Annotated in this window: 110 protein-coding genes and 1 pseudogene (1 of these 111 running past the window's edge); 49 read left to right on the forward strand and 62 right to left on the reverse strand. The window is 64.1% G+C overall.

Going from position 1 to position 109,331, the window contains the following annotated elements; all coding sequences use genetic code 11:
- Positions 1–164 precede the first annotated feature (164 nt).
- A complete protein-coding gene (locus tag RA26_RS16960; protein WP_039185627.1) occupies positions 165–1,130 on the forward strand; it encodes a LysR family transcriptional regulator in 966 nt (321 codons plus the stop codon).
- Here the strand turns inward: RA26_RS16960 and RA26_RS16965 are convergent, their stop codons facing one another.
- Positions 1,131–1,568 (reverse strand): low molecular weight protein-tyrosine-phosphatase, encoded by a 438-nt coding sequence (locus RA26_RS16965; protein ID WP_039185628.1) that lies wholly within the window; start codon positions 1,566–1,568, stop codon positions 1,131–1,133.
- A 50-nt stretch (positions 1,569–1,618) separates the two neighbouring features.
- On the opposite strand from RA26_RS16965, the gene RA26_RS16970 reads away from it, so the two are divergent.
- A complete protein-coding gene (locus RA26_RS16970; protein WP_039185629.1) occupies positions 1,619–2,326 on the forward strand; it encodes an NAD-dependent deacylase in 708 nt (235 codons plus the stop codon).
- 84 nt (positions 2,327–2,410) lie between these two features.
- Here the strand turns inward: RA26_RS16970 and RA26_RS16975 are convergent, their stop codons facing one another.
- The 4 genes from RA26_RS16975 to meaB all read right to left on the reverse strand — a co-directional run bounded on the left by RA26_RS16975 (position 2,411) and on the right by meaB (position 4,916).
- Positions 2,411–2,884, reverse strand: a complete 474-nt coding sequence (locus RA26_RS16975; protein ID WP_039185630.1) for a copper chaperone PCu(A)C — start codon at positions 2,882–2,884, stop codon at positions 2,411–2,413.
- 56 nt (positions 2,885–2,940) lie between these two features.
- On the reverse strand, positions 2,941–3,312 hold the full coding sequence (locus tag RA26_RS16980) for a hypothetical protein (protein ID WP_241482674.1): 372 nt from the start codon (positions 3,310–3,312) through the stop codon (positions 2,941–2,943).
- Positions 3,313–3,428: 116 nt separating this feature from the next.
- Positions 3,429–3,719 (reverse strand): 50S ribosomal protein L28, encoded by a 291-nt coding sequence (rpmB, locus tag RA26_RS16985; protein WP_019296104.1) that lies wholly within the window; start codon positions 3,717–3,719, stop codon positions 3,429–3,431.
- Positions 3,720–3,938: 219 nt separating this feature from the next.
- Positions 3,939–4,916 carry a methylmalonyl Co-A mutase-associated GTPase MeaB gene (gene meaB / locus RA26_RS16990; protein ID WP_052272469.1) on the reverse strand — a complete coding sequence of 326 codons (978 nt, stop codon included), beginning with the start codon at positions 4,914–4,916 and terminating at the stop codon, positions 3,939–3,941.
- A 197-nt stretch (positions 4,917–5,113) separates the two neighbouring features.
- Here meaB and hrpB point away from each other — a divergent pair, with 197 nt between their 5' ends.
- The 3 genes from hrpB to RA26_RS17005 all read left to right on the forward strand — a co-directional run bounded on the left by hrpB (position 5,114) and on the right by RA26_RS17005 (position 9,785).
- Positions 5,114–7,573: an ATP-dependent helicase HrpB gene (gene hrpB, locus RA26_RS16995; RefSeq protein ID WP_039185964.1), complete on the forward strand. Its 2,460-nt coding sequence runs from the start codon at positions 5,114–5,116 to the stop codon at positions 7,571–7,573.
- A 181-nt stretch (positions 7,574–7,754) separates the two neighbouring features.
- Complete coding sequence (locus tag RA26_RS17000) at positions 7,755–8,213, forward strand: NUDIX hydrolase (RefSeq protein ID WP_039185632.1); 459 nt, start codon at positions 7,755–7,757, stop codon at positions 8,211–8,213.
- Between the two features lie 90 nt (positions 8,214–8,303).
- Positions 8,304–9,785 (forward strand): inorganic phosphate transporter, encoded by a 1,482-nt coding sequence (locus tag RA26_RS17005; protein ID WP_039185633.1) that lies wholly within the window; start codon positions 8,304–8,306, stop codon positions 9,783–9,785.
- A gap of 74 nt (positions 9,786–9,859) precedes the next feature.
- On the opposite strand, the gene RA26_RS17010 is transcribed toward RA26_RS17005, so the two are convergent.
- The 4 genes from RA26_RS17010 to RA26_RS17025 all read right to left on the reverse strand — a co-directional run bounded on the left by RA26_RS17010 (position 9,860) and on the right by RA26_RS17025 (position 13,590).
- The gene (locus RA26_RS17010; RefSeq protein WP_039185635.1) at positions 9,860–10,576 is read right to left on the reverse strand and encodes an SDR family NAD(P)-dependent oxidoreductase; all 717 of its coding nucleotides are present in this window, start codon (positions 10,574–10,576) and stop codon (positions 9,860–9,862) included.
- 90 nt (positions 10,577–10,666) lie between these two features.
- A complete protein-coding gene (locus tag RA26_RS17015) occupies positions 10,667–11,242 on the reverse strand; it encodes an isochorismatase family protein (RefSeq protein ID WP_039185637.1) in 576 nt (191 codons plus the stop codon).
- 166 nt (positions 11,243–11,408) lie between these two features.
- Complete coding sequence (gene argF / locus RA26_RS17020) at positions 11,409–12,335, reverse strand: ornithine carbamoyltransferase (protein WP_039185638.1); 927 nt, start codon at positions 12,333–12,335, stop codon at positions 11,409–11,411.
- 79 nt (positions 12,336–12,414) lie between these two features.
- Positions 12,415–13,590 carry an aspartate aminotransferase family protein gene (locus RA26_RS17025; protein ID WP_039185967.1) on the reverse strand — a complete coding sequence of 392 codons (1,176 nt, stop codon included), beginning with the start codon at positions 13,588–13,590 and terminating at the stop codon, positions 12,415–12,417.
- Between the two features lie 420 nt (positions 13,591–14,010).
- On the opposite strand from RA26_RS17025, the gene RA26_RS17030 reads away from it, so the two are divergent.
- A complete protein-coding gene (locus RA26_RS17030) occupies positions 14,011–14,922 on the forward strand; it encodes a DMT family transporter (protein ID WP_039185639.1) in 912 nt (303 codons plus the stop codon).
- 129 nt (positions 14,923–15,051) lie between these two features.
- On the forward strand, positions 15,052–16,287 hold the full coding sequence (locus RA26_RS17035; protein ID WP_039185640.1) for an MFS transporter: 1,236 nt from the start codon (positions 15,052–15,054) through the stop codon (positions 16,285–16,287).
- A 5-nt stretch (positions 16,288–16,292) separates the two neighbouring features.
- Here the strand turns inward: RA26_RS17035 and RA26_RS17040 are convergent, their stop codons facing one another.
- Complete coding sequence (locus RA26_RS17040; RefSeq protein ID WP_039185642.1) at positions 16,293–17,105, reverse strand: ABC transporter permease; 813 nt, start codon at positions 17,103–17,105, stop codon at positions 16,293–16,295.
- 161 nt (positions 17,106–17,266) lie between these two features.
- On the opposite strand from RA26_RS17040, the gene RA26_RS17045 reads away from it, so the two are divergent.
- The 6 genes from RA26_RS17045 to RA26_RS17070 all read left to right on the forward strand — a co-directional run bounded on the left by RA26_RS17045 (position 17,267) and on the right by RA26_RS17070 (position 23,929).
- On the forward strand, positions 17,267–17,863 hold the full coding sequence (locus RA26_RS17045) for a GcrA family cell cycle regulator (protein WP_039185644.1): 597 nt from the start codon (positions 17,267–17,269) through the stop codon (positions 17,861–17,863).
- Between the two features lie 883 nt (positions 17,864–18,746).
- Positions 18,747–19,616, forward strand: coding sequence for a glycosyltransferase family 2 protein (locus RA26_RS17050; RefSeq protein WP_039185646.1), 870 nt, complete (start codon positions 18,747–18,749; stop codon positions 19,614–19,616).
- An 80-nt stretch (positions 19,617–19,696) separates the two neighbouring features.
- Positions 19,697–21,061, forward strand: a complete 1,365-nt coding sequence (gene rfbH, locus RA26_RS17055; RefSeq protein WP_241482675.1) for a lipopolysaccharide biosynthesis protein RfbH — start codon at positions 19,697–19,699, stop codon at positions 21,059–21,061.
- Complete coding sequence (gene rfbF, locus RA26_RS17060; protein WP_052272470.1) at positions 21,058–21,888, forward strand: glucose-1-phosphate cytidylyltransferase; 831 nt, start codon at positions 21,058–21,060, stop codon at positions 21,886–21,888. Before rfbH ends, rfbF begins: the two co-directional genes overlap by 4 nt.
- Positions 21,888–22,991, forward strand: a complete 1,104-nt coding sequence (gene rfbG / locus RA26_RS17065) for a CDP-glucose 4,6-dehydratase (RefSeq protein ID WP_039185649.1) — start codon at positions 21,888–21,890, stop codon at positions 22,989–22,991. Before rfbF ends, rfbG begins: the two co-directional genes overlap by 1 nt.
- Positions 22,988–23,929, forward strand: a complete 942-nt coding sequence (locus RA26_RS17070; protein WP_039185650.1) for an NAD-dependent epimerase/dehydratase family protein — start codon at positions 22,988–22,990, stop codon at positions 23,927–23,929. Before rfbG ends, RA26_RS17070 begins: the two co-directional genes overlap by 4 nt.
- 353 nt (positions 23,930–24,282) lie before the next feature.
- On the opposite strand, the gene RA26_RS17075 is transcribed toward RA26_RS17070, so the two are convergent.
- Positions 24,283–24,801 carry a YHS domain-containing (seleno)protein gene (locus RA26_RS17075; protein ID WP_039185651.1) on the reverse strand — a complete coding sequence of 173 codons (519 nt, stop codon included), beginning with the start codon at positions 24,799–24,801 and terminating at the stop codon, positions 24,283–24,285.
- A gap of 272 nt (positions 24,802–25,073) precedes the next feature.
- Here RA26_RS17075 and yghU point away from each other — a divergent pair, with 272 nt between their 5' ends.
- Complete coding sequence (yghU, locus tag RA26_RS17080) at positions 25,074–25,949, forward strand: glutathione-dependent disulfide-bond oxidoreductase (protein ID WP_039185652.1); 876 nt, start codon at positions 25,074–25,076, stop codon at positions 25,947–25,949.
- 72 nt (positions 25,950–26,021) lie between these two features.
- Here the strand turns inward: yghU and RA26_RS17085 are convergent, their stop codons facing one another.
- From RA26_RS17085 to RA26_RS17095, 3 genes are all read right to left on the reverse strand, one after another.
- Entirely contained in the window at positions 26,022–26,435 is a 414-nt protein-coding gene (locus tag RA26_RS17085; RefSeq protein WP_039185654.1) for an ester cyclase, read from the reverse strand.
- A gap of 92 nt (positions 26,436–26,527) precedes the next feature.
- Positions 26,528–27,331, reverse strand: a complete 804-nt coding sequence (locus tag RA26_RS17090) for an SseB family protein (RefSeq protein WP_039185656.1) — start codon at positions 27,329–27,331, stop codon at positions 26,528–26,530.
- Complete coding sequence (locus RA26_RS17095; RefSeq protein ID WP_039185976.1) at positions 27,328–27,921, reverse strand: uracil-DNA glycosylase family protein; 594 nt, start codon at positions 27,919–27,921, stop codon at positions 27,328–27,330. Before RA26_RS17095 ends, RA26_RS17090 begins: the two co-directional genes overlap by 4 nt.
- Before the next feature lie 267 nt (positions 27,922–28,188).
- Here RA26_RS17095 and RA26_RS17100 point away from each other — a divergent pair, with 267 nt between their 5' ends.
- The 4 genes from RA26_RS17100 to RA26_RS17115 are packed head-to-tail and all read left to right on the forward strand — an operon-like array spanning position 28,189 to position 32,842.
- Entirely contained in the window at positions 28,189–28,848 is a 660-nt protein-coding gene (locus tag RA26_RS17100) for an ABC transporter ATP-binding protein (RefSeq protein ID WP_039185658.1), read from the forward strand.
- The gene (locus RA26_RS17105) at positions 28,826–30,475 is read left to right on the forward strand and encodes a capsule biosynthesis protein (RefSeq protein WP_039185660.1); all 1,650 of its coding nucleotides are present in this window, start codon (positions 28,826–28,828) and stop codon (positions 30,473–30,475) included. The genes RA26_RS17100 and RA26_RS17105 overlap by 23 nt, the downstream gene beginning before the upstream one ends.
- A gap of 15 nt (positions 30,476–30,490) precedes the next feature.
- Positions 30,491–31,324, forward strand: coding sequence for a 3-deoxy-8-phosphooctulonate synthase (kdsA, locus tag RA26_RS17110; protein WP_039185663.1), 834 nt, complete (start codon positions 30,491–30,493; stop codon positions 31,322–31,324).
- A 21-nt stretch (positions 31,325–31,345) separates the two neighbouring features.
- A complete protein-coding gene (locus RA26_RS17115; protein ID WP_039185665.1) occupies positions 31,346–32,842 on the forward strand; it encodes a phosphomannomutase/phosphoglucomutase in 1,497 nt (498 codons plus the stop codon).
- A 212-nt stretch (positions 32,843–33,054) separates the two neighbouring features.
- Here the strand turns inward: RA26_RS17115 and RA26_RS17120 are convergent, their stop codons facing one another.
- The 3 genes from RA26_RS17120 to RA26_RS17125 form a co-directional block, all read right to left on the reverse strand.
- Positions 33,055–35,007, reverse strand: coding sequence for an AsmA family protein (locus RA26_RS17120; RefSeq protein WP_039185667.1), 1,953 nt, complete (start codon positions 35,005–35,007; stop codon positions 33,055–33,057).
- Positions 35,008–35,285: 278 nt separating this feature from the next.
- Positions 35,286–35,792 carry a hypothetical protein gene (locus RA26_RS22755; RefSeq protein ID WP_152612653.1) on the reverse strand — a complete coding sequence of 169 codons (507 nt, stop codon included), beginning with the start codon at positions 35,790–35,792 and terminating at the stop codon, positions 35,286–35,288.
- Positions 35,789–36,298 (reverse strand): hypothetical protein, encoded by a 510-nt coding sequence (locus tag RA26_RS17125; RefSeq protein ID WP_039185670.1) that lies wholly within the window; start codon positions 36,296–36,298, stop codon positions 35,789–35,791. The genes RA26_RS22755 and RA26_RS17125 overlap by 4 nt, the downstream gene beginning before the upstream one ends.
- Before the next feature lie 286 nt (positions 36,299–36,584).
- Between RA26_RS17125 and rimO the strand changes: the two genes are divergently transcribed.
- Positions 36,585–38,003, forward strand: coding sequence for a 30S ribosomal protein S12 methylthiotransferase RimO (rimO, locus tag RA26_RS17130; protein WP_039185672.1), 1,419 nt, complete (start codon positions 36,585–36,587; stop codon positions 38,001–38,003).
- 19 nt (positions 38,004–38,022) lie between these two features.
- Here the strand turns inward: rimO and RA26_RS17135 are convergent, their stop codons facing one another.
- Entirely contained in the window at positions 38,023–39,375 is a 1,353-nt protein-coding gene (locus tag RA26_RS17135) for a hypothetical protein (RefSeq protein WP_241482676.1), read from the reverse strand.
- Between the two features lie 198 nt (positions 39,376–39,573).
- On the opposite strand from RA26_RS17135, the gene RA26_RS17140 reads away from it, so the two are divergent.
- A complete protein-coding gene (locus RA26_RS17140; RefSeq protein WP_039185674.1) occupies positions 39,574–39,816 on the forward strand; it encodes a CDGSH iron-sulfur domain-containing protein in 243 nt (80 codons plus the stop codon).
- 2 nt (positions 39,817–39,818) lie between these two features.
- Here the strand turns inward: RA26_RS17140 and RA26_RS17145 are convergent, their stop codons facing one another.
- The 5 genes from RA26_RS17145 to RA26_RS17165 form a co-directional block, all read right to left on the reverse strand.
- Entirely contained in the window at positions 39,819–40,100 is a 282-nt protein-coding gene (locus RA26_RS17145) for a DUF6455 family protein (RefSeq protein WP_039185676.1), read from the reverse strand.
- Positions 40,097–40,357 (reverse strand): DUF6455 family protein, encoded by a 261-nt coding sequence (locus tag RA26_RS17150; protein ID WP_039185678.1) that lies wholly within the window; start codon positions 40,355–40,357, stop codon positions 40,097–40,099. Before RA26_RS17150 ends, RA26_RS17145 begins: the two co-directional genes overlap by 4 nt.
- Before the next feature lie 14 nt (positions 40,358–40,371).
- Positions 40,372–40,635, reverse strand: a complete 264-nt coding sequence (locus RA26_RS17155) for a DUF6455 family protein (RefSeq protein ID WP_039185680.1) — start codon at positions 40,633–40,635, stop codon at positions 40,372–40,374.
- Between the two features lie 88 nt (positions 40,636–40,723).
- Complete coding sequence (locus RA26_RS17160) at positions 40,724–41,116, reverse strand: YigZ family protein (RefSeq protein ID WP_193747633.1); 393 nt, start codon at positions 41,114–41,116, stop codon at positions 40,724–40,726.
- 2 nt (positions 41,117–41,118) lie between these two features.
- Positions 41,119–41,832, reverse strand: a complete 714-nt coding sequence (locus RA26_RS17165; RefSeq protein WP_039185682.1) for a M48 family metalloprotease — start codon at positions 41,830–41,832, stop codon at positions 41,119–41,121.
- A gap of 149 nt (positions 41,833–41,981) precedes the next feature.
- On the opposite strand from RA26_RS17165, the gene RA26_RS17170 reads away from it, so the two are divergent.
- A complete protein-coding gene (locus tag RA26_RS17170) occupies positions 41,982–42,218 on the forward strand; it encodes a hypothetical protein (protein WP_039185684.1) in 237 nt (78 codons plus the stop codon).
- 18 nt (positions 42,219–42,236) lie between these two features.
- Here the strand turns inward: RA26_RS17170 and RA26_RS17175 are convergent, their stop codons facing one another.
- Positions 42,237–42,518 carry a DUF167 domain-containing protein gene (locus RA26_RS17175; RefSeq protein ID WP_039185686.1) on the reverse strand — a complete coding sequence of 94 codons (282 nt, stop codon included), beginning with the start codon at positions 42,516–42,518 and terminating at the stop codon, positions 42,237–42,239.
- Positions 42,519–42,715: 197 nt separating this feature from the next.
- Between RA26_RS17175 and RA26_RS17180 the strand changes: the two genes are divergently transcribed.
- Together RA26_RS17180 and RA26_RS17185 are read left to right on the forward strand one after the other, a co-directional pair.
- Entirely contained in the window at positions 42,716–43,294 is a 579-nt protein-coding gene (locus RA26_RS17180) for a nitroreductase family protein (RefSeq protein ID WP_039185689.1), read from the forward strand.
- Entirely contained in the window at positions 43,291–43,980 is a 690-nt protein-coding gene (locus RA26_RS17185; protein WP_039185691.1) for an EI24 domain-containing protein, read from the forward strand. Before RA26_RS17180 ends, RA26_RS17185 begins: the two co-directional genes overlap by 4 nt.
- 319 nt (positions 43,981–44,299) lie before the next feature.
- Here the strand turns inward: RA26_RS17185 and RA26_RS17190 are convergent, their stop codons facing one another.
- Complete coding sequence (locus RA26_RS17190) at positions 44,300–44,575, reverse strand: DUF1467 family protein (RefSeq protein WP_039185692.1); 276 nt, start codon at positions 44,573–44,575, stop codon at positions 44,300–44,302.
- 56 nt (positions 44,576–44,631) lie between these two features.
- A complete protein-coding gene (gene mce, locus RA26_RS17195) occupies positions 44,632–45,036 on the reverse strand; it encodes a methylmalonyl-CoA epimerase (protein WP_019296058.1) in 405 nt (134 codons plus the stop codon).
- Positions 45,037–45,213: 177 nt separating this feature from the next.
- On the opposite strand from mce, the gene RA26_RS17200 reads away from it, so the two are divergent.
- Together RA26_RS17200 and RA26_RS23015 are read left to right on the forward strand one after the other, a co-directional pair.
- Positions 45,214–45,933, forward strand: a complete 720-nt coding sequence (locus RA26_RS17200) for a response regulator (protein ID WP_039185695.1) — start codon at positions 45,214–45,216, stop codon at positions 45,931–45,933.
- Position 45,934: 1 nt separating this feature from the next.
- Positions 45,935–46,078 (forward strand): hypothetical protein, encoded by a 144-nt coding sequence (locus RA26_RS23015; RefSeq protein WP_193747634.1) that lies wholly within the window; start codon positions 45,935–45,937, stop codon positions 46,076–46,078.
- A 315-nt stretch (positions 46,079–46,393) separates the two neighbouring features.
- Here the strand turns inward: RA26_RS23015 and RA26_RS17205 are convergent, their stop codons facing one another.
- The 5 genes from RA26_RS17205 to RA26_RS17225 all read right to left on the reverse strand — a co-directional run bounded on the left by RA26_RS17205 (position 46,394) and on the right by RA26_RS17225 (position 53,128).
- Positions 46,394–47,611 carry a DUF1501 domain-containing protein gene (locus RA26_RS17205; RefSeq protein WP_039185696.1) on the reverse strand — a complete coding sequence of 406 codons (1,218 nt, stop codon included), beginning with the start codon at positions 47,609–47,611 and terminating at the stop codon, positions 46,394–46,396.
- A gap of 15 nt (positions 47,612–47,626) precedes the next feature.
- Positions 47,627–49,012: a DUF1800 domain-containing protein gene (locus RA26_RS17210; RefSeq protein WP_039185698.1), complete on the reverse strand. Its 1,386-nt coding sequence runs from the start codon at positions 49,010–49,012 to the stop codon at positions 47,627–47,629.
- A gap of 234 nt (positions 49,013–49,246) precedes the next feature.
- Positions 49,247–51,031 (reverse strand): aspartate--tRNA ligase, encoded by a 1,785-nt coding sequence (aspS, locus tag RA26_RS17215; RefSeq protein ID WP_039185701.1) that lies wholly within the window; start codon positions 51,029–51,031, stop codon positions 49,247–49,249.
- A gap of 349 nt (positions 51,032–51,380) precedes the next feature.
- Complete coding sequence (locus RA26_RS17220; RefSeq protein ID WP_039185703.1) at positions 51,381–52,034, reverse strand: aminotransferase class IV family protein; 654 nt, start codon at positions 52,032–52,034, stop codon at positions 51,381–51,383.
- Entirely contained in the window at positions 51,977–53,128 is a 1,152-nt protein-coding gene (locus RA26_RS17225; RefSeq protein WP_039185704.1) for an aminodeoxychorismate synthase component I, read from the reverse strand. Before RA26_RS17225 ends, RA26_RS17220 begins: the two co-directional genes overlap by 58 nt.
- Before the next feature lie 201 nt (positions 53,129–53,329).
- Between RA26_RS17225 and carB the strand changes: the two genes are divergently transcribed.
- Positions 53,330–56,686: a carbamoyl-phosphate synthase large subunit gene (carB, locus tag RA26_RS17230; RefSeq protein WP_039185706.1), complete on the forward strand. Its 3,357-nt coding sequence runs from the start codon at positions 53,330–53,332 to the stop codon at positions 56,684–56,686.
- Positions 56,687–56,869: 183 nt separating this feature from the next.
- Here the strand turns inward: carB and RA26_RS17235 are convergent, their stop codons facing one another.
- The 3 genes from RA26_RS17235 to RA26_RS17245 all read right to left on the reverse strand — a co-directional run bounded on the left by RA26_RS17235 (position 56,870) and on the right by RA26_RS17245 (position 59,275).
- A complete protein-coding gene (locus tag RA26_RS17235) occupies positions 56,870–57,589 on the reverse strand; it encodes a trypsin-like serine peptidase (RefSeq protein WP_039185708.1) in 720 nt (239 codons plus the stop codon).
- 500 nt (positions 57,590–58,089) lie between these two features.
- Positions 58,090–58,818: an arsenical resistance protein ArsH gene (arsH, locus tag RA26_RS17240; RefSeq protein WP_039185710.1), complete on the reverse strand. Its 729-nt coding sequence runs from the start codon at positions 58,816–58,818 to the stop codon at positions 58,090–58,092.
- Positions 58,811–59,275: a hypothetical protein gene (locus RA26_RS17245; RefSeq protein WP_039185713.1), complete on the reverse strand. Its 465-nt coding sequence runs from the start codon at positions 59,273–59,275 to the stop codon at positions 58,811–58,813. The genes arsH and RA26_RS17245 overlap by 8 nt, the downstream gene beginning before the upstream one ends.
- A 372-nt stretch (positions 59,276–59,647) precedes the next feature.
- Here RA26_RS17245 and RA26_RS17250 point away from each other — a divergent pair, with 372 nt between their 5' ends.
- Complete coding sequence (locus RA26_RS17250; RefSeq protein WP_039185716.1) at positions 59,648–60,253, forward strand: thymidine kinase; 606 nt, start codon at positions 59,648–59,650, stop codon at positions 60,251–60,253.
- Positions 60,254–60,290: 37 nt separating this feature from the next.
- Here RA26_RS17250 and RA26_RS17255 read toward each other — a convergent pair whose 3' ends face one another.
- The 5 genes from RA26_RS17255 to RA26_RS17275 form a co-directional block, all read right to left on the reverse strand.
- Positions 60,291–61,244 carry a 2-hydroxyacid dehydrogenase gene (locus RA26_RS17255; RefSeq protein WP_039185717.1) on the reverse strand — a complete coding sequence of 318 codons (954 nt, stop codon included), beginning with the start codon at positions 61,242–61,244 and terminating at the stop codon, positions 60,291–60,293.
- Between the two features lies 1 nt (position 61,245).
- A complete protein-coding gene (locus tag RA26_RS17260; protein ID WP_039185719.1) occupies positions 61,246–61,584 on the reverse strand; it encodes a tRNA-binding protein in 339 nt (112 codons plus the stop codon).
- Positions 61,577–62,392: a pyrroline-5-carboxylate reductase gene (gene proC, locus RA26_RS17265; protein ID WP_039185721.1), complete on the reverse strand. Its 816-nt coding sequence runs from the start codon at positions 62,390–62,392 to the stop codon at positions 61,577–61,579. The genes RA26_RS17260 and proC overlap by 8 nt, the downstream gene beginning before the upstream one ends.
- 40 nt (positions 62,393–62,432) lie before the next feature.
- On the reverse strand, positions 62,433–62,933 hold the full coding sequence (locus RA26_RS17270) for a YbjN domain-containing protein (RefSeq protein WP_039185723.1): 501 nt from the start codon (positions 62,931–62,933) through the stop codon (positions 62,433–62,435).
- A 296-nt stretch (positions 62,934–63,229) separates the two neighbouring features.
- Positions 63,230–64,306 (reverse strand): DUF2652 domain-containing protein, encoded by a 1,077-nt coding sequence (locus RA26_RS17275; protein ID WP_039185725.1) that lies wholly within the window; start codon positions 64,304–64,306, stop codon positions 63,230–63,232.
- Positions 64,307–64,415: 109 nt separating this feature from the next.
- Here RA26_RS17275 and sigZ point away from each other — a divergent pair, with 109 nt between their 5' ends.
- Both sigZ and RA26_RS17285 read left to right on the forward strand, forming a co-directional pair.
- Positions 64,416–64,958 carry an RNA polymerase sigma factor SigZ gene (gene sigZ / locus RA26_RS17280; RefSeq protein ID WP_039185728.1) on the forward strand — a complete coding sequence of 181 codons (543 nt, stop codon included), beginning with the start codon at positions 64,416–64,418 and terminating at the stop codon, positions 64,956–64,958.
- Positions 64,959–65,026: 68 nt separating this feature from the next.
- Complete coding sequence (locus RA26_RS17285; protein ID WP_039185730.1) at positions 65,027–65,737, forward strand: glutathione S-transferase family protein; 711 nt, start codon at positions 65,027–65,029, stop codon at positions 65,735–65,737.
- A gap of 45 nt (positions 65,738–65,782) precedes the next feature.
- On the opposite strand, the gene RA26_RS17290 is transcribed toward RA26_RS17285, so the two are convergent.
- Both RA26_RS17290 and RA26_RS17295 read right to left on the reverse strand, forming a co-directional pair.
- A complete protein-coding gene (locus RA26_RS17290) occupies positions 65,783–66,334 on the reverse strand; it encodes a 2OG-Fe(II) oxygenase (protein WP_039185733.1) in 552 nt (183 codons plus the stop codon).
- Positions 66,335–66,582: 248 nt separating this feature from the next.
- On the reverse strand, positions 66,583–66,828 hold the full coding sequence (locus tag RA26_RS17295) for an accessory factor UbiK family protein (RefSeq protein ID WP_039185735.1): 246 nt from the start codon (positions 66,826–66,828) through the stop codon (positions 66,583–66,585).
- A 97-nt stretch (positions 66,829–66,925) separates the two neighbouring features.
- Here RA26_RS17295 and lgt point away from each other — a divergent pair, with 97 nt between their 5' ends.
- The 4 genes from lgt to RA26_RS17315 all read left to right on the forward strand — a co-directional run bounded on the left by lgt (position 66,926) and on the right by RA26_RS17315 (position 71,121).
- A complete protein-coding gene (gene lgt, locus RA26_RS17300) occupies positions 66,926–67,825 on the forward strand; it encodes a prolipoprotein diacylglyceryl transferase (protein ID WP_039185737.1) in 900 nt (299 codons plus the stop codon).
- A complete protein-coding gene (locus RA26_RS17305) occupies positions 67,822–68,889 on the forward strand; it encodes a class I SAM-dependent methyltransferase (protein ID WP_039185739.1) in 1,068 nt (355 codons plus the stop codon). The genes lgt and RA26_RS17305 overlap by 4 nt, the downstream gene beginning before the upstream one ends.
- Positions 68,886–69,641 carry a peptidoglycan editing factor PgeF gene (gene pgeF, locus RA26_RS17310; RefSeq protein WP_039185743.1) on the forward strand — a complete coding sequence of 252 codons (756 nt, stop codon included), beginning with the start codon at positions 68,886–68,888 and terminating at the stop codon, positions 69,639–69,641. The genes RA26_RS17305 and pgeF overlap by 4 nt, the downstream gene beginning before the upstream one ends.
- Positions 69,642–70,344: 703 nt before the next feature.
- The gene (locus RA26_RS17315; protein WP_039185745.1) at positions 70,345–71,121 is read left to right on the forward strand and encodes a Hint domain-containing protein; all 777 of its coding nucleotides are present in this window, start codon (positions 70,345–70,347) and stop codon (positions 71,119–71,121) included.
- Positions 71,122–71,178: 57 nt separating this feature from the next.
- Here RA26_RS17315 and RA26_RS17320 read toward each other — a convergent pair whose 3' ends face one another.
- Complete coding sequence (locus RA26_RS17320; protein WP_019296031.1) at positions 71,179–71,679, reverse strand: Lrp/AsnC family transcriptional regulator; 501 nt, start codon at positions 71,677–71,679, stop codon at positions 71,179–71,181.
- Between the two features lie 240 nt (positions 71,680–71,919).
- Between RA26_RS17320 and trxB the strand changes: the two genes are divergently transcribed.
- Positions 71,920–72,861 carry a thioredoxin-disulfide reductase gene (gene trxB / locus RA26_RS17325; protein ID WP_039185748.1) on the forward strand — a complete coding sequence of 314 codons (942 nt, stop codon included), beginning with the start codon at positions 71,920–71,922 and terminating at the stop codon, positions 72,859–72,861.
- A gap of 5 nt (positions 72,862–72,866) precedes the next feature.
- Positions 72,867–73,199 (forward strand): ribonuclease E inhibitor RraB, encoded by a 333-nt coding sequence (locus RA26_RS17330; RefSeq protein ID WP_039185751.1) that lies wholly within the window; start codon positions 72,867–72,869, stop codon positions 73,197–73,199.
- A gap of 45 nt (positions 73,200–73,244) precedes the next feature.
- Here RA26_RS17330 and RA26_RS22760 read toward each other — a convergent pair whose 3' ends face one another.
- Positions 73,245–74,519, reverse strand: a complete 1,275-nt coding sequence (locus RA26_RS22760; protein WP_052272471.1) for a caspase family protein — start codon at positions 74,517–74,519, stop codon at positions 73,245–73,247.
- Between the two features lie 136 nt (positions 74,520–74,655).
- Between RA26_RS22760 and RA26_RS17340 the strand changes: the two genes are divergently transcribed.
- The 3 genes from RA26_RS17340 to RA26_RS17350 all read left to right on the forward strand — a co-directional run bounded on the left by RA26_RS17340 (position 74,656) and on the right by RA26_RS17350 (position 79,389).
- The gene (locus RA26_RS17340; protein ID WP_039185753.1) at positions 74,656–76,335 is read left to right on the forward strand and encodes an adenylate/guanylate cyclase domain-containing protein; all 1,680 of its coding nucleotides are present in this window, start codon (positions 74,656–74,658) and stop codon (positions 76,333–76,335) included.
- Between the two features lie 235 nt (positions 76,336–76,570).
- Positions 76,571–78,646, forward strand: coding sequence for a bifunctional sulfate adenylyltransferase/adenylylsulfate kinase (locus RA26_RS17345; protein ID WP_152612655.1), 2,076 nt, complete (start codon positions 76,571–76,573; stop codon positions 78,644–78,646).
- Positions 78,647–78,840: 194 nt separating this feature from the next.
- Positions 78,841–79,389 carry an amino acid synthesis family protein gene (locus RA26_RS17350; RefSeq protein WP_039185756.1) on the forward strand — a complete coding sequence of 183 codons (549 nt, stop codon included), beginning with the start codon at positions 78,841–78,843 and terminating at the stop codon, positions 79,387–79,389.
- A gap of 74 nt (positions 79,390–79,463) precedes the next feature.
- Here the strand turns inward: RA26_RS17350 and RA26_RS17355 are convergent.
- A pseudogene (locus RA26_RS17355) lies at positions 79,464–79,673 on the reverse strand (PhzF family phenazine biosynthesis protein); the annotation flags it as partial.
- Position 79,674: 1 nt separating this feature from the next.
- Here RA26_RS17355 and RA26_RS17360 point away from each other — a divergent pair.
- Positions 79,675–80,502 (forward strand): DMT family transporter, encoded by an 828-nt coding sequence (locus tag RA26_RS17360; RefSeq protein ID WP_241482684.1) that lies wholly within the window; start codon positions 79,675–79,677, stop codon positions 80,500–80,502.
- A 133-nt stretch (positions 80,503–80,635) separates the two neighbouring features.
- Positions 80,636–81,505: a DUF1206 domain-containing protein gene (locus RA26_RS17365; protein WP_039185761.1), complete on the forward strand. Its 870-nt coding sequence runs from the start codon at positions 80,636–80,638 to the stop codon at positions 81,503–81,505.
- A gap of 28 nt (positions 81,506–81,533) precedes the next feature.
- Here the strand turns inward: RA26_RS17365 and RA26_RS17370 are convergent, their stop codons facing one another.
- From RA26_RS17370 to RA26_RS17390, 5 genes are all read right to left on the reverse strand, one after another.
- On the reverse strand, positions 81,534–82,418 hold the full coding sequence (locus tag RA26_RS17370; RefSeq protein ID WP_039185763.1) for a PhzF family phenazine biosynthesis protein: 885 nt from the start codon (positions 82,416–82,418) through the stop codon (positions 81,534–81,536).
- Positions 82,419–82,450: 32 nt separating this feature from the next.
- Positions 82,451–83,674 carry a peptidoglycan-binding domain-containing protein gene (locus RA26_RS23020; RefSeq protein ID WP_206540442.1) on the reverse strand — a complete coding sequence of 408 codons (1,224 nt, stop codon included), beginning with the start codon at positions 83,672–83,674 and terminating at the stop codon, positions 82,451–82,453.
- Positions 83,675–83,700: 26 nt separating this feature from the next.
- Positions 83,701–84,849: a peptidoglycan-binding domain-containing protein gene (locus tag RA26_RS17380; RefSeq protein WP_039185768.1), complete on the reverse strand. Its 1,149-nt coding sequence runs from the start codon at positions 84,847–84,849 to the stop codon at positions 83,701–83,703.
- Between the two features lie 103 nt (positions 84,850–84,952).
- On the reverse strand, positions 84,953–85,177 hold the full coding sequence (locus RA26_RS17385) for a DUF1150 family protein (RefSeq protein ID WP_039185771.1): 225 nt from the start codon (positions 85,175–85,177) through the stop codon (positions 84,953–84,955).
- A gap of 5 nt (positions 85,178–85,182) precedes the next feature.
- On the reverse strand, positions 85,183–85,596 hold the full coding sequence (locus RA26_RS17390; protein WP_019298576.1) for an Hsp20 family protein: 414 nt from the start codon (positions 85,594–85,596) through the stop codon (positions 85,183–85,185).
- A gap of 181 nt (positions 85,597–85,777) precedes the next feature.
- Here RA26_RS17390 and RA26_RS17395 point away from each other — a divergent pair, with 181 nt between their 5' ends.
- The gene (locus RA26_RS17395) at positions 85,778–86,002 is read left to right on the forward strand and encodes a YdcH family protein (RefSeq protein WP_039185773.1); all 225 of its coding nucleotides are present in this window, start codon (positions 85,778–85,780) and stop codon (positions 86,000–86,002) included.
- A 187-nt stretch (positions 86,003–86,189) separates the two neighbouring features.
- Here the strand turns inward: RA26_RS17395 and RA26_RS17400 are convergent, their stop codons facing one another.
- On the reverse strand, positions 86,190–88,229 hold the full coding sequence (locus tag RA26_RS17400; protein WP_039185997.1) for an NADH:flavin oxidoreductase: 2,040 nt from the start codon (positions 88,227–88,229) through the stop codon (positions 86,190–86,192).
- A gap of 236 nt (positions 88,230–88,465) precedes the next feature.
- On the opposite strand from RA26_RS17400, the gene RA26_RS17405 reads away from it, so the two are divergent.
- Entirely contained in the window at positions 88,466–89,749 is a 1,284-nt protein-coding gene (locus RA26_RS17405) for a uracil-xanthine permease family protein (protein ID WP_039185775.1), read from the forward strand.
- Positions 89,750–89,785: 36 nt separating this feature from the next.
- Here the strand turns inward: RA26_RS17405 and RA26_RS17410 are convergent, their stop codons facing one another.
- The gene (locus RA26_RS17410) at positions 89,786–90,100 is read right to left on the reverse strand and encodes a DUF1272 domain-containing protein (RefSeq protein ID WP_039185778.1); all 315 of its coding nucleotides are present in this window, start codon (positions 90,098–90,100) and stop codon (positions 89,786–89,788) included.
- Between the two features lie 293 nt (positions 90,101–90,393).
- Between RA26_RS17410 and purE the strand changes: the two genes are divergently transcribed.
- Together purE and RA26_RS17420 are read left to right on the forward strand one after the other, a co-directional pair.
- A complete protein-coding gene (gene purE, locus RA26_RS17415; protein WP_039174399.1) occupies positions 90,394–90,882 on the forward strand; it encodes a 5-(carboxyamino)imidazole ribonucleotide mutase in 489 nt (162 codons plus the stop codon).
- The gene (locus RA26_RS17420; RefSeq protein ID WP_039185780.1) at positions 90,875–91,951 is read left to right on the forward strand and encodes a 5-(carboxyamino)imidazole ribonucleotide synthase; all 1,077 of its coding nucleotides are present in this window, start codon (positions 90,875–90,877) and stop codon (positions 91,949–91,951) included. The genes purE and RA26_RS17420 overlap by 8 nt, the downstream gene beginning before the upstream one ends.
- A gap of 74 nt (positions 91,952–92,025) precedes the next feature.
- Here RA26_RS17420 and RA26_RS17425 read toward each other — a convergent pair whose 3' ends face one another.
- The 8 genes from RA26_RS17425 to RA26_RS17460 all read right to left on the reverse strand — a co-directional run bounded on the left by RA26_RS17425 (position 92,026) and on the right by RA26_RS17460 (position 99,311).
- Positions 92,026–92,649, reverse strand: coding sequence for an RNA ligase family protein (locus tag RA26_RS17425; RefSeq protein ID WP_039185781.1), 624 nt, complete (start codon positions 92,647–92,649; stop codon positions 92,026–92,028).
- Between the two features lie 145 nt (positions 92,650–92,794).
- Positions 92,795–93,943: an alpha-D-ribose 1-methylphosphonate 5-triphosphate diphosphatase gene (locus RA26_RS17430; RefSeq protein WP_039185782.1), complete on the reverse strand. Its 1,149-nt coding sequence runs from the start codon at positions 93,941–93,943 to the stop codon at positions 92,795–92,797.
- Positions 93,940–94,716 carry an alpha/beta fold hydrolase gene (locus RA26_RS17435; RefSeq protein WP_039185783.1) on the reverse strand — a complete coding sequence of 259 codons (777 nt, stop codon included), beginning with the start codon at positions 94,714–94,716 and terminating at the stop codon, positions 93,940–93,942. The genes RA26_RS17430 and RA26_RS17435 overlap by 4 nt, the downstream gene beginning before the upstream one ends.
- Before the next feature lie 46 nt (positions 94,717–94,762).
- Positions 94,763–95,620 (reverse strand): DMT family transporter, encoded by an 858-nt coding sequence (locus tag RA26_RS17440; protein WP_039185784.1) that lies wholly within the window; start codon positions 95,618–95,620, stop codon positions 94,763–94,765.
- A gap of 49 nt (positions 95,621–95,669) precedes the next feature.
- Positions 95,670–96,251, reverse strand: coding sequence for a GNAT family N-acetyltransferase (locus RA26_RS17445; protein ID WP_039185785.1), 582 nt, complete (start codon positions 96,249–96,251; stop codon positions 95,670–95,672).
- A 136-nt stretch (positions 96,252–96,387) separates the two neighbouring features.
- Positions 96,388–98,037 carry a chaperonin GroEL gene (groL, locus tag RA26_RS17450; protein WP_039185787.1) on the reverse strand — a complete coding sequence of 550 codons (1,650 nt, stop codon included), beginning with the start codon at positions 98,035–98,037 and terminating at the stop codon, positions 96,388–96,390.
- A gap of 64 nt (positions 98,038–98,101) precedes the next feature.
- Positions 98,102–98,389 (reverse strand): co-chaperone GroES, encoded by a 288-nt coding sequence (gene groES / locus RA26_RS17455; RefSeq protein WP_039185788.1) that lies wholly within the window; start codon positions 98,387–98,389, stop codon positions 98,102–98,104.
- Between the two features lie 226 nt (positions 98,390–98,615).
- Positions 98,616–99,311, reverse strand: a complete 696-nt coding sequence (locus tag RA26_RS17460) for a DUF2161 domain-containing phosphodiesterase (protein WP_039185789.1) — start codon at positions 99,309–99,311, stop codon at positions 98,616–98,618.
- A 150-nt stretch (positions 99,312–99,461) separates the two neighbouring features.
- Between RA26_RS17460 and RA26_RS17465 the strand changes: the two genes are divergently transcribed.
- The 3 genes from RA26_RS17465 (at position 99,462) to RA26_RS17475 (ending at position 102,545) form a co-directional block, all read left to right on the forward strand.
- Positions 99,462–100,445 carry a TraB/GumN family protein gene (locus tag RA26_RS17465; protein WP_039185790.1) on the forward strand — a complete coding sequence of 328 codons (984 nt, stop codon included), beginning with the start codon at positions 99,462–99,464 and terminating at the stop codon, positions 100,443–100,445.
- A gap of 44 nt (positions 100,446–100,489) precedes the next feature.
- The gene (locus RA26_RS17470) at positions 100,490–101,470 is read left to right on the forward strand and encodes a TraB/GumN family protein (protein ID WP_039185792.1); all 981 of its coding nucleotides are present in this window, start codon (positions 100,490–100,492) and stop codon (positions 101,468–101,470) included.
- A gap of 154 nt (positions 101,471–101,624) precedes the next feature.
- Positions 101,625–102,545 carry a manganese-dependent inorganic pyrophosphatase gene (locus RA26_RS17475; protein WP_039186001.1) on the forward strand — a complete coding sequence of 307 codons (921 nt, stop codon included), beginning with the start codon at positions 101,625–101,627 and terminating at the stop codon, positions 102,543–102,545.
- A 120-nt stretch (positions 102,546–102,665) separates the two neighbouring features.
- Here the strand turns inward: RA26_RS17475 and RA26_RS17480 are convergent, their stop codons facing one another.
- A complete protein-coding gene (locus RA26_RS17480) occupies positions 102,666–103,151 on the reverse strand; it encodes a DUF995 domain-containing protein (RefSeq protein ID WP_039185795.1) in 486 nt (161 codons plus the stop codon).
- A gap of 315 nt (positions 103,152–103,466) precedes the next feature.
- Between RA26_RS17480 and RA26_RS22170 the strand changes: the two genes are divergently transcribed.
- Positions 103,467–104,201, forward strand: a complete 735-nt coding sequence (locus RA26_RS22170) for a helix-turn-helix transcriptional regulator (RefSeq protein ID WP_052272473.1) — start codon at positions 103,467–103,469, stop codon at positions 104,199–104,201.
- Positions 104,202–104,266: 65 nt separating this feature from the next.
- On the opposite strand, the gene RA26_RS17490 is transcribed toward RA26_RS22170, so the two are convergent.
- Both RA26_RS17490 and RA26_RS23370 read right to left on the reverse strand, forming a co-directional pair.
- Positions 104,267–106,174, reverse strand: coding sequence for a methyl-accepting chemotaxis protein (locus RA26_RS17490; RefSeq protein WP_241482677.1), 1,908 nt, complete (start codon positions 106,172–106,174; stop codon positions 104,267–104,269).
- Between the two features lie 224 nt (positions 106,175–106,398).
- The gene (locus tag RA26_RS23370; protein ID WP_052272475.1) at positions 106,399–108,615 is read right to left on the reverse strand and encodes a M10 family metallopeptidase; all 2,217 of its coding nucleotides are present in this window, start codon (positions 108,613–108,615) and stop codon (positions 106,399–106,401) included.
- A gap of 265 nt (positions 108,616–108,880) precedes the next feature.
- On the opposite strand from RA26_RS23370, the gene RA26_RS17500 reads away from it, so the two are divergent.
- On the forward strand, positions 108,881–109,331 hold the 5' portion of the coding sequence (locus RA26_RS17500; protein ID WP_039186014.1) for a TIGR01459 family HAD-type hydrolase. Its footprint extends 425 nt past the window's final position; only the first 451 of its 876 coding nucleotides appear in the window; its start codon is at positions 108,881–108,883; the stop codon falls past the right edge of the window.

Below are 109,331 nucleotides of genomic sequence, written 5' to 3' on the forward strand. Positions count from 1 at the left end.
GCGGCGTCACAATCACCTTTGCTGAAGGCGTCCTGCGGGGCGCCTTTTTCATTGATGCATCTGCGCTGCGGCATTTTCGCAAGGGGGAAAGACTGCGGCATTGCCACCCTTGACCGCGCAGCGCCAAACAGCAAAGAACGGCCTAAGGTATTGGAGCAGTTGATATGTTGATCAAGGGCGTTTCCTTGCGCGGGCTGGAAGTGTTTGAGGCTTTGGCCAAGACCGGGTCCGTGGCCCAGGCCGCCGAGATGACCGGTCTCAGCCAGCCGGCCGTCAGCCAGCAGATGCGCAACCTGGAGAAGGCGCTGGACAGCGAGCTGATCGACCATGGCCGCCGCCCGATGGTGCTGACCGCCGCCGGGCGCAGCTTTCTGGCACGGACCGAGGCAGTGCTGGGCGAGCTGCGGCTGGCCCAGAGCGAGCTGACGGTGATGGACCTGACCCACCTGCAGGCGCTGTCGATCGGGCTGATTGACGATTTCGACAATGATCTGACACCGCGGCTGGCCACTATTCTTGCGGATAGCCTGACGCAATGCCGGTTCAAGATGATCACCGCCTCCAGCCATGACGTTGTGCGGGCGATGGAAGCACGGGAGCTGCATATCGCCATCGCCGCCACCGCCGGGGGCTTGCACGAGGGGCTGGTGGAATACCCGCTGGTGCGCGATCCCTTCATCCTGGTGGCGCCGCGCGGCGCGGTCTCGGATGCGGCGCAGGCGGCAGAGCAGCTGCAGGATCTGCCGTTCCTGCGCTATGCCCGCGAACAGCTGATCTCACAGCAGATCGAAGGGCTGCTGGGGCGCCAGAAGCTGGAGTTCGAAGACCGGTTTGAGGTCGGCTCGCATCTGGCGCTGATGGCAATGGTGGCGCGGCGCATCGGCTGGGCGATCACCACGCCGCTAGGATACATGCGCGCGGGCCGGTTCCACGACCAGATCGACGCTTTCCCGCTGCCGTTCGGGGAGATGTCCCGCACGATCTCCTTGTTCACCGCTGCCGACTGGGCCGACCGGGTGCCGCGGGATGTGGCCGAGACCGTGCGCCGCCTGGTGCAGAGCCATATGATCGACCCTGCGGTGCAGCAGATGCCGTTCCTGGCGGGCGGTTTCAGGGTGATAGGCGAGTAGCTACAGCGCCGCCTTGAGGCCCTGGGCAGCCTGTTCGATCAAGTCCAGGCAGCCGTCGAAGTCGCGGGTGTAGTAGGGGTCGGGCACATGGTCGGCACCGGCTTCCGGCGCGTAGTCCGTGAACAGGCGCACCGGGGTTTCGCTGCCAGCCGGACGCAGGGCCTCGATGTTTTCCAGGTTGCTGGCATCCATGGCGATGATCAGGTCGAAGCTTTCAAAATCGCCGCGCCGGAACTGGCGGGCGCGCAGGTCCGATATATCCAGCCCCCGCGCCGTTGCTGCCGCCTGCATCGGGCCGTAGGGCGGCTCACCCACGTGGTAGGACGCAGTGCCCGCACTGTCAGTCTCGGCATCCGGGCACAGCGCGCGGAACACGCCCTCGGCCGCGGGGGAGCGGCAGATGTTTCCTAGGCAGACAAACAGAATACGGGTAGGCATGGGCAAAGGGCTCCTGTGATCCGGGGTCAGTGATAGGAGGTTCTGCGGCTATGGGAAAGAGCAGTCAGAAGATCGTCATCCTGACAGGCGCCGGGATTTCCGCCGAGAGCGGGCTGGGCACCTTCCGCGACGCGGGCGGCCTGTGGGCGCAGCACCGGATCGAGGATGTGGCAACGCCCGAAGGCTTTGCCCGCAATCCGGACCTAGTGCATGGCTTCTACAATGCGCGGCGCGTTCAGGCAGCGGGCGCAGATCCCAACCCTGCGCATCAGGCGCTGGCGCGGCTGCAGCGGGAGCATCCGGGCGAGGTGGTGATTGTCACCCAGAACGTCGACGGGCTGCATGAGGCCGGCGGCGCGCAACGTGTTCTGCATTTGCACGGGACACTGGCGGGCGCGCTTTGTGCCGCCTGCAGCCACCGCTGGGCTGCGCCGATGGAAATGCAGACCGGCCAGCCCTGCCCTGCCTGCGCGGCCCCTGCCGGGCGGCCCGACGTGGTCTGGTTCGGTGAGATGCCGTATTTCATGGAGGAGATCTATGCGCATCTGGCCGGGGCGGATCTGTTTGCCGCCATCGGCACCTCGGGCGAGGTTTACCCCGCCGCGGCTTTTGTCGATGAGGCGCATCTGGCAGGCGCCCATACGGTGGAGCTGAACCTGGAGCCGTCGGCCACCGCCTCCCGCTTTTCAGAGCGCCGCTTTGGCCCGGCCAGCGAAACTGTCCCCGCCTGGGTGGCGGAGCTGCTCCGCCAGTCCTAGACGGCAAAAAGCCCGCCACGCGGCGGGCTTTGGGCGCGAAGGAGGGCTGCAGCGCGGCCTGACGCCGCGCCCGCCCTGCCCGGATCAGTTGGAATGGCCGGAGTGGCCTTCGGCCTTGCGCTCCAGATCCACCGGCACTTCGATCTCGACCTCGCCCGCCTTCTCAAAGACCAGCGTCACCTTGACCACGTCACCGTGGTTCAGCGCCTGCTTCAGGCCCATGAACATGATGTGGTCGCCGCCGCGCATCAGCATGTGGGTTTCGCCTGCAGGGACGGCAAAGCCTTCCTCCACATGCATCATCTTCATGACGCCGTCATCGCCTTCCTTGTGGGTGTGCAGCTGCACCTTGGCGGCCACGTCAGAGCGCACATCGATCAGCTGATCATCAGCCTCGCCCTTGTTCATGATCTCCATGAAGGCAGCGCCGGCCTTGGCGGTGGGTGACGAGACGCGTGCGTATTGGTCATGCACCATGATCATCGCATCGCCTGCAAGGGCGGAGGTGGCAAAGGCAGCGGCAGCCGCGGCTGCAAAGACAACAGACTTCAGGGACATATCCTGTCTCCTCTTGATAGGTATTCAGTTTTCAAATTGGGAGTGTGCGTGGCCGGTCAGGCAGCCGCTGGAGGCGACCGGGCGGTGGCGCGCAGCAGCAACTGAATCGAGGCTGGCACGGCCTGCCGGCCCGCCGTCATTTCGCTGTAAAGCAAAACCGGCAGCGCCAGCCCGGCGGGCTGCACCACCGCGTCCAGCACATGCATCACGCAATCGGGGCAGTTGTGCGGCGGTTTGGCCGGCTGGCCTTCGCTGTCCACATAGATTGTGACAGGGCCGGTGCCGGTGCAGATCACCATCTGGCCTGCAGCGCCGTGCTCCCCCTGCCGGGCGGCTGCGCTGTGCGCCGTCAAGGCAACGGCCAGGGCCAGGAACAGGCCAAGGGATATGCGCAAGAAGTGCATCATCACAGGCAGGTATGCCCCCATGGCGTGCCCGCCGCAAGGCCCCGCTCTGCGGCAGATTGCGCAAACGCAAACACCGCGCAGAGTTGCCTCTGCGCGGTGTCCGTAATCCGATCCGGTGAAGGGATCAGGCCAGGAAATTAAGCCTGTGCGGCTTGTGCCTTGGCGATCTCTTTCTTCACTTTCAGCGCGTTTGCCGACAGCTCTTCGTCCTTGGCTTTGGCCAGGAACGCGTCCAGGCCGCCGCGGTGGTCGACAGAGCGCAGGGCAGCTGCGGAGATGCGCAGCTTGACGCCACGGCCCAGAACTTCGGACTGCAGGGTCACGTCGTTCAGGTTGGGCAGAAAGCGGCGCTTGGTTTTGTTGTTGGCGTGGCTGACATTGTTGCCAGTCATCGGGCCTTTTCCGGTCAGTTCGCAACGGCGCGACATATCTTCATCCTTCGTTTTTGGTGGCTCCGGCAGTCCGGTGCCAAATCACAAGGGGCGCGGCCATTGGCTGCGCCCGAAAACTGGTCCGCTGCTCTTACGCTCAACCGGCAACAGCGTCAAGTGATTCAACTCAGCTTTCTTGCCGGGCTTACTGCACCCTTTTCCGGCCCGCTGCAAGGGGCCTGCGGCAGCCGCCGCTGCGGCCCTGCCGGAGGGGCCTTAGGCAGCGCCAAGCGCCTTCAGCATGATCCACGCCGCCTCGCCCGGGCTTTTGCCGCCCTCGGCCACAGTTCCCGCCAGTTCTGCCATCTGCGCCTTGGCCTCCGGTGTTTCCAGCCGTGCCAGCAGTGCCTGCCGCACCTCCTGATCGAACCAGTAGCAGGCCTGATCAGCGCGGCGGCGGTCCCAGTGGCTGTTTTCACGGCGCCAGGCGGTCAGCGCCTGCATTTCCTCCCAAGCCTTGTCCAGCCCGTGCTCCTCGACAGCGGAGACCATCAGCGCCTTGGGGAAGCCCTCAGGGTCCTGCGGGCGCTTGCGCAGCAGCCGCAGGGCGCCGGCGTAGTCGGCGCAGGTGCGGGTGGCGACGGGTTTCAGCGGCCCGTCTGCCTTGTTCACCAGGATGAGGTCAGCCATTTCCATGATGCCGCGCTTCACCCCCTGCAGCTCATCGCCGCCCGCGGGCGCCAGCAACAGGAGGAACAGGTCCGACATCTCTGCCACCACGGTTTCCGACTGCCCCACCCCGACCGTTTCGATCAGCACCACGTCAAAGCCTGCTGCCTCGCACAGTGCCACCGCTTCGCGGGAGCGGCGGGCGACGCCGCCCAGGTGGCTCTGGCTGGGGGACGGGCGGATGAAGGCATTGCGCTCGCGGCTCAGGCGTTCCATCCGGGTCTTGTCGCCCAGGATCGACCCGCCGGAGCGGGCAGAGCTGGGATCAACCGCCAGCACCGCCACCCGCAGGCCAAGGCCCGTCAGCATCATGCCGAAGCTTTCGATGAAGGTGGATTTCCCCACCCCGGGCGTGCCCGACAGGCCGATGCGCAGCGACTGGCGCTTGTGCTTTGCCAGTTCCGACAACAGCTCGCCCGCCCTGGCGCGGTGATCCTCGCGGCCGCTTTCCACCAGGGTGATGGCACGGGCCAGCGCCCGGCGGTCGCCATCGAGGATCTTCTGTGTCAGCTGTTCGGTGTCCATGCGTGCCTTCCTGATGTAATGGGCGGACCTTGGCGCAAGCCGCGCCGCAAAGTCCAGCCCCTGCCGTCTGGCGCGCACCCTACATCAGCACACGCCGCAGGAAAGGCGGCAAATCCGCCGCGGTGGGTGCGGTTTGCGCAGTGCCGGGCGCTGCAAGGCCGCTGGACCTCCCCCGCGCCTTTGGCGATAAGGCTGAGATGACCAGATTGCCGATCGAAGACGCCCTCCCCGAACTGCTGGACGCCCTGCGCGCCCGCGGCCGTGCCGTGCTGCAGGCACCGCCCGGCGCGGGCAAGACCACACGGGTGCCGCTGGCAATGCTGGAGGCCGGGCTGACCGCGGGCCGCATCGTGATGCTGGAACCGCGCCGCCTCGCCGCCCGTGCCGCAGCGGAGCGGATGGCAGAAACGCTGGGGCAGAAGGCAGGCGAAACCGTCGGCTACCGGGTGCGCGGCGATGCCAAGGTCTCGAAGGCGACGCGGATCGAAGTGGTGACCGAGGGCATCCTGACCCGGATGCTGCAATCGAACCCGGACCTGCCCGGTGTCGGCGCGGTGATCTTTGACGAATTCCACGAACGCTCCCTGAACGCCGACCTGGGGCTGGCCTTGTGCCTGGAGGTGGCAGGTGCACTGCGCGATGACCTGATGCTGCTGGCGATGTCCGCGACTTTGGATGCCGGGCCGGTCGCGGCACTGATGGACGCGCCGATGGTCACCTCCGAGGGCCGCAGCTATCCGGTGGAGACCCGCTGGCTGGAGCGCCCCCTGCCCGCGCAAGCGCGGCGCGTGGACGCCTTGGCGGATCTGGTGGTGCAGGCAGAGAAGGAAACCCGCGCTGCCGGACCCGGCAATGGCGGCGGCATCCTGGTTTTCCTGCCCGGCGAGGGCGAAATCCGCCGCGCTGCTGGTGCGCTGGAAAAACGCCTGCCCGGCCACTGCCATATCCGGCCGCTGTTCGGCGCCCTGCCCTTTGCCGAGCAGCGCGCGGCGATCCAGCCCGAGCCGCAGGGCCGTAAGGTCGTGCTGGCGACCTCGATCGCCGAGACCTCGCTGACCATTCAAGACATCCGGGTGGTGGTCGATATGGGCCAGGCGCGGCGCGCGCGGTTCGATCCCGGCTCCGGCATGTCGCGGCTGGTGACAGAGAAAGTGACCCGCGCCGAGGCCACCCAGCGGCAGGGCCGCGCTGGCCGGGTGGCGGAGGGCATCTGCTACCGGCTGTGGACCAAAGGCGAGGAAGGTGCGCTGATGGCGTTTCCTCCTGCCGAGATCGAAAGCGCCGACCTTACTGCGCTGGCGCTGGAGCTGGCGCTGTGGGGCGCCGCTCCTGACGATCTGATGTTCCTGACCCAGCCGCCCGCAGGCGCAATTGCAGAGGCGCAAGCACTGCTTGCCATGCTCGGCGCCCTGGATGCGCAGGGACGTATCACGGAGCATGGCAAGGCGCTGGCCGCTCTGCCGCTGCACCCGCGGCTTGGGCATATGCTGCTGCAGGCAGGCCCTGCCGCTGCGCCCCTGGCGGCCCTGCTGGGCGAACGCGACCCGCTGCGCGGGGCGCCCGCGGATCTGTCCTTGCGGCTGAAGGCGCTGCGGGACCCCAAGGGGTTTATGCGCGGCCATCCATATCAGCTGAACCGCCCGGTGGCAGAACGGATCAAGAGCGAGGCGCGTCGGCTGGAGAAACAAGCGGGCCGCCGCGATGCGGGATTGTCGGCGGCAATGATGGCCGCGCTGGCCTATCCCGACCGCATCGGCCAGCGCCGCAAGGGCGATAATCCACGGTTTGTGCTGTCCGGCGGCAAGGGCGCCATATTGGACGGCGGCGACACTCTGGCGGGGGCACCGTTCATCGTGGCGCTGGATACTGACGGCAACCCGCGGGAAGCGAAGATCCGGATGGCGGCGCAAATCTCGCAGGGCGACATCCGGGAGCTGTTTGCCGGCCAGATTGCCTGGGAGGACAGCTGCGCATGGTCGAAGCGCGACCGCCGGGTGGTGGCGCGCCAGCAGGAACGGTTCGGCGCCGTGGTGCTCGACGACCGGATCTGGAAGGACGTGCCGCCGGACGCCGTGGCGCGGGCAATGCTGGACGGGGTGCGCGACCTGGGCCTGCGGCTATCGGGTGCGGCAGCGCGGCTGGCCGCGCGGGTGGAGCTGGTGCGGGCGGAAGGTATTGACCTGCCGGACTTCTCCCTGCCCGGCCTGACGGACAGCTTGGAAGACTGGCTTCTGCCGATGCTGGACGGGGTGAAATCGGCCGAAGACTGGAAACGCTTTGATCTGCTGCCCGCGCTGAAGGCGGTGCTCAGCTGGGAGCAGACGCAAGTACTGGACCGCGAGGCGCCGGGCAGCTTCATCACCCCGCTGGGCCGCAAGATCCCGATCAGCTATGACGGCGAGATCCCCGAAATATCGGTCCGCCTGCAGGAGATGTTCGGAGTCACCCGCCACCCGTCCGTGGGCGGCGTGCCGCTGAAGGTCTCGCTGCTATCGCCCGCCCAGCGACCGATCCAGATCACCCGCGACCTGCCCGGCTTCTGGGCCGGCTCTTATGCCGATGTCAGAAAGGACATGCGCGCCCAGTACCCTAAGCACCCTTGGCCCGAAGACCCGACGCAGGAAGACCCGACGCTCAGGGCGAAGCGGCGCAAATAGCAGGCCGCAACGCGGCGCATCTGTGATGCACAGACCAGCGGACGGGAGCCCCGCCTCTGACCTGCGGTCTGATGCACGGCAAACTCACAGATCGCCTTGCACCCCCGGGAATTCATGCGTAGATTCCCACAATTGCACACATAAACACGGGAACTTCCCCAACAACAAAGGCTGAGCACCCATGACAAGCCCGCTGACCCGCGCCTGGAACGAGATCATCAAACCGATGCTGCAGCGCCCTGCCCGCGTGCAGGTTGCCGCCCTGTGCTACCGCATGGGTGCGGATGGCAAGGAGGTGCTGATGATCACCAGCCGCGGCACCGGACGCTGGATCCTGCCCAAGGGCTGGCCGGTCGAGGGCAAGGACGGTCCGGAGTCGGCACTGCAGGAAGCCTGGGAGGAAGCCGGTGTCAAGGCGGCACGCATCACGCCGCAGCCGATCGGCGAATACCACTTCACCAAGCGCCACGACAACGGCACCGAAGAGCCAGTGACCACCCTGATCTTCGAAGCCGAGGTGGAGCAGCTGGAAGACGATTATCCGGAATCCACCGAGCGCACCCGTGAGTGGATGACGCCGGATCAAGCCGCCGGGCTGGTGCACGAGCCGCAATTGCAGGCCGTTTTGCGTCAATTGTAAAAGTTATGTGACATTTTCATGTCAGAAGCTTGAACCGTTTCCTGAGCGGGGGTAGGCGCGTGCCCAGACCCCGGAATCAGGAATGCGACGATGAGCCACGAAGATCAGCGCCCGCAATGGAACACGCTGGATAAGGATCTGAACAGGATCTCCCAGCTGGAGCTGGCCACCAGCTATGCCTCCCGCCCGCTGGTGGCGCCGGGTATAGCGCTCGCTTTCATCGTGCTGGCCGGTCTTGCCGCCGGCGTGTTCTTTGGCGGCTCGGCGATGAGCATGGTAGTGATCGCCGCCGCCGCGTTCGGCGCTTATATGGCGATCAATATCGGCGCCAATGACGTTGCCAACAACATGGGGCCGGCGGTGGGTGCAAACGCGCTGACCATGGGCGGCGCCATCGTGATTGCCGCCATCTGTGAGAGCGCAGGCGCCCTGCTGGCGGGCGGCGACGTGGTTTCGACCATTTCCAAGGGCATTATCGATCCCGCCGCGGTCAGCAGCAGCAGCATCTTCATCTGGGCGATGATGGCAGCGCTGATCTCCTCGGCGCTGTGGGTGAACCTGGCGACCTGGGTTGGCGCGCCTGTGTCCACCACCCACTCCGTCGTGGGCGGCGTGCTGGGCGCCGGTGTGGCCGCCGCAGGCACCGCCGCGGTGAACTGGCCCACCATGGGCAAGATTGCCGCCAGCTGGGTCATCTCGCCGGTGCTGGGCGGCATCATCGCTGCGCTGTTCCTCGCGTTCATCAAGGCCAAGATCATCTATCAGGACGACAAGATCGCCGCAGCACGGCGCTGGGTGCCGGTGCTGGTCGCCGTCATGGCCGCTGCCTTTGGTGCCTATCTGGCCCTCAAAGGCCTCAAGAAGATCGTCAAGATCGACCTGCAGACCGCCCTGCTGATTGGGGCCGGCATCGGGGCGGTTTCCTATGTTATCACCGCGCCGCTGATCAAGCGCCAGTCCGAGGGCATGGAGAACCGCAACAAGTCGCTGAAGGCGCTGTTCGGCCTGCCGCTGGTGATTTCCGCAGGTCTCCTGTCCTTTGCCCACGGCGCCAATGACGTCGCCAACGCGGTCGGCCCGCTGGCCGCCATCGTGCACGCCACCGAGTTCGGCGATTTTGCCTCCAAGGTCGCCATCCCGACCTGGGTGATGGTGATCGGCGCCTTCGGCATCTCCTTCGGTCTGTTCCTGTTCGGCCCCAAGCTGATCCGCATGGTCGGCAGCCAGATCACCAAGCTGAACCCGATGCGCGCCTACTGCGTGTCGCTGTCGGCCGCGATCACCGTGATTGTCGCCAGCTGGCTGGGTCTGCCGGTCTCCTCCACCCATATCGCGGTGGGCGCTGTGTTCGGCGTCGGCTTCTTCCGCGAGTGGCACATGGAGCGCCGCCTGAAGAAATCCGCCGCAGGCCGCCCGGTGGAGAAGCGCATCGCACCCGAGGAACGCCGCCGCCGCAAGCTGGTGCGCCGCAGCCACTTCATGACCATCGTGGCCGCCTGGGTGATCACCGTTCCGGCCGCCGCGCTGCTGTCCGCAGTGATCTACCTGCTGCTCAACACGTTCGTCGGCTGAGCCGCACCGCCGCAACAAAAACGAACCCCCGCGCCGTCAGGCTGCGGGGGTTTTTCTTTGCCTTGCGTGGCTCCCTAGAACCGCTCCACCCAGGGCCGCAGCACCAATTCATCGCTCCAGGCGGAGCGGTGCTGAAGGATCAGGTGCATGTACTCAGCGGCAATGGCGTCGGGGTCCAGCATACTGTCGGGGCTGTCTGCCGCCTCTGTCCGCTCCGGCCGCGCGGCATTGCGGATGCCGCCGTCGATATTGACCCAGGCGACATGAATGCCCTTGGGGTGCAGCTCCCGCGCCATCGACTGCGCCAGCCCGCGCTGCGCGAACTTGCCCATCGAAAAGGGCGCGGAGTGCGCAAAGCCCTTGACGCCCGCCGAGGCGCCAGTGAACAGGATGGTGCCGCGCCGCCCGTCTTCGGGCTGCTGCGCCAGCATCCGCCCGGCCGCTGCCTGCCCCAGCACAAAGGCACCATAGGCGGTCACCTCCACCGCTTTGCGCACGGCCTCCGGGTCCAGCTCCGCCACCGGCCCGCGCAGCCGGGCCGAGGGGTTGTAGCAGGCGACCCGCAGATCGCCGGGCAGGCTGTTGATGAGCGCGGACGTCCCTTTGGCATCGGTGCCGTCGAGCCCGTGCAGCGCGGCCCCGGCTTCCGCCGCCAGCGCCTCCAGCTTGGCTGTATTGCGCGCCGCCAGATGCACTGCGTAACCGGCGGACGAGAGCTGCCGGGCAAAGGCGGCTGACAGTCCGGTTCCTGCCCCGACGATCAGAGCCTGCGGTTTGGATGATGTGCCCATGATGCACCTCCCATGCGAAACAGGGAAATGCTGGCGGGAAACCGGCACCGGCACAAGGGAAATGGGGTCCCGCCTTGGCCCGCGGCCGTGTCAGGCCTCTGCCCCGGCAGGCAGCTGCGCCAGAACATCTGCCGATGTCAGGACCTTGCCAAAGCCCGCATGCAACGCGGACAGGGTGACTTCCAGAACCGTTCCGGCATCCAGCATCCCGCCCTTGCGCGCGGGCATGTCAAAGGCGATCAGCGCATCCTCCGCCACCTCAATCTCAAACCCGAGGTTGGCGGCAGAACGGGCAGTGGAATTGACACAGAAGGCCGCCACCCCGCCAACGATCACCAGCCGGGTGATCCCGGCGTCCCGCAGATGGCGCTCCAGCCCGGTGCCGTAGAACCCGGATGAGCCGGTCTTCCAGAACACCGCCTCGCCCGCCTGCGGCACAGCGCAGGGCAAGGGCTGGCCGCTGGGCAGATCGCGGCGGAACTTGCTCTCGGGCCTCGGGTCGTCATGCATCACATGCACCACCGGCAGACCCGCGGCGCGGAAGGCCGCGGCCAGCGCCGCCACCGTCTCCTCCGCCTGCGGGTTGGCCTGCGGACGGCCCGAGGCAGCCACATTGGCCATCTCCTGCTGCATGTCGACGATCAACAGGGCTGTGCTGCGGTCCATGGGCATATCCTTGCGATGTGTTCCTTGACAGAAGGTTTGCCGAAGCCGCGCCCGGCGGCCAGTGCAAACTCCTTTGCCCCAGCGTCACGGGCGCATAGCGCACAAAAAAGGCGCGCAGCAGATGTTACTGCTGCGCGCCCTGGCAAAACCGGAATGGCAACCAGCCTCAGCCGCCCAGGCACCAGCGCATGATCGCCTTCTGTGCGTGCAAGCGGTTTTCGGCCTCGTCAAAGATCACCGACTGCGGCCCGTCCATGACGGCAGAGGTCACCTCTTCCTCGCGGTGGGCCGGCAGGCAGTGCATGAACAGCGCGTCGGGCTTGGCATGCGCCATCAGCGCGTCGTTGACCTGATAGGGGCGCAGCATGTTGTGGCGGCGCTCCTTGGAGGACTGGCTGTCATGCATCGACACCCAGGTGTCGGCGACCACCAGATCGGCGCCCTCCACGGCCTTCACGGCATCACGCTCAACCACGATCTTGGATCCCGCCTTGCGCGCCAGCCCCATGAATTCTTCCTCCGGGTCCAATTGCGAAGGCCCGGTGAAGGTGAGATCGAAGCCGAACTGGCCGGCCGCATGGATGAAGGAGGCGCAGACGTTGTTGCCGTCGCCGCACCACACCACTTTCTTGCCCTTGATGGAGCCGCGGTGCTCCTCGTAGGTCTGCACGTCCGCCATGATTTGGCAGGGGTGGGTGCGGTCGGTCAGGCCGTTGATCACCGGCACGTCGGAATACTCCGCCATCTCGGTCAGCACGGTCTCATCAAAGGTGCGGATCATGATCATGTCGACATAACGGCTGAGGACGCGGGCGGTGTCGGCAATGGTCTCGCCGTGGCCCAGCTGCATGTCCTTGCCCGACAGCACCATGGTCTGGCCGCCCATCTGGCGCACGCCAACGTCAAAGGAGACACGGGTCCGGGTTGAGGGTTTTTCAAAGATCAGCGCCACCATCCGGTCTTTCAGCGGCAGCTCATCATCCAGCGCTGCCTTGGGGCGGCCCAAGCGCGCTTGCTTGGTGGCCTTGGCCTGGTCGATGATTGCGCGCAGGTCAGCGGGGCCGGTTTTGTGAATGTCGAGGAAATGGTTCATAACTTTGTCGCTTTGTTCTGCCGGAAGCCGGGGGCTGTCTGCCCCCGGACTCCCGAGGATATTACTGGCCAGAATAAGATCAGGCCGTTTCAACCTGGGCGGCGGTTTTCTCCAGGCGGCTGACGGCCTCGGCGATATCCTCGTCCGTCAGGGTCAGCGGCGGCAGCAGGCGGATCACGTTGTCCGCGGCCGGAACGGTGATCAGTTCGTTGGCGTAGCCCGCGTTGACCACATCAATGTTCGCCGCCGCGCACTTGAGGCCCAGCATCAGGCCGGAGCCGCGCACCTCTTCGAACACCTCGGGGTGGTCGGCCACCAGCCCTTCCAGTTTCTGCCGCAGCAGGCCCGCCTTGCGGTTCACCTCGGCCAGGAAGTCCGGATCAGCCACATGATCCATCACCGCGCAGCCCACCGCGCAGCCCAGCGGGTTGCCGCCGTAGGTGGAGCCGTGGGTGCCCGCGGTCATGCCGCTGGCGGCGTCCTCGGTGGCCAGCACCGCGCCCAGCGGGAAGCCGCCGCCGATGCCCTTGGCCACCATCATGATGTCCGGGGTGATGCCTGCCCATTCATGGGCAAACAGCTTGCCGGTCCGCCCGACGCCGCATTGCACCTCATCGAGGATCAGCAACAGGCCGTTGTCGTCGCAGATCTGGCGCAGCGCCTTCAGCTCTGCATCCGGGACCGGGCGGATGCCGCCCTCACCCTGCACCGGCTCGATCATGATAGCGGCAGTGCTGTCCGAAATTGCATTGGTGACGCCGTCCAGATCGCCAAAGGTCAGATGCACGAAACCGGGCAGCAGCGGGCCGAAGCCCTTGACCATCTTCTCGGAGCCTGCGGCGGCGATGCCTGCAGAGGAACGGCCATGGAAGGAGCCGTCAAAGGTGATGATTTCGACCTGCTCCGGCTGGCCCTTGTCATAAAAATACTTGCGCGCCATCTTCACCGCCAGCTCGCAGGCCTCAGTGCCCGAGTTGGTGAAGAACACGGTGTCGGCAAAGGTATGCTCCACCAGCTTGTCCGCCAGCGCCTGCTGCTGCGGGATCTGGTAAAGGTTGGAGACATGCCACAGATTCTGCGCCTGGGAGGTCAGCGCCTCCACCAGCGCCGGATGGGCATGGCCCAGCGCATTAACCGCGATGCCCGATCCCAGATCCAGAAAGCGGCGCCCGTCCGCCGTGGTCAGCCAGGCGCCTTCGCCTTTGACGAACTCAAGCGGGGCGCGGTTGTAGGTCGGCAGAACGGACGGGATCATCAGGATCATCCTTTTCAGAAGTAGAAGCCAAAGCTGTGACGTAAGCTTGGCCTTGGGTCAACGGTGGATCATTGGATTTCGAATGGGGGATGTGCTGCACGGCAGGCACAGGGGATCAAAGGGCCGGTCACGCCAGGCGGCGTCGGCGTCGCGAGATGGTGGTATATGCGCGTTTGATCATAGGCGGGTTCCATAGTGGAGGTTTTAGCGAAAGAAAACCCCTTTTGTGCAGCCTGCCCCGCCAATGCGCCGCCCGGCCTTTTCACCTTTGGCGAAATACTCCGGGGTGAATTGGCCGCCAGGCCAAGAGGGGCGGCGCCCCTCGCCTTCCCAAGCCTGCGCAGCCGCGCCCGCAGAATACGTCAGGGACCGAAACCTTTCCCCTTGCATCCCGCGGCGGCTTGCCGCACCGGTTGTGCCATGACGCGCAACACCCCGCAGAACCCGGCCCTGGCCGCTGCCCTGATCCTGGCGGCAACCACCTTCATTGCGGGCACCACTTTGCTAGCCAAGGCGTTGGGAACGGAGAGCTTGGGTGCACCGCTGCATCCGTTGCAGATCAGCCACGGGCGCTTCCTGTTCGCCTTCATGGCAATTTCTACCGCTGTGCTGATCCTGCGCCCGCGCTTCATCCGTCCGCATTGGGGCTATCACATCGGGCGCACCTCCTTCGGCTGGGCCGGGGTGACACTGATGTTTGCCTCCGTCGCCTATATCCCGCTGGCCGATGCCACCGCGATCACCTTCCTCAATCCGGTCTTCGGCATGCTGCTGGCGATCCCGCTGCTAGGCGAGCGGGTCGGACCGTGGCGCTGGGGCGCGGCGCTGATTGCGATGATCGGGGCTATGATCCTGCTGAGGCCCACGCCCGCCAGCTTCCAGCCTGCGGCACTGCTGGCCCTCGGCGCGGCGGCCGTGATGGGACTGGAGCTGATTTTCATCAAGAAGCTCGCAGGCCGCGAAGGGCCGCTGCAGGTGCTGTGGTTCAACAACCTTCTGGGCATGATGATAGCCAGCTGCGCGGTGCTGCCGGTCTGGCAGATGCCGAGCGCCGGGCAATGGGGCGCATTGGCAGCGCTGGGGCTCTTGATGGCCTGCGCGCAGGCCTGTTTCATCAACGGCATGGCACGGGCGGATGCCTCGTTCGTGGCGCCGTTCAGCTATGCCACGCTGGTGTTTGCAGCACTTTACGACTTCCTCGGCTTTGGCGTGGTGCCGGATGCCATTTCCTTCCTCGGCGCGTGCATCATCCTGGCGGGTGCTGCCATTCTGGCCTGGCGTGAAGGCCGGGTTCGGCCGCCCGCAGGCCGCGCGGCAGCGGGCGCGGAATAACCCGCTCCCCACTGCCCTCACAAAAAGTTATTTTCTTCAAATGCCCCGTGGCGACGCCGAGGTCGAAAACTGGCATGTTCCGCCTGCCTGGCACGCCACCCTGCCCCTAAGCAGGACAGGAGCGCGACCATGCACGAGAGGCGAATCCCCGAATGGCTGCGCCACGCGCCGGTGCCCTCGGTCCGGGATTTCGGCATCCTGGCGGGGCTTGAGGCGGTGGTGCGCGGCACGCTGATCTCAGTCTTTCCGCTGATCATGTACCGGGCGCTGGGGAACGCCGGGCTGGTCTCGGCCTCCTACTTCGCGGTGGGCATCCTGTCGCTGCTGGCGGGGCTGATGGTGCCTGCGCTGGTCCGGCTGGTGCCGCGCCGCTGGGCCTACTCCCTGGGAGCGGCGATGTTCGTGGCCTCGGCAGCGCTGGCGATCGAGGGCAGCCCCGCCTCAGTGCTGGCGGCGCTGGCGCTCAACACCGTGGCCGCCGTCACCACCTTCATCTGCTTCAACGCCTATGTGCTGGACTACATTTCCCGGGTGGAACTGGGCAAATGCGAGACCTCGCGCATGTTCTATTCGGCCCTTGGCTGGACCGCCGGGCCGATGGCCGGCGTGCTGCTGCTGGACTGGTGGCCGCCTGCCCCGTTCCTGATCTCCGCCGCGGCGGCACTGCTGATGCTGGCGGCCTTCTGGTGGATGCGGATGGGCAACGGCAAGCAGATCGCCCGCGCCCGCGGCCCGGCCTCCAACCCGCTGAAATACCTGCCGCGCTTCCTGGAGCAGCCGCGGCTGATCACCGGCTTTCTGTTTGCGGTGATCCGGTCTGCCGGCTGGTGGATTTACGTGGTCTACCTGCCGATCTTCGCCATCGAAAAGGGGCTCGGGCAGGAGTTGGGCGGCATCCTCTTGTCCGTGACCAACGCCTGCCTTTTCGGCGCACCGCTGCTGCAGCGCTGGGTGCAGTGGCATTCGATCCGTCTGGCCGTGCGTACGGGGTTTCTGACCGTTGCGGCCTGTTTCGGCGCCGCAGCGGCGCTGCAGGACTGGCCTGCGGCCGCAGTGGCTTTGCTGATGGCGGGGTCTGCGGCGCTGATCCTGTTGGATATCTGCGGCGGTCTGCCGTTTCTGATGGCGGTGAAACCGTCGGAGCGCACAGAGATGTCGGCGGTCTATTCCAGCTACCGGGATATCTCCGGCATTCTGACACCCGGGGTGGCCTGGCTGGTTCTGATGGTGTCGCCGCTGGCCGGGATCTTTGCCGCCGGCGCCGCGGCTGCCGCCTATGCCGCGCTTCTGGCGGGCAAACTGCACCCGCGGCTGGGACGCAGGAAAGCCGCGCCGCCTGCGGAGGACCCGCTGCCCGCGGAATAGCCGCCTCAGGGCTTCAGGCGGTAGCCGGTGCGCAGCATGGCCCAGGCCAGCAGGCAGACGGCAAAGGTGGCGCCGCTGCACACCGCCAGCCCCAGCAAGGGCGGGCTGTCGGAGGTGCCGATCACCCCGAATCGCACCCCGTCGATCAGATAGAACACCGGGTTCAGATGCGAGATCACCTTCAGCACCGGCGGCAGCGCCTCCACTGAATAAAACGTGCCGGACAGGAACGCCAAAGGAGTCACGATGAAGTTGGTGATCGCCGCCATCTGGTCGAACTTGTCGGCGAACACGCCGGCGACGATGCCCAGGCCGCCCAGGAAGGCCGCGCCCAGCACAATGAACACCAGCGCCACCAGCGGATGCGCGGGCACGATCTGCAGCACCGCCATCAGCCCCAGCCCGATGCCCAGCGCCACCAGCGTGCCGCGCGCCACCGCGCCGGCCAGATAGCCCAGCAGGATCTCCAGCCCCGACAGAGGCGGCATCAGCGTGTCGACGATATTGCCCTGCACCTTGGCAATAACGATGGAGGATGAGGTGTTTGCAAAGGCATTCTGGATCACCGTCATCATCATGATACCCGGTGCCAGGAATGTCAGGAACGGCACCCCCATCACATCACCGCGTTTGGGGCCGATGGCAATGTTGAAGATCATCAGGAACAGCGCCGCGGTCACCAGCGGCGCCAGCAGGGTCTGGGTCCAGACCGCCAGGAACCGTTTCACCTCGCGCCAGGCCAGCGCCTTGAGCCCCAGCCAGTTCACCCGCCCGAAACGGCGCGCGCCCAATTCCACCTGATAGCCCTGCTCTGCCATGCTGCCCCCTGCATTTCGCTGCCCGGACTGCATAACGGCTGTGCCAATAGGCGCAAGATGCCTTGTAACTCCGCCCGCAGTGATTAGAATAGGGCGATCACACGGAATATGATGGCGGCCGCAGAACCCCTGGGGCCGCTATTAGCTTGGAAAGGCAACAGATGTCCTGGACAGACGAGCGCGTCGAACTGCTCAAGAAAATGTGGGGCGAGGGCCAGTCGGCCAGCCAGATCGCCAAGGAACTGGGCGGCGTCACCCGCAACGCCGTCATTGGCAAGGTGCACCGCCTCGGCCTGTCCAACCGCAACAGCGGCGGATCCAAGGCGGCTGAGCCGAAGGAAAAGCCGGCAGCAGCCCCCGCGGCAGCAACGCCGAAACCTGCCGCCGCAGCCAAGCCCAAGCCGCAGCCCAAGACCGAACCAGCGCGCCCGGCAGCCGCCCAGCCTGCGGCAGACGCAAAACCGGCAACGCCTGCGCGCCGCCAGATCATCCCTGCCGGCCAGCCGCTGCCGCCGCAGCCCTCGGCCAATGAAATCAGCCCCGAGGCGCTGGCCAAGGTGAACGAGGTCGAGAAAAAGGCCAAGAAGCTGGGCCTGATGGAACTGACCGAGCGCACCTGCAAATGGCCGGTCGGCGACCCCGCAACTGAGGACTTCTGGTTCTGCGGCCTGCCCTCCCAGCAGGGCAAACCCTATTGCGAGGCGCATGTGGGCGTGGCGTTCCAGCCGATGTCCTCGCGCCGCGACCGCCGCCGCTGACCGGCGCCGATCAGAGAATTCAAAGCCCCGGCATTGCGTCCGGGGCTTTTTTTGTGTTGCCTGCCTTTTGGCAATTGAGGCCGTGTGGCAGAATGCGTTCCCCATAAGCTACCGCATCTGGCGGTTAACTTTCGCGGCATAGCCCAATCATCAAACTGTGTCCGGTCTGCACAATGGATCAGACATTCCGGGTATTGAACTGAGTGACATCTCTGCGGGCCTCTGCCACCGCTGCCTGTCCGTGTGCTTGCTGATACAGCATCCGCTCGCAGGTCCGGCGCACTCACCGCTGCCTTACAGCCAATGCTGCGATAGCAGTCATTCAAGAACTGTCCGAAGCACGGCCGTGAAGCCGCTCTTTCGCTGCAGCCGTTTCGGCCGTCGAGGAGCTGGCAATCCGGGTTGCTGCGGCTTGAGTTATCGTTTTGGTGAAGGGCCCCACTCCCGCATAACGGGACTACCGCTAGCATGATGGACTTTCCACCGGTGCAACTTTGGTCAGCGGAAACAGACGGTTTTCGTGCAGACCTTTCACCTTTTCCAGGCCGGACAAACGGGATGCCGGAACAGTAATTTCCGGCATGTGTTTCCAGCACGCAAACCAACTCAGCTATGTTGGCTTACTACAAGTTCCTCACTTCGGATCGCCTGATCGCGGCGGTTCCAGTCCCTTTCAAACCCGGCTTTTGTTGCGCCCCGGCTTGCTTTCTTAGGTGTGCAACTGAGCCGGTTTAGCCTGCCGCCTCCTCCACCGAGCAAAGCAACTGAAAACGACGAAACACAACCTGAAATTGCCTCCTGTTGACCCCTTGTTAACCGACTCAAAGCTACACCCTTCAAAAGCAAAGAAAATTTTTCAGCACAATTTCAGAAAAGGCAGAACATGAAGGTTTGCATTCTGATCCCCACGTACAAGCGCCACGCGAGCCTTCTTCGCCTGCTGCACCAGATCGGAGAATACAGGTCTACCTACCAAGGGGATCTTTCTTTCGATATCTGCGTAACCGACAGCGACCCCGGCAACCCGCAACGCCATGAGATCGAGGCGCTGTGCGACAGCTATCTGGTGAACCCCGGAGATGGCTTCGACAGCAACATGTACTCAGCCTTCGAGCGTGTCAGCCAGACCTGCGACTTCGTGCTGTCGATCAGCGACGATGACCTTTTTGCAAAAGGGTTTGCGCATCCCTTCGATCTACTTGAGATTGCAGTCCGCCAGAACCAGGACGCCGTTTTGTTCGATCACTTCGAACTGCGATCCGAGGCTGCTCCCAAAGACTACAAACTGAAGGAAGGACCATACAACAGAGTGTCTTTCCTTGAGCCGGACAGCCCCAATTTTCACAAGGCTATGCTGTTTTACATCCCGCGGCACGCGGGGCTGTTCTACAAGTCATCGCATCTGCAAAAGATCCACGGCAAGCTGGAAGGGTTCATCGGCAGCCTGCATCTGTATGCAGTGCCGTTTCACCTGGCCTGGCAAAAGGGAACCGCGCACTACTTTGGCTACCCGCTGGTGTATTTCAACGCGGATGAAAAAGAGGATGGGGCCTGGGCCAGGCACCGGGCGGTTTTTGACGGCCTCGTGCAGTATTTCGGGGCCTGCAAACACATTATGCCCTCAGCGCGCTACGAGGCCATGAAACCTGGCTTCATGCGTTTGTACCTGGGCGACAACAGCGTGATGCGCGCGTCCATCAAGGGGCAACTCCCCTCGGAAACAGAAGTAATGGCCGCGCTCGCAGACACCTAGGAACAGCCCGCCGCAGCGAACCTAAGGCTGAGCCGGAGAAAGAACAGGCCCCTGCCCCCGAAATTAACAACCAAGAGATCATGAGCATGGAACGAGAGCAGCCATCCCGAGAAGAGATTGTAACTGCCGCGCACAAGTTCTTTGAACAGCAGCCGAAACCCGCCTTTGTGCCGGGAGAGACCTACCTTCCCCCCTCCGGCAAGGTCATGGATGGGGACGACTGCGCCAGCCTTGTGGATGCCGCGCTGGACATGTGGCTGACCGCGGGCCGCTATGCGGCTGATTTCGAGAAGCAGCTGGCGCAAGTGTTCGGAACCAAGCTCTCCAAGCTGACGGTGTCGGGGTCCGCCGCAAACCTGCTGGCGTTCACAACGCTCACGTCCTGGAAGCTGGGCAAGGCGCGGATTGAACCTGGGTCCGAGATCATCACCGTTGCGGCGGGCTTTCCCACAACCGTTGCGCCGATCCTGCAGAACGGCTGCATTCCGGTCTACGTCGATGTGGACCTGGCGACCCATAACGTGAACGTTGACCTGATCGAGGCCGCCATCAGCAGCAAGACCCGCGCGATCATGATCGCGCACAGCCTGGGAAATCCCTTTGACGTTGTGCGGATCGCCGAAATCTGCCGTGCGCATGGGCTGTATCTGATTGAGGACTGCTGCGATGCATTCGGCGCCACGGTCACAACATCCGATGGCTCGGCACGGGGCGTCGGCACTTTTGGCGATGTGGCCACGCTCAGCTTCTATCCGGCACATCACATCACGATGGGCGAAGGCGGTGCAATCTTGACCAGCAGCATGCGCCTGGCGCGGATCTGCGAAAGCTTCCGGGACTGGGGACGCGACTGCTACTGCGCGCCGGGAACCGACAACACTTGCGGCAAACGGTTCGATTGGCAGCTTGGCGACCTGCCGCAAGGCTACGACCATAAATACACCTACAGCCATATCGGCTATAACCTGAAGGTCTCCGACATGCAGGCTGCGGTTGGCCTGAGCCAGCTCCGGAAACTGGACCGTTTCATTGCGGCCCGGCGGGCGAATTTTGATGGGCTGGTGCAACGGGTCAGGGCAGCCGGCCTTGAAGAATACTATCACCTGCCGGAACCGACGCCGGGCACCAACCCCTCATGGTTCGGCTTTCTGCTGACCATCCGGGATGGCGTTCCGCTTAGCCGCCGCGACGTGACGGCCGCGCTTGAAGACAAAAAAGTCGGCACCCGGCTGCTGTTCGCCGGCAACCTGATCCGCCAGCCGGCCTTTGCCCGCGCGCCTTACCGCGTCGCCGGATCCCTTGATGTAACGGACAAGCTGATGAACGACGCCTTCTGGATCGGGGTCTGGCCCGGCCTTGGCGCCGAGCAGCTGGATTACATGGTCGACACGCTTGCTGAGGTGACCCGCACCCAGCTGATTGGCGGAAAGGCAGCTGCGCAATGAAAGCCGTGATCCTGGCAGGCGGCCTCGGCACCCGACTGGCCGAAGAGACCAGCCTCAAGCCCAAGCCCATGGTCGAGATCGGCGGCCGCCCGATCCTGTGGCACATCATGAAGATGTACACCGCCCATGGCATCACGGATTTCGTCATCTGCCTGGGCTACAAAGGCTACCTGATCAAGGAGTTCTTTGCCAACTACGCCCTGCAAATGTCAGACGTGACCTTGGACATGGCGCGCGGCTCCGTCGAGGTGCACCGTGCCAGCGCCGAACCCTGGCGGATCAGCCTGATCGATACGGGTGAGGAAACCATGACCGGCGGCAGGCTCAGACGGGTGCGCCACTTGCTCGACGACACTTTTTGCATGACCTACGGGGACGGAGTCGGCGATATCGACATCTCCAGCCTGGTAGCTTTTCACAAATCCCACGACAAAATGGCCACCGTGACCGCTGTGGCGCCACCGGGCCGCTTCGGCCTCCTGGAACTGAGCGACCGGTCGGTGACTGGGTTTGTCGAAAAGCCGCGGGGCGAAGGCGGCCGTATCAACGGCGGGTTCTTCGTTCTGGAGCCCGAAGCCCTGGATACCATCGGCGGCGACAGCGACATGTGGGAAGACGCGCCAATGCGGCGGCTGGTTTCAGCCGGCGAAATGGCGGCCTACCACCACGACGGGTTCTGGCAGCCGATGGACACCCTCCGCGACAAGGTCGCGCTCGAAACCCTGTGGAAAGAGGGCCGCGCACCCTGGAAACTTTGGGAGGGAGCCCAGGTCCAGCCCTCCGCTCCCCGGCAGCACTTACCGCAATCCTGGAAAGGGCTTCACTGATGCAAGGCATATCCTCCGGTTTCTGGCGCAACCGCCGTGTTTTTGTGACCGGCCACACAGGTTTCAAGGGCAGCTGGCTCTCATCCTGGCTGCTGGACCTTGGCGCAAACCTGCGCGGTTTTGCGCTGCCGCCCGCAACCGAAGGGCTGCCTGCAGGAACGGCGAGCCTCTTTGATGAACTGGACCTGGCGTCACGGATGGATCACATCTGCGGCGACACACGCGACGAGGCCGCGCTGCGTGCGGCCATCGAAGCGTTCCGCCCGGAAGTTATGCTGCACCTGGCAGCACAGCCCATCGTCCGCAAATCTTATGCTGACCCGGTTGGCACTTATTCAACCAATGTCATGGGCACCGTGCATGTGCTGAATATATGCCGAGATCTGCCTGGTCTGCGCAGCATCGTCGTTGTCAGCAGTGACAAATGCTATGAAAACCGTGAACAGGTCTGGGGCTACCGCGAAACCGACCAGATGGGCGGACATGACCCGTACTCCAGCTCCAAGGGCTGCACGGAGCTTGTTACGGACGCGTTCAGGTCGTCTTATTTTCCGCCTGACCAGCATTCCAGCCACGGCGTGAGCCTGGCGAGCGCCCGTGCCGGCAATGTCATCGGCGGCGGCGACTGGAGTGTGGACCGCCTGATACCCGACGCCGTGCGTGCGCTGCGCGGAGGGCGGCAACTGGACATCCGCTGCCCGCAGGCAACCCGGCCATGGCAGCATGTTCTGGAACCTCTTTCCGGCTATCTCCTGCTTGCCGAAACAGGGGCAACAGACCCCGGTAAGGCCGCACAGGGATGGAATTTCGGCCCGGATGCCGGTTCCACCAGAACAGTCGCGGAGACCGTCGATGCACTTGCCGAAGGTCTCGGCCATGAACTTTCCTGGAGTTCACAACGCTGCCACGGCGGCCTGCACGAGGCGGGCTTGCTGGCTTTGGACTGCACAAAGGCCAGGCACTTGCTGGGCTGGCGGCCGAAGCTGGCGTGGCGGGACATGATCGGGATGACAGCAGCGTGGTACAAATCACCGGATTTGCAAGCGCGCAACGATCTCGTCCGCTCCCAGATCTCCAGCTATACCGCAAAGGCGGACGAATGAACTTCTCCAGCAGCCGTGTGTTTTTGACAGGGGCAATCGGCTTCCTCGGGCAACACGTCAAGACCGCCCTAATCGAAGCCGGAAAAGAGGTCGGATGCCTGGTTCGCCCAGGACGCAAAGGCCCGGCATCAAAGAACGTGTCCTGGCTCGAAAGCCCGACAGAAACGGAGGCCATTGTCGAAACCGTCCGCGGCTTTGCACCAGACCTGATCCTTCACTGCGGCGGCCGCGTTTTAACTGAACACTTGGCGAGCGACGTCGATGATCTGGTTCAGAGCAATCTGCTTCTGACAACCGCGCTATGCGAAGCGGGGCATCTATGCGGCGGATTGCGCATCGTGAACCTTGGCACATGCCTTGAGCATGGCGAGTCCGGAAGGCTGAGCCCGAACAGCCTCTATGCCGCAACCAAGGTCGCGGCAGCCTCGATCATCTCTTACTACTGCGAACAGAACCATGCCGCCGCCATCACGCTGAAGGCGCCAGTGATCTATGGCCCGGGCGAGAACCGGCCCAGGCTTGTCCGGCTGCTGATTGACGCCGCAATCAGCGGCCAGGCAATAGATCTGTCACCGGGGGAGCAGGAGTTGGATGTCCTTCATGTCAGGGATGCCGTTGCTGCTGTCATGCTCGCCGCGCAGAAAGTTGCAAAACCTGAAGCAGCCGGCCGCCACCGCATATGCCAGGTCACATCCGGACAAACCATCACGCCAAGGCTTCTTGCCCGGGAAATCGAAAACCTGTCAGGAAGGAAAGTCCCGGCAAACTGGGGCGCCCGCCCCTACAAATCTGGTGAGCGGATGAAACACTGGACCGGCAGTCAGCAACTTGAAGGCTGGTCCCCGCAGGTCGATTTGCAGACCGGATTGGCTGAGCTTCTGGAGAGTTCATGTCTCCGATCTGATTGCAAGCAGCGTGCAAGGAGATTTGCCCTTTGATGCAAGTTTGCGCTTCGCGCGAACGACCGGCGGTTCAGCACTGCACGCAGTACCCGGTTTCCCCTGCCCTTACCGACGAGCAATATCCCCAAAAGTGGAAAGCGGACTTGGGACGTTTGCGGACTGAAACTCCGGCAGTCATTGCCGCGCAATGCTTCAACAGCAGCAGCACTCTTGTCTTCTATGCGGCGAAAGATACTCGGCGGTGCAGTGCACTGGTGCCCCGCCTGCGCACGCAGAAAAACTCATCACTTCCGTTGCACACTCTCTGCCTTCGATCGCTGCAGATTGGCGCAACGGCTGCTTTGGGTTGGGTTTGCAGGCAAAACCCTCGCCTTGCCTGCATGCTCAGATCAGTTCGCCACCGGGCCCTCAGACGTGAACTTGGGGATCACGCTGTCAGACGCTGCCTTCGGCTCGATGCCCGGCCAGTTGCCTTCGGCCAGGTTGATGTTGCCAGGGATGTCTTCTTCCCAGAAGCCAACCACCACATCGGTGATGTTCAGATAGAGCTTGTCATCGACGATGCGCCACAGGTTCGGGTTGGCCGGCACCTTGCCGCCCTTGGAGACGCCATAGGCGCAGTGGCCGTCATACTGCGGCGCGTAATAGTCCGGGTTGGCGGCGAATTTATCGCGGTTCTCTGCCGAGGAAAACGCCCAGGTGGCGCCATTGTAGTCAGCGGTGAATTCCGTGCTGCCGCGCACCGGCGCGGTCTGCGGGGTGCCGACCGGGTTCATCTCAAGGCTGCGGTAGGCCACCACGTCGTAGCCGGACACCGCATAACCGGTGCCATCGACATACTGCTCCCCGGCAAAGGCCGGCAGGGCAAAGGACAGCGCTGCCGCAGCAGCAAATGCAAGACGCTTCATGAAATCATCCCTTTCATCGGTGATCGCTTTAACTTGGGCACCGGTCCAACGCACCGGCCTTGGCACTGACATTACCGCGGCGGCGGCAAATGCGAAGGGGGGCTCACGGCTCTGTGTCCGGGGACGAGAGGATGTGAGCAGATTGTAAAATTTCCGCGCGCAGACCTTCCAGTCATTGGAATTTCCGGAACACCCCTTATCTCTGCCAAAGCTGATCGCCGCAGCGCGAGCGATTGAGACGCAACAGGAAACAATCAGAGCAAGGCCGACAGATGAGCGACACCCCCTACACCCCACCGAAAGTCTGGAAATGGGAACAAGCGAACGGCGGCGAGTTTGCCTCCATCAACCGCCCCATCGCCGGTGCCACCCATGACAAGGAATTGCCCGCGGGCAAGCATCCGTTCCAGCTGTACTCGCTTGCGACTCCGAACGGCGTAAAAGTCACCGTAATGTTCGAAGAACTGCTGGCCGCGGGCCACGCGGATGCCGAATATGACGCTTGGCTGATCAAGATCGGCGACGGCGACCAGTTCGGCTCCGGCTTTGTCGAGGTGAACCCGAACTCCAAGATCCCGGCGCTCTTGGACCGCAGCGGCGCGGAGCCGGTGCGGGTGTTCGAAAGCGGCTCTATCCTGCTGCATCTGGCGGAGAAGTTCGGAGCGTTCCTGCCCAAGGAGGGCGCGGCCCGGACTGAAGCCCTGAACTGGCTGTTCTGGCAGATGGGCAGCGCGCCCTACCTGGGCGGCGGCTTTGGCCATTTCTATGCCTATGCGCCGGAGAAATTCCAGTATCCGATCGACCGTTTCACCATGGAAACCAAACGCCAGCTGGATGTGCTGGACCGGCAGCTGGCGGAGCGCGAGTTCATCGCAGGCGAAGAATACACCATCGCCGATATCGCCATCTGGCCCTGGTACGGCCAGCTGGTTCTGGGCCGCAACTACGGCGACGCCGCCGAGTTCCTGGATGCGGCGAGCTACACCAACGTGGTCCGCTGGGCCAAGGCCATCGACGCCCGCCCGGCGGTGCAGCGCGGCCGCATGGTGAACCGCACCTCCGGCGATCCGGCCACCCAACTGCATGAGCGCCACGACGCCAGCGATTTCGACACCCGCACCCAGGACAAACTGGAAGCGGCGGAATAACCGCACCGCCTGCAACCGGCAGGTTTCAGACACTCAAAACGCCCGCCTCGCAGCGGGCGTTTTCTTTTTCGGCTACATCCAGCCCAATTGAGTCAGGGCGTGCACGTCATTCCAGACCTTTGTCATGTGGCGGATCTTGCCGCCGTCGAAGTCCAGCACATAGACGTAATCCGAGGCGACCTTCTTGCCCGTCGGCGCGCCGTTGCCGGCGTCAACCGTATGGGTGGCATGAAAGATTGCAAACAGGACTGCGCGGCCGGCGTCCTCATCCACAGTGAGAGATTGGAACTTCGCATGGGCGTCCGGCATCGGGGTCAGCAGCCCCTTGGCCCATTCGGTATAATCCGCAATCGTCCTGATCTCTGCCAGCGCGTCCGCCTGGACAGAGAATGTCGCGTCCGGCGCGCACCATTCCCGGCACACGTCCCAGCCCTTGCCTGCATCGCAGGCCTCGCAGAAGTCATGTGCGGTCTGATTGATGGACATGGTTTTCCCCTCCCTGCTGTGTGGCGGGCACGGGCCGCAGCCCTGCCCTTGCAGCAGCAGATAAGGCGAAAACGGCGGGTGGCGAGAAATGCTTACCTGAGCCGCGGCGGCTTGTCCGGGTCGCTGCCCGGCTGTACAGGCTTCAATTCCTGCGGCGCCTTCGGCTGCGGCAGGTCAAATCGCAGGCCGACGCGGGCCAGACTGGCCGCCACCGGGTCCTCTGCCTCAAAGAAGCCCACGTCCATCGCCCCGGCCTCGATGCCGGAAAAGGTCAGCGCCTCGCTGGCCGCCTTGGCAAGCGAGGCTTGCGCGGCCTCCTTGGCGCCGACAAAGCCCAACAGATGCCCCTGCCCGCCGCCCTTGTAACGGACCCCGGCCAGATAGGCCGCCGCCGCCAACCCGCCCGCAGTGGCAAGCTTGGCATCCAGCGCGGTCAGCAGCGCCTCCGGCAGGCCCTTGGGGGCGGTGAATTCGGTGACGCCTGCCTCGACTTCCTCCGGTGCATGGCCGAGCGTCTGGTGCAGCCAGCTGATGGCCTCTGCCGGGATCAGAAAGGCGGAGGGCGCCACCTCCAGGTTCAGCCCCAGTCCAATTCTCTGGCCGCCCCCCTGCCCGGCAAGCATTTGCGATATCACCCGGCCTGACAGGGCGGCATAAGGCACCGCCTGGCCTGCAAACTGCGCCAGCCGCTCCTCCCGGTCGAACACAAGCACAAAGGCGCCGTCGGGCGTATCAAACAGCACTGGCGAGATCTGCTCTCCCTCCGCTTCCTTCTCCAGCATCAGGAACAGCTCTGCATCCGCCAGCCGCTCATAGAACCGCAGCCGGGCGGCATCATCCTCGGGCGCGGCCTCCATCGCGGCATGGGCCAGATCCAGCGGGGTTTCGTCTGTCATCGCATCAGCTCCTTCACCCTTGCCTGCAGAACTGGCAGCAGCTCCACCTCGAACCAGGGGTTTTTCTTCAGCCACCCGGTATTACGCCACGAGGGATGCGGCAAGGGGAAGACCTGCGGCGCATGATCCCGCCAGCCGCGGACCAGCTCCGTCACCGGCCCCTTCAGTCCCAGATGGTAGCGCTGCGCATGAGCGCCGACCAAGACCTTCAGTTGCACCTCCGGCAGATGCGCCATCACCTGATGATGCCAGGTCTTGCCGCAGACCGCAGGCGGCGGCAGGTCGGCCTTTTTCGCGTTGTAGCCGGGAAAGCAGAAGCCCATCGGCACAACCGCCACGCGGCCCTTGTCATAAAACTCCGCCTCGCTCAGCCCCAGCCAGGCCCGCAGCCGGTCGCCGGAGGGATCGGTGAAGGGGCGGCCGCTTTCATGCACCCGCAACCCCGGCGCCTGGCCTGCGATCAGGATACGCGCAGAGGGGCGGAACCACACCACCGGGCGCGGTTCATGCGCGGTGGCGGTGGCGGCAAACCGGTCCGCGCAGATCCGGCAGCTGCGAATCTGGTCCTTCAGCCGCTGGCCGGCCTTCATTGTTTCAGAACTGGAAACAGCCATCTTGTGCCCAGCAAACCTCTTCTGCCTGCAATTTCCGGCACCTGCGGCCCGCACAGGCGGTAAATTGGTTAAGACTTGGTTGATGATTTATGTCACAATTCGACATAATAAGGCCAAATTCACCCCGTAGGCCATTAACACTCTTTTGATAAGAAAGGGCCATGGGCGCGCTGTAAGCTCCCAGGCAATGAGGCAATTGAGAGAGCCCGCCACAGGGCCGCACGGGCAGTACCGGAACAAGCGATGCTTGAGTTTGAAAACGTCAGCAAGTCCTTTTGGACAGGAACCCAGCGCAAGGTTATCCTTGACCGCGTGTCGTTCCGCATTGAACCCGGCAAATCGCTGGGCGTGCTGGCCCCGAACGGCACCGGCAAGACCACCCTGATCAACATGATGGCGGGACTTGAAAAACCCGACGAAGGCGAGATCCGCCGCAACTGCAAGGTGTCCTTTCCGCTGGGCTTCATGGGCGGCGTCATCAGCCGCCTGTCGGCGATGGAGAACTGCCGCTACATTGCCAAGCTCTACGGCCTCGACCCGGATTACGTGGAGGCCTATTGCCGCTGGCTCTGCGGGCTCAAGGAATATTTCGACCAGCCGGTGGGCACCTATTCCTCCGGCATGCGGGCGCGGTTCAGCTTCTCGCTGATGCTGGCGCTGGATTTCGACATCTACCTGATTGACGAAGGCATGCCCTCCACCACCGATGTGGAGTTTAACCGCAAGGCCGGCGAGATCCTGCAGGAACGGCTGCAGACCACCACCATCATCATCGTCTCGCACCAGGCCCAGACACTGGAAAAATTTGCCCGTTCAGCTGCCGTCCTGTTGCAGGGGCAGCTGCACATGTTTGACACTTTGGAAGAAGCGAAACAGCTCTATGACTACGAAACCGAGAGCTAAGAAGTTCCGCATCCGCCGCAGCAGCCCTGCGGACGGCAGCGAGGCCAAGCCGCAGGCGCCGGAGCAGCCTGCCGCGGCAGCCGCAAGGCCTGCGGCGAACGCTGCCGCACCCGCATCCTCCGGTGCCGGGACGTCTGCCCCGCCGCTCTCCGGCATGGTCAGTTCTGCCCGCGAAACCAAGATGGAAACCGATCTAGACGCAATTCGCCAGGAAGGTCTGACCGGCCGTCAGCTGCGCCTGGCGCGGCGGATGGCACAAAAGCACAACCTGCCCGCCACCTCTGATTTTGAGGCGGTGCGGATGCTGCGCGAGCGCGGCATCGACCCGTTCAAACGCGCCAACATGCTGGAACTGGTGGTTCCCCAGAACAAGGCGCAGCCCGCGGGCAGCCCGCCTGCGCCGGGCTCTATCCAGCTGCCGCAGACGGTTCCGTCCAGCCGGAGCAATCTGCCCGCAGCTGAGCTGAGCCCGGCGGAGCGGCGCGCCCGTGAAATCCAGGACATCCAGCGCGACATCGCCCGCCGCCGCCGCCGCAAGCTGTCGCTGCTGGCGGCGCGTCTGGCATTTTTCGTGATGCTGCCGACGCTGGCTGCCGGTTTTTATTTCTATTCGGTGGCCACGCCGATGTACTCCTCCAAATCCGCCTTCCTGGTGCTGCAGGCCGATGGCGGCGCGGGCGGCGGCGTCGGCGGGCTGCTCAGCGGCACCCAGTTTGCCACCAGCCAGGATTCGATCGCGGTGCAGGATTACCTGCAATCCAAGGAGGCGATGCTGCGGCTGGACGCGGAATCCGGCTTCAAGACGCATTTCACCCAGGACTGGCTGGATCCGATCCAGCGCCTGGAAGCGGACCCCACCAACGAGGAGGCCTTTGCCACCTACAAGCGCAACGTGAAGATCGGTTATGACCCCACCGAAGGCGTGGTCCGGATGGAAGTCTCCGCCGCCGACCCCGAAGTGGCCGCGGAGTTTTCCCGCAGGCTGATCTCCTATGCGCAGGAAAAGGTGAATAACCTCTCGCAGCAGAAACGGGCCGACCAGATGGCCGAGTCCGAGGCCGCGCTGACCGCCGCCGAGGAAAAGCGCCGGGCCGCGCAGCACAACCTGGTGGTGCTGCAGCAGCAGGGCGCGGTTCTGGACCCCGAAGGCGTGGTGGCTGCGCTGCGGTCGCAGATCAGCAACTTTGAGATCCAGCTGGAGGAAAAACGGCTGGAACTGGCCGCGCTGCAGGACAATGCGCGCCCCAACCGCGCCAAAGTGTCTGGCGCCGAAGCGGATATCAAACGGCTAAAGGCGGTGATTGCCAGCCTCAACAACCGGATGGTGGATGCCTCCGCCGGCGAAAATTCGCTGGCTAGCCTGCGCATCCAGATTCAGATGGCCCAGGCCGACCTCGCTACCCGCGATCTGATGCTGCAATCGGCCTTGCAGCAAATGGAAACCACCCGCATGGAGGCCAACCGCCAGGTCCGCTACCTGACCACCGCGGTGGAGCCGGTTGCCAGTCAGGAACCCTCCTATCCGCGCAAATTCGAGAATACCGTTTTGGCATTCCTGATCTTTTCCGGTATCTACCTGATGTGTTCGCTCACCGCGTCCATCCTGCGGGAGCAGGTGTCATCGTAAAGCCATCGGGTACCCATGAAAAACATCGATATCGCCGGTCTCACCGTCGGCAATGATCGTCCGCTGACCATCATTGCCGGCCCCTGCCAGCTGGAAACCGCAGACCACGCCCGGATGATTGCCGGGCAGCTCAAGGAAGCCTGCGATAAATCAGGCGCCCAGTTCGTGTTCAAGGCCTCCTATGACAAGGCCAACCGCACCTCGCTCTCGGGCAAGCGCGGGCTGGGCATCGACGAGGGGCTGAAGGTGCTGGACACCATCCGCCGCGAGTTCGGCGTGCCGGTGCTGACCGATGTCCACACTGAGGCGCAATGCGCGGTGGCGGCTGAAGCCGTCGATATCCTGCAGATCCCGGCCTTCCTGTGCCGCCAGACCGACATGCTGCTGGCCGCGGGCAACACCGGCAAGGCCGTGAACATCAAAAAAGGCCAGTTCCTGGCGCCCTGGGACATGGCCAACGTGGTCGCCAAGGTGGAAAGCACCGGCAACCAGAACATCCTGCTGACCGAGCGCGGCACCTCCTTCGGCTACAACACCCTGGTGGCCGACATGCGCTCGCTGCCGCAGATGGCGCAGGGCGGCTACCCCGTGGTGATGGACGCCACCCATTCCGTGCAGCAGCCCGGCGGCAAGGGCGGCTCCACCGGCGGCCAGCGCGAATTTGCGCCGCTGATGGCGCGCGCAGCCGTTTCGCTGGGCATCGCTTCCGTCTTCATCGAGACCCATCAGGACCCGGACAATGCCCCCTCCGACGGGCCGAACATGATTTACCTTGACCAGATGCCGCAGCTGATCGGCAGCCTGATGCGCTTTGATGCGCTGGCCAAGGCCGACCCCATCCGTATTTGATCCAGTAAAGAGATTTCAGACATGACCAAACCGCAGCCTGAGGTGACCCCGAACACCTGGAGCTTCCTGCGTGACGCGATGATCAAGCCCACCGGCTTTCGCGAATATGACGCACGCTGGAAGTACCCGGAGGAGATCAACCTGCCCGGCATGACCGCCCTGGGCCTTGGCCTCGGCACCCAGATGCGCAAGCGCGGCATCGAACCGGTGATCGCGGTGGGCAACGACTACCGCGACTATTCGCTGGCAATCAAGAACGCCCTGATTCTGGGCCTGATGCAGGCCGGTATCCAAGTGAAGGACATCGGCCCGGCGCTGTCGCCGATGGCCTATTTCTCCCAGTTCCACCTGGATGTGCCCGCGGTCGCCATGGTCACCGCCTCGCACAACCCCAACGGCTGGACCGGCGTCAAGATGGGCTTTGACCGCCCGCTGACCCACGGCCCCGACGAGATGGGCGAGCTGCGCGACATCGTGCTGAACGGCGAAGGCCAGCCCGCACCCGGCGGCTCTTACGAGTTCGTGGAAGGCGTCAAGGAAGCTTATCTGGACGACCTGGCAGGCGGCTTCAAAATGTCCCGCCCGCTCAAAGTGGTCTGCGCCACCGGCAACGGCACCGCCTCCGCCTTTGCGCCGGAGCTGTTCAAGCGCATCGGCGTCGAAGTGGTCGAGAGCCACAACGAGCTGGACTACACCTTCCCGCACTACAACCCCAACCCCGAAGCCATGGAGATGCTGCACGACATGTCGGCATCGGTGAAGGCCTCCGGCGCCGATCTGGCGCTTGGCTTTGACGGCGACGGCGACCGCTGCGGCGTGGTCGACGACGAGGGCGAGGAGATCTTTGCCGACAAGGTAGGCGTGATCATGGCCCGCGATCTGTCGAAGCTCTACCCGAACTCCACCTTTGTGGCGGATGTGAAATCCACCGGCCTGTTTGCCTCCGACCCCGAGCTGCAGAAGAACGGTGTGACTGCGGATTACTGGAAGACCGGCCACAGCCACATGAAGCGGCGGGTCAAGGAAATCGGCGCCCTCGCGGGTTTCGAGAAATCCGGCCACTACTTCCTGGCCGAGCCGGTAGGCCGCGGCTATGACTGCGGCATGCGGGTCGCGGTTGAGGTCTGCAAGATGCTGGACCGCAACCCGGACATGTCGATGTCGGACCTGCGCAAAGCGCTGCCCAAGACCTGGTCCACCCCGACCATGTCGCCCTATTGCGCCGATACCGAGAAATACGACGTTCTGGAGCGGCTGGTGCAGAAGCTGGTTGCCAAGCATGAGGCAGGCGAGCTGTTCGCAGGCCGGGCAATCAAGGAAGTCGTGACCGTGAACGGCGCCCGGGTGATCCTCGACAACGGCTCCTGGGGGCTGGTGCGGGCTTCGTCCAACACGCCGAACCTGGTGGTGGTCTGCGAAAGCTCCGACAGCGAAGACGAGATGCGGGCGATCTTTGCCGATATCGACGCGGTGATCCGAACCGAGCCGCTGGTCGGTGACTACGACCAGACCATCTGATCCACCGATCAAGAGGGATTTCGCCTGCTTCGCAGGCGATCCGCGCCCGCCTTCGGCGGGCGCTTTTCTTTTGGCTGAGAAGCGACCTAAGGGCAGGTTTGCCCTAGGTGCGCGTTCCCCAGTTTAAGACGCCTGCAGCCGCGTCAAGGACGCGCCGGGCGTTGCCCGGAGGCCTCGCGGCCTTCCTTGACCCGGCTTCCGGCTGTGGGGCCTCAGTCGCCGCCCAGCAGCTTCAGCAGCTGGTCGCGGGCCTCCTGTTCGATGCGCTGCTTCAACACATCGTTGATGTCCTGGTCCGGCGCGATTTCGGTTTCCAGGTCCAGCTCCTCGGCCAGCTTCTGGCGTACCCGGTCCTTGGCCTCCTGCTCGATCTCGTCGATCTTCGGCTGCAGCGCTTGGCCGAAGTCCGGCCGGATGTCCGGATTGTCCCAGCTGCCCCGGATACGGACCGGGATGGTCAGCACCTGATCGCTGCCCGCCCGCACCAGCTGCGGCGCGAACAGATAGTCGATGTCGCGTGCGCCCAAGCCGATCCGGCCCTTGCCTTCGGCGCGGAACCCCTTGAGCAGCACCAGCAGATCCTGGTTCTGCAGGTTGCCCCCCTCGATCGTGTAGCTGGCCGTCAGCTGGTCGAACACGGTGCTGCCGCCATTGCCGCCTGAGCGCATCAGCTGCTCCAGGTCGAAGCCGGTGAAAAACCCCTTGCCCGCTTCCAGCCAGCCCTTACCGCTAAGGGAGCGCATGATGGCCGCCACCGAATTGCCGGAGCCAAGGAAGTCCAGCGCGCCCAGCGCCTCGCCGTTCAAGCGGTCATAACCGGCGGTCTCCCCCAAAGCGCGCTCCAGCCGGATGCCGTTGAAGGTCAGATTGCCGCCCACTGACAAACCGCCCCGGTTGTTGGCGACCACCTGCCCCTGAACCTGGCCGCCGAACATCGCCGCGGGCAGGAATTTCAGCACTGCGCGGCTGCGCTCCACCGTCAGGTTCAGCTTGCTGGCGCCAAGGTTCACGCCGCCGGTGCGCAGGCTGTCGAAACTCAAGTCCACCGCCGCATCCGCCAGCCCCAGCGCCGAGGCATCAATCGCTTCCTCAGGCCAGCCGCTGGCAGCAGAGGCACCGCCCGCAGTGCCGGACCCGCTGGCAGAACCGCCCTGCCCGCCGGCAAAGCTGCTGAAATCCAGCGCCCCGCCCTGCAGCTGGGCAGTGATCTTTGGGCGGTCCTTGAATTCCACGTCCGCCGCGCCGGTCAGCCGGTTGGCGCCCAGCTCGGCCGCCAGGTCGCGCATCGACAGCCGCCCGTCCGCAGTATAGGTCACATCCGCCGCAAACACCGCCTTCTGCGCCAGCGCATCGGGCAGGAACACCCCCAGCGCCACGCCGGTTTTCAGGGCATCCTGCGCCCCGAAGGTCAGCCGCCCGCTGGCCTCGCCATTGATACCGGCATGGCCGTCAAACCGCCCCTTGCCGCCCGGTGCCGTCACCGTCGCCCCGATCGAGGAAACCTCACCGGCCAGAAACCCCGCAAAGGTGCCGATCTCTGCGTCCACCTGCACCGGCTCCCCCGCCGGGCGTAGGGTGGCCTTTGCACTGGCAGTGCCCGCCGGATCCGGCCACAGCAGGCTGAGGTCGATGTTCTTCATCTCCACCGGCGCGTCGCCGTGGGCTGCATAGCGCAGCGAGGCCCCGGTCAGCTCCACCGCCTCGATCCGGAGCGGCAGCGCCCCGCCGGCTGAGCCGGCGCCGCCGTCAGACGCTGCGCTGCCGTCCTGAGCCCCCCCGGCGCCGCCCATCACCCAGTTGCCAACGCCCTCGGCATTGGTTGCCAGATTGAGATGCGGCAGAATGGCAGAGACCTCGGTGACCCGCACATCGCCCTGCATCAGGTCGGCGGCAGAGACCCCGATGGTCAGCCGTTCGGCCTGCAGCATCGGCTCCGGCCCGGCCCAGTCCGCATTGGAGAGCGTCACCGCATCGGCCTTGACGCCCAGAGTGGGCCAGAAGGTAAAGCGCACCTTGCCGCCAAACGCCAGCTTGCGCCCGGTCTGCGTTTCCAGCTGATCCGCCGCCAGCCGCGCGATCTTCTCGCCCGGCAGCAGCAGCACCAGCCCCGCCAGCAGCACCACCGTCAGAACCAGCGCCGTCACCACCCGGATTATCAGCTTCATCACCCCACTCCTTTATGCCTTGCCCCATGTTCCCCAATGGGTTTTGCGCAGCTTAACTCGTAGGCGGGCGGGTGCAATGCAGGATAATGCTCATAACCCCGGCACGTCTGAGGCAGGGCAGCAAAGTTCCTGGCCAAGTGGCGGCAGAACCACCCTAACCTGGAAGTGCTGGGATCTGGCGTCATAAGTTTGAAAGCCCCGCTCTTCAGGAATCCTTTTCCCGAAAGTCCGCCTTTTACGAAGAGCGGAGCCTGCTTGTTACTGGCTTCACAGCCGGGTCAGAACTCAACCTCTACATTCGGATAGCTCCAAGGAAGAGTAGAGCTCAACCGGCCGGTCAGAACAATTGACGTGGGTTGCGAATAGGTGCCTGTGGCCGCGTCATACGTGGACACACCCTGTGTCACAGTATTGTTGCGCCCTGAGGAGGGCTCGGTGGTCAGCTTGACCACCTTGCCCCGGTATGAACACCGCCAATTCAAAGCAGGCGGCTTACCCCTTTCCGGGAACCTTTCGGCCTGCAAGTACATCGGTGTCTTCACCAGCGCTGGGGTAGTCACGTTTTTTACCGAGACCAAGGTACTGGAAGCTGAACAAACAGCCCCCTTCACCTCAACCCGCTTGCCATCCTCACCGACGGCATAACTCCTGACCAGAGAGGGTTGCGTTTTATACTCGTTCCCCAAGGTGGCCAGGCGGCTGGCCGTGAAAGTTTCTTCAACTGGAAGTGAAGTTGACCCGCACGCAGAAAGTGCAAGAAACGGAACCAAATATTTCCACATCATTCAACGTTCACAAAAACGGCTTCCGGATAGCGCCAGTCGGCGGTGTTTGCCGCAATTGCGGATCCCGTGATGAGGATAAGGTCGGCGACAAGGTTGCCGGAACCGGAAATAATCTGCCCGGGTTTTGCGGCGAGCAGGAACGAGCCGTTGAGATCGCCGGATTTGCAGGAAATGAGAATCGACGGCGGCACACCGCGAGCTTCCAATTTGGCGTCCTGATCGTACTTGGGCAGCACAACCTGCTGCGGCGTAACAACTTCCGCCCGCAGGTGGTCGGAGGTCAGAGTACACTTTGCGCCCCTGATTTCCTTCCTGACGGTTTTGCCGCCACTGCCCTGAACGCTATTGAATACACGGACCGTGGTTTTGGTGTTGCCGTTGCCAAGCCGCTCCTTGGGGGCGCTTGCCAGGAACGCAAAGGAGGCCGGTTCGGATTCAATTTTCAGCGCAGGTTCGCCACAGGCGGTCAGAGAAGCCAGCGCAAGCAGGCAAAAAGCTTTTTTCATCAGGTGTCCCTCAAGTTTTTTGCGCTGGTTTCACAGGTCCGCGCCCTGGTCAATTGTGTATGCTTAAGATTGCTTGCCTGTGGCATTTCTTCCTCTATGCGTGAAACTCCTGAAGTTGTGCCTAGCGTCGCATAACAAGTGTTGATTGCTCCCACACCTGCCCGCAATGGACCGCGGTACAGGCGGCGAAAATGCACTTCCCCGGTGCACAGGGGGTGTACAGGGGGTGCACGCAGGACACCCCCTTTTCCTTGCCTCCTGCCGCATTCCTGATATATGCGCGCGCATGACCAGTTCCCCGTCCAGCAACCCGCCCAGCCTCCGCCCCGACCTTGCCCCGGAACCGCAGTTCCGTGAGGCACCCCGTGACGGCCAGCCGACCCTTGGCATGGTGTCGCTCGGCTGCCCCAAGGCGCTGGTGGACAGCGAGCGGATCCTGACCCGGCTGCGCGCCGAAGGGTACGGCATCTCGCCCGACTACGCCGGGGCTGATGCAGTGATCGTCAACACCTGCGGCTTCCTCGACAGCGCCAAGGCAGAGAGCCTGGAGGCGATCGGTGAAGCGCTGAAGGAAAACGGCAAGGTGATCGTGACCGGCTGCCTGGGCGCCGAGCCGGATTACATCCGCGAGCATCACCCGCGCATCCACGCCGTCACCGGCCCGCACCAGTATGAGCAGGTGCTGGACGCGGTGCATTCCGCGGTGCCACCCAGCCCGAACCCTTACGTGGACCTGCTGCCCGCAGCGGGTGTAAAACTCACCCCCCGCCACTTCAGTTACCTAAAGATTTCAGAGGGCTGCAACCACAAGTGCAAGTTCTGCATCATCCCGGACATGCGCGGCAAGCTGGCGTCGCGCCCGGTGCACGCGGTGCTGCGCGAGGCGGAGAAACTGGTTGAGGCCGGGGTGCGCGAACTCTTGGTGATTTCGCAGGACACCTCCGCCTACGGGCTGGACCGCAAGTATTCCACGCATCCCTGGAAGGGCGCCGACGTGCGCAGCCATGTCCTCGACCTCTCCCGAGAGCTGGGTAAGCTGGCCCCGGCGGAGGATCTGTGGGTGCGGCTGCACTATGTCTACCCCTACCCGCATGTGCGTGAGCTGATCCCGCTGATGGCGGACCCGGAGAACGCGCTGCTGCCCTATCTGGACATCCCCTTCCAGCATGCCCACCCGGATGTGCTGCGCCGCATGGCCCGCCCCGCCGCGGCAGCCAAGACGCTGGACGAGATCAACGCCTGGCGCGCCACCTGCCCGGATATCACCCTGCGCTCCACCTTCATCGTCGGCTTCCCCGGCGAGACCGAGGCTGAGTTCCAGCATCTGCTTGACTGGATGGATGAGGCGCAGCTGGACCGGGTGGGTTGTTTTAAATACGAAAACGTCGACGGCGCGCGCTCCAACGACCTGCCGGACCATGTGCCGGAAGAGGTGAAGCAGGAGCGCTGGGAACGCTTCATGGAGAAGGCGCAGGCGATCTCAGAGGCCAAGCTGGCGGCGAAGGTCGGCCAGACGATGCAGGTTATCGTCGACGACATTGACGAAGACGGCATCGCCACCTGCCGCACCAAATCGGATGCGCCGGAGATCGACGGCAACCTGTTCATTGACGAGGTAACGGACGGGTTGCAGGCCGGTGATCTGGTGACGGTCGAGGTGGACGAGGCGGGAGAGTATGACTTGTGGGGCGTTAGGACCGCCTAAGGCACAACGCGCAGCATTTTCACTGCGCCCGCAGTGCCTCTACCTCAGCTTCCTCTTCAATAGATTGGACACTGGCATCCGTCTGTGGCTCTCGGATTCTTGGTGCAGGTTTCCTCCAAGAAGAAAGATCCTGGCCAATCTCGCGATAGAACTTTGGAACGATCTCCTCAAGCTCCGCAATAAAGTTCGTTTGCTGAGTGAATTTTACCCCCAACCGCTTTGCCACATAGATATGAAAACTGACAACTTGGAGCCCGTTTTTGTCCTTCTCACAGAGATCAGGGTCAGCAATCAATTCCAACAGAGAGAATTGAGTGTCTTCACTGCGGCCGGGCCAAGTCATTCGAACAAAGAGATCATCACTGACTTCGCTCTTCAATTGGCGAAGCAGCCAATTCAATCTTGCCTTAGAAGACTTCTTGTCTTCGGGTGCTCTGAGCGTCATCCCTGCTTCAATCGTCCGGCGATTTAAATCCGCCACGACCTCCAAATTTGCCGCAGCATCTGGTATTTCAAAGCTGACTTGCAGTTGGTGATCTTCCCTTAGTTGGTTCAGTTCATCTTTGTGCCGGTCGGCTGGATTCTTTGCGTGTTTCCGATTCAAACGCTCTCTTACGCTTGTTTCCGTCTGTCTGCTCAAGATTAATGACAGATCTTTAGTTTCCTGATGCCAAGCATCCAATACCGCAATCGCTTCTGAAGACTTGGCAAGTATCTTGCCTCCTGCTGAAACAAGCTTGTTCAGTTCGCTCCATTCTGGCGGCATGCGGTCGAAACCGCGAATACCTGCGCTTTCATGAGTTAAGAAGCGCCTCAATTCATTCAGCAACACACGCTGATCGTCGTCGGCAACACCGTCGTTGCTGATCAGTAAGTCAACCGTTGTCAGGACGAACATCCATGACCAGTGGAAAACCGGGACCTTTGAGCGGCTTCTACGGACATCCTCAAGCGGATGGCTGGCGGGCAATGTCGCAAACTGGTTGGAAATTGTAATGACGCAATCAATCCCGTTGTCCTTTGCCAGGCTGCGGTATTTTTCTATTTGCTCTGCAGTCAGGGGATTATTGCCAATCTTGGCCTCCACCATGGCGCGCCATTCTCGAGAGCCGTTTCTCACGACAATCAGCCCGTCAGGGCGATCTTTGCCTCCCTCTTTCTGACCGTCAAAGACTACCTCCGTGAATGTCTCCACGGTTGTTCGCTTCCCGGTTCGTTGCCCCAAAGACGCTAACAACTCTGATGCAAGTTCCTCAACTTTGGAAAGGCACGCCAAAAGAATTGACGTCGTCCGTCCCTCTTTGGAGTTGTTGGACAACACCGGGAAAAGGCGCGCAGGCTCCCCCTGTTTTAGATATTCTGGTCTGTCCATGATGCCCTCCAAGCCCCTCTCGCAAATTCAGTAAATTCCTATGAATATACAATCTTAGAATGATTTTGCACAACTTATAAGACATTGCAAAGGTTTAGGCAGCACGGACCATTATGGACAAAGTCTACCAGCTAACATTTCGCTCCCTGTCTGCTACGCTCTCCCCAAACCGCAACCAGCCAGGGAGAGCGCCCAGCCATGACAGACACTCCGGAAATCGCCCAGAAAGCCCCCTTCCCCGTCGAGGTGACAGAGGGAAAGACCTATTTCTGGTGCGCCTGCGGCAAGTCCAATCGGCAGCCGTTCTGCGATGGCTCGCACAAGGGCACGGATTTCGAGCCGGTGAAGTATAAGGCGGAGAAGGACGGCAAAGTGTTCTTCTGCGGCTGCAAGCACTCGGGCAAGAAGCCGCTCTGCGACGGCAGCCATTCCAAGCTTTAGGGTCAGGAACCGGACATCAGCCGCTTGAAGACACCGGCGCTGGGGCAGAACTCCGGCACCGCGGGCGCGTCATCGCGGCGGGCGGACAGCCACAGGGCGCAGGACTTGCTGCACCCGGCGCTGCGGCAGCTGGTGACCATGCGGGCATAATCCAGACCGCTGAGGCGGCCTGCCTTCACCGCCGCGTCCAGATCGACGCCTGCGGCCTCTGACACGGCGCGCAACAGCCACAGGTGGCGGAAGATATTGCCAAGGCCCTCTGCCTCCGCTGCCATGTCTTTCATGCGCCGCGGCCCTTCAGCTGCATCAGCTGGTCCGCATTGCGGCAGCCGGGCATCGGCGCACCGGCGCGGGTATTGGCATCCAGAAAGGCCTCGCACTGTGCGGGCGCATCGCAGCCGCGGCAGCGGGTGATCATTGCCGCCCAGTCCTCGTGGCTGATGGCGCCTGAGGCAAAGGCGGCGGACAGGTCAACGCCCGTGGCCTGGCCCATCCGGGACATCAGGCGCAGATGGTAAAGGGGATCGCCCAGCGGCTGCATGGCATCAGCTCCTGTTACGCGTGGCTTTCGTTCAGATAGCCGAGCAGGTCGCGGTTGCGGCAGAAATCCGGGGCATCAGCGCCCGGGCGCTGGCCCTCTGCCAGCCATTTGCGGCAGGCGCCGACGCCGCCGCAGCGGGTGCAGCGCAGCACCGCCTCGGCAATCTCGTCAAAACGCAGGGTGCCGGCCACGGCCTCTTCCTCCAGGTCCAGCCCGACGGAGCAGGCCATCCGGTCGAACAGTTCGGCGTGGGTTTTCAGGTCAGCTTCGGCGGTCATCGCGCATACCCCGTAATCATGCATTGCCGGGGCAGCTTAGCCGCTGGCGGCGGCGCGGGATTTGACTCAGGTCAACCAGCGGGAAATTTCAGGCCGGATTCCCGCCCCGGTGGTCCAGATAGGCGCGCACCGCGTCCTGCACCCGGCGGAAACGGTCACCGCCCAGTTTTTTGCCGCCGTACCAGCGGGTGACGATAATGACGTGATCGGTGATCCCTTCCCGCTCCAGCATCCGCAGAATCACCATGCCTGCGCCGCTTTCGCCGTCGTCGGCCTTAAGCCCGCCGGTGGGCAGCATTGCCGCCCAGGTGTTGTGGGTCGCCTTGGCGTAGGCGCGCTCAGACTTCAGCTCCGCCAGCACCGCATCCACCTCCTCGCGCGAGGCCACCTGCGCGCTGGTGACCGCGTATTTGGAGCCGCGGTCAGTCAGCACCACGCCGAGCTTTTCCAGCGCGGGGGCGGAGGTGTCCCTGGCAGCCACGGTCAGTTCAGGTTGTTGCGGTCGATGGTCGCCTGCACCACCCGCACCCGGTCCGGGTTGGCCGGGTGGGTGCCCAGGAAGCGATCGCCCGGATCCGGCAAGCGGTTGAAGAAGCGCACGCCGACGCTGGGCCGGTAGCCGGACTTGTGGGTGATGATGGTGCCCAGCTCATCCGCCTCCAGCTCAAAATCCTTGGAATAGGTGCGGGCGCCGACAAAGCCGCCGATATCCTGCGCGGTTGACACGCTGGCAGACCCGCCCCCCGCCAGCGCGGTGATCAGCCCGGCGCCAACGCTGACCAGAGCCGAGTTCTGCGCCTGCCGCGCCAGGTGGCCGCGGATGTGGTGGGCGGCTTCATGCGACATCACAAAGGCCAGCTCATCATGGTTGGCGATCTGCCCCAGCATCCGCCGGGTGAAGGTGATCACCGGGCGGCCGTTGCGGTCCAGGCTTTGGTAGGCGTTTGGGGCTGCGTTCGGGTTCGGGTCGATGCGGATCAGGAAATCGCAGTTCAAGCCCTGAGTGCGGCTGCGGCATTCGCGCTCCGCCACCGGCTCCACCCGGCGGGTGACCGCGGCAAAGGCACTGCTTGCCTCACCTGGCGCCAGCCCCTGCACCGGCTGCTGCGGTGCGGTCCGGACAGGCTGGGGCGCGGGTTCCACCACCATGTTGCAGGCGCTGGCAGTCAGGGCGATGAGACACAGAAAACGGCGCATGGCACATCCTATTGCAATTCGTCCGCACCGTACCGCGCAAGCCTTGGGGAAGGCAATTGCCCGGCGGCGGAAGTTCGCCGTTACATTGGTATGATCATGTGCATTTGCAAGGCCTTGCCAGCAGGCGGTGCGCGGTGCAGGCTGGGGGCATGTTTACCATCGAACATGAATTCGACTCGACGGTCATCACCCTTGTTGACGAGAACGGCGTTCCGCTCAACGAGGATGTGACCATCAATTCCTTTGCCGAATGCGTCACGGTTGAGCAATACGACCCGCGCACCGACAGCGTACAGAAGATCACCCTCTCGCACCTGCAGGTGCGGGATCTCGCCGCAGCCCTTGACCTGCCCGAAGGCGTCTACCGCCTGGTTGGCGAAGACTAGCGCTCAGGACCCTGTCTCTCAGGCCGGCCCGGTATAGGCAAACACCTTGTCCCGGGAGGTTGCGCCCCGGCGCAATTCCAGGTTCGACGCCGCCGTCCCCATCGCCGTGGCCAGCAGGCTGCGTATAGCTTCAGTCGCCTTGCCGTTCTCCGGCGCCGCGGTGACAGAGACCTTCAGCGCGCCCTCTGCTTGCACGATTGTATTGCGCGCCGCCTTGGGCGTGGCGCGCACCGCAATCTCCGCGCCCGGAACGCACAAATGGCTCAGATCCGGCAGGTCTTTCTTTCTTGGCTTCCCCATGCAGCAACACATGCCCTGTGCAGTCGGCAAAAGCCATAGACTTTGCCATCCTCCCGCAGCTATCACCCGCACAGCGAAACCCAAGCCCCGCCGCCTGCTGCATTTCCGGCACAGATGGCACGCAAGGCCCATTGGCTCTTGAAAAAACGCCCCCAGCTGCCGAGATAGGCAGCAACAGATGTAAAAAGGTTTCACATATGCCTGCACGCAATGACGCAGCCCTTGAATTTCTTCTGTCGCGCCGCTCCCGCCCGGCCAAGACGCTGGTGGCGCCCGCCCCCACGCGCGAGGAGCTGCTGCCGATCCTGACCGCCGCCGCCCGCTCCCCCGATCACGGCAAGCTGGAGCCCTGGCGCTTTGTCGTGGTGGAGCAGCCCGCGATGGCGCGGCTGGCGGAGCTGACCGAAGAGACCGGCCAGCGCCTCGAAAAAAGCCCGGAGGATACCGCCAAGGGCCGCAGCCAGTTCGACCAGGGCCAGCTCGCCGTGGTGGTGGTTGAGGTGCAAAAGGACAGCCCCAAGGTGCCCGCCATTGAGCAGACCTATTCCGCCGGCGCCGTCTGCCTGGCGCTGCTGAACGCTGCGCTGGCCGCCGGCTGGGGCGCCAACTGGCTGACCGGCTGGGCAAGCCATGACCGTGGCTTCTGCAAAGCTGCGTTTGGCCTGGCGGACAATGAACGCATCGCCGGCATCATCCACATCGCCACCGAAAGCTCTGCCCCGCCGGAGCGCCCGCGCCCCGACCTCGACGCAATCACAACCTGGATGAGCGCATGATCTTTACCGCCTTTTTTAAGACCCTCGGCCAGACCGGCGACCCGCGCTTCCGCAAGGTGCTGTTTCTGGGGCTGGGGCTGACCATTGCCCTGCTGATCGCGGCCTGTGTGGGTTTCTATCTGCTGGTGCAGTGGCTGGTGGGGCCGGAGGCAGCCTTGCCGCTCCTGGGGGAAGTCACTTGGCTGGACGACATTCTGTCCGTCGGCTCGGTTTTCCTGGTACTGCTGTTATCTGTGTTCCTGATGATCCCGGTGGCTTCGGCCTTCACCTCGATGTTCCTGGACGAAGTTGCTCAGGCGGTGGAAGACAAACACTACCCGGCTCTGCCCCCGGCGGCCAAGGTGCCGTTCTGGGACGCGGTCAAGGACACGGTGAACTTCCTCGGCCTGCTGATCGCGGCCAACATCCTGGCGCTGTTCCTTTATGTGATGTTCCCGCCCGCGGCGCTGTTCATCTTCTGGGGTCTCAATGGCTTCCTCTTGGGCCGGGAATACTTCACCCTTGCTGCCGCGCGCCGCGTCGGCACGGCTGAGGCCAAGAAACTGCGCCGACGCCACTCCACCACCATCTGGGCTGCGGGCACGCTGATGGCGGTGCCGCTGTCGGTGCCGCTGGTGAACCTGGTAATCCCGATCCTGGGCGCCGCCACCTTCACCCATATCTACCACGCGCTGGCGCGCAGATAAGCCGGCGGCGCGCTCCGGCCTGCGCCGGGTCAAGGCCGGCCTAAGCCGCCGCGCGGCACGCGCGGTTCAGCCTTGACGCGGCGGAGGCCTGAGTACACTCGAACTGGAGTCTTTAAGTGCAGGACTGCACTTAAAGCGCTTCTCAGCAAATTGCTTCTGACTGCCTATTGGCACCCCGGCCCGCTCCAGCCCGCCGGGCTGGCCGCAACCGCGCCGCGCAGCCGCGCGGCGCCACGCCCAACCGGTCCCGAGGCATGGCAATACTTCCCCGGATCAGGCGGGAGATTCTGCTGTTTCGCTTATCAGATGCTGGCGCAGATCACTGCCGTTCCGGCAGCATCCCCATCCAGTCGAAATCATGCACCGAGATCACGCCGGAGATGATGATCGCGCAGACGACAGCCCACAGAACTGCGGCGACGCCGGTGGTGATCCAGGCCTTCTGCTTCAGGAAGTGCTTTTCCGGGGCGCCTGCATGGGTGCCGGGCACCACTTCGCCCTTGTCGCCCTGGGTCTCCAGCCGGATCGGGATGATCACCAGAAAGGTCATGAACCAGATCACCGCATAAAGCACGATTGCGGATGTAATGCCCATCTGTCTGGCCTCCCGGAATTGCCCTGTCCCGCAGCCGGGACAGGGTGCTCATAGCGTCAAACTTCTTCGAGTTCCACCAGGCAGCCGTTGAAATCCTTGGGGTGCAGGAACAGAACCGGCTTACCATGGGCCCCGATTTTCGGCTCGCCAGAGCCCAGCACCCGCGCGCCTTCGGCCTGCAGGTGGTCGCGGGCCGCCAGGATGTCCTCGACCTCATAGCAGACATGGTGGATGCCGCCGGCCGGGTTCTTCTCCAGAAAGCCGTTGATGGGGGAGTTCTCTCCCAGCGGATACAACAGCTCGATCTTGGTGTTGGGCAGTTCGATGAACACCACGGTGACGCCGTGATCCGGCTCATCCTGCGGGTCGCCCACCTTGGCCCCCAGCGCGTTGCGGTACTGCGCGGATGCAGCCTCCAGGTCGGGGACAGCAATGGCAACATGGTTCAGTCGGCCGATCATCTCTTTCGTGCTCCTCTCACAGAAATTCCTCGGCTCCGGTTATGGGCCGGATGCTGCGCCGCGGCAAGTGCGCCAATCCGCACGGCAGGTGCCTGCGGGCACCGGCGCGCGCGGCGTTAACGAGTAATTAGCCTCGATTCCCTAGCGTCGGATCATATCCCGCAAGGAGCATATGTCATGGACGATTCGGAACTGTTTGCTGCTGCCCAGCGCCTGCCCACCACCCGCCGCCCGCTTCTGGGGCTGACCATCCTGGTGGTGGAAGACAGCCGCTTTGCCTGCGAGGCGCTTCGCCTTCTGTGCCTGCGCAGCGGTGCCCGGATCCGGCGCGCCGATTGCTTGAAGTCCGCCCGCCGCCACCTTCAGGTCTACCGGCCCTCGGTACTGATCGCCGATGTCGGGCTGCCGGACGGCTCCGGCCTTGACCTGATCCGCGAACTCGCGGACGCCAGCCCGCGCCCCAGCGTGATCCTCGCCACTTCCGGCGATTCCAGCCTGTCGGAGACCGCGATTGAGGCCGGCGCTGCAGGTTTCCTGGAAAAGCCGATCACCTCGCTGGCCGCTTTCCAGCAGGCGGTGCTTTCCAGCATGCCCGCCGATCGCCAGCCTTCCGGCCCGCGCGCGCTCAGCGATGAAACCGTGGAACCGGACCTGATTGCTTTCCGCGACGACATGGCCCATGCCGCTGATGTTCTGAACATGGGGCAGGAGGAAAAGACCTTGGCCTACCTGGCGCAGTTCGTGGGCGGCGTTGCCCGCAGCGCCGGCGACCGGCCGCTGGCCGATGCTGCCGACCGGCTGGCCCGCTCACGTCAGAAGGGCAAACCGCTAACCCAGGACGCCGCCACGCTTGCCGGATTGGTGCAGGAGCGGCTGCAGCGCCGCGCGGCGATCTGATATGCTGGAAGCCTGCCTGCTCGCCCTCACCACGCTGGTCATCGTGCTCTACGGCCAGCTCCGCCTGGAAGCCCGCGCCATCCGCCGCAACCGTTCCCGCACAGCCCGCGGCCATGCCCTGATCCTGCAGCCGCGCGGACGTTAAGCCCGGACAGAACCAACTGCTGCCGCGTCTGCAGGCTGCAATACGAAAACCCGCTGCCAGCAGGATCCTTCAGCGCCATTCTGCAAACAGCGCAACGGTCCGGAAGGATCAGTCTGCGCCCCCTCCTCGCCCCGCCTTTCCCGCAACTCTCCCGCGCCCGCAGCCGCACGGATCGCGTCGTGCCGCTTGGCGGCCTTGGGCCCGGCACCGCCTGTAAGGCGGTGCCGGGCCCAACAGGACGGACCGTTCCCTGAACGGGGCCGAACCGGCGGGAGCCGCCGCCTGCCCCGGCTTAGCACCTTTGATACCAGGGCTCTACAGCAACATCCCAGGGTTGCTGCCCATGTCCAGCCCGGGAAACACATCAGTTTCAAGCCCGCTCCGCCCTGCACCGGTCAGCCCATGCAGCAGCCAGGCAAGGGAACTGCGCACATCCGCGGTTGGCATCAGATCTCGGCGGTCATAGAGATCCGCCTCCGCCAGCCCCGGCCAGCGCCCCAGCACCCGCCCGCCGCGGATGGCACCGCCTGCCAGCAGCATCGCGCCGCCGGTGCCATGGTCGGTGCCGCCGGTGCCGTTCTCACGCACGGTGCGGCCGAATTCAGTCACTGCAGCGACTGCCGTCTTGCCCCAGACCTCCGGCCCCAGGCCGGACTGCAGGGTCAGAACGCTTTCTGACAGCCGCCCCAGCGCGTTTTTCAGGCCATTGGCCTGACGATGATGGGTATCCCAGCCGTTGATGGAAAACGCCGCAATCCGGCTATCGCCGCGCAGCTGTTGCGCCGCATAAGCGGCGACTTCGGTGTGTGCCTTGCCTTTTGGAGCAGTCATCATGGACATCATCATGTCATCGGCATCGCTGCCGCCGCCCCCGGCACCAAAAGAGAGATCCTGCCGGGTCAACTCCAGCGCCTCGTTCAGCGCGGCGTGGAACAGCGGGTCCTCCTCCATCAGCAGACCCGCCAGCCGCTCCGCCTGCGGGCTCAACATCAGCCCGGCGCCCGGCGCCCATTGCGATACCGGCGCGCCGCCCTCCATCAGCAGCATCCGCTCCTGGCCGATCGCAAAGGCGGTGCGCGCTTCGACCCCCGGAATCAGCTGCAGCAGCCGGTTCAGCCAGCCCCCCTCAGCCTGCCCCGGCCCGGCAGTGCCTGCTTCCAGCAAATCCTGGCCGTCGAAATGGCTGCGCCGGTCGCGGTAGGGCGTGGAGACCGCCTGCACGAACCCCAGCTGCCCCGCGCGCCACAGCGGCAGCAGCGGCGCCAGCCCCGGGTGCAGGGCATAGAACCCGTCCAGATCCGCCGACCCCGCATCCGGGCCGCCTGCCAGGCTCTGCCGCAGCCCAGCATAGTCCGGGTCGCCATAGGGCTGCACCACATCCAGCGCATCCATGCCGCCGCGCAGGATGATAACCACTAGCCGTGTGTCCCAAGGCGCAGCGGCTAGGGTGACCGGGGTCAGCAGCGGGCTGGCCGCCAGCGAACAGCCCAGCGCGGCGGAGCGGGTCAGCAGCGAGCGTCGGGTCAGGTTCATCACAATGGCCTCCTGTCAGCGGCGCTGAAAAGCGGGAGAGGACAGGATCAGTCCGACCCCTTCGGTTCGTGTTTCGGCAGCGCGGGCCGCAAAACGGACGCGCTCATTGGCATATGTCCCCAAGGCAGCCTCCGCAAATTCCCGCGGGTCCGGCAGGTCTTGCAGCAACTGCCGCGGCGCCGCCATCGTCCATCGCAACCGCGCGGCCAGGGCCTGCGGGGTGATCCAGGCGGTGTCCGCTTCGGACCAGCCATCCGGCCCGCTGGAAAACTCCCAGCGCTGTCCCATCGGCGTCAGCGGCGCCAGCAGCAAGCGGTTCAGCTTCCCCGGCTTCAGGCGTGCAACCCGGGCCTGCGGCACCGCCAACGCCCGGCAGGCGGAGGCAAGAAAATCAAACGGCGGCTTCACATTGCGCAGCTCCGGCACCCAGGCCGCCGGATGCTCAAGAAGCGCTGCATAGACCTGCATCAGGCCGCCGTCGCTGGCCTGATACCGCGCTGCCATGTGATCCACCAATTCGGGATCCGGAACGTCAGCGGTGAAATACACCGCCAGTTTCCGGGCGATATGGCGCGCAGTCGCGGGATGGCGGGCCAGATCACGCAGGGCTGACAGAACCTGCCCCAGTTCCGGCTTGCCGCCGCCGTATGCCTTTTCCAGCACCGTCTCAGCGCCCGGCTCCGCCATCCCGGGCCGGAACATGAACCCATCCTTGGCATTGAAGGAAAGCCCGGTGAACAGTTCAGCCAGCTGGCGCACATCGGTCTGGCTGTAAGGACCGTCCACCCCCAGCGTGTGCAATTCCAGCACCTCACGCGCCAGGTTCTCATTCAGCCCCGCCAGCCGCTTGCGCCGCTTCGCAGCCCAGCTGGCCGGGCCGGCAGAGTTTCTCTGATCCAGATAGTGCAGCATCAGTGGGCTGGTGACGGCCGCGATCAGCAAATCCTCGAACCGGCCCGCCAGATGCGGCCGGACCACGGTTTCCGCATAGGGTGCCGCCATAACCCGTAAAGCGGCGTTCTTGCCTTGCGCCGTGAAATGATCGGCCCAGAACAACACCAGCCTCTCGCGAAAACCGTCTCGGGTGTGGACATGGCGCAGCAGGTGCTGGCCGTGCCATCCGATGCGGGCGTGATTGCGTGCCCTCCGGAAGTCCGTGAAGGCCTTGTCGGCGGCCTTGTATCCGGGCTTGCCTTCCTGCTGACTGCGCTCTTTCTTCAGCTGCCAGAAGGTCCGGGCCCCGGCAATCGCCTCATCGAAACGGGGCACCGGAAAGACCCGCGCGGCCTCATCCTCCCCCTTAAGTCGCTCCAGCATATCCCCTGCCGACTCCGGCGGCTGAAGCAGCGGCGACAGTCCGGCACCAAAGCGGATCTCAGCCAGTTCACTGTCAAACCGCATTGCCCTGCTCTCTCCCTGGATCCCCTGCCTGCCCGCAGGTTAGAGCAACGCCGCCCCGGTCCACAGGTGAATTTCAAATGTTACGCAAGTTTCCGCGTTCTCCGCCGTTTGCCCTGCGTCTTTCCCTGGAGCCGTTTCCCGGGCGGGAACCCTCACAAAGTTCCGGCAGCACGCACCGGCAAATGAAAAGGCCCAGGCATTTGCCCGGGCCTCCTTAAAAGATTCTGGCAGCGGTTACTGATCTTGCGGGATCACCCGCAGGCCCAGCTCCATCAGCTGCTCGCTCAACGGCTCGGAAGGCGCCGACATCATCAGATCCTCGGCGCGCTGGTTCATCGGGAACATGATGACCTCGCGAATGTTGGCCTCATCGGCCAGCAGCATCACCATGCGGTCGATGCCGGCCGCGCAGCCGCCGTGCGGCGGGGCGCCGTACTGGAAGGCGTTGACCATACCGCCAAAGCGCTTCTTGACTTCATCCTCGCCGTAGCCGGCGATTTCAAAGGCCTTGAACATGATTTCCGGCTTGTGGTTCCGGATCGCGCCGGAGACCAGCTCATAACCGTTGCAGGCGAGGTCGTACTGGTAGCCCTTGACCGCCAGCGGGTCGGACAGCAGCGCGTCCATGCCGCCCTGCGGCATCGAGAACGGGTTGTGCTCGAAATCGATCTTGCCGGTTTCCTCGTCCTTCTCGTAGATCGGGAAGTCGACGATCCAGGCAAAGGCGAAGCGGTCTTTGTCGATAAGGCCCAGCTCCTCGCCGATCACAGTGCGGGCCTTGCCCGCGACGCCTTCAAACGCCTTCGGCTTGCCGCCCAGGAAGAAGGCCGCGTCGCCGACACCCAAGCCCAGCTGCTGGCGGATCGCCTCGGTGCGCTCCGGGCCGATGTTCTTGGCCAGCGGGCCTGCGGCCTCGATCCCCTCGCCCTGGTCGCGCCAGAAGATATAGCCCATGCCCGGCAGGCCTTCGCCCTGGGCGAACTTGTTCATCCGGTCGCAGAACTTGCGGGAACCGCCGGTCGGCGCCGGGATGGCGCGGATTTCAGTGCCTTCGTTTTCCAGAAGGTTCGCGAAGATCGCGAAACCCGAGCCGCGGAAATGCTCGGAGCAGTCCTGCATCTTGATCGGGTTGCGCAGGTCGGGCTTGTCAGTGCCGTACCATTTGGCGGCATCCTTGTAGGAGATCTGCGGCCAGTCGGCGGCGGCGTCCACCTTGCGGCCCTGCCCGAATTCCTCGAACACGCCCGCCATCACCGGCGCGATGGTGTCAAACACGTCCTGCTGTGTGACAAAGGACATTTCCATGTCGAGCTGGTAGAAATCCGCGGGCGAGCGGTCAGCGCGCGGGTCCTCGTCGCGGAAGCAGGGCGCGATCTGGAAATACTTGTCAAAGCCCGAGACCATCATCAGCTGCTTGAACTGCTGCGGCGCCTGCGGCAGCGCGTAGAACTTGCCCGGGTGCAGCCGCGACGGCACCAGGAAGTCGCGCGCGCCCTCGGGCGACGACGCGGTGATGATCGGGGTCTGGTATTCGTTGAAGCCGATGTCCCACATGCGCTTGCGGATCGACTGGATCATGTTGGAGCGCAGCACCATGTTCTTCTGCATCTTCTCGCGCCGCAGGTCCAGGTAGCGGTAGCGCAGGCGGGTTTCCTCGGGGTATTCCTGCTCGCCGAAGACCATCAGCGGCAGTTCCTCGGATTTGCCCAGAACTTCGATGTCCCGGATGAAGACCTCGATCTCGCCAGTGGAGATTTTCGGGTTCACCAGGCTCTCGTCGCGGGCCATGACATTGCCGTCGATGCGGATGCACCATTCGCTGCGGACCTTCTCAATTTCGGCAAAGACCGGGCTGTCCGGGTCAGCCATGACCTGAGTGACGCCGTAGTGGTCGCGCAGGTCGATGAACAACAACCCGCCGTGGTCGCGGACGCGGTGCACCCAGCCCGACAGGCGGACGGTTTCACCGACGTTGGATTTGTTCAGTTCGGCGCAGGTGTGGCTGCGGTAGGCGTGCATGGCTCGGCCTTTCGTTATGCGGGTCGCGGGTCCTTGGGGACCGTCATTCGGGAAATGCGCAAAAGGGCGCGGAATTCGTCCGGGGTGGTACACAAGGTTGCAGCGCGCTTGTCAAGCAAACAGGGCCATTTCAGCACGGACGAACACCTGAAATCGGCGGTTCCGCACGCTATCGGGGATCTCCCGCCCCCCCCAGCCCCGCCGCTGCCGCGACGGGACCTTCAGCGTTGGGCCGGGCGCCGCGCCTGCGGCGCGGCATGCAGCGCACCGACAGGTGCGCTGCCGGGCCCAAGGACAACGGCCCGCTGGCGCCAGCCAGGGGGCCTATTGTGCGCGGGAGCACTGCCTGTCAGACCAGCCGTACCGGGATCAGCCCGCGCAGCGAGTTGCCCATGTGGATGGCTTGCGCACGTTTCAGGTCCCGCAGACCCAGAACCGCCTCCCGGCACTCTCCACGCTCCAGCATCACCTGCCGCAGAATACCCGGCAGCAGGCCGCAGGAAAGCGGCGGCGTCACCATCCGGCCGTCAGAACAGGTCACAAAGAGATTGGTTATGGTGCCCTCGCAAACCTCGCCGCGCTGGTTCAGGAACAGCAGTTCGTCTACTCCCGCCGGCAGCGCAGCGCGCGCAGTATCATAGAGCGCGCGGCGGGTGGTCTTGTGCAGCAGCCAGAGGTCATCCGCATCAAGCCGTGTCTCCGCGATGCCGAGGCGCCATTCAGACGGGTTGTTTCCCAGCGGTCCCGTGGTCAGTTCCAATTGGCCAGCCGCATCCAGTGTCAGCCGGCAGCGCAGCGGTGCATCTCCGGCGGCCCCGGCCAGAACCGCCCGCGCCGCATCAGGATCGAAAGGAATGCCAAACGCCGCCGCGCTGCGCGCCATCCGGGCCAGATGCGGCTGCAGGTGCCGGAACCCCTCGCCCGGATGCCAGCCCAGCGTCTCGATCAGGCGGAAAGCGGGATCGTTCTGGATGGCGTCACGCGGGCGAACCGGGCTTTCCATAGCGCTTCCTCATATTCTGATTCCGCGGTGCTGTCCCAGACCACGCCGCCGCCCACGTTGAGCGTCGCGCGGCCGTCTTCCAGCATCAGGGTGCGGATTGCCACGTTGAACTCGGACGATCCATCCGGCGCCGCCCAGCCGATGGTGCCGCAATAGATGTCGCGCGCCCAGGGTTCCAGCTCTGCCAGGATCTCCATCGACCGGATTTTGGGCGCCCCGGTAATGGAGCCGCAGGGAAACAGCGCTGCAAATATAGCCGCCAGGCCGGCATCAGGCCGCAATTTCGCCCGCACCAGCGAGACCATCTGATGAACGGTGGCATAGCTCTCGACCGCAAACAGCTCCGGCACATGCACCGAGCCGGTCTGCGCCACGCGGCTGATGTCATTGCGCAAGAGGTCGACGATCATCAGGTTTTCGGCGCGGTTCTTCTCATCCTGGCGCAGGAAGTCGCGCCGGCGGGCGTCCTCGACCGGATCGTCGCTGCGGGGCTGGGTGCCCTTCATCGGACGGGTTTCGATCACACCATCTGCATCGGTGCGAAAGAACAGCTCCGGAGAGCGCGACAACAGGTCCGGCAGCCCGTCCTGTTCGACCAGAACGCCGTGGCCCACCGCCTGTTTCGCCTGCAGCGCGGCATAAAGCTCCTCAGAGGTGCCGTAGGCCTGTGCATCAATCGGGAAGGTCAGGTTGGCCTGATAGATGTCACCCTTGCCGATGTTGCGTTTCACCTCAGTGAAGGCCTCAGTGTAACGCTCCTGGCCCCAACGAGGGGTAATACCCTCGAGACCCGCATCGCTCCCCCGCGGCCGGGCGCTGCCCTCTGTGTCTGATTGCAGCGGTTCTTCATAAACCCCGAAGCAGATCAGCGGCAGCCGCCGCCCCTCAGGCATCCGTGCCGCCAGTTTCGGCTCCAGTGCGTAGCCCAGCTCATAAGACGCATAGCCCGCCAGCCAGTGCCCGGCGTTCCGCGCCGAATCCAGCGCCGCCAGCGCGGCAGGCACCTCTTCCGGCCCGTCCGCGCGGATCATGCGCAGCGGCTGGTCAAAGCATGTGCCAGCCCCCTTGGGGCCCCGGTCAAAGCGAATCCGCACTGAAAAAACCTCCGCGAGTTTCTTGCCCCCACATATATCTGTTCGCTATGCGAACAAAAGGGGTGGATGCGGCATTTCCAATTCCGTTTCCGATACCCCTTGAACCTTTCGGCGCGGTCCCTATAACGCAGGACAATTTGGGCGCACGCCAGCGCCCGTGATTCAAAGCCTGCTCGCGCGAAAAACCAAAGGAAGCCTGCCATGCCCAAGAGAACGGACATCCAGTCGATCATGATCATCGGTGCTGGTCCCATCGTCATCGGGCAGGCCTGCGAGTTTGACTACTCCGGCGCCCAGGCCTGCAAGGCGCTGCGCGAAGAAGGCTACCGGGTCATCCTGGTGAACTCCAACCCGGCCACCATCATGACCGACCCGGGCCTGGCTGACGCCACCTATATCGAGCCGATCACGCCCGAGGTTGTCGCCAAGATCATCGAGAAAGAGCGCCCCGACGCGCTGCTGCCGACCATGGGCGGACAGACCGGCCTCAACACGTCGCTGGCGCTGGAAGAAATGGGCGTGCTGGAGAAATTCGGCGTTGAGATGATCGGCGCCAAGCGCGATGCCATTGAGATGGCCGAGGACCGCAAGCTGTTCCGCGAAGCGATGGACCGTCTGGGCATTGAAAACCCCAAGGCCACCATCGTCACCGCGCCCAAGCGCGAAAACGGCACCGCCGACCTGGACGAAGGCGTCCGCATCGCGCTGGAAGCACTGGACGAGATCGGCCTGCCCGCAATCATCCGCCCGGCCTTCACCCTCGGCGGCACCGGCGGCGGTGTGGCTTATAACCGTGACGACTACATCCACTTCTGCCGCTCCGGCATGGATGCCTCGCCGGTGAACCAGATCCTGGTGGACGAGAGCCTGCTGGGCTGGAAAGAGTATGAGATGGAAGTGGTCCGCGACAAGGCGGACAACGCGATCATCGTCTGCTCCATCGAAAACGTCGACCCGATGGGCGTGCACACCGGTGACTCGATCACCGTCGCTCCGGCGCTGACGCTGACCGACAAAGAATACCAGATCATGCGCACCCACTCGATCAACGTGCTGCGCGAGATCGGCGTCGAGACCGGCGGCTCCAACGTGCAGTGGGCGGTGAACCCCGCCGACGGCCGCATGGTGGTGATCGAGATGAACCCGCGGGTCAGCCGCTCCTCGGCGCTGGCCTCCAAGGCGACCGGCTTCCCGATCGCCAAGATCGCGGCCAAGCTGGCGGTGGGCTACACCCTGGATGAGCTGGACAACGACATCACCAAGGTGACGCCCGCGTCGTTCGAGCCGACCATCGACTATGTCGTCACCAAGATCCCGAAATTCGCCTTTGAGAAGTTCCCGGGCTCCGAGCCGTATCTGACCACCGCGATGAAGTCTGTGGGTGAGGCGATGGCCATCGGCCGCACCATCCATGAATCACTGCAAAAGGCGCTGGCCTCGATGGAATCGGGCCTGACCGGCTTTGACGAGGTGATGATCGACGGCGTCGGCGCCGGTGCGTGGGAACCCGCAGGCGACAAGGCCGCGGTGATCAAGGCGATCGGCCAGCAGACCCCCGACCGGATGCGCACCATCGCCCAGGCGATGCGGCACGGCCTGTCTGACGACGAAATCCAGGCGGTCACCAAGTTCGACCCCTGGTTCCTGGCACGCATCCGCGAAATCGTCGAGGCCGAGGCCGAAATCCGCACCGGTGGCCTGCCGTCGGACGCAGCCGGCCTGCGCGCGCTCAAGATGCTGGGCTTCACCGACGCCCGCCTCGCCAAGCTGACCGGCGCAAGCGAATCCGACGTCCGCAAGGCCCGCCGCGCCGCCGGCGTCAACGCCGTGTTCAAGCGGATCGACACCTGCGCCGCCGAGTTCGAGGCGCAAACGCCCTACATGTACTCGACCTACGAGGCCCCGGCATTCGGCGACGTCGAATGCGAGGCGCGCCCCTCGGACAAGAAGAAAGTCGTCATCCTCGGCGGCGGCCCCAACCGGATCGGCCAGGGCATCGAGTTCGACTACTGCTGCTGCCACGCCTGCTTTGCGCTGACCGGCGCGGGCTATGAAACCATCATGATCAACTGCAACCCGGAAACCGTGTCGACCGACTATGACACTTCGGACCGGCTGTATTTCGAACCGCTGACGTTCGAGCATGTGATGGAAATCCTGCGGGTCGAGCAGGACAACGGCACCCTGCACGGCGTCATCGTGCAGTTCGGTGGCCAGACCCCGCTGAAACTGGCAAATGCGCTGGAGGCCGAGGGCATCCCGATCCTGGGCACCTCGCCCGACGCCATCGACCTGGCCGAAGACCGTGAGCGCTTCCAGGCGCTGGTCAACCAGCTGGGCCTGAAGCAGCCGAAGAACGGCATCGCCTCCACCGACGAACAGGCACTGGAAATCGCCGGTGAAATCGGCTTCCCGCTGGTGATCCGCCCGTCCTATGTTCTGGGCGGCCGGGCGATGGAAATTGTCCGCGACATGGACCAGCTCAAGCGCTACATCGCCGAGGCGGTGGTGGTCTCCGGCGACAGCCCGGTGCTGCTCGACAGCTATCTGGCCGGCGCGGTGGAACTGGACGTGGACGCGCTGTGCGACGGCAAGGACGTGCACGTCACCGGCATCATGCAGCACATCGAGGAGGCCGGCGTGCACTCCGGCGACAGTGCCTGCTCACTGCCGCCCTACTCGCTTGAGAAGGACATGATCGAGCAGATCAAGGTCCAGACCAACGCCCTGGCGCTGGCGCTCAATGTGGTCGGCCTGATGAACGTGCAGTTTGCGATCAAGGACGATGAGATCTACCTGATCGAGGTGAACCCGCGCGCCTCGCGCACCGTGCCGTTTGTGGCCAAGGCCACCGACAGCGCCATCGCCTCCATCGCCGCCCGCGTGATGGCCGGCGAGCCGCTCACCAACTTCCCGATGCGGCCGCCCTACGGCCCCGATGCCGGCTATGACGTCAACACGCCGATCGCCGACCCGATGACCCTGGCCGATCCGGACATGCCCTGGTTCTCGGTCAAGGAAGCGGTGCTGCCGTTTGCCCGTTTCCCGGGCGTCGACACCATCCTCGGCCCGGAAATGCGCTCCACCGGCGAAGTCATGGGCTGGGACCGCTCCTTTGCCCGCGCCTTCCTGAAGGCGCAGATGGGCGCCGGCATGGTGCTGCCGTCCAAGGGCCGCGCCTTCATCTCGATCAAGGACGCTGACAAGGGCAAGCTGATGCTGGAGGCGGCGCAGATCCTGGTCGAGCAGGGCTTCACCCTGGTCGCCACCCGCGGCACACAGTCCTGGCTGGACAGCCAGGGTGTCGCCTGTGATCTGGTCAACAAGGTCTATGAGGGCCGACCGCACGTGATCGACATGCTGAAGGACGGCGACGTCCAGCTGCTGATGAACACCACCGAGGGCGCGCAAGCCGTTGAAGACAGCAAGGAAATGCGCTCGGTCGCGCTTTATGACAAGATCCCTTACTTCACCACCGCGGCCGGTTCCAACGCCGCTGCGCGTGCGATCAAGGCGCAGGCCGAAGGGGACGTCGAGGTGAAGTCGCTGCAGGGGTAATCCCCCGCAGACGCCCTGCCGTCACGGATTGAAACAGAAAAGCCCCGGGAATTCCCGGGGCTTTTTGCTTTGCGGTGTGGCCTTGCCGCCGGACATGGAAACAGCCCCGGGGGAACCAAGCGGGGCTGTTTCGCATTCTGATGCCACGCTCTGGCAGCAACAGTATCTGTACTCAGGCCTGACTCAGCCCGCCTGACGGATCAGCGCCTGCAGCTCATGCCCCAGCGGCGCTGCCAGCGACACCCCCCTGCCGCTCATCCGCGCCTTGGAGGAGATCACCGACACAAGCTGAGGCAGCCGCCCGGGCCGCGTCTGCAGCACCGGAGAGCCGGAGGCGCCGTAATCCACTCGGCAGGTGGTAATGACCGAGCTCTGGCGCGCCGCAATCACTTGACAGGCGCTTTGCAGCCGGGGTGAGGTGGCGTGGCTGTGCGAATAGGACATCACGTCCACATGCGCGCCCTTCTGCGGTGCAGCCGCCAGTGACAGCGGGCGGACAACATCGCCGCTGATCGCCCGGTCCAGGCGCAGCACGGCAATGTCGGTGCCGGTCTGGAACTGGCTGGTCTGGCCATGGCGGTAGCCGGGATGGATCACCGCCTTGGCCACCTTGCGCGCGGCTTTGGACTGGCGGCCGTTGAGGCCTGCCTCGAATTTGATCCTGTTCGGATTCACCTTGCGGCCGTTGCGGATATCGAACATGCAATGGGCCGCGGTCAGGACCAGATCAGGCGCAATCAGCGTGGCCGTGCACATCGCACGCCCGCCGATGTTCAGACGGCCCACCGCCTGCCAGCCCGGGACCGTCTGTACTGCGGCCACCTGCCCCCCTGCGGCGGCGGCGCCTGAGCTGCACAGGCCGGCAACGGCTACGACAGCGGCAATTCCCAGTAGTCGTCTCATTTTACTCACTCCATGTTCCCACATCGCCAATGTCGGTGAGCTGTGAGGCTGGAATGGGGCCTGCTGAGGTGGCGCGCGGGCAGAAAGATGTGCAGAATAAGACAGGGTTAACAGACTCTTAACAGGCAACCGTTTTGCCTCTGCCGCTGCGCGTAAACGCCTTATTTACTTAACGGGTGCCATCAAATTTCGGAAAAACCCCTGAAAAACACGCGAAAATCCGAACTGTTTCGTTAGGAGGAAAATCCGCGGTTTTCGCTGGTTTTGCGGATTTTCCAGAGCCGCCGGTAACACAGCGGCCCATTTGCGGCGCAAATGAGCCTTAACAACCCGCTAATGAGCAGCATCCATACCGCCCAATTGCTTAACTGCCCGCCCGCACCCATGAGGCGAGCAAGGAGGCGGACAGCTCTCCTGCATCCGTCTTGAACGATCCGAAACGATGAAGCCCCGGCACTGACGGGGCTCAGTGAGTTTGGTTGCAGGCAAACGCGCCCCGCTTATTTCTGCGACACCCGCTTGTGCACCTCTTCGGCGCTTTCGATCCGCTCGGAATAGCGGTCCGTCAGGTAATCCTTGCGTCCGCGCACCAGCCAAGTGAATTTCACCAGTTCTTCCATCACATCCACCAGGCGGCGGTAGAACGGGCCGTCGGGCAGGCGCTCGCCCTCCTCGAACTCCAGCCAGGCTTTGGGGATCGAGCTTTGGTTCGGGATTGTCAGCATCCGCATCCAGCGGCCGAGGATGCGCATCTGGTTGACGGCATTGAAACTTTGCGACCCGCCCGACACCTGCATCACCGCCAGTGTCTTGCCTTGGGTGGTGCGGATGCCGCCCTGCAGGGACAGCGGCAGCCAGTCGATCTGCAGCTTCATGATGCCGGTCATCGCGCCGTGGCGCTCCGGGCTGGACCAGACCATGCCCTCGGACCAGACCGCCAGCTCGCGCAGCTCTGCCACCTTGGGGTGCTCTGCCGCGCCTGCATCATCAGGCAGCGGCAGGCCGGAGGGGTCAAATATCCGCGTCTCGCAACCCAAGGCCTGCAGCACCCGTGCCGCCTCCTCTGCCGCCTTGCGGGAATAGCTCACCTCGCGCAGGCTGCCGTACAGCAGCAGGATGCGCGGCGGGTGGCGCGGATCACCCGGTGCAGTCAGCAAGCCCACGTCAACCGGATGCAGCTGATCCGCCGCTATTCCGGGCAGATCGCTCAAGTCAGGGCTGTCAGGCACTTTCTTCTTCCAGGTGCAGCTTCATGTCCAAGAGCACCTGCTGCAGCAGCACCGTTTCGCGCAGCAGGCGCTTGGCCTCGTTCACGGTGATGATGCCGTCTTCCATCGCGGCCTGGTATTCGCACATCAGCTGCGCAAACCGCTGGCTGAGGGCAATCACATCCGAATTGACGCCGCCGCTGCGGCCGGTTTCCTCGGCACTGCCGTTGCCATTGTAGGACAGCGTGATGTTCTTCAGATCCGCCAGCGCCGAGGTCACATGCGGATAGGAGGCCGCGCTTTCCAGCTTGGCCACAGCATCCACCGGCATGAACCGGTCGGCATGTTCGGCATTGTCCGAATAATACCGGCCCAATGTGGCCTTGGATTTGCCGGTGATCTGGCAGGCAGCTTCAATGCCCACATCCTTGACCAGCGCCTCGGTGTGCTTTTTCAGATACGTCCCGATTTCCGCCATAAATTTCCTGCCTGGCTTGACCCGCCGTGCCCCCATGGGGAACGAACCAGTTAATTTCCCATATCCGAGTTGTAGAGGAATTGCGATACCTTATCCATCCCTCAGGTTTTCAGGGATTTAGCAAGTGACATGGTGCAATTGGCATCTGTTGTCCAGTGCAAAGCAGGATGGGTGAGTGACGTCCTGCCTTTCAGGGTAATTGGTCTGCCCGGAACTTGTGCTCTCCGGGGCAAATGGCGTTGGCCGCCAAAAAGGGTTTTGTTCCACCCTGGCCGCGTCTGCCCCGGGGGGCCTTCCTGCGCCCCGGCTGATCCGCCGCACCGTCCAAGAATCCGGTTTCCCCGGCGCCCCCATGCGGGTAAACCCGCCGCCATGGCCAAGCTCTATTTCAACTATTCCACCATGAACGCGGGCAAGTCGACGGTGCTGCTGCAGGCGTCGCACAATTACCGCGAAAACCATATGGCAACCTACCTGCTCACCGCCCGTCTGGACGACCGCGCAGGCACCGGCAGAATCGCGTCACGCATCGGCATCGGCGAGGAAGCGGACATGTTCTCTGCCGGCGACGACCTCTATGCCCGTATCGAGGCGCGCCTGGCCCGCGGCCCGCTGGCCGCGATTTTTGTCGATGAGGCACAGTTCCTGGAGCCGGAACAGGTCTGGCAGCTGGCCCGCGTGGTCGATGACCTGCGGGTGCCGGTACTGGCTTACGGGCTGCGGGTGGATTTCCAGGGCAACCTTTTCCCCGGCTCCGCCACCCTACTGGCGCTGGCCGACGAGATGCGCGAGGTGCGCACTATCTGCCATTGCGGCAAGAAGGCCACGATGGTGGTGCGCCAGGATGATCAGGGCCAGGTGCTGACCGAGGGCGACCAGGTGCAGATCGGCGGCAATGAAACCTATGTCTCGCTCTGCCGCCGTCATTGGCGCGAGGCGGTGGGCGATACCCCCAAAGACAGAACAGCCGCCCCATAGGGCGGCTGCATCATTCCGGCCGCACGACCAGCTCGGCTTAAACCCGGTTTGGCAATTCAGCCCCGGCCAGATAGGCCGCGACATTGTCCAGCGCCATATGGCCCATGTTGCTGCGCACTTCCTCGGTCGCGGTGCCCAGATGCGGCAACAGGGTCGCGTTGTCCAGATCGATCAGCGCCTGCGGCACCTTGGGCTCGAACTCATAGACGTCCAGACCCGCGCCGCCGATGCGGCGGTTCTGCAGCGCCTCGATCAGCGCCGCCTCCTCCACCACTTCGCCGCGGGCGATGTTGATCAGATGCGCATGGGGCTGCATGGCGTTCAGCACTTCGGCGTTGATCAGATGCGTGGTCTCAGGCCCGCCCGGCACCGCCACCACCAGGAAATCCACTTCGCCCGCCATGGCAATCAGGCTCTCGGCCCGGTCCGCCGGGAAGTCCAGCTCCTTGGGGGAACGCGCCACATAAGACACATCCATGCCGAACCCGAAATGGCAGCGCCGCGCAATCGCCTGGCCGATGCGGCCCATGCCCGCGATACCGACGCGTTTGCCGGTGGCGTGCAGCCCCAGCATCTGGGTCGGGTGCCAGCCCTCCCAATCGCCCTTGCGCAGCATCCGCTCGCCCTCGGAAGCGCGGCGCGCCGACATTAGGATCAGCGTCATCGCGATATCGGCGGTGGCATCGGTCACCGCGCCGGGCGTGTTGGTCACCTCGACACCGGCCGCCCGCGCGGCCTCGACGTCGATATGGTTGTAGCCGACGCCGAAATTGGCCAGCAGCTTGCAGCGGGGCGTGCCCGCCTTGGCAAAAATCTCTGCCGTGAACTTGTCGCCAAGCGTCGGGACCACGATGTCGAACTCGGACAATGCGCGCAGCATCTCCGCCTCGCTCATCACCGCATTGGTCTCGCGGATTTCCAGATCGGCAAACGCCTCCCGCGCCCGTGCCGTGACCGCTGCCGTCATCGGCCGCGCAATCCAGATTTTCATTTCAGTGCATCCTCCCGCCCAGCGGGACCTGTCCATCGGGGCCCGCCAGGAATATCTCTCCGTTTTCATCCGGCAGGCCCAGAACCAGGATCTCTGACATGAACTTGCCGATCTGCCGCGGCGGGAAGTTTACGACGGCCAGAACCTGCTTGCCCACCAGCGTTTCCGGCATGTAATGCGCCGTAATCTGCGCTGAGCTCTTTTTTACGCCAATATCCGGCCCGAAATCGACCCAGAGCTTGATTGCCGGCTTGCGCGCCTCGGGAAACGGCTCCGCACGGATGATTTCGCCGACGCGGATGTCAACCTTCATGAAGTCGTCGAAATTGATCTCAGCCATGCGACAGCTCCTTGGAGCGGTTGGTCGCCGCCGCCACAGCCCGGTTCAATAGCGCCGGAAAGCCGTCGTCATCATCCATCAGCACTTCCAAAGCGGCCTGGGTGGTGCCGTTGGGGCTGGTCACATTGATGCGCAGCTGGCTGGGGCTTTCCTCTGCCGCCTCTGCCAGCGCGCCGGCGCCCGCAACAGTTGCCTTGGCCAGCTGCATCGCCAGTTCGGCGGGCAGTCCCTGCGCCTCGCCCGCGGCGGCCAGGGTTTCGATCAGGTGGAACACATAAGCGGGACCGGAGCCGCTGACGCCGGTGACCGCATCCATCTGGCCCTCGCTGTCCAGCCGCACAACCTGACCCACGGCCTGCAGCAGCCCCTCGGCGCGATCCAGATCGGCATCGCCCGCATGGGCGTTGCCGATAAGAGCGGTAATGCCGCGACCGACGGCGGCCGGCGTGTTCGGCATCGCCCGCACGATCCGTGACTGCGCGCCCAGCACATCCTCAAAGGTTGCGATCGAAGTGCCTGCCGCCACCGAGATAAACAGTGTGGAGCCGTTGCCGTAGCTCTGCAGCGTGGGCAGTGCTTCGCCCATCATCTGCGGCTTCACCGCGATCAGGACGATTCCCGGCGCCGCGGGCAGCTCTGCGTTGATCTGAACGCCGGTGCCCTTCAGCCAGTCCGACGGGTACGGGTCAATCACCCAGACCGAGGATGCGGGCAGTCCGCCCTCCAGCCATCCGGCCAGCATCGCCGATCCCATCTTGCCGCAGCCCAGCAGCACCAGGCCGCGTGCAGCGATATCCTGCATATCCATGTTTCGCCCCTCCCCTTGGTGTCAGGTTCAGGGCACAGGTTTACGCCCGGCCGTAGGCCTCTGCAATGGCGACCTGCATCGCCTCCTGCGGGCTGCGCTGGCCCCAGACCGCCAGCTGGATCGCCGGATAGTAGCGCTCCGCATTGGCGACAGCTGCATTCAGCATCGCGTCGATCTGCTGAGGGCTGGCCATCTGGCCGCCGGACAGCATCAGACCATATCGGAACAGCATCAGCTTGTGGTCTGCCCAATAGGTGAAGGAGCCCTCCCAGCACTGGTCGTTCATGCTGTTTATCAACTCATACAGCCGCGGCAGCTCCGCCTCCGGCGGCTCCATCTCAAAGCTGCAGACCAGCCGCAGGCATTCCTCATAGCCCGACCAGGCCAAGGTCAGCGAATAGGTGCGCCACTGCCCTTCCACGGACATCGCGATCTGATCGTCCCCGACCCTGTCGAAGTCCCAGTCGTGGTGCGACGCCAGATGCTCAACGATGTCGATCGGATGGACGTCTTCTTCCAGGTGAAGCTCGGATAGTGCCATGATGCCACCTCTCTTTTTGCCTAGCACATCAGGGCACATAGGCACCCTATAGCTAGGTTTTTGTGCTATGGGCCGGGGAGGCATCCCCGCTCCCATACTAGATATGGTGGAGCCGAAAAGGTGATCTGGCAACCCTTTATTTTGGGGATATCTGCAATAACTTGTGGATGAACAATCCACAGCCCCCTAAATGCCGGCTGCACGACTATGAAACGGGCGGCTGCAAAGGTAAAGCCCGGACAACCGCCCGGGCCCTGTATTTTGTGCCCTGATCTGCACCTTGCGAATTGCCGGGATCAGGACAGCCGCGACACCTGCGGTTCCATCGCGTCAAAGGACACCGGCCAGAATTCCGACAGGAACCCCACTGCCTCCTGCTCTGACACCTCCGACCGGTTGCCCGCAGTGTCATAGGCCCGGCCGATGGTATAGCGCAGCGCGGTCCCGTCCCCGTCCGGCGTCAGCTGGTACGTCTCCGGCAGTTCGATGCCTTCGCGGCCTGGATCCTTGATCCGGGTGGAGAAATACTCAAACGGCTGCCAGTCCGTGATCCTGTACACAAACTCCGCCAGAGAATGGGCGCAGTGATAAACCGATCCCGGCCCCAAGCGGCCTTGCGGGTTCTCCATCCGCATCGCGCTGACCTGATCCATCCACCGCAGCTTGAACTCCGGCGCGGTCAGTGCTTCCCAGACCAGCTGCGGCGCAGCGTCGAACCGGCGCCGGTAGGTCCAGACCCCGTCGGCCTCCTCCAGGAAATCCCGCGCCTGCCCGGCGCGGAAGTGCTCCCAGGCGCGGGCCAGGTCATAGACCTGCATGGTGACATCGCCGAAATGCTCGATGGCTTGCGAATAGGGCTGCATCGCTGCCTGCAGTTGCATCTCCTGCACCGCCGCATCGCTGAACAGCGCGTAGCTGCGCACCCCGGTTTCCGCCGCAGCCTCTGTCTTGGTCATCCGGTGCACCAGGATCACATCGGCCCCGGACAGATCCTTGACCGGCCCCACCTGCATCTCCTCAAAGGCGCCGTAGTGTACGATCACCTTCAGATCCAGCCCGCCCGCATTGGCGCAGGCACGGCAGGGGCATGTGGTGTTGGCGACGATATCCTGCCGCCGTTCGGCAAAGGCATTGTACAGATTCTCGCAAAACGTCAGCAGCAGATCGCCGGAGACCAGCTCAGCCCGGGATGAATAGGCCAGCACCGCGTCGCCTTCCAGCTTCCAGAAGTGCAGCGGCGCGCCAACCTGCTCCGCCACCGCCTGCAGCAGCGACTGCAGGATCGGATTGGCGTGGTCCAGTTCAGATGAGGTCAGAAACTGGGTGTACCCGGAAATATCCGCTATCAGCATATAGCCGTTTTGTGCCGTCATTGTTCCCATCCCCCGCTCAACACACATGGGCGCCGGTTGCACCGGCATCCCCCGCCAGTATAACAGAACACATCAAAATTTGCGCATATCTCCTTGCGGAGGCCCGGAAATGACCATCGAAGACATCTGGCCCCAGTACCGCAGCCGCCTGCGTGCCTTCCTGCGCTCCCGGGTTTCAAACCCCGAAGATGCCGAAGACCTGCTGCAGGAGATCTCGATCAAGGTCTTCACCGGCCTGCCCGCACTGGAAGACAGCGCCAAGCTGAAACCCTGGCTGTTCCAGACCGCCCAGCGCACGATCATCGACCATTACCGCAAAGGCGCCCGCGCCAAATCCGTCCACCCGGACGACCTTTGGTACACCAGCGATGATCCCGCAGTGCGCCAGGACCTGGAGCATTGCGTTGAACCGTTCATCCAGTCTCTGCCTGCGGAAACCGCCCGCATGCTGACCGCCATCGACCTGCAAGGCATGTCCCAGCAAAACTACGCCGATCAGCAGGGCCTGCCTTACTCCACCCTCAAGTCGCGGCTGCAAAAAGGCCGCAAGGAACTGCGCAAGGCCTTCGAGGACTGCTGCAACTTCTCGCTGGATGCCCGCGGCAGCATCGCGGAATACGACCAAAAGTCAGATACTTGCAGAAAATGTTAGGCTGACCTTCGTCTTTTTCCCGTGGCGCGCGTCTTACAGGGCGAAACCATCGGAAAAAGGACAACACGATGATCCGTATAATCAGCTTCAAGATCTGCCCCTTTGTGCAGCGGGTAACGGCCCTGCTCGAAGCCAAGGGCCTGCCCTATGAGATCAGCTACATCAGCCTCAGCGACAAACCGCAGTGGTTCCTCGACATCTCCCCTACCGGCCAGGTGCCGCTGCTGGTGACAGCAGGCGGGACCGCGCTGTTTGAATCCGACGCCATCACCGAATACCTGGACGAGATCTCCGCCCCGCTGCAGCCCGGCCTGTCTCCCGAACAGCGCGCCCTGAACCGCGCCTGGAGCTATCAGGCCAGCAAGCACTACCTGGTGCAATGCTCCGCCATGCAAAGCGCGGACAGGGCAACTTGGGCGGAGCGCAGCGCCAAACTCGCAAAGGCCTTTGAAAAAGCGGAGGCCCAGTTGGACAGCGGGCCGTTTTTTGCGGGCCGGGCGCTTGGCAACGTCGATATCGCTTGGCTGCCGCTGCTGCACCGCGCCGCCATTGTTGCAGAGCACAGCGGCCACGACATGCTGGCCGCCTACCCCAAGGTCAAAGCCTGGCAGCAGGCGCTGCTGGCCAGCGCCGTCCCGCAAAAGTCAGTACCGGCGGACTTCGAACAGAAATTCGCTGACTTTTATCTTGCAGACCGCACATGGCTGGGCCGCGGCGCCAACCTGAACGAAGCGCCTGCGGAGCAAAAGGCGGCCGCCAGCAGCGGCTGCTGCGGCTAAGCACCTGACCGGCCGGTCGGCGTCATTCGCCGGCCGGCCCAAGGCTCAGCGGAAGGCCGGCCCGTGCGCCCAGACGGTCAGCGACTTGCGGGTGCCGCGGGTGACCGGCGTCACCTGATGCAGCAGGAAGCTCGGGAACACAGTGGCGCTGCCCTGCACCCGGCTGGCAGCGACCACATGGGCGCCCGGCATGATCTCCAGATCGCCGCCGTCATAGGACCCGGGCTTGCACAGCTGCACCACCAGACTCAGCTTGCGCTTGCCCGCAACCGGCCCGTCACCGATGTCGGAGTGCCAGGCGAAATGACCGCCGTTCTCGGACTTGTAGCTGGCCGCCTGCGGGCTTTCTGCAAACTCGCGCAGGTCAAAGCCGAACCGCTCCTTGTTGGCGCGGCGCACCACAGAGATCAGCCGGTCCATCACCCAGCCGGTGCCCGGCACATCGTCCAGCCACACCACGCTGCCGCGGCGCAGGTTGTGATCGCGGGTCTGGCCCACCAGCAGCGCCTCGCTGTCGGGCGCCTCTTCCGCCTTGCGAATGATTTCGGCGCATTCCTGCGTGCTGAACGCCCCCGGCACCGTATAGACAGACACCATGCTGTGATCCCTCTGATGAAGCTGTGGCAGCATGTACCGCCCGGCCCGCAAACCGCTGCGCAGTTTTCGACCCCGCAGGCGGAAAGCGACCTGTTTTTGCCCGCAGGCCCGCAGGTCAGCTATGCACGGGATGCAGGCCGCCGCCGCACGCCGATCCGCGCGCCCGTTCCACTCTGCGATCACGCGGCACAAAAAAGCCCGCTGCAGATCACTCCGCAGCAGGCGCGCTCAGCACCAGACAGGCGCGGTTACTTCTGCGCCGCCTCCAGCGCGTCCAGACGGGCCTTCAGCGCCTCGTTTTCCTCGCGCGCTTTCTGGGCCATCGCGCGCACAGCGTCGAATTCCTCGCGGGTGACGAAATCCCGGTCGGCCAGCCAGCGGTCGATCATGCCCTTCAGCGCGATGTCCGCCTCATCCTTGGCCCCCTGGGCCACGCCCATCGCATTGGTCATCAGCTGCGAAATATCGTCCAGGATCTTATTGCGGGTCTGCATGTTCTTCTCCGTCTCGGGGTTGATCCCTATATGGGGAAGCGCGCGCGCGGCTGCAAGCCGTTGACTTCCCCCAAGGACCAAAGGCATTCAGACGCCCATGCAGGCCATGATCCAATTCCCCGACCTCTCGCCCGAGATTTTCTCGATCTCCCTCGGCTCGTTCGAATTTGCTCTGCGCTGGTATGCGCTGGCCTATATCGCGGGCATTGTCATCGCCTGGCGCCTGGCCGTGGCCGCGCTGCGCCGCCCCGCGCTGTGGCCCGCCAGCCAGCCGCCGATGAAACCGCAACAGGTGGAGGATCTGCTGACCTGGATCATCCTCGGCGTGATCCTTGGCGGACGCCTTGGCTTTGTGCTGTTCTACCAGCCGGCCTATTACCTAGCGAACCCTGCGGAGATCCTGAAGATCTGGCAGGGCGGAATGGCCTTTCACGGCGGCCTCATCGGTGTGATCGTAGCAACCCTGATTTATGCCGCGCGCCACAACATCCCAAAGTTGCAAATCGCCGATCTCGTCGCCCATACCGTCGCGCCTGGCCTGCTGCTGGGGCGGCTGGCGAACTTCATCAATGCAGAACTCTGGGGCCGCCCGACCGATCTGCCCTGGGGTGTTGCCTTCCCCGGGCAGGCGGCACAGGACTGCGGCCAAGCGCTGGGAGAGCTCTGCGCCCGCCACCCCTCGCAGCTTTATGAGGCGCTGATGGAGGGGCTGATCCTCGGCGCCCTGCTCTTGTATCTTGCTTGGCGCCACGGCGCCTTCCACACCCCGGGCCGCCTCATGGGCGTGTTCCTCGCGGGCTATGGCCTCGCCCGCTTCATTGTCGAATTCTTCCGCCAGCCGGACGCCCAGTTCGTCACCCCCGGCAACCCGTTGGGTCTGGCCTGGCACATTGACGGCATCGGCCTCACCCAGGGCCAGGCGCTGTCGCTGCCGATGATCGCCATCGGTCTCTGGTTCCTGATCCGCGCCCGCCGCGCGGCCCGGAGCACGGCATGAGCCTTGAGGACCACCTGACCGCCCGCATCCGCGCCGATGGCCCGATGTCAGTGGCCGACTACATGGCCGACTGCCTGCTGCATCCGCAGTTCGGCTATTACACCACCCGCGACCCGCTGGGCGCCAAGGGTGATTTCACCACCGCGCCGGAAATCAGCCAGATGTTCGGCGAACTCCTTGGTCTTTCCCTCGCCCAGGCCTGGCTGGGTCAGGGATCGCCTGCGCCCTTCACCCTCGCCGAACTGGGACCGGGCCGCGGCACCCTGATGGCGGACTTGCTGCGCGCCACCCGCGGCGTGCCGGGTTTCCACGCCGCCATGCAGATCCACCTGATCGAGGCTTCGCCACCCCTGCGCGCTGCCCAGGCCAAGGCGCTGGAAGGCTACGCACCCCAGTGGCTGAATAGCGTGAACGCCCTGCCCGATCAGCCGCTGTTTCTGGTGGCAAACGAGTTTTTCGACGCCCTGCCCATCCGCCAGTTCCTGCGCGCAGGCGACGGCTGGAGCGAAAAGCGCATCGGCCTGCAGGACGGCGCGCTTGCCTTCGGCCTCAGCCCTGCCGCACCCCAGCCCGCGCTGGACCACCGGCTGGCAGACACCCGCGAGGGGGATCTGGTGGAACTGTGCGAGGCCGCCGCCCCCATCCTGCACGCCATCGCCACCCGAATCGCTGCCCATGGCGGCACCGCGCTGATCGCCGACTACGGCGACTGGCGGGCACTGGGGGATACCCTGCAGGCCCTGCGCGCGCATGAACCCGCCGATCCGCTGCAGACACCGGGAGAGGCCGATCTGACCGCGCATGTGGACTTCGAGGCACTGGCACTGGCCGCAAAAACCGCCGGTTGCGCCTTTACCCGCCTTACCCCGCAGGGGGTTTTCCTGGAGCGGCTCGGCATCACCGACCGCGCCCGCGCCCTGGCCGCCCCCCTTCAGGGCGATGGTCTGGAAACCCTGATCGCCGCACATCGGCGGTTGACGCACCCCGATGAAATGGGAAACCTGTTCAAAGTGCTCGGCCTCTATCCTTCGCAGGCCGCCCCTCCGCCAGGATTGAACCCATGACGCTTGAAATTCTCACGTCCGATCTGCTTGGCCCGGTGCGGCACGGGTTCTTCACCCGCAAGGGCGGCGCTTCCTCCGGCATCTACCGCGGCCTGAACTGCGGCCTCGGCTCCACCGATCAGCGCGAGGCAGTGCAGATCAACCGCAACCGCGTGGCCGTCGCGATGGATGTGCCACCAGAACACCTCAGCGCCGTGCACCAGGTCCACAGCGCCGATGTGCAGGTGGTCACCGAACCCTCGCAAGAGCGCCCTAAAGCAGACGCAATGGTCACCAATGTGCCGGGCATTGCTCTCTCGATCCTGACCGCCGACTGCCAGCCCGTGCTGTTCTGCGACCCGGAAGCCGGCGTCATCGGTGCCGCCCACGCTGGCTGGCGCGGCACTCTGGACGGTGTGCTGGAGGCCACATTGGACGCGATGGAAAATCTCGGCGCCAGCCGCGGCAGCACCGCAGCGGTGATCGGCCCGACAATTTCCCAGCGCGCCTATGAGGTCGGCCCGGAGTTCTTTGACGACTTCATGATGCAGGACGATGCCTACGCCCGTTTCTTCGCCAACGGTGAAGGCGACCGCTACCTTTTCGACCTGCCTGGACTTGGCCTGTACAAATTGCGCCAGGCAGGCATCGGCGCAGCCGAGTGGAGCCGCCACTGCACCTATTCCGACGCAGAGAAGTTCTTCTCCTTCCGCCGTGCAACCCACGCGAAAGAGGCCGACTACGGCCGCCTGATCTCTTGCATCCGACTTTAAGCTTCCGTTAACCACCTCAATTGTGGCGGATTTTATTAAAATTCGCCGCATTCGCTGTTTCCGCGGCGGAAATCCTCCCGGCACGCCTCGGTTTTGCGAATAAATTCAGACGCATAACGAAACACTGCTCCGCGGTGCACGGCGGCAGATGCTTCCGCAGCAGGACCGAAAATGCCCTGTGCGGGTCATATTCAGGGCGCAAAGGTTACCCATAAACAGGTCAGACAAGAAAAAAACTGCAGCCGCCCGCAACGACGGGCGGACCTGCCGGGCGAAGGACAGACTGACCATGAAAATGAACAAGCGCTTCATTGCCTCAATCATCCGCTCCGCCAGGAGCGAAGCCGCACCCCTGCCCTGGGGATGTGCCCGCCGCCGCTCCGGCCAGGCGCACCTTCAGGGATCAGCGCGGAAACTGGGTTAACGCCGGGGACGGATGCCCCCAAAGCGGCCACCCCTGGCGCATCTGCGCCAGCCCGGCCAGCCGCCAAGGGGGCATCCAACCGGCCTGAAAAGCCGCCTGCCGGCGCTGCGCCGCCCTCCCCCATACTGAATAGACCAGTGCATTAACCAGTTTGCTTCAGATTTTTTGACAATTTGAGCTAAATCCGGGAAAGCTGGGCCTATCATATCGTTCAAGCACGTCTGTGTTGCCGGTGGGGGCCGATGCAAGCGGGCAGTTTGAAAGGAAAGGTCTGCTGTCATGACCATCCCCCAGTCGCTGCACAGGGCTGCAGCCAATGCCGTTGAGGCCACTGCAATCCTGCAGGACCCCGCTGCACTGCGCAGCACCAGCAAGCCGCAGCTGCGCCGCTACGAGGTCAGCTGCCTGCTGCCCGGCGGCGGCATCTCGGAAACCCGCCATATCGCCCCGGCCCTGCCGCTGTTCGAGGACGCCTTTTGCGCCTTCACCCGGGGCTCGCTGGTGGAAACGGCCCAAGGGCCGATTGCAGTCGAGGATCTGCTGCCCGGCGATGAGATCGCAACCCAGGACGGCTGCAGCCAGCCGCTGGTCTGGATCGGCCGCACCAGCGTGCTGCCCGGCCGCTCCGGCGCCCGCAGCCGCACCCTGACCAGCTTCATGGCCGACAGCCTGGGCCTTCAGAAACCCTCTGCCAGCCTCGTGGCCGGTCCCGCGGCACGCCTGCTGCGCACACCGCCGCACATGCAAGGCGCAGGCGACGGCCGGCTGCTGACGCTGGCATCCGAATTCCAGGATGGCATGAGCATCTTTGAAACCGCGCCGCCGGCACCTGTGGATCTCTACCACCTCTGCCTGCCGCGCCACGCAGTGATCACAGTGGGCGGTCTGGCCTTTGAGACCTACCACCCGGGCCCGGACGCGCTGAAACTGGCAAGCTATGCGATCAAGACGCTGTTCCTGAACCTGTTTGCCCATACGGACAGCATCCAGGGCTTCGGCCCGCTGGCCCATCCAAGGGCCGACAGCGTCAGCCGGCCTGGCACTTCGATCTTGTAAACCGGAAAACCGGCGGGCGACCAGGCCCGCCTATATCTTGCCCGCCCTTGCCGTGCCTCAGGCCTCGCGCGCCAGCCGCTCTTCCAGCACCTCGAACGGCACGCCCGGCTCATCCTTGGCGCCGCGGATCACCAGCGATGTCTTGACGCTGGCTACATTCGGCGTGGTGAGCAGATCGCCGGTCAGGAAGCTCTGGAACGTGCTCAGGTCCGGCGACACGCACTTCAGGATGAAATCCACCTCGCCGTTCAGCATGTGGCACTCGCGCACCAGCGGCCAGCTGCGGCACTTCTCCTCAAACGCGCTCAGCTCTGCCTCGGCCTGGCTTTCCAGCCCCACCATGGCAAAGACCTGCACTTCAAATCCCAACTCGCGAGAATTCACATCTGCGTGGTAGCCGTGAATCAGCCCGGCCTCCTCCAGCGCCCGCACCCGGCGCAGACACGGCGGCGCCGAAATCCCGACCCGCTTGGCCAGTTCCACGTTGGTCATCCGCCCATCGGCCTGAAGCTCCGACAAAATCTTGCGATCAATCGGATCAAGACGGGTTGTGACCATGCCGGAAACTCCTGTGAGATTTGCGTTTCTTATAGCACCGCCGCCGGGCTGCGCAATATTGTTTCATCGTCGCGCAATATTCTTTGCGGCACAGCAGTGCAAGACGCAATGCGCCGATCCCTCGCAAATTTGTGTCCCGCAGCATGCAATGCCTAGGGGGTTTAAGCCTGCCCGCCCTGCCGCTATATGCATTGCCTGACGGCGGCACACCCGCCAGGCTGCATTACGTGGGGAACACACATGAGCGAGACGCGCCACACCAAGGTTCTGATCATCGGCTCCGGGCCTGCCGGCTACACTGCGGGGGTCTATGCCGCCCGCGCCATGCTGGAGCCGATCCTGGTTCAGGGCATTGAGCCCGGCGGCCAGCTGACCACCACCACCGAAGTTGAAAACTACCCGGGCTTCACCGAGGTGCAGGGCCCCGACCTGATGATCAAGATGCAGGAACACGCGGCAGCGATGGGCACCGAGATCATCGGCGACATCATCACCTCGCTCGACACCTCCGCCCGCCCGTTTGTTGCCAAGGGCGACAGCGGCACCACCTACACCGCTGATGCGGTGATCCTGGCCACCGGCGCCCGCGCCAAATGGCTGGGCCTGGACTCGGAAGAAAAGTTCAAGGGCTTCGGCGTCTCGGCGTGCGCCACCTGCGACGGCTTCTTCTATCGCGGCCAGGAGATCGTGGTGATCGGCGGCGGCAACACCGCAGTCGAGGAAGCCCTGTTCCTCACCAACTTCGCCTCCAAAGTGACCCTGATCCACCGCCGCGACGAGCTGCGCGCCGAGAAGATTCTGCAGGACCGCCTGTTCAAGAACGAAAAGATCGAGACCCTGTGGTTCCACACCTTGGAAGAGGTCGTCGGCACCGACAACCCGCTGGGGGTCGAAGGCGTCGTGGTCAAGAATGTGCAGACCGGCGAAGTCAAGGAAATCCCCTGCAAGGGCGTCTTTGTCGCCATCGGCCATGCGCCGGCGACAGAGCTGGTCAAGGATGTGCTGGAGCTGCACAACGGCGGTTATATCAAGGTCAAGCCCGGCTCCACCGAGACCTCGATCCCCGGCATCTATGCCGCGGGCGACCTGACGGACCACAAGTACCGCCAGGCGGTCACTTCAGCCGGCATGGGCTGTATGGCCGCGCTCGACGCCGAGCGTTTCCTGGCTGAGCAGGAGTAACAGGGATGCCGCATGATTTCACCGCGCAACGGGCTGAAACCGTTGCGGCATTCAACGATCTGCAGGCCGAACACGGCCTGCCGGAGGTGGCGGACGTGGATTATTTCTTCGTCCCCGCCAGCGACGGCGCAGACTGGCGCCCGCTGGCAGAGGAGCTGAGCCGCGAAGGCTTTGCCTGCGAGTTCTTTGAGGCCGAAGGCGAAGATGCGCCCTATCTGGCCGCTACCCTGCCGGACCAGATCATCTCTGCCACCGGCATCTGGATCGGCGAGGAACTGGCCACCCGCACCGCCCTGCCGCACGGTTTTGCGCCGGACGGCTGGGGGCTGGAGGGCTAAGCCTGCGCATCGGGCAGGCAACGGCACCGATTGCAGACACCAGGCCTAACGGCACCCCAGCAGCTGTTCCTGCGCCTTCAGCCGGCTGACCTCTTCGCGCTCCGCCGCGCTCAGCGGCACTTCGCCTGCGCGCATGCCCGGAATGCAGCCTGCATTGGAAAACGCCGCCTGCCCGCGTGCGCTTTGAAAGCAATAGCCGCGGCGGGCAAAGATCGAATTGCGCTGGAACCACAGGGCGTCGCACTGGTTCTGCGCAACAGGCGCAGCGGCGCTGGCGGCGGCATCCTTGCGGATCCAGTTCGAATGCGCCCAGCCCTCCAGCCCGGTTTCCGTCCGCACCTGCAGCCAGCGCCCGCGCTGCGCCAGCACCGCCAGCCGCGTGCCCTCGACCATTTTGGCCAGCCGCCGCGCACCGGATGTGGTGCCGTCCCGCAGGGCCAGAAACCCGTCACCGTTCGGATCCAGGCCAGAGACGCGATAGCCGAACTGCTGCGCCCGCGGCTGGATCTGCCCGGACGGCACCGCCTGAACGGCAGCGCCAGCCGGGTCAGGCGCGGCCTGCCCGCGCGCCGCCAAAAAGACCTCATCAATCAGCGAGGAGTTCTCCCACGGCACCTGGCTGCCGCCGGTTTCCGCCACCACGTCGGCCCGCACCCGCCGCATCATCGCGTGCAGGTCCTCGTTGCGCGGCAGATGCCGCAGCAGCGCCGCCGTGAACGGGCTGTTGCGGCCGCTGCCGTCCAGCGCCACATTGCCCGGCTGGGTGGAAAACGCGATGTAAGAGCCGACGCCCGCATCCACCCGCGCCAGCCCCCGCGCCGCGCCGCCCAGGCTGCGTGCCGCCATCCGCGACTGGAACGGATTGTTGCGGCAGGCATCCAGCACGATGATGTTACGCCCGGCGCGCAGCTCCATCTCGCGCAGGATCGCCTGCAGGCTTACCGAGGCGGACTTCAGCTCCTGCTCATCCGATCCCGCAACATCAACCGGCAACACGAAATTCTCTGCCCCCAGCTGCACCCCGTGGCCGGAGTAATAGAACAGCGCGGTGTCGTCCTGCTGCAGCTGGCCAGTGACCCGCTGGGCAAGGCGCAGGGTGTCCCGGCGGCCCAGGTTGTAGCCGTCGTGCACCTCGAACCCGATGCTGCGCAGCGCCGCTGCGATATCACGTGCGTCCCGCTCCGCGTTGGGCAGAAAGGAGGCGTTCTCATAATCCGAATTGCCCAGTACCAGCGCGATCCGCCGTCCGGCCTCTGCCAGCGGCGCAGACCACAGCAACGGTATCACTGCCAGCAGCGCAGCCTTCAGATAATTCAACACGATATCAATCCCCGCTAAACCAATGCCACGGAACCGTTGCACAGGCCTAAGGGGGCAATCAAGCCAGCCGCTGGCTTGACCGCCCCGCCCGCCGCGGCCAGTTTGGCAGCAGAACAGGCAAGCGGAAGGGCAGACCGTGGCAAGCGCACTCTGGCAAGGCAACTGGATCACCCGCACCCGGATCATCACCGGGCTGGTGCTGCTGACCTATGCCTTCTTCCACTTTCTGAACATCGGCCTCGGCCTGATCTCACCCGAATGGATGGATGAGTTCCAGGACGCCCGCCAGGTGATCACCCGCAGCCTCTTGGGCAGCCTGATCCTCTATGCCTCGCTGATCCTGCACGCGGGCCTGGCGCTGTGGAACCTGGCCCGCCGCCGCACCTTGCGGATGCGCTGGGGCGAGGCGCTGCAGACCGTGCTTGGCCTTTTGATCCCGCTGCAGCTCATCGCGCACATCGTCTTTACCCGCTACTCGCACGAGGTCCATGGCACCAATGACGAGATGCCCTATCAGATCATCCTGATGTGGGCCTCGCCCGAGATCTGGCAGCAGAGCCTCCTGCTGCTGGCAGTCTGGATCCACGGCTGCATGGGGCTGCACTACTGGCTGCGGCTGACCCGCTGGTGGCGCCCGCTGATCCCCTGGATGGCCGGGCTTGCCGTGTTCATCCCCGCCTTTGCCTTTGCCGGCCTGCTGACAGAAGGCCGCCGCATCTATGACCTGTTTGCCGAAGGCACCGAGCGCGCCGCGCTGATGGAGGATTTCAACTGGCCCAGCCAGCAGGCCTTTGCTGAGATGTTTGCAACCGAAAGCCAGTGGCTGATGATCTTCTTTGCGCTGCTCGGCCTTGCTGCCGCATCCTACCTCCTGCGCAAGCTCATCCGCCGCCGCCGGGCGGTCACCATCCGCTATGCCTTCGGCCCGGAGATCCGGGCAGAGCGCGGCATGACCCTGCTGGAGATGTCGCGCACGGGCGGTGTCCAGCACACCTCGCTTTGCGGCGGCAAGGGGCGCTGCACCACCTGCCGCGTGGTGGTGGACGAGGGCGGCGAGCACCTGCCGCCGCCTGAGCCGCCCGAGGCCCGCAGCCTGGAACGGGTCAAGGCGCCCGCCAACATGCGGCTGGCCTGCCAGATCCGCCCGCAGGCGCCCCTGACCGTCACCCGCCTGTTCCGCCCCGACGGCCGCCGCGGCCGCGCCCATGCCAGCCAGGGCAGCGAACAGCAGCTGGCGGTACTGTTCCTCGACATGCGCGGCTTTACCGCCCGCACCGCAGGCCAGCTGCCCTATGACGTGGTGTTCCTGCTGAACCGCTTTTTCGACGCCATCGTGCCCGCCATCACAAATGCGGGCGGCAAGGTGGACAAATACCTCGGCGACGGGCTGCTGGCGCTGTTTGAGGCCCCAACCCCTGCCCGCTCTGCCGCAGCCGCGCTGGAGGCCGCCGCCGCCATCGGCACCGCGCTGCAGGACTTCAACGCGCAACTGGCCGCTGACGGCGAACCGGAGGTCAGGATCGGTATCGGCATTCACCTGGGCGATCTGGTGCTGGGGGAGATCGGCAGCGCCGCCCATGCCCCGCGCACCATCATCGGCGGAAGTGTCAACACCGCCAGCCGGCTGGAGGCCAAGACCAAGGAGCTGGGCGTGGAGCTGCTGATTTCCGCCCAGGTGCTAGAGGCCGCAGGCTATGATTCGGCGCATCTGGCGCTTGAAACCTTCCAGCTGCGCGGCGTCTCCCTGCCGCTGGACGCCCTTCCTGTGCCCCATGCCGCCGCCCTGCCCCGCACTCTGGCCGGAGAACAGCGTTAGGCCCGGGGGCCCAAGCACAAAACGCCTGTTTCCCCTGCCGCGCCAGCCCGTGCCAGCCATCCAGCCCGGCACACCGGGAGAGAACAACCGCACCGCCACCCGCCCGCGTTGCAGCCCTGCAACGCAGCAGAATTTCGCTGCCCGCCCCCAGTTTCCGCTTTGCATCCACAGCGGATCATGCAATGCGTTCACGCGTGAACACACTTTTAACCCGTTGACCGTACTGCTGCTGCCCGTGACCGAAACCGCATCCATATCCACTCCGGAAGGCGAAGACCTGCTGTTCCGCCTCCTGCGCCAGCTTGATACGGCTCCGGACGCCTCGCAGCGCGCGACCGCCGCCGCGGTCGGAATTTCGCTGGGGCGGCTCAATACCCTGCTGCGCGCTGCCGCCGATAGCGGCCTGATCACCATCAGCGCCCGCTCCGGCCCGGACAAACGGCAACGGTTTGCCTATTCGCTGACCACCCGGGGTGCGGCGGAAAAAGTGCGGCTCACCGATCAATTCCTTGCCCGCAAGCTCGCAGAATACAATGCGCTGCACGCGGAACTCACCGGCTCCGCTAGCGGCCTCCCCCCTCTCAAACACAGGACCAACCCGATGCAAAGCAATCTGGCTCCCATCCCTGAGCTTTATGTCTCCTACGAAAGCGCCCAGAAACTGAAAGTCGAAGCAGCCGACCTGGTCAGCTGGGACCTGACCCCGCGCCAGATCTGCGACCTAGAACTGCTGATGAACGGCGGCTTCAACCCGCTCAAGGGCTTCCTGTCCGAGGCTGATTACAACAGCGTCGTCGACACCATGCGCCTGACCGACGGCTCCCTGTGGCCGATGCCGATCACCCTCGATGTGTCCGAGGACTTTGCGGCCAAGCTGGAAGCGGGCCAGGACATTGCTCTGCGCGACCAGGAAGGCGTGATCCTCGCTACCATGACCGTCACCGACAACTGGGTGCCGAACAAGGCGAAAGAGGCCGAGAAGGTCTTTGGCGCCGATGACGACGCCCACCCCGCCGTGAACTACCTGCACAACACCGCAGGCAAGGTCTACCTGGGCGGCCCCGTGACCGGCATCCAGCAGCCCGTGCATTATGACTTCCGCGGCCGCCGCGACACCCCGAACGAGCTGCGCGCCTACTTCCGCAAGCTGGGCTGGACCAAGGTTGTCGCCTTCCAGACCCGCAACCCGCTGCACCGCGCCCACCAGGAGCTGACCTTCCGCGCCGCCCGCGAAGCCCAGGCCAACCTGCTGATCCACCCGGTGGTCGGCATGACCAAGCCGGGCGACGTCGACCACTTCACCCGCGTGCGCTGCTACGAAGCCGTCCTGGACAAATACCCGGCCGCCACCACCTCCATGTCGCTGCTAAACCTGGCAATGCGCATGGCCGGCCCGCGCGAGGCGGTCTGGCACGGCCTGATCCGCAAGAACCACGGCTGCACCCATTTCATCGTCGGCCGCGACCACGCAGGCCCCGGCAAGAACTCTGCCGGCGAAGATTTCTATGGCCCCTATGACGCGCAGGACCTGTTCCGCGAGTTCCAGGGTGAAATGGGCATCGAAATGGTCGACTTCAAACACATGGTCTATGTGCAGGAGCGCGCCCAGTACGAGCCGAACGACGAGATCGAAGACCGCGACAACGTCACCATCCTGAACATCTCCGGCACCGAACTGCGCCGCCGCCTGGCCGAGGGCCTGGAAATCCCTGAGTGGTTCTCCTTCCCCGAGGTGGTTTCCGAGCTGCGCAAGACCAAGCCGCCGCGCTCCAAGCAGGGCTTCACCGTGTTCTTCACCGGCTTCTCCGGCTCCGGCAAATCCACCATCGCCAACGCGCTGATGGTCAAGCTGATGGAAATGGGCGGCCGCCCGGTCACCCTGCTCGATGGCGACATCGTTCGTAAGAACCTCAGCTCCGAGCTGGGCTTCTCGAAGGAGCACCGCGACCTCAACATCCGCCGCATCGGCTATGTCGCGTCCGAGATCACCAAGAACGGCGGTATCGCCATCTGCGCCCCGATTGCGCCCTATGCCACAACCCGCCGCGCCGTGCGCGAGGACGTGGAGCAGTTCGGCGCCTTTGTCGAAGTGCACGTCGCCACCTCGATCGAGGAATGCGAGCGCCGCGACCGCAAAGGCCTCTACAAACTGGCCCGCGAAGGCAAGATCAAAGAGTTCACCGGCATCTCCGACCCCTATGACGTGCCGCAGAACCCGGAACTGTCGGTCGAGACCGAAAACGTCGATGTCGACAACTGCGCCCACCAGGTTCTGCTGAAGCTGGAAAGCATGGGTCTGATCAAGGCCTGAGCCTGACGGCACAGCGAGACATGAGAACGGCCCGCCAATTGGCGGGCCGTTTTGCGTTGCACATGCGATGGCCGGATCTGAGCCCTCAGCGGAACTTGCCCATCATACGCAGTCATACCCAAGACTGCAGGAACGCTCGACTTTTGGGGAAATTGAGGCGATGCTCTTTCAAAGAGGTTGCACGGGAGTTGCGAATGTTTCAAACGCGCAAGACTGTTTTTTTGCAGGAACGAATTGAGACCGACTCATTCGGCGCACCTTGCGAACCCGTGACGCGTGTCGCTGTCGCAGCCGTGTTCAAGAATCCGCTCGCGGGGCGTTTTGAGAACGACCTGTCGCCGCTCTTCGAGATAGGAGCCGAGCTGGGCCGGCGCCTTGCAGAGCAGGCTATTGACCTGCTGAAGTATCCACCGGTTTCGTATGGCAAGGCTGCAATTGTCGGTGTCTCGGGCGATATGGAGCAAGGGGGCGCCGTGATTCACCCTCGGTTGGGCGCACCGATGAGAGCGGCGGCTGGCGGCGGTGACGCGGTCATTCCTTCAAACGTAAAGGTCGGTCCTGTCGGCGCATCGATCGACCTGCCACTTGGACATAAGGACAATCCCTGGTCCTTTGATCATTTTGACACAATGACACTCTGTGTTCCGGACGGACCGGCGCCGGATGAGATTGTCATGTTTCTCGCCTACGCAGATCGCGGGCGCCCAATCCCAAGATGCGGAAGCGGACCAGTCAAGACCTAGCCATATCAACGGCTGCCTTGCCCCGGCCGCAAACACTCTCCATTCCCATTTTCTGCGTTCCGATAAACCGACACCGCTTCCGGCAGGTCCACCGTGCCGCGCATCAGCACGAAGCCCTCGCCTGCAACCCGCACGCCCTCAAGCGCATCCGGCGCGCCAACCCGCGCCACCCGCGCCTGGCCGGGGCGCCCGAGGCCGTGGCCCTGCTTCGCGGTGAACTCCGCCTTCTCCATCAGGCCATGACGCCACAGGTAAGACGCCATCGCCCCGGTGGCCGACCCGGAAGTGTCCGTCTGGCGTTATCTCATCGGCGCCGCCGGGCTGCTGGTCTGGTCACTCCTGCGCAGCGACACGCGTGACCTGATGACGCCGCTCAAAGAAGACTGGAGAATGCTCGTTCCGCTGTCCTTGATCGGGATTTCGCTTGCCTATCTATTCTTTCACTGGTCCCTGGACTTCGCCAGCGTCATTCAGGTCGCCACGCTGGTTACGACGATCCCGATATTCGTCGGCCTTCTCAATCCGGCGGTCAATCGCACACCGGTTTCCACGGTCAAGCTGATCACTGGCCTCTTGGCTGTGGCAGGGGTCGCCGCTTTGCTCACGGATGGATATCTGGACGTGCTGACCGCCGGGGGTGCGTCTTTGTGGGGCGTCCTGATGGCGCTGCTTTGCGCAGCGCTTGTTGCCGCTTACTCTGTCATCGCCAAACCGCTTATGGTCCGCCATGGCGGCATGCGCATAACGACGATCGCCATTGCCATCGGGGCGGTTGGCCTGTGGGCCGGAGTCGGCGCGTTCTGGGGCACATGGGTGAATCCAGTCTCGCTTGCCGGGATGCAGCCTGACGCGGTTTGGCCGTTGGTTGTCCTCGGGCTTTGGAACACCACAATCACCCAGCTGTTATGGCTTGGCGGGCTGGCTGCAGCCACCGACATGACACGCGCGTCTTATCTTTTCTTCCTCAAGCCCGTAATCGCAGCCGGACTGGCGATCGCCTTCCTGGGTGACAGCCCGACCTGGCTGCAGTTTGCCGCAATTATTGTCGTGTCCGGATCGGTGTTCTTCGAGGTGTTCTGGCCGCAGCGGCAGCCCGCCGCCAGCCCGAAATGAGTGGGAAGAAATCAAAGCCGGCAAAGCCTGATCAGCCCGCATCACTGCAGCGGCAGCGCATGCAGGGAACATTTCCGTCCGCTTGGGCGTTGTTCCCCCATCCCCGCAAACCCGCGTGCTCAGAAGGACCCGCATGCCGCAGCATACCGCCCCGCCCGATTCCCGCCGCGACGATCCAGCAGACATTCCTGCCGGCGGTTTCGCCTGGGCAATTCCGGTCATGCAGGCCGGCTACGCCGGACGCGGGCTGGTTTACCTGCTGGTGGGCGGCGCCTCGCTCTGGTCGATCTGGCACGGCGGCGAGGCCGAAGGCACCGGCGAAGCGATGAGCCGCCTGCAGGGTGCGCTTGGCACCGCCGTTCTGGTGCTGATTGCGCTTGGCATGTTTGCCTATGCCGCCTGGCGCGCAGTTGACAGCATCTGGGACCTCGAGGACTACGGAAGCAGCGCCAAGGGCCTGATCGCCCGCGCCGGAATGCTCACCACAGGGCTGGTGCATCTGGGCCTTGGCGGGCTGGCCATCACCGTGCTTCTGGGCCGCCGCGACGGGCTCGGAAAGACAGAGCTGGTGAACCGCCTGCTCGCCGCCCCCGCGGGCCAGGCTGCCGCGGGCATCGCCGGGGCGCTCACCCTCGGCGCCGGCGCCTATTACCTGCACAAGGCCTGGAGCGAAGGCTACCGCGGCCACCTGAAGGGCAACCCGGCCACCCTGCATCTGAACCTGGTGCTGAAGGCCGGCATGGCCGCCCATGGTGCCGTCATTGCCATCATCGGACTTCTGATGGTGCAGGCCGCCGCTTATGCCTCCAGCCACCAGGCCGGCGGGATCGGCACCGCCTTCGACTGGCTGCAGGACAAAGCCTACGGCCAGATCCTGGTGACCCTTCTGTGCATCGGCCTCCTGGGCTTTGCCGTGGTCTGTTTCGTCAACGCCGCCTGGCGCATCGTGCCCAAGGCAAGTGACCGTGGCACCCAATCGCTGAAAGACACGCTGAACAGCTAGGGTCAAGGCCCGCCTGCCCGCAAGCGGGCTACACCGCTTCCGGCAGGTCCACCGTGCCGCGCATCAGCACAAACCCCTCGCCTGCAACCCGCACGCCCTCAAGCGCATCCGGCGCGCCAACCCGCGCCACCCGTGCCTGGCCGGGGCGCCCGAGGCCATGGCCCTGCTCCGCGGTGAACTCCGCCTTCTCCATCAGGCCATGACTCCACAGGTAAGACGCCATCGCCCCGGTGGCCGACCCGGTGAACGGATCCTCCGGCGGGCTCGGCGGCGCCATCAGCAAGCGCGAGAACGTGTCGCCCGCCGCGGTCGCACCTTCCAGCGTCACCAGAAACGGCTCCATCATGTCGATGCCGTCAGCACCCAGCGATTTGCCCAAAACGGCCAGCGCCTCCAGATTCAATTCAGCCGCTTCCAGCGCCGCGCGGTCGCGCAGCACGGTGACGCAGAACGGCAGCCCGGTGGAGACCTTCTGCGGCTGCCCCACGATGGCCTCCACAGGCAGCGACACCGCCGCCGCCGCCAGCGCCGGATCAGCATAGGGGCCGAATTCCGGCGCAACTTGCGTCATCTCGATCAGATCGCCGTCCAGCGTCACCGGCACGATCCCGGCGCCGGTCTCCAGAGTGATACTGCCGCCCGCGATCAGCCCCCGACCCCGCATCGCCGCCACCGTGGCGATGGTCGGGTGGCCTGCAAAGGGGATCTCGCGGCTTGCCAGGAAATAGCGCACCTTGACATCCGCCACCTCCGACGGCCCAGTGAAAGTGCATTCCACCAGCGAGGTCTCCCGAACGTAAGCGGTGCAGACATCCACCGGCAGATGCGCCCCGCCATGCACCACCGCGCAGCCGTTGCCGCCAAAGGCGCGGTCAGAAAAGGCATCCACCCAGTCGAAATCTAATTGTGCCATTTCAGTCTCCCTGTTGTCTTTTTCATTTGCCTTTACGGAAATCCAGGACGCAAGAGATCCTTTGGCTCCAGACCATCGAAGCTCGTGACAGGCCGCAACGGAATTATTTTGATGGGATCTGGAATTGCATTTAGTTGCCTTTGCAAAGCATTCCCGGAAGAAAACTGGCGCTCGGTCTTGGGGTCCATCCGTATTTTGATTACCTTGCCTTCAAACTCGTCCATCTCCACGCCGAAACACGCCCTAAAGGCTTCCCGCCAAGTTTCTCCTGCTCCCAGGCGGCGCCAAAACTCAAAAAGCGCACCTATTCCATGGGCCTGGGCAAGTACTTCAACAGCATAACGAGACAGGTCATATGTCTCATCGCTCCTGACTGTTGCTAAGCCATGCAACTCGTAAAGAAACACCTCCGCAGCCTTCGCCTTACGCCAGAGTTGCTCTATCGAAGGCTGCTCGCGCCCCAGCACTGCCTCTTCATACATTGCACCAATAACTTGCGCGACGCCCTCAAACATCCAGGCAGGCCCCATCAAACGCGACTGATCCTCAAGGCTGCGCACATTCGTCCGGGCACCGCTCAGTTCCGCTTGGACAAGGTGCACATATTCATGAATCACAACTTCACCGGCCCAGAAACGAAGATTGTATCGAAGTTGCTCTTTTGAAACCTTCTTCAGCCTAGGCCAGCAAAAATACATCCAGTTCAAGTAAGCCCCTCCAACGATCCGCGTCTTTCCACCGCATTTATTCAGGATCGCTTTGTCGGAATCTGACGCGATCGCAGACGTTTCCGCCTTGATGCGCGAAGCGTGGTCTTTAAGCACCTCCGGCTCATCACCTGCCGCGATTCCTATGTCCCCCGCCAAAACAATTCCGAACTCCCGCTGCACGAATGCCTGAGCCGAGACATACGATTGGCGCACCACCTGCTCAGCAAGATTTGAGTTTGCCAAAATTCTAACCGGGCGCGAAGACGGCCGAAGCGCTGCTATGCTTGCATCAACCGCCGGCAACTCCCGACACCAGTGGATCGCGTTCCCGCGGGAAAGCTCCGGCAGATCCCTTAGGTAGCCGGAGAAACTGCTTTCATGCGCGTCCTTCATGACCCGCCAAGCCGCCCGTGTCCGCCGCCCCATCACGCCATCCGCAGGGCCAGGATCATACCCCAGCTCCGCCAACTGCCCCTGAACACAGGCGACAAACGGGTCCGCGGCAGCCGGGAATGCCGCCGGCAGTGCCAGCCCGGCCGCCAGCACAAGGCGCCGGAGCTTCCCGCCAGCTCTCAAGACTGCTTCCGCCGCATCTTGGAAATATAGGCCCGCGCGGAGCCGGGCCGCTTGCGCATCTCCATCACCTGAGCCTCAAACTCCGCCATGCGGATGCCAAAAGTGCCCTCAAACGCCTGGTCCCAGTTCTGCCCGGCACCAAGCCGTCGCCAGAAGCTGAACAGCGCCTCCTCGCCGCTGATCCGGGTCAGGATATGCACCGCGTAATGGGCAAAATCATAGTCGCCGCTGGTGCGGACGGTCTTGTGCGCGCGCATGCCCTGCAGGCTCTTTTTCGACTTCAGCGACATCTCCCGCAGCTCCGCCAGCCCCGGCGCGCGCAGCCGCAGGGCCCGTTTGCCGAACCGCGCCGCCACCACCTCGGCGCTGCCCTCCACCAGCCAGGCCGGTCCCATGCGGGCGCGCAGCGACCCGCCGTTGAAACCCTCGGCGCGGGCGCCGCCCAGTTCCGCCTGCACCAGATGCATGTATTCATGCGCCATCATCATCCCCAGCCATTTGCGCGACCGCTTGAGCCAGGCGCCGTCCGCCTGATGCGGGTTGTCCCAGCAGATGTACATGAACTTGAGATAGGCCGCGCCCGCGACGCCGAAAGGCCTGTTGCAATGGGCCGCGATCGCCGCATCCGGGTTGAACCGCGCACTGGACATGTCGCGCAGCAGGCGGCGCACATAGGCTTGCACGTCCTTGGTATTGCCCGCCGCACCGATGCCGATATGCCCGGCCAGCACGATGCCGTATTCCCGGTCCATGAAGCGCAGCACCTTGTCGTAGGCCTGCCGGATGCCTTTTTCCACGTTGGGCGTATCCGCCAGAATCCGCACCGGCGCCGCGGATGGCATATGCTGCTCCAAGCCAGACTTCAGCGCCGGCAGCTCACGGCACCAGTGGATCGCGGTCTTTTGGCTCAGCGGCGGCAGCGCGCCCAGCACCCCGGCCCCGGCCTGCGCCTGTTTCACCCCCTGCCAGGCGGCTTTGGTCCGCGGCGTCAGCCGCCCGTCAGGCTGGCCCGGATCATAGCCAAGATCCGCCAGTTGTTTCTGCACGCAAGCCACAAAAGGATCTGCGCTTGCCGGCGCTGCCAGGGCGGACAGCCCAAACGCCAGCCCCAGCGCCTGAGCCAGCGGGCGAATATTCCGGATCATTCAATGCCTCTTTTGCAATCTCAGCCGTTCAAAACAGTTCAGGCCCCCAAAGTGGGAGCCTGTCTCTCGGAATTGCAAGTGTTTTCCGGCGGATGCCCGGACGTCAGTGCACCGGCACCGGCGTCATGTCGTTCTGACGAGCCAGCACAAAGGCCAGGTGCCTGTCGGCCACGAGCGCCAGCTGGCCGCCCTCAGCGTCGTGCACCGCATAAAGCTGCTCGCGATCACCCGCGCTCTCCTGCACATCCCTGGGTAGATCTACCACCGCAACCGCCTTCACATAGACGGTCCGGTCGCCGGTCTCCTTGAAGTCAAACGGTGTATGCATTGCTCTTACCCCTTTCTGATACTGATCGTCTGAACCACGGTTTCGGGACGCGCACGAGTCAGATCCACATGCAGCAGCCCGTTTTCCATCACCGCCTCGCCGACTTCGACGCCATCGGCCAGCACAAACATGCGCTGGAACTGGCGCGCCGCGATGCCACGGTGCAGGAACACCCGCCCTTCGCTGTCGTCGCGCTGGCGGCCGCGGATTACCAGCTGGCGGTCCTCGACGGTGATCGCCAGATCCTCTTCGGCGAAACCGGCCACGGCCAGGGTGATGCGGTAGGAATGGTCTGATGTCTGTTCGATATTATAGGGGGGATAGCCTTCGTTGCCCGATTTTGCCGAGCGTTCCAGGAGGCGTTCCAGCTGCTCGAACCCCAGCATATGCGGGTAAGAGCCCAAGGTTAGTTTCGACACGTTGTTCGTCCTTTATGCCAAAGCGACGTATGCGCGCGGCCCCGGTCCCGGCAGCCGCTTCCCCAAGAATATGGGAAGTTCTTTATGGATTCACAAGACCATGTGCCCATAGGTCTAGCGGAAAAGCCCTTAACGAAGTATCTTCACTCTCACTTCATTCATAAGCCCGATTGAGTCCCCCATGAATGCACCCACAGATGTGTCGATGAAGACGGACGAGGTCCTGAAGGTCGAGCTCGAGGTTTTCCGCAGGCAGCACCGTGATCTGGACGAGGCCATCGCCGCGCTGGAAGAGCGCGGCACCGCCGATCAGCTGACCATCCGGCGGCTGAAAAAGCAGAAACTGATCCTGAAAGACAAGATTGCCCTGATCGAAGACCGGCTGACCCCGGACATCATCGCCTGACCCCGCGCCGGGTGTACGGCGCGCCCCCCTGTGCCAAAGGCGCACGGGGACAAGCTGCAGAACGCAGCGTTTTCACGTAATCCGCAGGGCCTCCCGCCCCCTCTTCCGCGCAGGCAAGCTGCGACGGGAGGCGTTGGGCTTGGCAGCGCGCCTGACGGCGCGCTGCGGCTGCACTGTGCGGCGGGTGTCACAGATCCTTGCACAGCCGCAGCGCATCATAGACCGCCGCATGGATATTGCGCCCCGCCACAGCATCGCCTGCTCGGGCCAGCCAGTATGCCCCTGACGGGTTCACCTCCGCAAAGGGGCTGCGGCCCGCAATCATCTCCTGATGATCGAGCTGCCCCAGATTGCGCGCCCCCGGCTTCAGCGCATGGTACAACTCCTCGGCCGGGGTGATCCCGTGCTCCGAGACCACATGATCCGCCACCCGCTCCTGCAGCTCACCGGTCAGCACATGGCGCAGCGTGATGCGCTTGCGGTTGCCCTCAGCAGCCACAGACACAGGCTCCAGCAGGCTCTCAAACACCACCCCCTGCCTTGCCAGATCGCGCAGGACCACGGCAGAGTTCGTCGGCCCCAGGTCATGCCCCGCCATCCGGTCCGGCGTTGCCAGCGTGACCGTGCAGCCCATCCGCGCCATCACATCGGCGCAAACCAGCGCCGCGTGATCGCCGACCTCATCCAGCAGCAGAACCTCACCCGCAACCCGCGCCTCACCGCTCAGCACCTCCCAGCTGGACGTCACCAGATGCCCGCCGGGCATATCCAGCGCCTCCGGCCAGCCGCCGGTGGCCACAATCACCGCATCCGGGGCCTCCGCCAGAATGTCCTCCGCCTCGGCGTAAGTATTGAGGCGCAGTTCAACGCCGAGCCGCTCCACCTCACAGATCAGCCAGTCGGCCACGCCCCAGATCTGGCGCCGGGTCATGCCCTTGGCCGCCAGCGCAATCTGGCCGCCAAGCCTGCTGCCAGCCTCGAACAGCACCACCTGATGGCCGCGCTCTGCCGCCACCCGCGCGGCTTCCAGCCCTGCCGGGCCGCCGCCGGCCACCACCACCTTGCGCCGCACCTCCGCGGGTGCAATCACATGCGGCATCACCATCTCGCGCCCCGTCGCCGCGTTATGGCCGCAGACCGCAGGCTTGCCCTGATTGACCCGATCGACGCAATAGCCCAGCGCCACGCAGGGGCGGATGCGTTCCTCCGCGCCCTGCCGCAGCTTCTGCACCAGATAGGGGTCGGCCATATGGGCACGGGTCATGCCGATCATATCCGCCTGGCCTTCCCGGATGGCATGGCGGGCGGTGGCAATATCGGCCACCCCGCCGGCATGGAATACCGGCAGATCCACCGCCGCGCGGATCGCGCCCGCCACATTCAGATCCGGCGCCGCGGGCATTCCCATCGGCGCCACCCAGCCGGCCAGCCCCAGATCGTCATAGGGTGCCCCTGCCAGCACGTTCAGGAAATCCACCGCACCCGTCGCCGCAATCTTCTGCGCGGCCTCAATGCAGTCGGCAGCGCTCAGCCCGCCTTCCGCCAGCTCATCCCCAGTGACCCGCATACCGAGGATCAGATCCGGCCCCACCGCCGCGCGCACCGCCTCCAGCACCTGCAGCGTCAGCCGCAGCCGGTTGTCGAGCGATCCGCCGTAATCATCCTCCCGGCAGTTCACCAAGGGCGACAGGAACTGCCCCAAGAGATGCGAGTGCGACAGCAGCTCAATACCATCGAACCCGCCCTGCCGGCAGCGCTCACCAGCGGCGGCAAAATCCTTGATAACACGGGAGATATCCTCCTGTTCCATCACCTTCGGAAACGCCCTGTGCGCCCGCTCCCGCCGTCCCGACGGCCCCAGCACCGGCAGCCAGTGCCCGTCATCCCAGGCGGTGCGCCGGCCCATATGGGTGATCTGGCACATCACCGCCGCGCCATGCTTGCGCACCCCGTCCGTCAGCTGCCGGAACCACGGAATGATGCTGTCATCGCCCGCATAAAGCTGCCCGAACACCGACGGGCTGTCCGGCGCGATATTGGTCGAGCCGCCGATCATCGTCAGCGCGATGCCGCCCTTAGCCTTCTCCTCATGATACAGCCGGTAGCGGTCGCGCGGATGGCCGCCCTCCTGGAACGAGGGCGCATGCGCCGTGCTCATGATCCGGTTGCGCAAGGTCAGGTGGCGCAATTGCAAAGGCTGGAGGAGCGGGTCGGTCTGCTGGGTCATGAAGGAATTTTCCGGGCAAAATCTCCCCAGCAGAACAGCCGCCCGGCCGCCATCCGGCTTGCAGAAAACCGGCATCCCCCGGCCCCTGTTGCGACACCCTGTCCGCAGGCCGCAAAAACACCCTCTGACCGGATGGTCAAAGCCGGATTTTCCCATTAGGAGCACTGCAATTTTGCCCGCACCCCGGCAACACCCCGGTCCGGGCCAGCGTAAACACCTGAGATAAGAGCGAGACCATGACCGCCACCAGCGACCCCGCCGACGCGCCCGCCGCCCCCGGAACCGATTACAAATTCACCCCGAAACAAGCCCTTGTCGGCGCCCAGATGCTGTTTGTCGCCTTCGGCGCGCTGGTGCTGGTGCCACTGCTCACCGGGCTTGATCCCAGCGTCGCGCTGTTCACCGCAGGGCTTGGCACGCTGATCTTCCAGATCGTCACCCGCGGCCAGGTGCCTGTGTTCCTGGCGTCCTCCTTCGCCTTTATCGCGCCGATCATCTACGGCGTGCAGACTTGGGGCATGGCGGCCACCTCCGGCGGGCTTGCGGCAGCGGGCCTGCTGTACGTCGCGCTCTCCTTTGCCATCCGCGCCTTTGGCGCAGGCTTCCTGCACCGGCTGCTGCCGCCCGTCGTGGTCGGCCCCGTCATCATGGTGATCGGCCTGTCGCTGGCGCCGGTAGCCGTCAACATGGCCACCGGACTTGCGGGCGACACCCAGGTGATGCCGCGCAACACCGCCCTGCTGCTCGCCGCGATCTCACTTGGCGCCACCATGCTGACGGCCATCCTGGGCCGCGGCATCATGCGGGTGGTGCCGATCCTCGCAGGCGTTGCCGCGGGCTACATTGCCGCGCTGGTGATCGGCGCCGTCTCTGGCGAGACGCTGGTCAACACCGCCCCGCTGGCCGATGCGCCCTGGTTCAAGGTACCGGGCTTTGTCGCGCCCGAATTCAACCTCGCCGCCATCCTGTTCATCCTGCCGGTCGCCATTGCCCCCGCGATTGAGCACTTCGGCGACATCATGGCGATCTCCAGCGTGACCAAACGCGACTACATGGAGAAACCCGGCATCCAGAACACCATGCTGGGCGACGGCCTCGCCACCGCCGCCGCGGGCCTCCTGGGCGGCCCGCCCAACACCACCTATTCCGAGGTGACCGGCGCCGTCACCCTGACCCGCGCCTTCAACCCGGCGATCATGACCTGGGCCGCACTCTTTGCCATCGCGCTCTCCTTTGCGGGCAAGCTCTCCGGCGCGCTCTCGACCATCCCGATGCCGGTGATGGGCGGCATCATGATCCTTCTGTTCGGCATGGTCACCGTGGTCGGCCTGTCGGTGCTCGCCAAACTGGGCGAGGCGCTGTCTGAGGCCCGCAACATGGTGATCATCTCCACCGTGCTGATCATCGGCCTCGGCGGTCTCACGCTGCAATTCGGCGAAGGCTTCACCCTCGCGGGCATCGGCCTCTCCGGCGTTGCGGGCCTGCTTCTGAACCTGATCCTGCCGCAGCAGCGGCACTGATCCTGAAAAGAGTCAGGGCCGCGCTAGCGGCCCTGCTCAGCGCTCCTCCGGCTTCAGATGCCGGATGCGCTCCACATGCGCGGCGATATCCTCGCGGCTGAACTTCGAATGTACCCGCTGGGTTGAGGGCGGGTCATTCTCCAGCCCCAGTTCCAGCTCCGGACGCCACGCCCGTTTCGGCTGGATGGGGCGCGGCATAAAGCCGCCGCCGCAGGTGGGGCAGACATTGTGCAACTCCTGCTCCACGCAGTCCGCGCAATAAGTGCACTCATAGCTGCAAATCCGCGCATCCGCAGCCTCCGGCGGCAGATCCTTGTCGCACAGCTCGCAATTGGGGCGCAGTTCCAGCATACTCTCCTCCCTGATCCAGCCGTCACCCTGCCCCGCTTGCCAGTATCCCGCAAGCCCCGCCGCATGCGCCCGCGCCGCGCGCCAGCGCGGCGCCACGCCCAACCGCGGGGGCGGTGCAGCTTGCCTGCATCCCCGCGCGGGCGGGAGCGCTCCCCTGCCCGCAGACCTGCGGCATAGCGCCAAACCCTGCAAAACAGGGCAAATCCCGCGGTTTTCCCGCCCGGCCCGCATTGCGAAAACTGCAACTTTCCCTATAGTGCGCGCTCCACAAGCCGCGACAGGAGCCACCATCCATGGGTGACATCAAAGTGGGCATCATCATGGGCAGCCAATCCGACTGGCCCACCATGAAGGAAGCCGCCAATATCCTCGATGAACTGGGCGTCGAATACGAGGCCAAGATCGTCTCCGCCCACCGCACCCCGGACCGGCTGTGGAGCTACGGCAAATCCGCGGCGGACCGCGGCCTGCAGGTGATTATCGCAGGCGCCGGCGGGGCCGCCCACCTGCCCGGCATGGTCGCCTCCAAGACCCGCGTGCCCGTTGTGGGCGTGCCGGTACAGACCCGCGCGCTCTCCGGTGTCGACTCGCTTTATTCCATCGTGCAGATGCCCAAGGGCTTCCCGGTTGCCACCATGGCCATCGGCGCCGCCGGCGCCGCCAACGCGGGCCTGATGGCCGCAGGCATCCTGGCACTTCAGGATCCCGCACTGGCCCAGCGCCTCGACGACTGGCGCGAGGCGCTCTCTGCCTCCATCCCCGAGGAACCTTCCGATGACTGACGTGCTCGCTCCCGGCTCAACCATCGGCATCCTCGGCGGCGGCCAGCTGGGCCGGATGCTCTCGGTTGCGGCCTCCCGTCTCGGCTTCAAGACCCATATCTTTGAACCCGGCGCCAACCCGCCCGCAGGCCATGTCGCCGACCGCGTGACCACCGCAGGCTACGAAGACGCCGAAGCGCTGGCCGCCTTTGCCGCCTCTGTTGACGTCATCACCTATGAGTTCGAAAACATCCCGACCTCCGCGCTGGACCTGCTGGAATCGCAAAAACCGATCCGCCCGGGCCGCGAGGCGCTTCGGATCAGCCAGGACCGCCTGACGGAAAAGACCTTTCTGCAGGACCTGGGCCTGCAAACCGCGCCTTTTGCCGACATCACCGACCAAGCCAGCCTGGATGCAGCGCTGTCCGAGATCGGCGCGCCCTCGATCCTGAAAACCCGCCGCTTCGGCTATGACGGCAAAGGCCAGGCCCGCATCAAATCCCCGGAAGACGCCGGCGAAGCGCTCGCCGCCATGGCAGGCGCCCCCTCGATCCTTGAGGGTTTCGTCAATTTCACCCACGAGGTCTCGGTGATCGCCACCCGCGGCACCAGCGGCGAGATCGCCTGTTTCGACCCCGGCGAGAACGTCCACCGCGACGGCATCCTGCACACCACCACCGTGCCCGCACGGCTCAGCACGTCCCAGCGCATGGACGCGGTGCTGATGGCGGGCAAGATCCTGAACGCGCTCGAATATGTCGGTGTCCTCGGCGTCGAGCTCTTCGTCACGCCCCAGGGACTGATCGTCAACGAGATCGCCCCGCGCGTCCACAACTCCGGCCACTGGACCCAGAACGGCTGCACCGTGGATCAGTTCGAACAGCACATCCGCGCCGTGGCCGGCTGGCCCCTGGGCGACGGCCAGCGCCACTCCGACGTGGTGATGGAAAACCTGATCGGCGATGACGTGGACCGTATCCCGGAACTGGCGAAAGAGGCGGACTGCGCCATCCACCTTTACGGCAAGGCCGAAGCCAAGCCGGGCCGCAAGATGGGCCATGTGAACCGGGTGCAGAAACCGCAGGCCTAGGGACCAGCCTGCCAAGGCTGGGGGCGCTGCCCCCAGACCCCCGGGATATTTTCAGCCAGATGAAGCAGGCGGCCTCAGGCGAGGCCGTTTTTAATAGTCTGCGTGTTCATCCAATGCACCTCTGTCTGCACGTGATCCGCGCGGACGTATTTGGCCAGCAGCGTCTGCATATCCGCCTCGCCAAACCCTCTAGCGGCGCGGATTACGAACCCTTCCTGAGTCTCCAAATCCAGCGCCGAGATGGTCCCCTGTATGACCTGTTCAGAGGGCGGTCCCCGGTACAGCACCGGAACACTGGCAATCCCCAGCGCACCAAACCGGGCCAGCGTTTCCTCCCAGGGCTGAATCACGCCATCCACGATCCATGCAAACCCCAGAAAGTAACTGGGGAGTGCCGGATAGGCGATGGCGTGGCGGGCGAACAGGTATTCACCGACAATCCGCTCCCCCTCCTTCAACGCCGGGGAAATACCCGCAGCAAAGGCTTTCATCCAGTCCCGTGACGGATGATACCGCGCATCCAGGCTGCGCGGATGGCAACCGCCAGCGTGGATTGTGGTGTTTTCACCGTCCATCTTCTCAGTAATCACCACCTGCGCCTCCGCCAGCAACGCTGAGGTATCCTGCAGAATCTTGTCATCGCTGGTTGCCCCTGGCGATTGCGGCAGGTGAAAGGTACGGCCGTATTTTCGGGTCATGTCAAAAAATTCTTCTGCAGGAAATGGCTTTGGCCGCAGCCTATGCGGGGCTCCCCTCTGCGGCAATGCCCCCCGGTGAAAGCGGCACCGCCGGTTTCACGCGCCGCAAAGAGGGCCATCCGGCCTGATGCGCGGCGCTTCCTCCTCATGCCAGAAAACGGCCCGCCACATCCCCGGACATATAGCTGACCCGCCCGCCAGCAATTGTCGCCGCGACCCGCTGGGTGGCCTTGTCCAGCACCACGAAATCGGCCCGCTTACCTGCCTCCAGCGTGCCACGGTCGTTGAGGCCCAGCAGCTGCGCAGGCCCTTTCGAGACCAGCCGCCAGGCGCCTGCCAGATCCAGCAGGCCAGTGCGTTCCAGCATCAGCGCCGCACGGCGCGGGCTGGGGTAGTGGTAATCCGAGGCGAGCGCGTCACACAGCCCCATGGCGATCAGCTCCACGGCGGAGGCATTGCCCTTGTGCGAGCCGCCCCGCACCACATTGGGAGAGCCAAGAATAACCGGATCGCCCGCGCCCCGCGCGGCCTCCGCCGCCTCCAGCGTCTCGGGGAATTCGGAAATCCGCGCACCCCGTTCGCGCCAGATCGCGCGGTCTTCAGCCGTCTGGTCGTCATGGCTGCCCAGCCGCACGCCCATCTCCGCCAGCTCCGCACAGAGCGCGTCCAATCGGCCCGGCACCTCATCCCGGCGCGCGTGCATGTCCTTCAGCATCTGCCAGTGCACCTCCGGATTGCGACCCGCCTTCAGCGCCTGGCCGGTCAGCCGTGGCGGCTTCTTGCCTTGCGCCAGCCGCTCATGCGGCAGGTGGTCGTTGAACACCACATACGGCACCTGCCAGCCGGCCACTTTCGCAGCCAGCCCGGCGTAATCCTCAAGCATGTGGATCTCAAACCGCAGCTGCGGCATCAGATCGGTCACGACAGAGCCGCGCACCGCCTGGATGCCCTCAAACACCTGCGCCGCAAACTCAGGGCCGCGCAGGCCGCCCTCCCAGGAATAGAACTGCGCCAGCACTGCGGTGGTGATCCCGTTGGCGGCCAGTTCCGCCTCGGCGGCGACCACGCCTTCGGCCATCTGCTTCATAGCGCCCCGGCGCGGCGCCAGGTGGCGCTCAAACCCGTCGCCATGGGCGTCCACGATCCCCGGCAGCACCAGATAGCCTGACAGATCCACAACCCGCCCGGCAAGCGCATCCGCCACAAGACCACCCGCGATGGCGATCTCACCAGCTGTTTCCAGCCCGCCGGGGCGCAGCACATCGCCGCCCTGCAGCGTCAGTTCCAACGTCATTGTTCCGCCTCTTCACAGCCGCCATTCAGCTGGCAGGCCTCGCCAATGATTTCTTCCACTGCCGCCAGCCAGCCCAGGCCGGGCTCAAACCGCCCCTCCTCCAGGAAATGCAGCGCCTGCGCCATCACCTGCGGGTTGTTCATCATGTAGGTATGGGTGACCGGCAGCGTCAGATGCGCCGCCATGCCCGCAACCTTGGTGCTCTCCACCGACACCTTGCCGTCATCTGCTCCGGGGATCAGCGCGGAGAACACCGGGTTCAGTGTCTCGCTGCCGGCAATCACCCCCAGCTCGAACCCCACCTCCGGCAATTGCTTCGGCAGGCTGTCCTTTCCGGTTCCCAGCTGCAGCCCGGCGGGGCCGTTCAGATAGCCGAAAACCTCCCAATCGCCCAATTCATCCACCAGCTCGCTGCCCTGATTGGGCGGTCCCATCATCACCACGCGGCCCAGGTTTTCCGGTCTGTTGCCCCGCAGCCAGTGGCGCAGCAGAATGCCCCCCATCGAGTGGGTCACAACATGGGTTCTCTGCCCGCCGCAGTCTGCAAAAGCCGCAGGCAAGGTCTGCTCTGCCAGCACTTCAACTGGCTGTTCGGTCGAGGGATAGCCGGGCCGCACCACGTCAAACCCGCGCGATTGCAGCACCTCCTCCATCACCGCAAAGGAGGTTTCTGAACGCGCCAGCCCGTGCAGCAGGATCACGCAATCAGCCGCCGCAGGCAGCGGCAGCAGCACCGCAGCAGCGGTCAACAGGGATTTCAGAACATCACGCATGACGCCCAGATAAGCGCAAGCGGCGGCACAGGGAAGCCCCCGGTTCCTACTTCGCCGCCAGAGCTTTGCGCGCAGGCGCCCGCCGCACCACCAGCGCGATGCCCCCCAGCACCGCCGCGCTGCCAAAGACCAGCCGCAAACCGATGCTTTCGCCCAGCAGCGCCGCCCCGGCAAGGATGGCAATCACCGGCACGCTCAGCTGCACGGTGGCGGCCACCGCAGGCAGGATCTGCGGCAGCAGCCGGTACCACAGCGCATAGCCCATGCCGGAGGTCACCGCGCCCGACACGACCGCCAGCACCGCGCCGTATGTGCTCACCGTGCTGCCGCCCAGCCACAGCGCAACCGGCAGGAACATCGCCGAGGACCACAGGAAATTCACCGCCGTCGCCGCCAGCGGCTGCACCGCTCCGCGCCCCAGAATGCTGTAGATCCCCCAGCCCAGCCCAGCCGCCGCCATCAGCAGAGACGCGCCCAAAGGCGCCGTGCCAGAGCCATCGGGCCAGACCACATAGGCCAGCCCCAGAAAAGCCAGCACCGCGCCCGCCACCTGGCCGCCGCTGACCGGATTGCCGCGCAGCGCCCCCCACAGGAACATCGTGACCTGCACCACCCCGAACAGCATCAGCGCGCCAAGGCCAGCATCAAGCTGCTGATAGGCCAGCGAAAAACCGGCGATATAAAGCATCAGCGCAGCCCCGCCGCCCAGGCTTGGCCCCAAGCTCTGCCGCACCGCCAGCCCCTGCATCCGGCACAGAACAACCAGCATCGCAGCCCCCGAGGCCAGCCGCAGCAAGCCAAAGCTGCCCGCATCCATATGCCCGTCCCCAATGGCCATCCGGCTGAGGATCGAGTTCGCGGCAAAGGCGATCATGGTGAGGCAAATAAGGAGAAACAAGCGCATACGGAACCGCTACCTTGCAACCCAAGCGCGGGCCAGTGAATTCTTCGTGTCAAAGGCTGGAGAATGCCCTCGGATAGACCAGCTCCGCCTCCGGCACATCATCGCCGCGGCGCAGGATCAGCGTGTATTCCAGCGGATAGGGGCTCTTGAGCTTCCGCGCCCGCTCAAGGCTGAAACCATAACGGCCATAAAAGGAGGGTTTTCCAAGAACAACGATGGTCCTGGGCACACCGGCAGGCAGTCTTTCGAGCGGAAACTCAAACATGGCTTCCAGCTGCTGCAGCATAAGGGAACCGAACCTGAAAGACGGCCGGTGCCTCTTCACCTCTACTCCCGCCGCATGGACTTTGGGCAGACTGTCTGCCAGCTTGCCGTCCTGCCATTCCGGCCGCACCGCCATGGGCGCCAGACAGGCCCACCCCGCCGGCGCCTGCATCCTGCTCAAAGCGTAGTAGCCGCCGATCTTGCCCTCCCAGGGTTTGCGGCACTCGTACAGCATGTCTCCATCAGCTCGCAGCTGCCGCACCAGCCGCGCTTCGGCATCGGTGGGAAAGGCGGCAAGCAGAAGCTCCTCGACCTCGTCAAAGTGTTCTTCCTTAACGCTGTTCGAAGTATCCGGCCCAACAACCATTCTAAACCTCCCGCATTCACCCTTGCACAAATACTCGCGCCGCAGGCAAGCCCGCAAGACGGCCTTCTTCTCTGCTCAAAACGGAAAGGGGCCGCCCGAAGGCAGCCCCAAAGTCATCCGGATGGATGGCTGATGCTTACATCATGCCGCCCATGCCGCCCATGCCGCCCATGTCGGGCATGCCGCCGGCTGCCGCGCCTTCTTTGGCGGGCTTGTCGGCAACCATGGCTTCGGTGGTGATCAGCAGGCCAGCAACCGAGGACGCGTCTTCCAGCGCGGTGCGGGTCACTTTGGCCGGGTCGATCACGCCGAAGGAGAACATGTCGCCATATTCACCGGTCTGCGCGTTGTAGCCGAAGGCGCTGTCCGAGGATTCGCGGATCTTGCCGGCAACGACGGCGCCGTCGACGCCTGCGTTCTCGGCGATCTGGCGCAGCGGCGCTTCGATGGCCTTGCGGACGATGTTGATGCCTGCGTTCTGGTCGGCGTTGGCGCCTTCCAGGCCTTCCAGGCCTTTGCCGGCCTGCACCAGGGCAACACCGCCGCCGACGATCACGCCTTCCTGCACAGCAGCGCGGGTCGCGTTCAGCGCATCGTCCACACGGTCCTTGCGCTCTTTCACTTCCACTTCGGTCATGCCGCCGACGCGGATCACGGCAACACCGCCTGCCAGTTTGGCAACGCGTTCCTGCAGCTTCTCGCGGTCGTAGTCAGAGGTGGTCTCTTCGATCTGGGTGCGGATCTGGGCAACACGTGCTTCGATCTCGGCCTTCTCGCCAGCGCCGTCGACGATGGTGGTTTCGTCTTTGGTGATGGAGACCTTCTTGGCGGTGCCCAGCATGTCCATGGTGACGGACTCGAGCTTCATGCCCAGATCCTCGGAGATCACCTGGCCGCCGGTAAGGATCGCGATGTCCTGCAGCATGGCCTTGCGGCGGTCGCCGAAGCCCGGTGCCTTGACGGCTGCGATTTTCAGGCCGCCGCGCAGCTTGTTGACAACCAGGGTTGCCAGCGCTTCGCCTTCGACGTCTTCAGCAATGATCAGCAGCGGCTTCTGCGACTGGATCACCTGCTCCAGCAGCGGAACCATCGGCTGCAGCGAAGACAGTTTCTTCTCGTGCAGCAGGATCATGCAGTCTTCCAGATCCGCGACCATCTTGTCGGGGTTGGTGACGAAGTAGGGCGACAGGTAGCCGCGGTCGAACTGCATGCCCTCGACCACGTCGGTCTCGGTTTCCATGCCTTTGTTCTCTTCGACGGTGATGACGCCTTCGTTGCCGACTTTCTGCATCGCGTCAGCGATCTGGCGGCCGATTTCAGCTTCGCCGTTGGCGGAGATGGTGCCAACCTGCGCAACCTCGTCGGAGTCTTTCACTTCGCGGGCCATGTCCTTGATGCCCTGCACGACTTTGGCGGTTGCCAGGTCGATGCCGCGCTTCAGGTCCATCGGGTTCAGGCCGGCTGCAACCTGCTTCAGGCCTTCTTTGACGATCGCCTGGGCCAGAACGGTTGCGGTGGTGGTGCCGTCACCGGCTTCGTCGTTGGTGCGGGAAGCAACTTCCTTCACCATCTGGGCGCCCATGTTCTCGAACTTGTCTTCCAGTTCGATTTCCTTCGCCACGGACACGCCGTCCTTGGTGATGCGCGGTGCGCCGAAGGATTTGTCCAGAACCACGTTGCGGCCTTTGGGGCCCAGGGTCACTTTCACGGCGTCGGCCAGAATGTTGACGCCTTTCAGCATGCGGTTGCGGGCATCGGTGTCGAATTTGACGTCCTTAGCAGCCATTTTTCACTCTCCTAGAGAAATTCTGTGTGTTTCAGCGATAGTGGGATCAGAGAAGCCGGAGGGCTTACTCGATGATGCCCATGATGTCGCTTTCCTTCATCATCAGCAGCTCTTCGCCGTCGACGGTCACTTCGGTGCCGGACCATTTGCCGAACAGGATCTTGTCGCCGGCTTTCACAGCCATTGCGATCAGCTCGCCGCTGTCCTTGCGGGCACCTTCGCCGGTCGCGACGACCTGGCCTTCGCTCGGCTTTTCTTTTGCGGAATCGGGGATGATCAGGCCGCCCGCGGTTTTTTCTTCGCTTTCGGTGCGGCGCACCAGCACACGGTCATGCAGCGGTTTCAATGCCATCTTTGCAGCTCCTTGAAAGGCTCAAAGGTTGTTATCTATGGGACCTCCGCCTCCCCGGCGGGGCCGTTATCACTCAACAGGGCTGAGTGCTAACGAGGGGAAGCTAGGCATCGATCCGGGCCGAGTCAACATCTTCGTGAAAGAAAAATTGCAGGATTTTCCGCGCCGTTGACAGCTTCAGATCAGACGCAAGCAAGTTATTGTTTTTATGACAAAAACCAGAACCTCAGGACAACTCCGGACCGGAGCCCCCCTGTTCCTCCCAGCTCTCCGCCCAATGCACCAGGCCCGCGCGGCCCGCATCCGTCAGCTGGTAAATGCCGGTCTCAACACGCTCGAACCAGCCGTAATGGTTCCTGGCCATCAGCTGGGTGGCGCGCGCAACGCCGGTGGCCTTGGCAACCGCGGCCCCTTTGCAGGCACCCGCCCCGGCCAGATGCGCGGCGCAGGCCAGCGCGTCCTGGCGGTAGGCGGTGACAATGCCGTGGCGTGTGGCGCCGCCGGCATTGGGGTCGCCGCGCAAGGTCTGGAACTCGCGCAGCAGCCGCGCCTGCTTTTTCTTCGACTTGCGCGGGGCATAAGGGCCGGGATCGCAATGCACCTCTGCCCGCCCGTCCGCCAGCACCGTGATCAGCCCCAGCCCCAGCCGCCGGCACATCGCCAGATTGTCCTTCATCATCCGCCGCGCCTGCCGCCCGCCGGGCCGCGGCACCGCGATATAGACATGGTCGGTAATGGTCAGCCGGGCGATGGCCTGATGAAACAGCGACAGCGAAAACTTCAGCTTCAGCTCGACAATCACCGGCGGCTCAGCGCCGCGTACGGCCACCACATCGGCCGCCCCCACCTCGCCCTTCACGGCATAGCCCTGTGCCTCCAGCAGCGCCTTCACCGGCGCATAGAGCTGATCCTCGCGTTCCATGCCCCATGACTGGCAGGAAGCCGCTCCAAAGGCAATCCGCTGCCCGGGTTTTACGGGACAACGCAGGGTTTTACATTGCCGCCCCCCCTGCCCCGCCCTAGGCTCATAAGCTCAGGCCACAAATCCGGAACCCCGGGGAAAGGGCGCGTGATGAAACGGATAGCACTGGCACTTGCGCTGATGCTGCAAGCCACCGCCAGCTTTGCCGCCTGCCGCGGCATCGACTACCGCGACCACCTGCCGCCCGGCACCCAAGCGCAGCTGGACCGCGAAATGGCCGCCACCCCGTTTTCCGAAGGAAACCACTGGGTCGCCGCCAAGGGCCGCCGCACCATCCATGTGATCGGCACCATGCACGGCGGCGATGCCCGCATGGCCAAGGTGATGCGCACCCTGCGCCCGGCGCTGATCTCGGCACAGGCGATCTACCTTGAGACCTCGGACCAGGACATGGAGCGGCTGGACCGGATGCCGCCTGCAATGGCGCGCAGCTTTCTGCTGCCGCAGGGGCGCGAGCTGCGCCACTTGCTGACGCCCGAAGCCTGGCAGCGCTTCAAGCTGACCACCCAGGTCAGCGGCGCCAGCCTGGAAACCATGAACCGGATGCAGCCCTGGGCGATCTCGATGTTCGTAGTGCAAAGCGGCTGCCGCCCCTATGGCTTCGGCCTGCGCCGCGGACTGGACGACCGGATCTCCGATTTCGCCCGCCGCAAGCGGATCCCGCTCGGCGCTCTGGAAACACCAGAGCAGGCGCTGGCCGCCATTTCCGGCCTGCCGCTGCGGGACCAGGCCCGGATGCTGGAGCTTGAACTGCAGCTGATCCAATCCGGCAAGCCCGAGGACGCCACCCCGGTGGAAGCCTATTTCGACCAGAGCGTCTGGACCTCCTTCGTGCTCGCCCCCTGGATCAGCGCCCAGTACAGCAGCTTCTCCCGGGCCGAAACCCAGCGGCTATGGACGCAATACAACCGCCGCCTGCTGGACCAGCGCAACCTCCGCTGGATGCAGGTGATCGGTGCCGCCCGCCAGGACCGGATTGTGGTCGCCGTCGGCGCGGCGCATCTGCCGGGCAAAAACGGCCTGCTTAACCTTCTCCAGTCCAGGGGCTTCAGCCTGACCCGCGCCCCGTGGTAGGCTCCCCCGGCCAAGCCGTTCCACTCTTTCAGGACTGATATTTCATGCGCCTCTTTCTGACCGTGTTTTTCCTGCTGCTGCCGGCCTCCCTTTGGGCCGCCTGCACCGGCACCGACCTGCGCACCACCATGACGCCGCAGGAGCGCGCCGGGCTTGAGGCCCGCATCACCGCGATGCCGTTTGCCGAAGGCAACCACTGGATTGCGCGGCGCGGCAGCCGCACCGTGCATGTGATCGGCACCCTGCATGTGAATGATCCGCGGATGGCGCAGATCACCGCGGACCTCGCCCCGCTGGTACAGCAGGCGGACCTTTTGCTGATGGAAGCCAGCCCCGCCGACAAGGCGGATTTCGAAGCCGAACTGGGCCGCACCCCCTCCCTGATGCTGATCACCGAAGGCCCCAGCCTGATCGACCGGCTGCCGCCCCGTGAGTGGGAAGAACTGGCCGCCATCATCCGTAACCACGGCATGCCGGTCTGGATGGCCGCTAAGATGCGGCCCTGGTTCCTGGCACTGTCGCTGGCCTTCCCGCCCTGCCTGCGCCAGGACAAGGACATCAAGCGCGGCCTCGACCTGCGTCTGGGCGAGGCTGCCGAAGCCGCGGGCGTGCCGGTGCAGTCGCTGGAGGATCCGATGACGATCATCCGGCTGATGGACTCCGACCCGCTGGAGGAGCAGATCCGCCAGCTGCGCGCCTTTGCCGCCATGCTGGGCAGCGGCACCGACGGCTTCATCACCACGGTTGAATCCTATTTCGACGAGCAAGCGCTTTATGCCCTGTTCCTCAGCGAACGCGACTTCCTGGACAGCGGCGCGCTGACCCGGGCTGAGCGCGAGGCACTGTGGCAGGAAACCATGACGGAGCTGATCGACACCCGCAACCGCAACTGGATTCCGGTGATCGAGGCAGCGGCAGGCGATCATATCGTTGTCGCTGCCGGCGCGCTGCACCTGCCCGGTGAGACCGGCGTTCTGAACCTGCTGCAGCAACAGGGCTACACGCTTGAGCGCGCGCCGTTCTGAAACCTGTTCTGAAACAAGCTCCACCCCCTGCCCCGATCCCCGCTCTGAACACAACGCCGCATTGCAGCATGAGCGGGGTGACAAGCTTGCGCGCCAGCCCTATAAGGCGCGCAAATCCCGCCTTTCTGACCTTATGCATGAACAGGACAGCCCCATGACCATCCAAGTTTTCGGCCACAAATCCCCCGACACCGATTCCACCGGCTCCCCGATTGTCTGGGCCTGGTACCTGAACGAGATGAAAGGCGTCGCCGCCGCCCCGAAACTGCTGGGCGAACCGAACACCGAAGCCGCCTTCATGCTGCAGCGCTGGGGCCTGGAGAAGCCGGAGATCATCGCCGACGTGGCCGATGATGCGGCTGTTGTCATCGTCGACACCAACAACCCGGCTGAGCTGCCCGCCAACATCAACGGCGCCGATGTGCAGGCGATCATCGACCACCACAAGCTGGTCGGCGGCCTGGAAACCAAAGGCCCGATCGACATCACCATCCGCCCGCTGGCCTGCACCGCCACCATCATGCACGACCTGATGGGCGACGATGCCGCCAAGATGCCGGAAGCCGTCAAGGGCGCGGCGCTGACCTGCATCCTGTCCGACACGCTGGAATTCCGCTCCCCCACCACCACCGCCCATGACAAGGCCGTGGCCGAGAAGCTGGCGGGTGAGCTGGGCATCAACATCTCCGAATACGCCGCTGAGATGTTTGCCGCCAAATCCGACGTCTCCTCCTTCTCCGATGCCGAGCTGATCCGCATGGATTCCAAAGAATACGAGGTCGACGGCACCAAGTTCCGCGTCTCCGTTCTGGAAACCACCGCGCCGGGCGTGGTGCTGGACCGCAAGGCCTCGCTGATGGAGTCGATGACCTCTGTCGCGGCTGAGGATGGCGTCGATCAGGTGCTGCTGTTCGTGGTCGACATCCTGAACGAAGAAGCCACCCTGCTGGTGCCGAACGACCTGGTGAAAACCGTCGCCGCCAAGTCCTTTGGCGCCGATGCCGACGGCGACACCGTGGTGCTGCCCGGCATCATGTCGCGCAAGAAGCAGATCATTCCGAACCTCAAGGTCTGATCCGTCCCCGGAGCCAGACGGCAAAAGGCGCCCCGCGGGGCGCCTTTTTTGTCGAGGGAGGTCTTGGAGTTAAAGGAAAACCGAATGGCTTGCCCGCCCTGGCCCAGGACCGGGACCGCGTTACAGACCCAGGCGTTTGCTGACTTTCCGGAACTGGCGTTTGCCGCTGTTGCCATTAACCTGCTTTTCGGCCTTGTGCCGGTACCAGTTGCTGTCTTCGCCCAGATAGCGTTCCCACACTGTGCCATCCGGCGCCGTAACAAACTGCCAGCAGTTCTGGCTGGATACGACCTGCAGCACACCGTCGACCGCCTTGTGCCAGTCGGCCTCGCTGCACAGCTTGCCCTTGCGGGTCACATACCATTTGCCGATCCCCACCGCATCGCCGGTTTTGTTGACCCCCTGAAAGCTTCCGTCCGGCGCCCAATAGGCGTGGCCGCCACGGCTCCAGTTTGAAGTTTTGCCGGCATAAAGCTGCATGATCGCTTCCGGCGGCGTTGCCTTGGCTCCTTTGGGCTTGGCCCCGGCCAGGGCACCGCCGCCCGGCACAGCCGCCAGGGCGAGGGCTGCAACCGCTGCCAAAAGGTGCTGTTTCACTGATGTCATCCTGAATGCTCCTTGAAATCTGATCCTGCGCGACCCCGCCGGGAGGCTTCCGGCGGGCGCGCTGCAAAAGCCCCCCACGCAGCCTGCTCCAGATCTCCTGAAACCAGGCCGAAACGGGACGGCCACCACTCACTCATTAACCGCGCCCCCGCCGGAAACAGCGGCCCCGGGAATATTCCGGCCGCGAAAAAACATTGCGTGAAAGCCGTCGGTCGGCCAACCTATGGATATTTATAGGGTTACGAATTCTCCCAGGGGTGGACACGGCCCCGGCTGGCCCGGAGTAATTCCGGCAGCTTTGCGTTCGGGGCGGGTATGAAGAACGAGTTGATTGATACGCTGGACAGGCTGCTGCATCCGCAGGACCCTGCCGGGCGGTGGCAGGCCGCGCAGGATGTGGCGCAGCGGATGGGCGTCAAAAGCATTCTGGTTGCCCAGGCAGACGGCACATTGAAAGACATCAGCTGGATCAGCACCGACATGCCGGACAGCTGGATGGAGGAATACCTGTGCGAGGGATATGTCGAAGTGGACCCCCTTGTCAGTGAGCTGGCTGCACGCCCCGGCAGCATGGTTCTGGAGTGTGGCTCGTTACAGCAGAGCGGGGATGTACCGGGCAAAGCTGTGGCCTATAACCACGGGCTCAGGGGCGCCGGCTTTGCCACTCTGCATTGCACCCGTTTCGGCCCGCCGCGCGGAGCGGGAAAATATGTCACGCTTGGCTACGCCGAGGACCTCCGCACTGCCAGGTCCAACAGCGCCTTGGAGATGCAGCTGTTTTCAGCCCTCTTGGCCAGCACCATCGAACAGGACGCCCCGCCGCCGCGTGAGCGCTACAGCCCCCCGGGCCCGCCGCTGCTGACCACGCGCCAGCGGGAGGTTCTGTCTTTGCTCGCGGAGGGTATGATGACCGCCCGCATCGCCGAGAAACTGGGCCTGTCGGAGGCCGCGGTGTCGCTGCATTTCGCCAATGCCCGCAGGGCGCTGGGGGCTGCCACCCGCGAACATGCCCTGGCGCTGGCCCTGAAACAGGGGCTGATTTCCCTGTAGCCGCGAATCCAAAAGCGGCGGCCCTGCCCGGGCCGCCGCCTGCGTGATCGGTCCCGGCCGGCCGGTCAGGCGGACCGGGACGCCATTGCCGCGTTTTCGCCGCCGGTCCAAGTTTCGTCTTCGCCGTTGAAGTCTTCCCAGCGGTCTTCTTCCAAGCTTGCCGCCATGGCCTCAGCGTACCCGGCATCCGGATCCGGCTGCGGCTTGGCCTTGGGTGCCGACGCGGGCGTTCCCTGCTTTTCCAGCGCATCCGGGCGGGCACTGCCGAGCAGCACGAACTGACCGACCATCCGGTTCAGTTCCACGGTCTCGCCGCTCATCGCGCGGATGGCGGAGCCGGTCTCCTCCACCATTGAGGCGTTCTGCTGGGTCACCGTGTCCAGCTGGGCGACGCCGATATTGATCTCATTCAGCCCCTGCGCCTGTTCAGCCGACTGGCGCGAGATACCGGCCACCAGTTCGGTGATGCGGCTGACCTGGGTGACCACGGTCTCCAATGCCTTGCCGGCGCCATCCACCTTGTGCACGCCGTCCTGCACATGGCCGGAACTGGCGGAAATCAGCGTCTTGATCTCCATCGCCGCACCGGAGGAGCGCTGCGCCAGTGCCCGCACCTCGGAGGCAACCACCGCAAAGCCGCGGCCGACCTCGCCTGCGCGGGCAGCCTCCACACCGGCGTTCAGCGCCAGGAGGTTGGTCTGGAAGGCAATGTCGTCAATGACGCCGATGATCTGGCTGATCTGGTTCGAGGAGGTCTCGATCTCGTTCATCGCCGCAATCGCACCCTCGACCACCTCGCCGCTGCGCTCCACATCAGCGCGGGCGGCCTCAACCGCACCCTGCACCTCCTGCGCATTCTGGGCCGAGGAATTGACGCTGGCGGTCATCTGCTCCAGCGCGGCGGCGGTTTGTTCCAGCGTCGCGGCCTGGCTTTCGGTGCGCGCCGACAGGTCCTCTGCCGCGGTGCGGATGCCGTCAGCCTGGGTGTTCAGCCGACCGCCGGCCTGCACCACCTGGGACAGAAGCGCGTTCAGCTTGTCGACTGTTTCGTTGTAGTTCACGCGCAGCGGATCGTATTCGGCGCCGAAAGGCTCGTTGATCTGGTCGCTGAAATCCCCGGAGGCCAGATGCTTCAACGCCTGGCGCAGCCGCTCGATCACTGCCTCGCCTTCCTGGCGCAGCTTGTTCTGCTCCTCCAGCGCCTTGACCACCCGGCCCGAGACCGCGTCGATATCATGGGCAATTTCGCCAAAATCATCAGCCCGCATCCGGTCGGCAACCTTGAGAGAGAAATCACCTTGCGCCACCTCGCGCAGGGCGGCCCGCATTCGTTCGATGGGGCGGATTATGCTGAGCGTCACCTTGCGCGAGTTGTGCAGCATGATGATCGTGGCAACTGCGGAAATGCCCAGCACCAGGTAAATCAGATTCTTGTCGTGCTGCCGCGCCGCAGCAGCGGTTTCCGCCGCCGACTTCTTGATGGCCTTGCCGAGTTTCGCCAGCTTTTCCGAGATCGTGGCCGAATAGGACTGGAAGGCCGGCAGCGCGCCGACGGCATTCTCGGTATTGGTGAATGCCAGCGCTGCCACCTCGGCCCCGGTTTGGTTGAAACCATCCACCAGCGGCAGCAGCGACGCCACCATGCTGCGGATATGCTCCGGCAGCTCGAGCGCGCGCAGCGCATCCATTTCAGACCGGAATCTCTCTGCCTCCGAGGCGATCACCGCCTGAAGTTCCGCCTTGCGGTTCTCTGCGCCGTCCTGGCCCAGCACCACGGCAGAAACCACCGCAGCACTGATATGGCTGTGAGCGATGTCCGCCGTCAGCTCATGCCGGACCGCCTGTGTCACATTAATCTGGCGCTCCAGATTCAACTCGCTTTGCCACAGACTGAAGAGCGACACCGCAGCAAGGATCAAAACCGAGGACATCGCGACAACGCCAGACAGCTTCAGCCTGCGCTTCAGAGGCATTGTGCGGAACATAGAGGGGCTGCGAAACATAACAAAATCACCACAAGGTTGTTTTCAGTCAGACAAAATCACCCGGGTTAATTTTTAAAAAATCTCTCCAGCCCCTGCTGCATTTTTAACGGTGGCTGAACGCTGGGGGCCTTTATCCCGTCCGCGGCACTGCAAATGCAAAGCGGGCCGTGCATTTGCTGCACGGCCCGCCTGCCAAAGTTCAGATCAGCCTGTCAGGTAAAGAAGATATGGCCATTCAGATCCTGCAGCTGCAGGTCGAGCAATGTCAGGGTGTCGCCATCGCCGAAGTCAAAAAACACATTTCCAGACACCTCTGTGGCATAGCCGAGCGCATCCAGCTCTGTCGAGAAGCTGAAACCGCTCAGCAGAAGACTGTCATTGCCAAGGCCGAAATCGGTGATCCGGTCCGCATCGTAGCCCTTGTTGAACACGAAAGTGTCGGTGTAGTCGCCGCCGGCCAGAACGTCGTTGCCGGCCCCTCCATCCAGCGTGTCCGCACCTTTTTCACCGTACAGCCAGTCCGCGCCTTCGCTGCCCAGCAACTGGTCGTCACCGCCGCCGCCCAGCAGGGTGTCGTGGCCGATGCCGCCCGTCAGGGTGTCGGCGCCGATGCCGCCCAGCAGGCGGTCATTGCCACCGCCGCCCGTCAGCTGGTCATCGCCCATGCCGCCATCGAGCGTGTCCGCGCCGCCTTCGCCGTACAGAGAATCCGCACCGTTACCGCCCATCAGAAGGTCGTGGCCATTGCCGCCCTCCAGCATGTCGGAGCCGTCCCAGCCCCACAGACGGTCGTCGCCGCCGCCGCCGCGCAAGGTATCATTGCCATTGCCGCCCGACAGCGTGTCCGCACCGGTATCGCCGAGCAGCAGGTCATTGCCGTCGCCGCCCCATAGCTTGTCATCACCCCAGCCGCCGTCCAGGGTATCCGACCCGCCATCGCCGTAAAGCGAATCCGACCCGGTGCCGCCCAACAGCGAGTCATGGCCTTCACCGCCATGCTGCCGGTCTGCTCCATCATTGCCATTCAGCTCGTCGTCGCCGCCGCCGCCCCAAAGCGTGTCATGACCGTCGCCGCCTGACAACGTGTCCGCGCCGATACCGCCCAGCAACTGGTCATCGCCGCCGCCGCCTGAGACAAGATCATCACCCCAGCCGCCGTCCAGCGTGTCGGCACCTGCCTCGCCGTACAGCCTGTCGGCTCCTTGGCCGCCCCACAGCTGGTCGTTGCCTTCGCCGCCATACTGCCGGTCAGATCCGTCCATGCCCCACAGCCGGTCATTGCCGTCGCCGCCCAGCAGAGAGTCGTTGCCAGTGCCGCCCCACAGGCGGTCTCCGCCGCCGCCGCCCGACAGCGTGTCGTTGCCGCCTTCTCCGTGCAGGGTATTGGCCGCTGCATTGCCGGTGACTGAATCATTGCCGGAGCCGGCAATCACATTTTCAATCAGGGAGCGCTCATCCCCCTGATACTGCAGGGCATTGTAGATATTGCCTTTGGCATAATTCCCCCTGCCCAGATTGGCGGTCTGCGATGAGCCGAAATTGGAGTAGCCCCCGGGGGTGAGGTTCACATTCAGATTGCTGGAATAGGCCGACAGATCATAGGTGTCGGTGCCGCCGCCATCCCAAATGGTTGCAAAGATGACATTGCCGCCGGCATCAATGGCAACCGATCCGTTGATCAGGGTGTCACCTGAGTTCGGATCCCATTTGTAGATGGTGTCGCCGCTGTTGGTGTTGAAATCCGCGCCATACATATGCTGCAGTGCCGCGATGTCGAGCATCATGTAGCTCTGGGCATAGCTCCAAGTATCATTGGTATAGCCGGTATAGGTCGATGCGCCCACATACGACCGGTAGCTCATGATCGTGTATTCCATGGCGTCATAGCTGTAGGGAACAGTGCCAAAGCCGCCGAGGTTCTGATGCGGGTGGGACAGGCCCAGCGCGTGGCCGGTTTCGTGCAGAACCGTTGCCCAGGAATAGTTGCCCGCCTGTGGCGCTGAATAGGTCGAGGTCCGGAACCACATATCCCCTTCGGCTTCACTGACGGTTCCCAGATCCGTGGCCGTTCCGGGCGGCAGGCCAAAGGCAGTGCTCAGGCCGCTGGCGCTGGTATTGGCATACCGCAGCGTGCCCGCGCCGCTGTCATCATAGGACAGCGATAAATTGGTGAACCCTTCCACCGCAAACCCGTCGTTTGCGGTGTTTCCGTCGCTGGTGTCCAGCGCATAAGTGGCAGCCGCCTGCTGCGCACTGTTGAAGCCGGAGAAGCTTCCAGTCAGATCCAGACCGAAGATCGAGGAGTAGGAATAGTCACTCGCGGAATCCGGAAAGGAATAGGTCAGCGACGAATCCGCCCATTTGGTTCCCCACAAAATACCGTCGACTTTGGCATCATATGTTCTGCTTACGTTGGCTGCGCTGGGCATTGGCTTCTTTCAAAATTCGGGCTGGGAGAGGCAGCAGCCGGGCTGGCACACCGCAGCTTCTCCGAAGCAAGGTTCAAAAGACACTCATAAGAAGATTCACATTAAAAACCCCTCGTGCCTAGCGAAAGCAGTTCAGAGGAACAAGACCTTTCTTAACGGAATTTAACGGCCGTTGCGGAAACGGGGCCACGGCCTTCGGCACTGGCCTATCGCGTTTGTCTCTGCCATAGCTGGCCGCAAGTGAAACATGCGCGAAGGCCCGGCCATGACCCAGATCATCAACTCCCTGTCCGAAGTTTCCAGCCGCTACAAGGCGCTGTTCGTGGACCTGTGGGGCTGCGTGCACAACGGCATCACCGCCTTTCCGGATGCGGTGGCGGCGCTGCAGGACTACCGAGCGGCGGGCGGCATCGTGGTGCTGGTCACCAACTCGCCGAAACCGCGCGCAGGCGTGGCGGCGCAGCTGGGGCAGTTCAATGTGCCGGATGATGCCTATGACACCATCTCCACCTCGGGCGATTCCGCGCGGGCGGCGATGTTCACCGGCGCGGTGGGCAACAAAGTCTATTTCATGGGTGAATGGCAGCGCGATGCGGGTTTCTTCGAGCCGCTGCATGTGATCCATGATCCCGTGGAGATCACCCGGGTGCCGCTGAAGGATGCCGAGGGCATCGTCTGCTGCGGGCCGTTCGACACCATGGCGGACCCGGAGGTGA

Origin of the sequence: Leisingera sp. ANG-M7, from assembly GCF_000813965.1 — a bacterium.
Lineage (GTDB): Bacteria > Pseudomonadota > Alphaproteobacteria > Rhodobacterales > Rhodobacteraceae > Leisingera.

Excerpts from the sequence above, each read along its gene's own strand:
- RA26_RS16960 (WP_039185627.1), top strand. The coding sequence starts at position 165 with ATGTTGATCAAGGGCGTTTCCTTGCGCGGGCTGGAAGTGTTTGAGGCT.
- RA26_RS16965 (WP_039185628.1), bottom strand. The coding sequence starts at position 1,568 with ATGCCTACCCGTATTCTGTTTGTCTGCCTAGGAAACATCTGCCGCTCC.
- RA26_RS16970 (WP_039185629.1), top strand. The coding sequence starts at position 1,619 with ATGGGAAAGAGCAGTCAGAAGATCGTCATCCTGACAGGCGCCGGGATT.
- RA26_RS16975 (WP_039185630.1), bottom strand. The coding sequence starts at position 2,884 with ATGTCCCTGAAGTCTGTTGTCTTTGCAGCCGCGGCTGCCGCTGCCTTT.
- RA26_RS16980 (WP_241482674.1), bottom strand. The coding sequence starts at position 3,312 with ATGGGGGCATACCTGCCTGTGATGATGCACTTCTTGCGCATATCCCTT.
- rpmB (WP_019296104.1), bottom strand. The coding sequence starts at position 3,719 with ATGTCGCGCCGTTGCGAACTGACCGGAAAAGGCCCGATGACTGGCAAC.
- meaB (WP_052272469.1), bottom strand. The coding sequence starts at position 4,916 with ATGGACACCGAACAGCTGACACAGAAGATCCTCGATGGCGACCGCCGG.
- hrpB (WP_039185964.1), top strand. The coding sequence starts at position 5,114 with ATGACCAGATTGCCGATCGAAGACGCCCTCCCCGAACTGCTGGACGCC.
- RA26_RS17000 (WP_039185632.1), top strand. The coding sequence starts at position 7,755 with ATGACAAGCCCGCTGACCCGCGCCTGGAACGAGATCATCAAACCGATG.
- RA26_RS17005 (WP_039185633.1), top strand. The coding sequence starts at position 8,304 with ATGAGCCACGAAGATCAGCGCCCGCAATGGAACACGCTGGATAAGGAT.
- RA26_RS17010 (WP_039185635.1), bottom strand. The coding sequence starts at position 10,576 with ATGGGCACATCATCCAAACCGCAGGCTCTGATCGTCGGGGCAGGAACC.
- RA26_RS17015 (WP_039185637.1), bottom strand. The coding sequence starts at position 11,242 with ATGGACCGCAGCACAGCCCTGTTGATCGTCGACATGCAGCAGGAGATG.
- argF (WP_039185638.1), bottom strand. The coding sequence starts at position 12,335 with ATGAACCATTTCCTCGACATTCACAAAACCGGCCCCGCTGACCTGCGC.
- RA26_RS17025 (WP_039185967.1), bottom strand. The coding sequence starts at position 13,590 with ATGATCCCGTCCGTTCTGCCGACCTACAACCGCGCCCCGCTTGAGTTC.
- RA26_RS17030 (WP_039185639.1), top strand. The coding sequence starts at position 14,011 with ATGACGCGCAACACCCCGCAGAACCCGGCCCTGGCCGCTGCCCTGATC.
- RA26_RS17035 (WP_039185640.1), top strand. The coding sequence starts at position 15,052 with ATGCACGAGAGGCGAATCCCCGAATGGCTGCGCCACGCGCCGGTGCCC.
- RA26_RS17040 (WP_039185642.1), bottom strand. The coding sequence starts at position 17,105 with ATGGCAGAGCAGGGCTATCAGGTGGAATTGGGCGCGCGCCGTTTCGGG.
- RA26_RS17045 (WP_039185644.1), top strand. The coding sequence starts at position 17,267 with ATGTCCTGGACAGACGAGCGCGTCGAACTGCTCAAGAAAATGTGGGGC.
- RA26_RS17050 (WP_039185646.1), top strand. The coding sequence starts at position 18,747 with ATGAAGGTTTGCATTCTGATCCCCACGTACAAGCGCCACGCGAGCCTT.
- rfbH (WP_241482675.1), top strand. The coding sequence starts at position 19,697 with ATGAGCATGGAACGAGAGCAGCCATCCCGAGAAGAGATTGTAACTGCC.
- rfbF (WP_052272470.1), top strand. The coding sequence starts at position 21,058 with ATGAAAGCCGTGATCCTGGCAGGCGGCCTCGGCACCCGACTGGCCGAA.
- rfbG (WP_039185649.1), top strand. The coding sequence starts at position 21,888 with ATGCAAGGCATATCCTCCGGTTTCTGGCGCAACCGCCGTGTTTTTGTG.
- RA26_RS17070 (WP_039185650.1), top strand. The coding sequence starts at position 22,988 with ATGAACTTCTCCAGCAGCCGTGTGTTTTTGACAGGGGCAATCGGCTTC.
- RA26_RS17075 (WP_039185651.1), bottom strand. The coding sequence starts at position 24,801 with ATGAAGCGTCTTGCATTTGCTGCTGCGGCAGCGCTGTCCTTTGCCCTG.
- yghU (WP_039185652.1), top strand. The coding sequence starts at position 25,074 with ATGAGCGACACCCCCTACACCCCACCGAAAGTCTGGAAATGGGAACAA.
- RA26_RS17085 (WP_039185654.1), bottom strand. The coding sequence starts at position 26,435 with ATGTCCATCAATCAGACCGCACATGACTTCTGCGAGGCCTGCGATGCA.
- RA26_RS17090 (WP_039185656.1), bottom strand. The coding sequence starts at position 27,331 with ATGACAGACGAAACCCCGCTGGATCTGGCCCATGCCGCGATGGAGGCC.
- RA26_RS17095 (WP_039185976.1), bottom strand. The coding sequence starts at position 27,921 with ATGAAGGCCGGCCAGCGGCTGAAGGACCAGATTCGCAGCTGCCGGATC.
- RA26_RS17100 (WP_039185658.1), top strand. The coding sequence starts at position 28,189 with ATGCTTGAGTTTGAAAACGTCAGCAAGTCCTTTTGGACAGGAACCCAG.
- RA26_RS17105 (WP_039185660.1), top strand. The coding sequence starts at position 28,826 with ATGACTACGAAACCGAGAGCTAAGAAGTTCCGCATCCGCCGCAGCAGC.
- kdsA (WP_039185663.1), top strand. The coding sequence starts at position 30,491 with ATGAAAAACATCGATATCGCCGGTCTCACCGTCGGCAATGATCGTCCG.
- RA26_RS17115 (WP_039185665.1), top strand. The coding sequence starts at position 31,346 with ATGACCAAACCGCAGCCTGAGGTGACCCCGAACACCTGGAGCTTCCTG.
- RA26_RS17120 (WP_039185667.1), bottom strand. The coding sequence starts at position 35,007 with ATGAAGCTGATAATCCGGGTGGTGACGGCGCTGGTTCTGACGGTGGTG.
- RA26_RS22755 (WP_152612653.1), bottom strand. The coding sequence starts at position 35,792 with ATGATGTGGAAATATTTGGTTCCGTTTCTTGCACTTTCTGCGTGCGGG.
- RA26_RS17125 (WP_039185670.1), bottom strand. The coding sequence starts at position 36,298 with ATGAAAAAAGCTTTTTGCCTGCTTGCGCTGGCTTCTCTGACCGCCTGT.
- rimO (WP_039185672.1), top strand. The coding sequence starts at position 36,585 with ATGACCAGTTCCCCGTCCAGCAACCCGCCCAGCCTCCGCCCCGACCTT.
- RA26_RS17135 (WP_241482676.1), bottom strand. The coding sequence starts at position 39,375 with ATGGACAGACCAGAATATCTAAAACAGGGGGAGCCTGCGCGCCTTTTC.
- RA26_RS17140 (WP_039185674.1), top strand. The coding sequence starts at position 39,574 with ATGACAGACACTCCGGAAATCGCCCAGAAAGCCCCCTTCCCCGTCGAG.
- RA26_RS17145 (WP_039185676.1), bottom strand. The coding sequence starts at position 40,100 with ATGAAAGACATGGCAGCGGAGGCAGAGGGCCTTGGCAATATCTTCCGC.
- RA26_RS17150 (WP_039185678.1), bottom strand. The coding sequence starts at position 40,357 with ATGCAGCCGCTGGGCGATCCCCTTTACCATCTGCGCCTGATGTCCCGG.
- RA26_RS17155 (WP_039185680.1), bottom strand. The coding sequence starts at position 40,635 with ATGACCGCCGAAGCTGACCTGAAAACCCACGCCGAACTGTTCGACCGG.
- RA26_RS17165 (WP_039185682.1), bottom strand. The coding sequence starts at position 41,832 with ATGCGCCGTTTTCTGTGTCTCATCGCCCTGACTGCCAGCGCCTGCAAC.
- RA26_RS17170 (WP_039185684.1), top strand. The coding sequence starts at position 41,982 with ATGTTTACCATCGAACATGAATTCGACTCGACGGTCATCACCCTTGTT.
- RA26_RS17175 (WP_039185686.1), bottom strand. The coding sequence starts at position 42,518 with ATGGGGAAGCCAAGAAAGAAAGACCTGCCGGATCTGAGCCATTTGTGC.
- RA26_RS17180 (WP_039185689.1), top strand. The coding sequence starts at position 42,716 with ATGCCTGCACGCAATGACGCAGCCCTTGAATTTCTTCTGTCGCGCCGC.
- RA26_RS17185 (WP_039185691.1), top strand. The coding sequence starts at position 43,291 with ATGATCTTTACCGCCTTTTTTAAGACCCTCGGCCAGACCGGCGACCCG.
- RA26_RS17190 (WP_039185692.1), bottom strand. The coding sequence starts at position 44,575 with ATGGGCATTACATCCGCAATCGTGCTTTATGCGGTGATCTGGTTCATG.
- mce (WP_019296058.1), bottom strand. The coding sequence starts at position 45,036 with ATGATCGGCCGACTGAACCATGTTGCCATTGCTGTCCCCGACCTGGAG.
- RA26_RS17200 (WP_039185695.1), top strand. The coding sequence starts at position 45,214 with ATGGACGATTCGGAACTGTTTGCTGCTGCCCAGCGCCTGCCCACCACC.
- RA26_RS23015 (WP_193747634.1), top strand. The coding sequence starts at position 45,935 with ATGCTGGAAGCCTGCCTGCTCGCCCTCACCACGCTGGTCATCGTGCTC.
- RA26_RS17205 (WP_039185696.1), bottom strand. The coding sequence starts at position 47,611 with ATGAACCTGACCCGACGCTCGCTGCTGACCCGCTCCGCCGCGCTGGGC.
- RA26_RS17210 (WP_039185698.1), bottom strand. The coding sequence starts at position 49,012 with ATGCGGTTTGACAGTGAACTGGCTGAGATCCGCTTTGGTGCCGGACTG.
- aspS (WP_039185701.1), bottom strand. The coding sequence starts at position 51,031 with ATGCACGCCTACCGCAGCCACACCTGCGCCGAACTGAACAAATCCAAC.
- RA26_RS17220 (WP_039185703.1), bottom strand. The coding sequence starts at position 52,034 with ATGGAAAGCCCGGTTCGCCCGCGTGACGCCATCCAGAACGATCCCGCT.
- carB (WP_039185706.1), top strand. The coding sequence starts at position 53,330 with ATGCCCAAGAGAACGGACATCCAGTCGATCATGATCATCGGTGCTGGT.
- RA26_RS17235 (WP_039185708.1), bottom strand. The coding sequence starts at position 57,589 with ATGAGACGACTACTGGGAATTGCCGCTGTCGTAGCCGTTGCCGGCCTG.
- RA26_RS17245 (WP_039185713.1), bottom strand. The coding sequence starts at position 59,275 with ATGGCGGAAATCGGGACGTATCTGAAAAAGCACACCGAGGCGCTGGTC.
- RA26_RS17250 (WP_039185716.1), top strand. The coding sequence starts at position 59,648 with ATGGCCAAGCTCTATTTCAACTATTCCACCATGAACGCGGGCAAGTCG.
- RA26_RS17255 (WP_039185717.1), bottom strand. The coding sequence starts at position 61,244 with ATGAAAATCTGGATTGCGCGGCCGATGACGGCAGCGGTCACGGCACGG.
- RA26_RS17260 (WP_039185719.1), bottom strand. The coding sequence starts at position 61,584 with ATGGCTGAGATCAATTTCGACGACTTCATGAAGGTTGACATCCGCGTC.
- proC (WP_039185721.1), bottom strand. The coding sequence starts at position 62,392 with ATGGATATGCAGGATATCGCTGCACGCGGCCTGGTGCTGCTGGGCTGC.
- RA26_RS17270 (WP_039185723.1), bottom strand. The coding sequence starts at position 62,933 with ATGGCACTATCCGAGCTTCACCTGGAAGAAGACGTCCATCCGATCGAC.
- RA26_RS17275 (WP_039185725.1), bottom strand. The coding sequence starts at position 64,306 with ATGACGGCACAAAACGGCTATATGCTGATAGCGGATATTTCCGGGTAC.
- sigZ (WP_039185728.1), top strand. The coding sequence starts at position 64,416 with ATGACCATCGAAGACATCTGGCCCCAGTACCGCAGCCGCCTGCGTGCC.
- RA26_RS17285 (WP_039185730.1), top strand. The coding sequence starts at position 65,027 with ATGATCCGTATAATCAGCTTCAAGATCTGCCCCTTTGTGCAGCGGGTA.
- RA26_RS17290 (WP_039185733.1), bottom strand. The coding sequence starts at position 66,334 with ATGGTGTCTGTCTATACGGTGCCGGGGGCGTTCAGCACGCAGGAATGC.
- RA26_RS17295 (WP_039185735.1), bottom strand. The coding sequence starts at position 66,828 with ATGCAGACCCGCAATAAGATCCTGGACGATATTTCGCAGCTGATGACC.
- lgt (WP_039185737.1), top strand. The coding sequence starts at position 66,926 with ATGCAGGCCATGATCCAATTCCCCGACCTCTCGCCCGAGATTTTCTCG.
- RA26_RS17305 (WP_039185739.1), top strand. The coding sequence starts at position 67,822 with ATGAGCCTTGAGGACCACCTGACCGCCCGCATCCGCGCCGATGGCCCG.
- pgeF (WP_039185743.1), top strand. The coding sequence starts at position 68,886 with ATGACGCTTGAAATTCTCACGTCCGATCTGCTTGGCCCGGTGCGGCAC.
- RA26_RS17315 (WP_039185745.1), top strand. The coding sequence starts at position 70,345 with ATGACCATCCCCCAGTCGCTGCACAGGGCTGCAGCCAATGCCGTTGAG.
- RA26_RS17320 (WP_019296031.1), bottom strand. The coding sequence starts at position 71,679 with ATGGTCACAACCCGTCTTGATCCGATTGATCGCAAGATTTTGTCGGAG.
- trxB (WP_039185748.1), top strand. The coding sequence starts at position 71,920 with ATGAGCGAGACGCGCCACACCAAGGTTCTGATCATCGGCTCCGGGCCT.
- RA26_RS17330 (WP_039185751.1), top strand. The coding sequence starts at position 72,867 with ATGCCGCATGATTTCACCGCGCAACGGGCTGAAACCGTTGCGGCATTC.
- RA26_RS17350 (WP_039185756.1), top strand. The coding sequence starts at position 78,841 with ATGTTTCAAACGCGCAAGACTGTTTTTTTGCAGGAACGAATTGAGACC.
- RA26_RS17365 (WP_039185761.1), top strand. The coding sequence starts at position 80,636 with ATGCCGCAGCATACCGCCCCGCCCGATTCCCGCCGCGACGATCCAGCA.
- RA26_RS17370 (WP_039185763.1), bottom strand. The coding sequence starts at position 82,418 with ATGGCACAATTAGATTTCGACTGGGTGGATGCCTTTTCTGACCGCGCC.
- RA26_RS17380 (WP_039185768.1), bottom strand. The coding sequence starts at position 84,849 with ATGATCCGGAATATTCGCCCGCTGGCTCAGGCGCTGGGGCTGGCGTTT.
- RA26_RS17385 (WP_039185771.1), bottom strand. The coding sequence starts at position 85,177 with ATGCATACACCGTTTGACTTCAAGGAGACCGGCGACCGGACCGTCTAT.
- RA26_RS17395 (WP_039185773.1), top strand. The coding sequence starts at position 85,778 with ATGAATGCACCCACAGATGTGTCGATGAAGACGGACGAGGTCCTGAAG.
- RA26_RS17400 (WP_039185997.1), bottom strand. The coding sequence starts at position 88,229 with ATGACCCAGCAGACCGACCCGCTCCTCCAGCCTTTGCAATTGCGCCAC.
- RA26_RS17405 (WP_039185775.1), top strand. The coding sequence starts at position 88,466 with ATGACCGCCACCAGCGACCCCGCCGACGCGCCCGCCGCCCCCGGAACC.
- RA26_RS17410 (WP_039185778.1), bottom strand. The coding sequence starts at position 90,100 with ATGCTGGAACTGCGCCCCAATTGCGAGCTGTGCGACAAGGATCTGCCG.
- purE (WP_039174399.1), top strand. The coding sequence starts at position 90,394 with ATGGGTGACATCAAAGTGGGCATCATCATGGGCAGCCAATCCGACTGG.
- RA26_RS17420 (WP_039185780.1), top strand. The coding sequence starts at position 90,875 with ATGACTGACGTGCTCGCTCCCGGCTCAACCATCGGCATCCTCGGCGGC.
- RA26_RS17425 (WP_039185781.1), bottom strand. The coding sequence starts at position 92,649 with ATGACCCGAAAATACGGCCGTACCTTTCACCTGCCGCAATCGCCAGGG.
- RA26_RS17430 (WP_039185782.1), bottom strand. The coding sequence starts at position 93,943 with ATGACGTTGGAACTGACGCTGCAGGGCGGCGATGTGCTGCGCCCCGGC.
- RA26_RS17435 (WP_039185783.1), bottom strand. The coding sequence starts at position 94,716 with ATGCGTGATGTTCTGAAATCCCTGTTGACCGCTGCTGCGGTGCTGCTG.
- RA26_RS17440 (WP_039185784.1), bottom strand. The coding sequence starts at position 95,620 with ATGCGCTTGTTTCTCCTTATTTGCCTCACCATGATCGCCTTTGCCGCG.
- RA26_RS17445 (WP_039185785.1), bottom strand. The coding sequence starts at position 96,251 with ATGGTTGTTGGGCCGGATACTTCGAACAGCGTTAAGGAAGAACACTTT.
- groL (WP_039185787.1), bottom strand. The coding sequence starts at position 98,037 with ATGGCTGCTAAGGACGTCAAATTCGACACCGATGCCCGCAACCGCATG.
- groES (WP_039185788.1), bottom strand. The coding sequence starts at position 98,389 with ATGGCATTGAAACCGCTGCATGACCGTGTGCTGGTGCGCCGCACCGAA.
- RA26_RS17460 (WP_039185789.1), bottom strand. The coding sequence starts at position 99,311 with ATGGAACGCGAGGATCAGCTCTATGCGCCGGTGAAGGCGCTGCTGGAG.
- RA26_RS17465 (WP_039185790.1), top strand. The coding sequence starts at position 99,462 with ATGAAACGGATAGCACTGGCACTTGCGCTGATGCTGCAAGCCACCGCC.
- RA26_RS17470 (WP_039185792.1), top strand. The coding sequence starts at position 100,490 with ATGCGCCTCTTTCTGACCGTGTTTTTCCTGCTGCTGCCGGCCTCCCTT.
- RA26_RS17475 (WP_039186001.1), top strand. The coding sequence starts at position 101,625 with ATGACCATCCAAGTTTTCGGCCACAAATCCCCCGACACCGATTCCACC.
- RA26_RS17480 (WP_039185795.1), bottom strand. The coding sequence starts at position 103,151 with ATGACATCAGTGAAACAGCACCTTTTGGCAGCGGTTGCAGCCCTCGCC.
- RA26_RS22170 (WP_052272473.1), top strand. The coding sequence starts at position 103,467 with ATGAAGAACGAGTTGATTGATACGCTGGACAGGCTGCTGCATCCGCAG.
- RA26_RS17490 (WP_241482677.1), bottom strand. The coding sequence starts at position 106,174 with ATGCCTCTGAAGCGCAGGCTGAAGCTGTCTGGCGTTGTCGCGATGTCC.
- RA26_RS23370 (WP_052272475.1), bottom strand. The coding sequence starts at position 108,615 with ATGCCCAGCGCAGCCAACGTAAGCAGAACATATGATGCCAAAGTCGAC.